The organism is Klebsiella sp. Q11, from assembly GCF_964241505.1.
In the GTDB taxonomy this organism is placed as follows: domain Bacteria; phylum Pseudomonadota; class Gammaproteobacteria; order Enterobacterales; family Enterobacteriaceae; genus Klebsiella; species Klebsiella michiganensis.
Genome location: NZ_CAXSXW010000006.1, coordinates 198,155 through 311,060, shown reverse-complemented (window position 1 = coordinate 311,060; position 112,906 = coordinate 198,155). Strand labels below are relative to the sequence as shown.

At 56.4% G+C, this 112,906-nt stretch carries 115 protein-coding genes, 1 pseudogene and 1 riboswitch; of the genes and pseudogenes, 72 read left to right on the top strand and 44 right to left on the bottom strand.

Features of this window, described 5'->3' with window-relative positions; translation table 11 throughout:
• Window positions 1–66: 66 nt before the first annotated feature.
• The 4 genes from ACESQ2_RS12280 to yebS form a co-directional block, all read right to left on the bottom strand.
• Window positions 67–306 (bottom strand): YebV family protein, encoded by a 240-nt coding sequence (locus tag ACESQ2_RS12280; protein ID WP_004852069.1) that lies wholly within the window; start codon window positions 304–306, stop codon window positions 67–69.
• A 115-nt stretch (window positions 307–421) separates the two neighbouring features.
• Window positions 422–1,855, bottom strand: a complete 1,434-nt coding sequence (gene rsmF, locus ACESQ2_RS12275) for a 16S rRNA (cytosine(1407)-C(5))-methyltransferase RsmF (protein WP_071957332.1) — start codon at window positions 1,853–1,855, stop codon at window positions 422–424.
• Between the two features lie 78 nt (window positions 1,856–1,933).
• A complete protein-coding gene (locus ACESQ2_RS12270; RefSeq protein WP_025106139.1) occupies window positions 1,934–4,567 on the bottom strand; it encodes a PqiB family protein in 2,634 nt (877 codons plus the stop codon).
• Window positions 4,536–5,819: a membrane integrity lipid transport subunit YebS gene (yebS, locus tag ACESQ2_RS12265; protein ID WP_025106140.1), complete on the bottom strand. Its 1,284-nt coding sequence runs from the start codon at window positions 5,817–5,819 to the stop codon at window positions 4,536–4,538. The genes ACESQ2_RS12270 and yebS overlap by 32 nt, the downstream gene beginning before the upstream one ends.
• Before the next feature lie 132 nt (window positions 5,820–5,951).
• Between yebS and ACESQ2_RS12260 the strand changes: the two genes are divergently transcribed.
• The 4 genes from ACESQ2_RS12260 (at window position 5,952) to htpX (ending at window position 10,417) form a co-directional block, all read left to right on the top strand.
• Window positions 5,952–6,449 (top strand): GAF domain-containing protein, encoded by a 498-nt coding sequence (locus ACESQ2_RS12260; RefSeq protein WP_014229825.1) that lies wholly within the window; start codon window positions 5,952–5,954, stop codon window positions 6,447–6,449.
• A gap of 97 nt (window positions 6,450–6,546) precedes the next feature.
• The gene (proQ, locus tag ACESQ2_RS12255; RefSeq protein ID WP_004852059.1) at window positions 6,547–7,230 is read left to right on the top strand and encodes an RNA chaperone ProQ; all 684 of its coding nucleotides are present in this window, start codon (window positions 6,547–6,549) and stop codon (window positions 7,228–7,230) included.
• A 19-nt stretch (window positions 7,231–7,249) separates the two neighbouring features.
• Window positions 7,250–9,298, top strand: coding sequence for a carboxy terminal-processing peptidase (gene prc, locus ACESQ2_RS12250; protein WP_014229824.1), 2,049 nt, complete (start codon window positions 7,250–7,252; stop codon window positions 9,296–9,298).
• Window positions 9,299–9,535: 237 nt separating this feature from the next.
• The gene (gene htpX / locus ACESQ2_RS12245; protein WP_014229823.1) at window positions 9,536–10,417 is read left to right on the top strand and encodes a protease HtpX; all 882 of its coding nucleotides are present in this window, start codon (window positions 9,536–9,538) and stop codon (window positions 10,415–10,417) included.
• Between the two features lie 71 nt (window positions 10,418–10,488).
• Here htpX and ACESQ2_RS12240 read toward each other — a convergent pair whose 3' ends face one another.
• Entirely contained in the window at window positions 10,489–11,862 is a 1,374-nt protein-coding gene (locus ACESQ2_RS12240) for an MFS transporter (protein WP_085520887.1), read from the bottom strand.
• A 177-nt stretch (window positions 11,863–12,039) separates the two neighbouring features.
• Here ACESQ2_RS12240 and kdgR point away from each other — a divergent pair, with 177 nt between their 5' ends.
• The gene (gene kdgR / locus ACESQ2_RS12235; RefSeq protein ID WP_014229821.1) at window positions 12,040–12,831 is read left to right on the top strand and encodes a DNA-binding transcriptional regulator KdgR; all 792 of its coding nucleotides are present in this window, start codon (window positions 12,040–12,042) and stop codon (window positions 12,829–12,831) included.
• A gap of 44 nt (window positions 12,832–12,875) precedes the next feature.
• On the opposite strand, the gene ACESQ2_RS12230 is transcribed toward kdgR, so the two are convergent.
• Window positions 12,876–13,115: a YobH family protein gene (locus ACESQ2_RS12230; protein ID WP_373170555.1), complete on the bottom strand. Its 240-nt coding sequence runs from the start codon at window positions 13,113–13,115 to the stop codon at window positions 12,876–12,878.
• Between the two features lie 159 nt (window positions 13,116–13,274).
• On the opposite strand from ACESQ2_RS12230, the gene mgrB reads away from it, so the two are divergent.
• The 6 genes and pseudogenes from mgrB to rlmA all read left to right on the top strand — a co-directional run bounded on the left by mgrB (window position 13,275) and on the right by rlmA (window position 17,551).
• Entirely contained in the window at window positions 13,275–13,418 is a 144-nt protein-coding gene (mgrB, locus tag ACESQ2_RS12225; RefSeq protein ID WP_002911375.1) for a PhoP/PhoQ regulator MgrB, read from the top strand.
• A gap of 74 nt (window positions 13,419–13,492) precedes the next feature.
• The gene (locus tag ACESQ2_RS12220) at window positions 13,493–13,783 is read left to right on the top strand and encodes a YebO family protein (protein ID WP_004103312.1); all 291 of its coding nucleotides are present in this window, start codon (window positions 13,493–13,495) and stop codon (window positions 13,781–13,783) included.
• 610 nt (window positions 13,784–14,393) lie between these two features.
• Window positions 14,394–14,539 (top strand): annotated as a pseudogene (locus ACESQ2_RS12215) (DUF2627 domain-containing protein).
• A 12-nt stretch (window positions 14,540–14,551) separates the two neighbouring features.
• On the top strand, window positions 14,552–14,761 hold the full coding sequence (cspE, locus tag ACESQ2_RS12210; protein ID WP_001062678.1) for a transcription antiterminator/RNA stability regulator CspE: 210 nt from the start codon (window positions 14,552–14,554) through the stop codon (window positions 14,759–14,761).
• A gap of 189 nt (window positions 14,762–14,950) precedes the next feature.
• Window positions 14,951–16,696, top strand: coding sequence for a peptidoglycan glycosyltransferase FtsI (ftsI, locus tag ACESQ2_RS12205; protein ID WP_014229820.1), 1,746 nt, complete (start codon window positions 14,951–14,953; stop codon window positions 16,694–16,696).
• A gap of 60 nt (window positions 16,697–16,756) precedes the next feature.
• Window positions 16,757–17,551 (top strand): 23S rRNA (guanine(745)-N(1))-methyltransferase, encoded by a 795-nt coding sequence (gene rlmA, locus ACESQ2_RS12200; RefSeq protein WP_014838813.1) that lies wholly within the window; start codon window positions 16,757–16,759, stop codon window positions 17,549–17,551.
• 3 nt (window positions 17,552–17,554) lie between these two features.
• On the opposite strand, the gene mntP is transcribed toward rlmA, so the two are convergent.
• From mntP to manX, 5 genes are all read right to left on the bottom strand, one after another.
• Window positions 17,555–18,121 carry a manganese efflux pump MntP gene (mntP, locus tag ACESQ2_RS12195; RefSeq protein ID WP_014229818.1) on the bottom strand — a complete coding sequence of 189 codons (567 nt, stop codon included), beginning with the start codon at window positions 18,119–18,121 and terminating at the stop codon, window positions 17,555–17,557.
• Window positions 18,122–18,192: 71 nt separating this feature from the next.
• A riboswitch (yybP-ykoY riboswitch) is annotated at window positions 18,193–18,347 on the bottom strand.
• Window positions 18,348–18,545: 198 nt separating this feature from the next.
• The gene (locus ACESQ2_RS12190; RefSeq protein WP_004852044.1) at window positions 18,546–19,004 is read right to left on the bottom strand and encodes a DUF986 family protein; all 459 of its coding nucleotides are present in this window, start codon (window positions 19,002–19,004) and stop codon (window positions 18,546–18,548) included.
• Between the two features lie 53 nt (window positions 19,005–19,057).
• Window positions 19,058–19,909 carry a PTS mannose transporter subunit IID gene (locus ACESQ2_RS12185; protein WP_004103307.1) on the bottom strand — a complete coding sequence of 284 codons (852 nt, stop codon included), beginning with the start codon at window positions 19,907–19,909 and terminating at the stop codon, window positions 19,058–19,060.
• 12 nt (window positions 19,910–19,921) lie between these two features.
• Entirely contained in the window at window positions 19,922–20,722 is an 801-nt protein-coding gene (gene manY / locus ACESQ2_RS12180; RefSeq protein ID WP_004103305.1) for a PTS mannose transporter subunit IIC, read from the bottom strand.
• 60 nt (window positions 20,723–20,782) lie between these two features.
• Window positions 20,783–21,751, bottom strand: coding sequence for a PTS mannose transporter subunit IIAB (manX, locus tag ACESQ2_RS12175; protein ID WP_004103303.1), 969 nt, complete (start codon window positions 21,749–21,751; stop codon window positions 20,783–20,785).
• A 446-nt stretch (window positions 21,752–22,197) separates the two neighbouring features.
• Here manX and yoaE point away from each other — a divergent pair, with 446 nt between their 5' ends.
• Window positions 22,198–23,757, top strand: coding sequence for a CNNM family cation transport protein YoaE (gene yoaE / locus ACESQ2_RS12170; protein WP_143440329.1), 1,560 nt, complete (start codon window positions 22,198–22,200; stop codon window positions 23,755–23,757).
• 38 nt (window positions 23,758–23,795) lie between these two features.
• On the opposite strand, the gene ACESQ2_RS12165 is transcribed toward yoaE, so the two are convergent.
• The 4 genes from ACESQ2_RS12165 to pabB all read right to left on the bottom strand — a co-directional run bounded on the left by ACESQ2_RS12165 (window position 23,796) and on the right by pabB (window position 28,957).
• Complete coding sequence (locus ACESQ2_RS12165; protein WP_046878459.1) at window positions 23,796–25,361, bottom strand: EAL domain-containing protein; 1,566 nt, start codon at window positions 25,359–25,361, stop codon at window positions 23,796–23,798.
• Between the two features lie 131 nt (window positions 25,362–25,492).
• Window positions 25,493–26,857: an L-serine ammonia-lyase gene (gene sdaA, locus ACESQ2_RS12160; RefSeq protein ID WP_014229814.1), complete on the bottom strand. Its 1,365-nt coding sequence runs from the start codon at window positions 26,855–26,857 to the stop codon at window positions 25,493–25,495.
• 162 nt (window positions 26,858–27,019) lie between these two features.
• Window positions 27,020–27,598 carry a CoA pyrophosphatase gene (locus ACESQ2_RS12155; RefSeq protein WP_004852034.1) on the bottom strand — a complete coding sequence of 193 codons (579 nt, stop codon included), beginning with the start codon at window positions 27,596–27,598 and terminating at the stop codon, window positions 27,020–27,022.
• Window positions 27,599–27,601: 3 nt separating this feature from the next.
• Entirely contained in the window at window positions 27,602–28,957 is a 1,356-nt protein-coding gene (pabB, locus tag ACESQ2_RS12150; RefSeq protein WP_046878458.1) for an aminodeoxychorismate synthase component 1, read from the bottom strand.
• A 90-nt stretch (window positions 28,958–29,047) separates the two neighbouring features.
• Between pabB and ACESQ2_RS12145 the strand changes: the two genes are divergently transcribed.
• Entirely contained in the window at window positions 29,048–29,227 is a 180-nt protein-coding gene (locus tag ACESQ2_RS12145; protein ID WP_004103292.1) for a YoaH family protein, read from the top strand.
• 14 nt (window positions 29,228–29,241) lie between these two features.
• Here the strand turns inward: ACESQ2_RS12145 and ACESQ2_RS12140 are convergent, their stop codons facing one another.
• Window positions 29,242–31,254 (bottom strand): heparinase II/III family protein, encoded by a 2,013-nt coding sequence (locus ACESQ2_RS12140; RefSeq protein WP_373170549.1) that lies wholly within the window; start codon window positions 31,252–31,254, stop codon window positions 29,242–29,244.
• Window positions 31,254–32,492, bottom strand: coding sequence for an alginate lyase family protein (locus tag ACESQ2_RS12135; RefSeq protein WP_373170548.1), 1,239 nt, complete (start codon window positions 32,490–32,492; stop codon window positions 31,254–31,256). Before ACESQ2_RS12135 ends, ACESQ2_RS12140 begins: the two co-directional genes overlap by 1 nt.
• A 525-nt stretch (window positions 32,493–33,017) precedes the next feature.
• On the opposite strand from ACESQ2_RS12135, the gene ACESQ2_RS12130 reads away from it, so the two are divergent.
• From ACESQ2_RS12130 to ACESQ2_RS12110, 5 genes are read left to right on the top strand one after another with little or no spacing between them, the layout of a single operon-like run.
• Entirely contained in the window at window positions 33,018–34,307 is a 1,290-nt protein-coding gene (locus tag ACESQ2_RS12130) for a sugar ABC transporter substrate-binding protein (protein WP_025106146.1), read from the top strand.
• Window positions 34,308–34,318: 11 nt separating this feature from the next.
• Window positions 34,319–35,260 (top strand): carbohydrate ABC transporter permease, encoded by a 942-nt coding sequence (locus tag ACESQ2_RS12125; RefSeq protein ID WP_025106147.1) that lies wholly within the window; start codon window positions 34,319–34,321, stop codon window positions 35,258–35,260.
• 9 nt (window positions 35,261–35,269) lie between these two features.
• Window positions 35,270–36,109, top strand: a complete 840-nt coding sequence (locus tag ACESQ2_RS12120) for a carbohydrate ABC transporter permease (RefSeq protein ID WP_009651976.1) — start codon at window positions 35,270–35,272, stop codon at window positions 36,107–36,109.
• Window positions 36,110–36,119: 10 nt separating this feature from the next.
• Window positions 36,120–37,214: an ABC transporter ATP-binding protein gene (locus ACESQ2_RS12115; RefSeq protein ID WP_014229809.1), complete on the top strand. Its 1,095-nt coding sequence runs from the start codon at window positions 36,120–36,122 to the stop codon at window positions 37,212–37,214.
• A 7-nt stretch (window positions 37,215–37,221) separates the two neighbouring features.
• Window positions 37,222–38,361: an alginate lyase family protein gene (locus ACESQ2_RS12110; protein ID WP_014229808.1), complete on the top strand. Its 1,140-nt coding sequence runs from the start codon at window positions 37,222–37,224 to the stop codon at window positions 38,359–38,361.
• 170 nt (window positions 38,362–38,531) lie between these two features.
• Here ACESQ2_RS12110 and ACESQ2_RS12105 read toward each other — a convergent pair whose 3' ends face one another.
• Complete coding sequence (locus tag ACESQ2_RS12105) at window positions 38,532–38,876, bottom strand: RidA family protein (RefSeq protein WP_004113724.1); 345 nt, start codon at window positions 38,874–38,876, stop codon at window positions 38,532–38,534.
• A gap of 132 nt (window positions 38,877–39,008) precedes the next feature.
• On the opposite strand from ACESQ2_RS12105, the gene ACESQ2_RS12100 reads away from it, so the two are divergent.
• From ACESQ2_RS12100 to rnd, 5 genes are all read left to right on the top strand, one after another.
• Entirely contained in the window at window positions 39,009–40,919 is a 1,911-nt protein-coding gene (locus ACESQ2_RS12100) for an ATP-dependent DNA helicase (RefSeq protein ID WP_014229807.1), read from the top strand.
• A 67-nt stretch (window positions 40,920–40,986) separates the two neighbouring features.
• Complete coding sequence (gene tsaB / locus ACESQ2_RS12095) at window positions 40,987–41,682, top strand: tRNA (adenosine(37)-N6)-threonylcarbamoyltransferase complex dimerization subunit type 1 TsaB (protein ID WP_004852009.1); 696 nt, start codon at window positions 40,987–40,989, stop codon at window positions 41,680–41,682.
• Window positions 41,683–41,725: 43 nt separating this feature from the next.
• A complete protein-coding gene (locus ACESQ2_RS12090) occupies window positions 41,726–42,310 on the top strand; it encodes a Slp family lipoprotein (RefSeq protein WP_046878453.1) in 585 nt (194 codons plus the stop codon).
• Window positions 42,311–42,518: 208 nt separating this feature from the next.
• The gene (fadD, locus tag ACESQ2_RS12085) at window positions 42,519–44,204 is read left to right on the top strand and encodes a long-chain-fatty-acid--CoA ligase FadD (protein ID WP_014229806.1); all 1,686 of its coding nucleotides are present in this window, start codon (window positions 42,519–42,521) and stop codon (window positions 44,202–44,204) included.
• Window positions 44,205–44,285: 81 nt separating this feature from the next.
• Entirely contained in the window at window positions 44,286–45,401 is a 1,116-nt protein-coding gene (rnd, locus tag ACESQ2_RS12080) for a ribonuclease D (RefSeq protein WP_004852003.1), read from the top strand.
• Between the two features lie 64 nt (window positions 45,402–45,465).
• Here the strand turns inward: rnd and minE are convergent, their stop codons facing one another.
• The 3 genes from minE to minC are packed head-to-tail and all read right to left on the bottom strand — an operon-like array spanning window position 45,466 to window position 47,273.
• Window positions 45,466–45,735 carry a cell division topological specificity factor MinE gene (gene minE / locus ACESQ2_RS12075; RefSeq protein ID WP_002910902.1) on the bottom strand — a complete coding sequence of 90 codons (270 nt, stop codon included), beginning with the start codon at window positions 45,733–45,735 and terminating at the stop codon, window positions 45,466–45,468.
• A gap of 3 nt (window positions 45,736–45,738) precedes the next feature.
• Window positions 45,739–46,551, bottom strand: coding sequence for a septum site-determining protein MinD (gene minD, locus ACESQ2_RS12070; protein ID WP_004103267.1), 813 nt, complete (start codon window positions 46,549–46,551; stop codon window positions 45,739–45,741).
• A 23-nt stretch (window positions 46,552–46,574) separates the two neighbouring features.
• On the bottom strand, window positions 46,575–47,273 hold the full coding sequence (minC, locus tag ACESQ2_RS12065) for a septum site-determining protein MinC (protein WP_004852000.1): 699 nt from the start codon (window positions 47,271–47,273) through the stop codon (window positions 46,575–46,577).
• A 126-nt stretch (window positions 47,274–47,399) separates the two neighbouring features.
• Here minC and ACESQ2_RS12060 point away from each other — a divergent pair, with 126 nt between their 5' ends.
• The 3 genes from ACESQ2_RS12060 to ACESQ2_RS12050 all read left to right on the top strand — a co-directional run bounded on the left by ACESQ2_RS12060 (window position 47,400) and on the right by ACESQ2_RS12050 (window position 48,899).
• A complete protein-coding gene (locus tag ACESQ2_RS12060) occupies window positions 47,400–47,681 on the top strand; it encodes a YcgL domain-containing protein (RefSeq protein WP_004138522.1) in 282 nt (93 codons plus the stop codon).
• 17 nt (window positions 47,682–47,698) lie between these two features.
• Window positions 47,699–48,358 (top strand): fumarylacetoacetate hydrolase family protein, encoded by a 660-nt coding sequence (locus ACESQ2_RS12055; protein ID WP_046878452.1) that lies wholly within the window; start codon window positions 47,699–47,701, stop codon window positions 48,356–48,358.
• Between the two features lie 94 nt (window positions 48,359–48,452).
• Window positions 48,453–48,899, top strand: coding sequence for a YcgN family cysteine cluster protein (locus tag ACESQ2_RS12050; protein ID WP_004851995.1), 447 nt, complete (start codon window positions 48,453–48,455; stop codon window positions 48,897–48,899).
• A gap of 8 nt (window positions 48,900–48,907) precedes the next feature.
• Here ACESQ2_RS12050 and ACESQ2_RS12045 read toward each other — a convergent pair whose 3' ends face one another.
• The 3 genes from ACESQ2_RS12045 to nhaB all read right to left on the bottom strand — a co-directional run bounded on the left by ACESQ2_RS12045 (window position 48,908) and on the right by nhaB (window position 51,581).
• Window positions 48,908–49,252 carry a DUF1971 domain-containing protein gene (locus ACESQ2_RS12045; protein WP_004103255.1) on the bottom strand — a complete coding sequence of 115 codons (345 nt, stop codon included), beginning with the start codon at window positions 49,250–49,252 and terminating at the stop codon, window positions 48,908–48,910.
• Between the two features lie 116 nt (window positions 49,253–49,368).
• Window positions 49,369–49,899, bottom strand: a complete 531-nt coding sequence (gene dsbB, locus ACESQ2_RS12040) for a disulfide bond formation protein DsbB (RefSeq protein WP_014229804.1) — start codon at window positions 49,897–49,899, stop codon at window positions 49,369–49,371.
• 128 nt (window positions 49,900–50,027) lie between these two features.
• The gene (nhaB, locus tag ACESQ2_RS12035) at window positions 50,028–51,581 is read right to left on the bottom strand and encodes a sodium/proton antiporter NhaB (protein WP_032720287.1); all 1,554 of its coding nucleotides are present in this window, start codon (window positions 51,579–51,581) and stop codon (window positions 50,028–50,030) included.
• A 245-nt stretch (window positions 51,582–51,826) separates the two neighbouring features.
• Between nhaB and fadR the strand changes: the two genes are divergently transcribed.
• Entirely contained in the window at window positions 51,827–52,546 is a 720-nt protein-coding gene (fadR, locus tag ACESQ2_RS12030) for a fatty acid metabolism transcriptional regulator FadR (RefSeq protein WP_004851987.1), read from the top strand.
• Window positions 52,547–52,605: 59 nt separating this feature from the next.
• Here the strand turns inward: fadR and ACESQ2_RS12025 are convergent, their stop codons facing one another.
• Window positions 52,606–54,138: a SpoVR family protein gene (locus tag ACESQ2_RS12025; protein WP_004138526.1), complete on the bottom strand. Its 1,533-nt coding sequence runs from the start codon at window positions 54,136–54,138 to the stop codon at window positions 52,606–52,608.
• Between the two features lie 321 nt (window positions 54,139–54,459).
• Between ACESQ2_RS12025 and ACESQ2_RS12020 the strand changes: the two genes are divergently transcribed.
• Together ACESQ2_RS12020 and dadX are read left to right on the top strand one after the other, a co-directional pair.
• Complete coding sequence (locus ACESQ2_RS12020) at window positions 54,460–55,758, top strand: D-amino acid dehydrogenase (protein ID WP_345911349.1); 1,299 nt, start codon at window positions 54,460–54,462, stop codon at window positions 55,756–55,758.
• Window positions 55,759–55,770: 12 nt separating this feature from the next.
• The gene (dadX, locus tag ACESQ2_RS12015; protein WP_046878395.1) at window positions 55,771–56,841 is read left to right on the top strand and encodes a catabolic alanine racemase DadX; all 1,071 of its coding nucleotides are present in this window, start codon (window positions 55,771–55,773) and stop codon (window positions 56,839–56,841) included.
• 141 nt (window positions 56,842–56,982) lie between these two features.
• Here the strand turns inward: dadX and ACESQ2_RS12010 are convergent, their stop codons facing one another.
• From ACESQ2_RS12010 to ACESQ2_RS11995, 4 genes are all read right to left on the bottom strand, one after another.
• Complete coding sequence (locus ACESQ2_RS12010) at window positions 56,983–57,402, bottom strand: hypothetical protein (RefSeq protein WP_142446664.1); 420 nt, start codon at window positions 57,400–57,402, stop codon at window positions 56,983–56,985.
• Entirely contained in the window at window positions 57,395–57,892 is a 498-nt protein-coding gene (locus ACESQ2_RS12005; protein WP_142446663.1) for a hypothetical protein, read from the bottom strand. The genes ACESQ2_RS12010 and ACESQ2_RS12005 overlap by 8 nt, the downstream gene beginning before the upstream one ends.
• Before the next feature lies 1 nt (window position 57,893).
• A complete protein-coding gene (locus ACESQ2_RS12000) occupies window positions 57,894–58,823 on the bottom strand; it encodes a tyrosine-type recombinase/integrase (RefSeq protein WP_208431133.1) in 930 nt (309 codons plus the stop codon).
• A 103-nt stretch (window positions 58,824–58,926) separates the two neighbouring features.
• Window positions 58,927–59,223: a helix-turn-helix transcriptional regulator gene (locus ACESQ2_RS11995; protein WP_142446661.1), complete on the bottom strand. Its 297-nt coding sequence runs from the start codon at window positions 59,221–59,223 to the stop codon at window positions 58,927–58,929.
• Between the two features lie 96 nt (window positions 59,224–59,319).
• Between ACESQ2_RS11995 and ACESQ2_RS11990 the strand changes: the two genes are divergently transcribed.
• The 11 genes from ACESQ2_RS11990 to ACESQ2_RS11940 all read left to right on the top strand — a co-directional run bounded on the left by ACESQ2_RS11990 (window position 59,320) and on the right by ACESQ2_RS11940 (window position 67,353).
• Window positions 59,320–59,586: a DNA-binding protein gene (locus tag ACESQ2_RS11990; RefSeq protein WP_142446660.1), complete on the top strand. Its 267-nt coding sequence runs from the start codon at window positions 59,320–59,322 to the stop codon at window positions 59,584–59,586.
• Window positions 59,587–59,597: 11 nt separating this feature from the next.
• On the top strand, window positions 59,598–59,828 hold the full coding sequence (locus tag ACESQ2_RS11985; RefSeq protein WP_231536262.1) for a DUF4761 domain-containing protein: 231 nt from the start codon (window positions 59,598–59,600) through the stop codon (window positions 59,826–59,828).
• Window positions 59,829–59,844: 16 nt separating this feature from the next.
• Window positions 59,845–60,240, top strand: a complete 396-nt coding sequence (locus ACESQ2_RS11980; protein ID WP_231536264.1) for a hypothetical protein — start codon at window positions 59,845–59,847, stop codon at window positions 60,238–60,240.
• Window positions 60,241–60,252: 12 nt separating this feature from the next.
• A complete protein-coding gene (locus ACESQ2_RS11975; RefSeq protein WP_231536266.1) occupies window positions 60,253–60,522 on the top strand; it encodes a hypothetical protein in 270 nt (89 codons plus the stop codon).
• Between the two features lie 75 nt (window positions 60,523–60,597).
• A complete protein-coding gene (locus ACESQ2_RS11970; protein WP_148379118.1) occupies window positions 60,598–60,819 on the top strand; it encodes a hypothetical protein in 222 nt (73 codons plus the stop codon).
• Window positions 60,819–61,376 (top strand): 3'-5' exonuclease, encoded by a 558-nt coding sequence (locus ACESQ2_RS11965; RefSeq protein WP_250951372.1) that lies wholly within the window; start codon window positions 60,819–60,821, stop codon window positions 61,374–61,376. Before ACESQ2_RS11970 ends, ACESQ2_RS11965 begins: the two co-directional genes overlap by 1 nt.
• Window positions 61,377–61,386: 10 nt before the next feature.
• On the top strand, window positions 61,387–62,340 hold the full coding sequence (locus ACESQ2_RS11960; RefSeq protein ID WP_231536270.1) for a Dam family site-specific DNA-(adenine-N6)-methyltransferase: 954 nt from the start codon (window positions 61,387–61,389) through the stop codon (window positions 62,338–62,340).
• On the top strand, window positions 62,340–62,609 hold the full coding sequence (locus ACESQ2_RS11955; protein ID WP_214163965.1) for a hypothetical protein: 270 nt from the start codon (window positions 62,340–62,342) through the stop codon (window positions 62,607–62,609). The genes ACESQ2_RS11960 and ACESQ2_RS11955 overlap by 1 nt, the downstream gene beginning before the upstream one ends.
• A gap of 133 nt (window positions 62,610–62,742) precedes the next feature.
• Complete coding sequence (locus tag ACESQ2_RS11950) at window positions 62,743–63,759, top strand: phosphoadenosine phosphosulfate reductase family protein (protein ID WP_231536272.1); 1,017 nt, start codon at window positions 62,743–62,745, stop codon at window positions 63,757–63,759.
• Entirely contained in the window at window positions 63,756–64,766 is a 1,011-nt protein-coding gene (locus ACESQ2_RS11945; protein WP_231536273.1) for a DNA cytosine methyltransferase, read from the top strand. Before ACESQ2_RS11950 ends, ACESQ2_RS11945 begins: the two co-directional genes overlap by 4 nt.
• Window positions 64,759–67,353 carry a replication endonuclease gene (locus tag ACESQ2_RS11940; RefSeq protein ID WP_231536276.1) on the top strand — a complete coding sequence of 865 codons (2,595 nt, stop codon included), beginning with the start codon at window positions 64,759–64,761 and terminating at the stop codon, window positions 67,351–67,353. The genes ACESQ2_RS11945 and ACESQ2_RS11940 overlap by 8 nt, the downstream gene beginning before the upstream one ends.
• Window positions 67,354–67,382: 29 nt before the next feature.
• Here the strand turns inward: ACESQ2_RS11940 and ACESQ2_RS11935 are convergent, their stop codons facing one another.
• Complete coding sequence (locus tag ACESQ2_RS11935; protein WP_231536277.1) at window positions 67,383–67,841, bottom strand: hypothetical protein; 459 nt, start codon at window positions 67,839–67,841, stop codon at window positions 67,383–67,385.
• A 467-nt stretch (window positions 67,842–68,308) separates the two neighbouring features.
• Here ACESQ2_RS11935 and ACESQ2_RS11930 point away from each other — a divergent pair, with 467 nt between their 5' ends.
• On the top strand, window positions 68,309–68,809 hold the full coding sequence (locus ACESQ2_RS11930; protein ID WP_080850463.1) for a hypothetical protein: 501 nt from the start codon (window positions 68,309–68,311) through the stop codon (window positions 68,807–68,809).
• Window positions 68,810–68,835: 26 nt separating this feature from the next.
• On the opposite strand, the gene ACESQ2_RS11925 is transcribed toward ACESQ2_RS11930, so the two are convergent.
• Both ACESQ2_RS11925 and ACESQ2_RS11920 read right to left on the bottom strand, forming a co-directional pair.
• Window positions 68,836–69,888 (bottom strand): phage portal protein, encoded by a 1,053-nt coding sequence (locus ACESQ2_RS11925; protein WP_231536279.1) that lies wholly within the window; start codon window positions 69,886–69,888, stop codon window positions 68,836–68,838.
• A complete protein-coding gene (locus ACESQ2_RS11920) occupies window positions 69,888–71,609 on the bottom strand; it encodes a terminase large subunit domain-containing protein (protein WP_063106269.1) in 1,722 nt (573 codons plus the stop codon). Before ACESQ2_RS11920 ends, ACESQ2_RS11925 begins: the two co-directional genes overlap by 1 nt.
• Window positions 71,610–71,769: 160 nt before the next feature.
• Here ACESQ2_RS11920 and ACESQ2_RS11915 point away from each other — a divergent pair, with 160 nt between their 5' ends.
• From ACESQ2_RS11915 to ACESQ2_RS11835, 17 genes are all read left to right on the top strand, one after another.
• Window positions 71,770–72,603, top strand: coding sequence for a GPO family capsid scaffolding protein (locus ACESQ2_RS11915; RefSeq protein ID WP_117251309.1), 834 nt, complete (start codon window positions 71,770–71,772; stop codon window positions 72,601–72,603).
• Between the two features lie 24 nt (window positions 72,604–72,627).
• Entirely contained in the window at window positions 72,628–73,677 is a 1,050-nt protein-coding gene (locus tag ACESQ2_RS11910) for a phage major capsid protein, P2 family (protein WP_231536280.1), read from the top strand.
• Between the two features lie 47 nt (window positions 73,678–73,724).
• Entirely contained in the window at window positions 73,725–74,621 is an 897-nt protein-coding gene (gene gpM, locus ACESQ2_RS11905; RefSeq protein ID WP_231536281.1) for a phage terminase small subunit, read from the top strand.
• Window positions 74,622–74,723: 102 nt separating this feature from the next.
• Window positions 74,724–75,221, top strand: coding sequence for a head completion/stabilization protein (locus ACESQ2_RS11900; RefSeq protein ID WP_231536282.1), 498 nt, complete (start codon window positions 74,724–74,726; stop codon window positions 75,219–75,221).
• Window positions 75,221–75,421: a tail protein X gene (locus ACESQ2_RS11895; protein WP_231536285.1), complete on the top strand. Its 201-nt coding sequence runs from the start codon at window positions 75,221–75,223 to the stop codon at window positions 75,419–75,421. The genes ACESQ2_RS11900 and ACESQ2_RS11895 overlap by 1 nt, the downstream gene beginning before the upstream one ends.
• Window positions 75,412–75,693 carry a hypothetical protein gene (locus ACESQ2_RS11890; protein ID WP_040205281.1) on the top strand — a complete coding sequence of 94 codons (282 nt, stop codon included), beginning with the start codon at window positions 75,412–75,414 and terminating at the stop codon, window positions 75,691–75,693. The genes ACESQ2_RS11895 and ACESQ2_RS11890 overlap by 10 nt, the downstream gene beginning before the upstream one ends.
• The gene (locus ACESQ2_RS11885) at window positions 75,690–76,241 is read left to right on the top strand and encodes a lysozyme (RefSeq protein WP_231536287.1); all 552 of its coding nucleotides are present in this window, start codon (window positions 75,690–75,692) and stop codon (window positions 76,239–76,241) included. Before ACESQ2_RS11890 ends, ACESQ2_RS11885 begins: the two co-directional genes overlap by 4 nt.
• Window positions 76,238–76,633 carry a DUF2570 domain-containing protein gene (locus ACESQ2_RS11880; protein ID WP_231536288.1) on the top strand — a complete coding sequence of 132 codons (396 nt, stop codon included), beginning with the start codon at window positions 76,238–76,240 and terminating at the stop codon, window positions 76,631–76,633. The genes ACESQ2_RS11885 and ACESQ2_RS11880 overlap by 4 nt, the downstream gene beginning before the upstream one ends.
• Before the next feature lie 25 nt (window positions 76,634–76,658).
• The gene (locus ACESQ2_RS11875; protein ID WP_254910982.1) at window positions 76,659–76,781 is read left to right on the top strand and encodes a hypothetical protein; all 123 of its coding nucleotides are present in this window, start codon (window positions 76,659–76,661) and stop codon (window positions 76,779–76,781) included.
• On the top strand, window positions 76,778–77,236 hold the full coding sequence (locus ACESQ2_RS11870) for a phage tail protein (protein ID WP_134897968.1): 459 nt from the start codon (window positions 76,778–76,780) through the stop codon (window positions 77,234–77,236). Before ACESQ2_RS11875 ends, ACESQ2_RS11870 begins: the two co-directional genes overlap by 4 nt.
• A complete protein-coding gene (locus ACESQ2_RS11865; protein WP_134897969.1) occupies window positions 77,233–77,874 on the top strand; it encodes a phage virion morphogenesis protein in 642 nt (213 codons plus the stop codon). Before ACESQ2_RS11870 ends, ACESQ2_RS11865 begins: the two co-directional genes overlap by 4 nt.
• On the top strand, window positions 77,874–78,458 hold the full coding sequence (locus ACESQ2_RS11860; protein WP_231536292.1) for a phage baseplate assembly protein V: 585 nt from the start codon (window positions 77,874–77,876) through the stop codon (window positions 78,456–78,458). The genes ACESQ2_RS11865 and ACESQ2_RS11860 overlap by 1 nt, the downstream gene beginning before the upstream one ends.
• A complete protein-coding gene (locus ACESQ2_RS11855; RefSeq protein WP_231536297.1) occupies window positions 78,455–78,820 on the top strand; it encodes a GPW/gp25 family protein in 366 nt (121 codons plus the stop codon). The genes ACESQ2_RS11860 and ACESQ2_RS11855 overlap by 4 nt, the downstream gene beginning before the upstream one ends.
• Window positions 78,807–79,706 (top strand): baseplate J/gp47 family protein, encoded by a 900-nt coding sequence (locus tag ACESQ2_RS11850; protein ID WP_231536298.1) that lies wholly within the window; start codon window positions 78,807–78,809, stop codon window positions 79,704–79,706. Before ACESQ2_RS11855 ends, ACESQ2_RS11850 begins: the two co-directional genes overlap by 14 nt.
• Window positions 79,699–80,295 (top strand): phage tail protein I, encoded by a 597-nt coding sequence (locus ACESQ2_RS11845; protein WP_231536299.1) that lies wholly within the window; start codon window positions 79,699–79,701, stop codon window positions 80,293–80,295. The genes ACESQ2_RS11850 and ACESQ2_RS11845 overlap by 8 nt, the downstream gene beginning before the upstream one ends.
• A 4-nt stretch (window positions 80,296–80,299) precedes the next feature.
• Window positions 80,300–82,573, top strand: a complete 2,274-nt coding sequence (locus tag ACESQ2_RS11840; protein WP_250951373.1) for a hypothetical protein — start codon at window positions 80,300–80,302, stop codon at window positions 82,571–82,573.
• Window positions 82,574–82,839: 266 nt separating this feature from the next.
• Window positions 82,840–83,997: a phage tail protein gene (locus ACESQ2_RS11835; protein ID WP_250951374.1), complete on the top strand. Its 1,158-nt coding sequence runs from the start codon at window positions 82,840–82,842 to the stop codon at window positions 83,995–83,997.
• 137 nt (window positions 83,998–84,134) lie between these two features.
• Here the strand turns inward: ACESQ2_RS11835 and ACESQ2_RS11830 are convergent, their stop codons facing one another.
• Genes ACESQ2_RS11830 through ACESQ2_RS11805 form a run of 6 tightly spaced genes read right to left on the bottom strand, consistent with a single transcriptional unit; the run spans window position 84,135 to window position 89,562 of the window.
• A complete protein-coding gene (locus ACESQ2_RS11830) occupies window positions 84,135–84,623 on the bottom strand; it encodes a phage tail protein (protein WP_231536254.1) in 489 nt (162 codons plus the stop codon).
• A 14-nt stretch (window positions 84,624–84,637) separates the two neighbouring features.
• Entirely contained in the window at window positions 84,638–87,349 is a 2,712-nt protein-coding gene (locus ACESQ2_RS11825) for a phage tail tape measure protein (protein WP_250951375.1), read from the bottom strand.
• Window positions 87,339–87,479 (bottom strand): GpE family phage tail protein, encoded by a 141-nt coding sequence (locus tag ACESQ2_RS11820; RefSeq protein ID WP_032415160.1) that lies wholly within the window; start codon window positions 87,477–87,479, stop codon window positions 87,339–87,341. Before ACESQ2_RS11820 ends, ACESQ2_RS11825 begins: the two co-directional genes overlap by 11 nt.
• A gap of 32 nt (window positions 87,480–87,511) precedes the next feature.
• Complete coding sequence (locus tag ACESQ2_RS11815) at window positions 87,512–87,811, bottom strand: phage tail assembly protein (protein ID WP_231536251.1); 300 nt, start codon at window positions 87,809–87,811, stop codon at window positions 87,512–87,514.
• Window positions 87,812–87,865: 54 nt separating this feature from the next.
• The gene (locus tag ACESQ2_RS11810) at window positions 87,866–88,381 is read right to left on the bottom strand and encodes a phage major tail tube protein (protein ID WP_231536249.1); all 516 of its coding nucleotides are present in this window, start codon (window positions 88,379–88,381) and stop codon (window positions 87,866–87,868) included.
• On the bottom strand, window positions 88,381–89,562 hold the full coding sequence (locus ACESQ2_RS11805; RefSeq protein WP_231536248.1) for a phage tail sheath subtilisin-like domain-containing protein: 1,182 nt from the start codon (window positions 89,560–89,562) through the stop codon (window positions 88,381–88,383). The genes ACESQ2_RS11810 and ACESQ2_RS11805 overlap by 1 nt, the downstream gene beginning before the upstream one ends.
• Before the next feature lie 152 nt (window positions 89,563–89,714).
• On the opposite strand from ACESQ2_RS11805, the gene ACESQ2_RS11800 reads away from it, so the two are divergent.
• Together ACESQ2_RS11800 and ACESQ2_RS11795 are read left to right on the top strand one after the other, a co-directional pair.
• A complete protein-coding gene (locus tag ACESQ2_RS11800) occupies window positions 89,715–90,869 on the top strand; it encodes a phage late control D family protein (protein ID WP_231536246.1) in 1,155 nt (384 codons plus the stop codon).
• A 44-nt stretch (window positions 90,870–90,913) separates the two neighbouring features.
• Window positions 90,914–91,162 (top strand): ogr/Delta-like zinc finger family protein, encoded by a 249-nt coding sequence (locus tag ACESQ2_RS11795; RefSeq protein ID WP_136454893.1) that lies wholly within the window; start codon window positions 90,914–90,916, stop codon window positions 91,160–91,162.
• 26 nt (window positions 91,163–91,188) lie between these two features.
• On the opposite strand, the gene ACESQ2_RS11790 is transcribed toward ACESQ2_RS11795, so the two are convergent.
• The 3 genes from ACESQ2_RS11790 to ldcA all read right to left on the bottom strand — a co-directional run bounded on the left by ACESQ2_RS11790 (window position 91,189) and on the right by ldcA (window position 94,482).
• The gene (locus ACESQ2_RS11790) at window positions 91,189–91,575 is read right to left on the bottom strand and encodes a hypothetical protein (protein WP_250951376.1); all 387 of its coding nucleotides are present in this window, start codon (window positions 91,573–91,575) and stop codon (window positions 91,189–91,191) included.
• A gap of 166 nt (window positions 91,576–91,741) precedes the next feature.
• Window positions 91,742–93,475 carry a potassium/proton antiporter gene (locus ACESQ2_RS11785; RefSeq protein WP_004851981.1) on the bottom strand — a complete coding sequence of 578 codons (1,734 nt, stop codon included), beginning with the start codon at window positions 93,473–93,475 and terminating at the stop codon, window positions 91,742–91,744.
• Between the two features lie 92 nt (window positions 93,476–93,567).
• On the bottom strand, window positions 93,568–94,482 hold the full coding sequence (gene ldcA, locus ACESQ2_RS11780; RefSeq protein WP_025106153.1) for a muramoyltetrapeptide carboxypeptidase: 915 nt from the start codon (window positions 94,480–94,482) through the stop codon (window positions 93,568–93,570).
• Window positions 94,483–94,577: 95 nt separating this feature from the next.
• Between ldcA and emtA the strand changes: the two genes are divergently transcribed.
• A complete protein-coding gene (emtA, locus tag ACESQ2_RS11775) occupies window positions 94,578–95,189 on the top strand; it encodes a membrane-bound lytic murein transglycosylase EmtA (RefSeq protein WP_009651970.1) in 612 nt (203 codons plus the stop codon).
• Between the two features lie 104 nt (window positions 95,190–95,293).
• Here the strand turns inward: emtA and ACESQ2_RS11770 are convergent, their stop codons facing one another.
• On the bottom strand, window positions 95,294–97,042 hold the full coding sequence (locus ACESQ2_RS11770) for an alpha,alpha-trehalase (protein WP_049069056.1): 1,749 nt from the start codon (window positions 97,040–97,042) through the stop codon (window positions 95,294–95,296).
• A gap of 514 nt (window positions 97,043–97,556) precedes the next feature.
• On the opposite strand from ACESQ2_RS11770, the gene ACESQ2_RS11765 reads away from it, so the two are divergent.
• From ACESQ2_RS11765 to ACESQ2_RS11730, 8 genes are all read left to right on the top strand, one after another.
• A complete protein-coding gene (locus tag ACESQ2_RS11765) occupies window positions 97,557–98,915 on the top strand; it encodes a glycoside-pentoside-hexuronide (GPH):cation symporter (protein ID WP_025106155.1) in 1,359 nt (452 codons plus the stop codon).
• Window positions 98,916–99,014: 99 nt separating this feature from the next.
• Window positions 99,015–100,406 (top strand): carbohydrate porin, encoded by a 1,392-nt coding sequence (locus tag ACESQ2_RS11760; RefSeq protein WP_049069055.1) that lies wholly within the window; start codon window positions 99,015–99,017, stop codon window positions 100,404–100,406.
• A gap of 83 nt (window positions 100,407–100,489) precedes the next feature.
• Complete coding sequence (locus tag ACESQ2_RS11755) at window positions 100,490–103,270, top strand: glycoside hydrolase family 3 N-terminal domain-containing protein (RefSeq protein ID WP_373170520.1); 2,781 nt, start codon at window positions 100,490–100,492, stop codon at window positions 103,268–103,270.
• Window positions 103,271–103,291: 21 nt separating this feature from the next.
• The gene (locus tag ACESQ2_RS11750) at window positions 103,292–104,182 is read left to right on the top strand and encodes an alpha/beta hydrolase (protein ID WP_373170519.1); all 891 of its coding nucleotides are present in this window, start codon (window positions 103,292–103,294) and stop codon (window positions 104,180–104,182) included.
• 207 nt (window positions 104,183–104,389) lie between these two features.
• Window positions 104,390–105,829: a circularly permuted type 2 ATP-grasp protein gene (locus ACESQ2_RS11745; protein ID WP_014229793.1), complete on the top strand. Its 1,440-nt coding sequence runs from the start codon at window positions 104,390–104,392 to the stop codon at window positions 105,827–105,829.
• Window positions 105,823–106,752: an alpha-E domain-containing protein gene (locus ACESQ2_RS11740; RefSeq protein WP_004103215.1), complete on the top strand. Its 930-nt coding sequence runs from the start codon at window positions 105,823–105,825 to the stop codon at window positions 106,750–106,752. The genes ACESQ2_RS11745 and ACESQ2_RS11740 overlap by 7 nt, the downstream gene beginning before the upstream one ends.
• A complete protein-coding gene (locus ACESQ2_RS11735) occupies window positions 106,749–107,564 on the top strand; it encodes a transglutaminase family protein (protein WP_014229792.1) in 816 nt (271 codons plus the stop codon). Before ACESQ2_RS11740 ends, ACESQ2_RS11735 begins: the two co-directional genes overlap by 4 nt.
• A gap of 18 nt (window positions 107,565–107,582) precedes the next feature.
• Window positions 107,583–108,335: a proteasome-type protease gene (locus ACESQ2_RS11730; RefSeq protein ID WP_046878390.1), complete on the top strand. Its 753-nt coding sequence runs from the start codon at window positions 107,583–107,585 to the stop codon at window positions 108,333–108,335.
• Here the strand turns inward: ACESQ2_RS11730 and ACESQ2_RS11725 are convergent.
• On the bottom strand, window positions 108,320–109,087 hold the full coding sequence (locus ACESQ2_RS11725) for a helix-turn-helix domain-containing protein (RefSeq protein ID WP_025106160.1): 768 nt from the start codon (window positions 109,085–109,087) through the stop codon (window positions 108,320–108,322). The genes ACESQ2_RS11730 and ACESQ2_RS11725 overlap by 16 nt on opposite strands.
• Window positions 109,088–109,181: 94 nt before the next feature.
• Here ACESQ2_RS11725 and ACESQ2_RS11720 point away from each other — a divergent pair, with 94 nt between their 5' ends.
• The 3 genes from ACESQ2_RS11720 to ACESQ2_RS11710 all read left to right on the top strand — a co-directional run bounded on the left by ACESQ2_RS11720 (window position 109,182) and on the right by ACESQ2_RS11710 (window position 112,202).
• Window positions 109,182–110,321, top strand: a complete 1,140-nt coding sequence (locus ACESQ2_RS11720; protein WP_025106161.1) for an MFS transporter — start codon at window positions 109,182–109,184, stop codon at window positions 110,319–110,321.
• A 104-nt stretch (window positions 110,322–110,425) separates the two neighbouring features.
• Window positions 110,426–111,409, top strand: a complete 984-nt coding sequence (locus ACESQ2_RS11715) for a fatty acid desaturase (protein ID WP_014229788.1) — start codon at window positions 110,426–110,428, stop codon at window positions 111,407–111,409.
• A complete protein-coding gene (locus ACESQ2_RS11710) occupies window positions 111,402–112,202 on the top strand; it encodes a PhnD/SsuA/transferrin family substrate-binding protein (protein ID WP_342706785.1) in 801 nt (266 codons plus the stop codon). The genes ACESQ2_RS11715 and ACESQ2_RS11710 overlap by 8 nt, the downstream gene beginning before the upstream one ends.
• A 417-nt stretch (window positions 112,203–112,619) precedes the next feature.
• On the opposite strand, the gene ACESQ2_RS11705 is transcribed toward ACESQ2_RS11710, so the two are convergent.
• Window positions 112,620–112,906: hypothetical protein (locus tag ACESQ2_RS11705; RefSeq protein ID WP_373170514.1), on the bottom strand; the 287-nt coding region annotated here is incomplete at its 5' end.

Here is a 112,906-nt window from a genome sequence, read left to right as displayed (position 1 = left end):
AAGTGTAGGAGATGACGGAGAAGCGGGGAAATAAATAACCCGTCTCAGGCGACGGGTTCAATTGAGTCAGGCGAGGCGCATGACCCAGGCATCGGACTGGCGATCGTAGTGCTTACGGTAGAGGACGGAATGTTCACCATCAAGTATGGCGGGTACGCTGGTATCCGCGTCCCATGCATCAAGCTGCATGCATAAATCCGGATCGGATTTACAGGGGATGCTTAACGTTCGCTCTCCCTGCTGTTCGCCGTGCAGTTCGGCGTCGTCTATCTCAAACGCGCCGATACGTACGTTAGTTTTGGCCATAAATTCACCCCGTTTGTCTGCTGAGTTGTGGTACGACCAGTTAAGGCCGCCATTTTTCAGCGTAGACAAACGGGCGTAAAGCGCCAGTGAAAAAATGCTGTTTTTCGACGCGCCATCACGCTTTTTTGCTAAAAAGCTTACCGTCACGCACCAGTTCGCGGGGATAGCTATTTTTTAAACGCGACCCGACTTTTTTCGCCAGCCCGATCGGCGCGCCCTGATAGGTGACAATCGCATCATCCTTCTGCGGGAGCGTTTCAGGATAGATATCGCGACCGCGATACCACTCTTCCGCTTCGGCCTCCGTCAGCGCCAGGGGAGCGGCCGGCGCGGCAAGCGCAATCACCGCTTCGTGCTGCCAGCGGTAGCCTTTGTTATGGGTTTCGGCGAGCCGGATGCCGATGCGGGAAAAGCGCACTTTGCCGAATAACGCTTCGAGCGCCTGTGGGAATAACCAGATTTCTTTATCGCGCTGCCAGAGCGTATGGTCGGCGGTCCACTGCAAACCGACGGCGGCGGCGGCGGCAATTACGGCGGCGGATTCGCGGGTTTTAAGCGGCGTGAAGGGGAATTTCCCCACTTTATAACCCGGCGCCGGGAGAGGATCGATGGCCGCGGTTTTACGTAAACGGGCGACGAAGAACCCTTCGCAGTCAAAAATTTGCGGGAAGACGTGCAGGAAGCCCTCCTCGGTGAGGGCTTCGCTGGCCTGCGGGAACAGTGAGCCGAGCGGCAAGACTTCTACCGCCTGCGGATAGCGCGCCAGCAGCCCGTTGACCACCTCTTCGTTTTCTTGCCGGTTCAGGGTACAGGTGGAGTAAACCAGCGTCCCGCCGGGGCGAAGGGCGTGAAACGCGCTGTCAATCAGCTCGTGCTGGGTCACCGCAATTTCCGCGTTGCTTTCCGGCGACCAGTTTTTCAGCGCATCGGGATCTTTACGTACTACCCCTTCGCCGGAGCAGGGGGCGTCGAGCAGGATCGCGTCAAAGCATTCCGGCAGCGCGGCGCCGAATACCCGACCATCGAAATGGGTCAGCGCCACGTTGCTGATTCCACAGCGGCTGATGTTGGCGTGCAGGACTTTAACCCGGCTGGCGGAATATTCATTGGCCAGAATGCCGCCTTCGTTACCCATGCGGGCGGCGATTTGCGTGGTTTTAGAACCCGGCGCGGCGGCGACGTCCATCACCCGCTTCGGCATCTGGCCGTCGGCAAACAGCGCGGCGACCGGCAGCATGGAGCTGGCTTCCTGAATGTAAAACAGCCCGCTAAGGTGCTCGGCCGTGCTGCCCAGCGGCAGGTCGTCTTCATCTTCACGCTCGATCCAGAAACCCTCTTCGCACCACGGAACCGGCGTGAGCTGCCAGCGGTAGGGGGCGACCAGCTGCAAAAAATCAGCCACCGTGATTTTCAGCGTATTGACGCGAATGCTTCGCCGCAGCGGGCGCTGGCAGGCGGCGATAAAGTCGTCAAAAGAGAGATGCGTCGGCATTGCCGCACGCATTTGAGCGAGGAATTCTTCAGGAAGATAGACAGCGTTTTGAGCCACGGGGAGCGCACCACAACGAAAAAAGGGGGCGTAGTTTACCATAAAGGCTCCGGCGGCGGACACCGGAGCCTGTTATGCTTAGCGCGGCAGGGCGGTGCCCCATTCGCGCCACTCTTTCGGTTCGCTCTCCAGCAGCAGGAAGTGTTTGCCATCCTGCGCTTTCGGCGCCAGCGGCGTACCCGGAGGCGTCGCAAACGCGATGCCGCCGCGAATGAACTGATTAAAGGTACCGGTTTTCACCACCCCGCCAATCAGGCCAAAGTCGAGGCTATAGCCGGAAGCCAGCCAGAATACCGAGTTGTTGCGCACCAGATACTGATAACGCTTGCTGATACGCAGCTGTACCATCACGCGATCCGACATCGAACCGAGCATCAGACCGGTCACCGTGCCGACTTCGAGCCCGCGGAATAGCACCGGCGTGCCGATACCCAGCGAACCCGCTTCCGGTACTTCGACGATAATGCTCAGGCCGTCGATATAACGTGAATCGCTGATCGTGGTTTCCTGAATTTCGAAATCACGGCGCGGCGCACCGCGTCCCGGCTCGACGTTGATATAGGCCTGGAAAAGGGTATCCAGATGTTCAACGCCCGCCGCGGATATCTGCGGCGTAATCACCGAGAAACGCGTCCCGGCGCGGGCAAAGGTATTGACGTATTCCGGGTAGAGAACCGCTTTCGCCTGCACTTCGTTTTTCGCGGTAATTAAATTCAGCGACTGGATCTGGCCAATATCAATCCCCAGGTAGCGAATTGGCATCCCTTCGGCGATTTTACCGGCGTCGAAGGCGTGCAGGGTTATCTGCCCACCCACCGCGCGGGCGGCGGTTTCTGACGCATACAGCACGCGTTTGTTATCGATCCGCGCGCTGGCGCTGGCGCCGCTGAGGTTATCAAAGCTAATCGCGCCCTTCAGCGCGCGGGAGAGCGGGGATGCCTGTACCGTCAGGCCGCTACCGTTAAGCTGCACTTTCGCGCCGCCCTCGGCCCAGAACACGCTGTTGCTGGTCAGCAGATGGCGATACTCCGGCTTGATATGGATATTGATCTCAAAGGCGTTCTTGCGCGGCTGCACGGTGATGATTTCCCCGACCGCAAATTTACGGTACAGCACCACGGAGCCTGCCTGCACATCCGGCAGCGTCTCGGCTGAGAGCGTAAGCGTGGTGGTCGGCAGATCGCTCATGCTGTTTTCCAGCGCCTTTTCCTGGTTCGCGTACAGCGGATAGCGGCTTTGCATCGCCCCTTTGTCGCCCGGGATAACGCGGATCCCGCCGCTGACCCATTCGCTGGCGCTGGCCCCGAGGAACTCCACGCCATCGATGCCGACTTTAACGTCGATGCGGCTGTTGACCACGAATTTGCTATCGCCGCGTACCAGAGAACGGTACTCCGGCATCACCGCCACCTGGAACGTGACGCCATCGGCGTTCAGCTTGCGCTCCAGAACCTGGCCAATCTGCACGCCGTGCAGAATCAGCGGCTGCCCGGCGTCGATGCCGTAGCTTTCCGGCGCGGTGAGCGTGACGGTCGCGACATCCGGTTCTTCCAGAATGGATTTATCGGCAGGCAGCACCGCAAACTGGTTGCGGGGTTCACCCTCGCCGGGGACCAGCTCGAAGGTGGTGCCGGTCAGCAGGGCGCTGACGCTGGGGTTATCCAGCGAGATTTTTGGCTTCTTCATCTGAATCAGCGTCTTCTCGCGCAGCAGGCTGACGACGCTCGGGTCGACGGTCATTTCGCCGGTCACTTTCCCGTCGCCATTGAGATTCAGCTTACTGAGCTGGCCGACCTCCAGGCCCTGGTACATCAGCGGCGTAGAGCCCGCTTTTAAGCCTGCGCCATCCGGGAGATCCAGTTTAACCACCACGCCGCGCTGGCTGTGCGCCAGGTCTTCGTATAAGTGATAGTCCGTGTTTTGCTGAGCCTGTGGAGAATCATCCGGGGAATCAAAGGCGATAGCGCCGTTCACCAGCGCCGAGAGGCTGTCCAGCTGGACTTTCGCTCCGCTCAGGCTGACGTCCGCCTTCACGCCGGATACGTTCCAGAAACGGCTCTCTTTTTTCACCAGGTTAGTGAAACGCCGCTCGATCAGCACATCAATGGTGACGCCCTGATTGTTCGGATTAATGGCGTAGTCATATACCCGGCCGACCGGAATCTTACGGAAGTAGACCAGCGAGCCGCTGGTTAACGAACCCAAATCCGCTGACTTGAGATGAATCATCAGCTCGCCGTTATTGATGTGGTACTTCGGCTGGGTATCGAGGGCGACAAAGTGATCCTCGGGCTCGCCCTGGCCGGGCATCATGCCGATATAGTTACCGCCCACCAGCGCATCCAGGCCGGACACGCCAGCAAGCGAGGCTTTCGGCGTCACCAGCCAGAACTGCGTCTCCTTGCGCAGCGCATCTTTCATATCGCCCTTGACGCTGGCGGAAACCTCAATTTTGCTCAGATCTTTACTCAGCGAGATGTTCTCCACCGTACCGACTTCTACCCCCTGATAGCGGATAGGCGTGCGGCCAGGAACGATACCGTTAGCGGACTGGAAGTCGATAACGATCGTCGTACCGCGATCCTGGTAGCTGGTCCATATCAGCCAGCCGGCAATCAGCAGCGCGATGACCGGCAGCAGCCAAAATGGCGAGATACGGCGTTTAGTTTTAATTTTGGCTTCAGTCGGCGAAGCGGGCGTTTCCTGACTCATGTGCGTCCCAAAGTAAGCGGCTGTCCAGCCATTCAACAGCAAGGATAGTTAATATTACCGCGGCGCCAAAATAGACCGCGGCGGGCCCCATCGTAAACGCGAGGAGCTGATCGCGGTTGATCAGCGACATGGTTAATGCGATGACAAAAAGATCCAACATAGACCAGCGGCCGATCCAGGTAATCAGCCGCAGTAGCAGGATGCGGGTACGTAATCCCTGTTCACACTTGAATTGTATGCTGACCAGCAGCGTAAACAATACAATTACTTTGGTGAATGGGACCAGAATACTGGCGATGAACACGACGCCGGCGATAGCGACGTTGCTGCTGGCCAGCGACATAATGCCGGAAAGGATGGTGTCATCCTGACGCGCGCCGTTGACGTAGATAATCGAGATCGGCAGCAGGTTGGCAGGCAGCAGGAAAACCATTGACGCAATCAGCGCAGCCCAGCTCTTTTGCAGGCTCTGGCGGCGTCTGTGGCGCAGGGGAGTGTGGCAGCGACGGCAGCGGCCGCGCGAATCGCGATGGCCGGTATAATGGCAGCCGAGGCAAACCTGCAGGTTTTCATCCGGCCGCAGCGCCGGGCGCTGGGGGTAAAAACGCTCCCAGAGCTCCTCAACGTTCATATGGATAAGCGTCAGGATACTGAGCAGGGTGAGGGAGATATAGGCGATAAGCCCGATGCCCGGCTGCAGGAAGGCGTAATCCTGCACCTTAATGGAGGCGACGCCGATGCCGACCAGGTAAATATCCAGCATCACCCACTCTTTGAGCCGCTCCAGCATCAGCAGTATCGGGCGCAGATTCATGCCCAGCACGTTGCCCAGCCACAGATAGGCGATTGAGACCACCAGCAGCACCGGCGCCACGACCGCGCAAAACAGCACCATCGCCGCCGTGAGCGGATCGCCCTGGCCGGTCATTTGCCAGATGCCCTGAAGGACGTTAGCGTCGATACGCACGCCCAGCAGATGCAAACGCAGCAGCGGTTCGCTCCAGGCAAAAGGCATCAGCAGCAGCATCGCGATTGCCATGCTGCCCAGCCGGGTAAGCGACCAGTCGCGGCCATCGCGCACTTTGGCGTTGCAGCGGGGACACCAGGCGCTTTGATTCTTTTTTAGGACCGGTAAACGAAACAGCAGGTCGCACTGCGGACAGCGCTGATAGTGAGCGTGCTCAACGGGGGCGCTGACCGAGTAGACGACCATTTTTTTTGCTGGCGTAATCCTGGGTGTTTTTAGTGGCATTTATAGCTTACAGAAATGAGTGTATCTCTCTATCTTAACTCAGGAATGAATTCATCTTGAGCATGAATGCATTTAAAGCTTATTTTATTAGGCTGTAAGTGTAAGGTAGTAAGACAACTAAGCGACCAAATAATGAACAAATCAGAATTCTACGCGGATTTGAACCGCGATTTTCAGGCGTTAATGGCAGGCGAAACCAGTTTTCTGGCGATGATTTCAAATACCAGCGCGCTGCTGTTCGAGCGGCTGACCGACGTGAACTGGGCCGGTTTCTATCTTCTGGAAGGTGACACGCTGGTGCTTGGCCCGTTCCAGGGCAAGCTGGCCTGCGTGCGGATTCCGGTCGGACGCGGCGTATGCGGGACTGCCGTCGCGCAGAATCGCGTGCAGCGGGTAGAGGATGTTCACGCGTTTGATGGGCACATCGCCTGTGACGCCGCCAGTAATTCGGAAATTGTCTTCCCGTTACGGGTGAACAATCAAACTATCGGCGTCCTGGATATCGATAGCACGGCGCATTCCCGCTTCACCGCTGAAGATGAGCAGGGACTGGCAGAACTGGTCGCGCATCTGGAAAAACTCATTTCTGCGACTGATTATCAAAAAATATTCACCCGCGTCGCAGGATAATCAACGGATAACGTAGCATTTACCGATGACGTCATTATAATGACGCCTGTTCATGCCTGCGGCTTGTTGGCTACGTCCGTTGTAATCAGGAAATTTCATGGAAAATCAACCTAAGTTGAATAGCAGTAAAGAAGTCATTGCGTTTCTGGCCGAACGTTTCCCTCAGTGTTTTAGCGCTGAAGGCGAAGCTCGCCCCCTGAAAGTCGGTATTTTTCAGGATCTCGTTGAGCGCGTTGGCGGAGAGATGAATCTCAGCAAAACCCAACTTCGCGCTGCTTTGCGTCTTTATACTTCGAGCTGGCGCTACCTGTACGGCGTTAAGCCTGGCGCAGTCCGCGTTGACCTTGATGGCAACCCGTGCGGCGAACTGGAAGAGCAGCACGTCGCTCATGCCCGTCAGCAGCTTGAAGAAGCAAAAGCCCGCGTCCAGGCGCAGCGCGAAGCGCAGCAGGCCAAAAAACGCGAAGCCGCTGCCGCAGCAGGCCAGCCGGAAGAGGGGGCACGTCGCGAGCGTAAACCGCGTCCTCAGCCTCAGGCGCGTCGTAAAGACGGCGCTGAGCAGCGTAAACCTCGCCCGGCAGCAGCAGCCAAAGCGCCGCGCGAAGAGCGTCATACCCCTGTATCAGATGTGTCTGTATTGACCGTTGGCCAGGCACTGAAGGTGAAAGCAGGCAATAATGCAATGGACGCCACCGTCCTGGAAATCACCAAAGATGGCGTTCGTGTACAGCTGACTTCTGGTATGTCAATGATTGTACGCGCAGAACACCTGGTGTTCTGAAACGGAGGCCGGGCCAGGCATGAACAAATTCTTTAAGCTCACCGCGTTGGCGGGCCTGCTGGTAATCGCAGGCCAGTCGTTCGCCGTGGACGATATCACCCGGATCGATCAAATCCCCGTGCTGAAAGAAGAGCCGCAGCACGCGACGGTGAGCGAGCGCGTCACATCGCGCTTTACCCGCTCTCACTACCGGCAGTTCGATCTTGATAATGCCTTTTCGGCAAAAATTTTCGATCGCTACCTGAACCTGCTCGACTACAGCCATAACGTGCTGTTAGCCAGCGACGTGGCCCAGTTTGCCGCGAAAAAGAATCAAATCGGCGATGAGCTGCGCAGCGGGAAGCTGGACGTTTTTTACGACCTGTATAACCTGGCGCAGAAGCGTCGATTTGAGCGTTATCAATATGCATTGAAAGTGCTGGAACGTCCGATGGACTTTACCGGCAATGACAACTTCAACCTTGACCGCAGCAAGTCTCCCTGGCCGAAAGATGAGGCCGAGCTGAATGCGCTGTGGGATGCCAAGGTGAAGTTTGATCAGCTCAGCCTCAAGCTGGCTGGCAAAGATGATAAAGAGATTCGCGAGACCCTAACCCGTCGCTACAAGTTTGCCATTCGCCGTCTGGCGCAAACCAATAGTGAAGACGTTTTCTCGCTGGCGATGACCGCCTTTGCGCGTGAAATCGACCCGCATACGAACTATCTCTCTCCGCGCAATACCGAACAGTTCAACACCGAAATGAGCCTGTCTCTCGAAGGTATCGGCGCGGTACTGCAGATGGATGACGACTACACGGTGATCAACTCACTGGTGGCCGGTGGTCCTGCGGCGAAGAGTAAATCCATCAGCGTGGGCGACCGTATCGTTGGCGTTGGGCAGCCGGGTAAAGGCATGGTTGATGTCATCGGCTGGCGTCTTGATGATGTCGTGGCGCTGATTAAAGGTCCCAAGGGCAGCAAGGTTCGTCTGGAAATTCTCCCGGCGGGTAAAGGCGCGAAAACGCGGATTGTGACCCTCACGCGCGAACGCATTCGTCTTGAAGACCGCGCGGTTAAGATGTCAGTCAAAACCGTCGGCAAAGAGAAGGTTGGCGTGCTGGATATTCCGGGTTTCTATGTTGGCCTGACGGACGACGTCAAGGTTCAGCTGCAGAAACTGGAGAAACAGAACGTTAGCAGCATCGTTATCGATCTGCGCAGCAACGGCGGCGGGGCGCTGACCGAAGCGGTTTCGCTTTCTGGCCTGTTTATTCCATCCGGCCCGGTTGTCCAGGTTCGCGATAATAACGGTAAGGTGCGTGAAGACAGCGATACCGACGGCGTGGTGTACTACAAAGGCCCGCTGGTGGTGCTGGTCGACCGTTTCAGCGCCTCGGCTTCTGAAATTTTCGCCGCCGCGATGCAGGACTATGGCCGAGCGCTGATCGTCGGTGAGCCGACCTTTGGCAAGGGGACCGTCCAGCAGTATCGTTCGCTGAACCGCATTTACGATCAGATGCTGCGCCCTGACTGGCCGGCGCTGGGGTCCGTACAGTACACCATCCAGAAATTCTACCGTATTAACGGCGGGAGTACTCAGCGCAAGGGTGTGACGCCAGACATCATGATGCCGACCGGAACCGAAGAGCGTGAAACCGGCGAGCAGTATGAAGATAACGCGCTGCCGTGGGATAGCGTCAATGCGGCAACCTTCGTGAAGTATGGTGACCTGACGCCGTTCGGACCCGAGCTGCTGAAGCGCCACGATGCCCGTATCGCCAAGGATCCTGAGTTCCAGTACATCATGAAGGACATTGCTCGCTATAACGCGATGAAAGACAAACGCAACATCGTCTCCCTGAATTACGCGCAGCGTGAAAAGGAGAATGAAGAAGATGATGCAATTCGTCTGGCCCGCGTTAACGATCGCCTGAAACGCGAAGGCAAGCCGCTACTGAAAAAACTGGAAGATCTGCCGAAGGATTACCAGGAGCCTGACCCGTATCTTGATGAAACGGTTCATATTGCGCTCGACCTGGCCCATGAGGAAAAGGATCGGCCAGCGGTCGAGCCTCCGGCCAGTAAATAATCCCCCAACGGGCACACTAAGTTGTGCCCGTTTTTCTTTCTCGCCTTTCCCAACGTTCATTGCCTGATTTCAACAAAATGTCAACGCTTTTGCCCAGCGTCAGCAATATGCTACAAAATGTAAAGTTGTGTCTTTCTCGTGACTTAGCGGGGCCTGATGGTTGAAAATTGGCGTTCTACCCATACCATGTGGGTAATCGCATAGTGCGTTTTGTTAAATCGAGGTTAAAAGAAAATTATGATGCGAATCGCGCTTTTCCTGCTGACCAACCTGGCAGTGATGGTGGTGTTCGGGCTGGTGCTGAGCCTGACGGGAATTCAGTCAAGCAGCATGACCGGGCTGCTGATCATGGCCCTGTTGTTTGGTTTCGGCGGCTCAATCGTTTCGCTGCTGATGTCGAAATGGATGGCGCTGAAATCGGTGGGTGGGGAAGTCATTGAGCAGCCGCGTAACGAAACCGAGCGCTGGCTGATGAATACCGTCGCGCAGCAGGCGCGCCAGGCGGGTATCGCTATGCCGCAGGTCGCTATCTACCATGCGCCGGATATTAACGCCTTCGCGACCGGCGCGCGCCGCGATGCGTCGCTGGTGGCGGTCAGTACCGGGCTGCTGCAGAACATGAGCCGTGATGAAGCGGAAGCGGTTATCGCCCATGAGATTAGCCACATCGCCAACGGTGATATGGTCACCATGACGCTGATCCAGGGGGTAGTGAACACCTTCGTTATCTTTATCTCGCGCGTTATCGCGCAGATTGCGGCGGGCTTCCTCGGCGGCAACCGCGATGAAGGTGAAAGCAGCAACGGCAACCCGCTGATCTACTTTGCGGTAGCCACGGTGCTGGAGCTGGTATTTGGTATTCTGGCCAGCATCATCACCATGTGGTTCTCCCGCTACCGCGAGTTCCATGCGGACGCCGGTTCAGCGAAGCTGGTAGGGCGTGAGAAAATGATCGCCGCGCTGCAGCGTCTGAAAACCAGCTATGAGCCGCAGGAGGCCAGCAGCATGATGGCGTTCTGCATTAACGGCAAAGCGAAATCCATGAGCGAGTTGTTTATGACTCACCCGCCGCTGGATAAACGTATTGAAGCCCTGCGCAGCGGCGAATACCTGAAATAACCGTCGCGTCTGGCCCTGAAAACAAAAATCCGCAACCTTCGGGCTGCGGATTTTTTTATGCCGGTTTTGCGTTACAGCCTGACGCGCGGCTGCGTGACGCGTAGCCCGCTGACGGCGGCCGCGACGATGGCAAACGTTCCGGCCAGCAGAAGCGCGGTGTGGGTTCCGCTATCGCCCAGCAGGTTAAACAGCAGCGCCACCAGCGCGGCGCCAGTGCTCTGTCCAAGCAGGCGCGCGGTCCCCAGCATGCCGCTTGCGCCGCCGCTGCGATGAGCCGGCGCTGACGAGACGATGGTGTGATTGTTGGGGGACTGGAACAGACCAAAGCCCGCGCCGCAGAGCGCCATTCGCCAGATAATATCCAGGTCCGACGGCGCGGAGGGCAGTAAAGCCAGGCCGAACAGGCCGCAGGCCATGATGATTAGACCCATCGCGCCCAGCAGCCCGGCGTGAACTTTCTCAATCAAATATCCCGCCAGCGGCGCCATCACCATAGTGGCCAGCGGCCACGGCGTCAGGAGCAGACCGGTTTCCACCTCGCTACGTCCCATCATTGACTGCAGGAAGAACGGCAGCGAAACCATCGCCAGCATCTGGGCGCAAAAAGAGCATATCGACGTACAAATTGACAGAGAGAATAGCGGAATGCGCAGCAGGTCAACCGGCAGCAGGGGGACCGGCATTTTGAGCTGGCGGCGGACAAAAAAGAACCCGACAACCAGCATGGCCATAACCTCCGCCGCAACCAGCGCGCCTGACTGGCCCTGAGCGAACCCGCCGAGGGCGGTAATCAGTAAGCCAAAAGTGAGGGCATTCATGATGGCGCTCGGCAGGTCGAAGCGGGTGGCCTTGCTGCGGCCGGTGTTAGCTGGCAGATAGCGCATCGCGAGAAGCAGTGAAATAATCCCCAGCGGAACGTTAATCAGAAACAGCCATTGCCATGAGGCCATTGAGAGAATCGCGGCGGCGATGGTCGGCCCCGCCGCGGAGGAGACGGCCACCACGAAAGAGTTGATCCCCATCCCGCGGCCGAGAAAGCGCTGAGGATAAATCAGGCGAATCAGCGCGGTGTTCACGCTCATCAGCGCCGCGCCGCCGAGCCCCTGCGCCACGCGCGCCAGGGTCAGCATTTCGAGGCTTCTGGAGAGCGCGCAGGCCAGTGAGGTAAAGGTAAAAAGCACCAGGCCGATTTTATAAATACGCCGGTAGCCGACCATATCGCCGAGGAAAGAGAGCGGCAGCAGCGCGATAACGATAGCGATTTGGTAGGCATTGACTATCCAGATTGAAGAGGCCGGGGATGCGTTTAAATCGCTGGCGATGGTCGGCAGGGCGACGTTGGCGATAGCGCCGTCCAGCACCGCCATCGCCAGGCCTAATACAATGGTCAGAATGGCGCCGTAACGCTGCGGTAAAGGCAGCCCATCGGAGATGTTTTTATCCATGTGAAGTCTGTATCTTATCGGGAACTATTAACTGGTTAATAATTTTAGCATTGATTATTCAGCGGCATGTCGCAGATTTGTAACGAATCGGCAGAAGAACGATTGCGGGTAACGGGATGCGAATTTATAATAAAAACCGGTTCTAATTTTTATAAAACAGTTGCGATGAGGTGATAAATGGCAGTTGCAGATTTGGATAAACAGCCAGATTCTGTCTCTTCGGTATTGAAGGTTTTTGGCATTCTGCAGGCGCTTGGCGAAGAGCGTGAAATTGGCATTACCGAACTGTCCCAGCGCGTCATGATGTCAAAAAGCACCGTTTATCGCTTTTTGCAGACCATGAAATCGCTGGGATACGTAGCTCAGGAAGGTGAGTCCGAGAAATATTCTCTGACCCTGAAACTCTTCGAACTTGGCGCGCGAGCTTTGCAGAACGTTGATTTGGTGCGCAGCGCTGATATTCAGATGCGCGAGCTTTCACGCCTGACGAAAGAGACCGTCCACCTGGGCGCCCTGGATGAAGACAGTATTGTTTACATCCACAAAATCGACTCAATGTACAATTTGCGCATGTATTCGCGCATCGGGCGTCGTAACCCGCTGTACAGCACCGCGATCGGTAAAGTGCTGCTGGCCTGGCGCGATCGTGCCGAGGTTGAGCAGATTCTGGAAGGGGTGGAGTACAAACGCAGCACCGACAGAACTATCACCAGCACCGAAGCGCTGCTGGCGGTTCTCGATAAGGTCCGCGAGCAGGGGTATGGCGAAGATAACGAAGAGCAGGAAGAGGGGCTGCGCTGCATCGGGGTTCCGGTTTTCGACCGCTTCGGCGTGGTTATCGCGGGCCTGAGTATCTCTTTCCCGACGCTGCGTTTCTCGGAGGAGCGCCTGAACGAGTACGTGGCGATGCTGCACACGGCGGCGCGTAAAATTTCAGAACAGATGGGCTACAACGATTATCCGTTCTGACCTTGTGCGTAAATCGGGCTACAGTGTATGTAGCCCGTTCGTGACTAGCCGTTATCGACTACCGTGGCGCTTTTTCGCAGGATAGGGCAATCGGTAATGCCGATAATACCGCTGCTGGAATGAACATATTGTGCGGTACTGATGCCGCGAGCCGTGAGATATTTACACTGCAATCCCAGCCCCCCGGCATTCTCACTGCTGCCCATTAATGCGCCGTAGCCGCTTAATAATACGCCAATCCACAAGATAGCCAGCACCACAATGGTACGAATGATCAATCGCATTGTTGCCTCATTATTTGTATTATCCTTGCGTCCATTCTGGCATGAACATCGTTTGAAACAAGTCTATGATTCCTAAACTTGCCTTTCGTATTACAGTTAGCCGCGGTTTAAGAAGGTCATGTTATCCTGGCGACATCTGGTACTGATGCGGAGTGTGGAGTGAAAAAATTACGCTGGGTTTTGCTGATAGTCATCATCGCAGGTTGTTTACTGCTATGGACTCAGATGCTTAACGTAATGTGCGATCAGGATGTACAGTTCTTCAGCGGCATCTGCACTATCAATAAATTTATTCCCTGGTAAGACATTTTTAATATGACTGATTTTCTTCTGCCGCGCGGGTGGTAGAATAAACGCCTTCTCTTTGAGGTGGTGAAATGAGTGAGTTACTAAATCCTGGGATTGTAAGCCTGGCATCCGTGGCGCTTTCAGTTGTGCTGTTGCTTGTCGGCCTGTTGTTATGGTTTTTTGTTAATCGCGCCAGCTCGCGCGCTAATGAGCAGATAGCGCTGCTGCAGGCGCTGCTGGATCAGCAAAAGCGGCAAAACGCGCTGCTGCGCCGTCTCTGCGAGGCCAATGAGCCAGAGAAGGAGAGTGCCGCAGAACCTTCCATCGCCGAGAAGGGGAAAGGCGACGACGACTTCATTCGTCTGGTCGCAGAGCGCTAATCTGATTGTCAGGTGTACATCGTGACGGTGTGCGCCTGTATCTCCCCCGGTGTATAACGTATCCTTATCGATAAATTCTCTTCCGACCGTAAACCTGCCCACCGGCAAGCGGAGGCGGCGCGTTTATGCTCTCTTTAATTAGTTTGTTTAATTCATCAAATAAAAGAACAGGAAAGACCTGACTGTCATCAGGCGTTCATTATTGCCGTGAAGTATAGACAATATTTTAAGTACTTCAATTAACGCGCTTCGATATTATGCCATGGGCCGGTAAAGCAATTTTTCAACTATCGATATGAGCTTTTAAATGCATCTTTATGCAATGATTTCTGACTCCCCCTAAAATTGGCAGTTTGGCTCTACGCGGGGCCCGGCAAGCTGAAGTCATTGAGCAATGGCGGATAAACTCCCAGGCAGGGGGCCGTCTCAGCGGCGCCAGCGCGGAGGGAGAAGGATAAGCCAGAGGAAGCAAAGTCGCATAAATGTGCAGGTGATCAAATGATTCCCTTATAATTTGTGCGAGCGATCGAGAGCCGTCTAAAAATGGCTTGCCATTATTTACGTAGTATGTGATAACACGTTTCGGGTTAAACGAGGTACAGTTCTGTTTATGTGTGGCATTTTCAGTAAAGAAGTCCTGAGTAAACACGTTGTCGTTGAATACCGCTTCTCTGCCGAACCTTATATTAGTGCCTCATGCAGTCATGTGTCAGTTTTATCTATGTAAGTGCCCCACGGGCGAAGAAAACAGTCTAAGGAATTTTGCAAATGGCAAAGATTAAAGGTCAAGTTAAGTGGTTCAACGAGTCTAAAGGTTTTGGCTTCATTACTCCGGCTGATGGCAGCAAAGATGTGTTCGTACACTTCTCCGCTATCCAGGGTAACGGCTTCAAAACTCTGGCTGAAGGCCAGAACGTTGAGTTCGAAATTCAGGACGGCCAGAAAGGTCCAGCTGCAGTTAACGTAACTGCTATCTGATTTAGACCACTGAATCTTGTAAGAAAGCCTCGCAGCCGCGGGGCTTTTTAGTCTTTATTGCAAATCATGTCATTTTTCCTCCCTCTGTTGCGCTTTGTTGCAAAACAACATCCTTATTAGCACTGTTTAGCAACCTGTTTTGTATATATCTGTTAAATCAGGTGGTTGCAAAATAATGATGGAGCTAAGGTGCAAAAGAACAAACTTAAGTCAGCCGCCAACTTTACCCCTCTGCGGTTTGGGTTGTTATGCGTGGCCATTCTTTGCTGTATGGGTCTGCTGCTGGCCCGGGTAGGCTGGCTGCAAATTGTCTCTCCCGACAATTTGGTTAAACAAGAAGATATGCGCTCCTTGCGCGAAGAGCCTATCGACGTGCAGCGCGGCATGATTAGCGATCGCGAGGGCCGCCCGCTGGCGGTTAGCGTGCCGGTGAGCGCCATCTGGATCGATCCGCAAACAACTCTCGCAAAAGGCGGCGTCGGATATGGCCCGCGCTGGCAGGCGATGGCGCAAGCTTTACACCTCAACCTTAGCGAGCTTGCCCATCGCGTGCAGGCGCATCCTCATGCGCGTTTTCTCTATCTGGCGCGCCAGATAAACCCGGAGCAGGCGGAGTGGATCGACAAGCTGCACCTGCCGGGGATTAATCTGCGCGATGAGTCGCGTCGTTTTTATCCCGCGGGGCACGTTGCGGCTAATCTGCTGGGCTTTACCAATATCGATAATCAAGGAATCGAGGGGGTAGAGAAAAGCTTTAATGCCCAGCTAACCGGTCAGCCCGGGCGTCGCCTGGTGCGCAAAGACCGGCACGGCAACGTCATCGAAAATATCACCGAAGTCCCGGCGGTCCCGGCCCACAATTTGCAGCTCAGTATCGATGAGCGTCTGCAAACGGTGACCGAGGACGCGCTGGATAACGCCGTGCGCTGGAACAAAGCGGAATCAGGGGCGGCGGTATTAATTAAAATTGATACCGGGGAAATCCTGTCGATGGCCAGCTACCCCGATTTCAACCCTAACAATCGCGATGACGCGAAGCTGGATGATTTCCGCAATCGCGCGATTAGCGATACTTTCGAGCCGGGGTCGACGGTTAAGCCGCTGGTGCTGATGACCGCGCTCCAGCAGGGCATTGTTCAGCCGGATAGCGTGGTGGATACCCATCCGTTTACCCTCGACGGTCATCGTATTCGCGACGTCGGTTACTACCCTGAGCTGTCCCTCACCGGCATTCTGCAAAAATCCAGCGATACCGGCGTTTCACATTTGTCGCTGGCCATGCCGATTCAACATCTTATCGATACCTATAAAGCGTTCGGTTTCGGCGACTCTACCGGTCTGGGATTAACCGGTGAAAGCGCCGGGCTGATGCCGCAGCGTCGCTACTGGGGACAGCTGGACCGGGCGACATTCGCCTTCGGCTACGGCCTGATGGTTACGCCGCTCCAGCTGGCGCACGTTTACGCAACTATTGGCAGCTACGGTATTGAGCGTCCGCTATCGATCACGCGTATCGATCCGCCGGTCATGGGCACCCGAGTGATGCCGGAGCAGATTGTGCATGAAGTCGAACATATGATGGAGAGCGTTGCCTTGCCGGGCGGCGGGGGCACAAAAGCGGCGGTGCGCGACTATCGAGTGGCGGTAAAAACCGGTACCGCCAAGAAAATTGGCCCTGACGGGAAATATATCGACAAATACGTGGCCTACACCGCAGGGGTGGCGCCCGCCAGTAACCCAAAATTTGCGCTGGTAGTGGTGATGAACGACCCCAGCAACGGTTCGTATTACGGTGGGGCAGTGTCGGCGCCGGTATTCAGCCAGATCATGGGCGATGTCCTGCGCCTGGAAAACGTGATGCCAGATGGGATGCCGCAGGGTTCTGAAAACCTGATCGTCATGCATCATGACGGCGTGCTGCCGCCTGCGTTGTAACGGTGGCCTGGAGGGGCGAATAGCGCTACACTTTCGCCCTTTCAGCACACCGGAGTTGCCATGTCTTACAGTTGCCCACTTTGCCACGCGCCGCTTGAGCGCCGCGATAATAGCTTTATCTGCCCGCAGCGGCATCAGTTCGATCTGGCGAAGGAAGGGTACGTCAATTTACTGCCGGTGCAGTTTAAGCGCTCCCGCGATCCGGGCGACAGCGCTGAAATGATGCAGGCCCGGCGGGCGTTTCTCGATGCGGGTCATTATCAGCCGCTTCGCGACGCGATCTGCGCTTATCTGCACACTTTCGCTCCGACCGATTTACTGGACATCGGCTGCGGGGAAGGCTACTACACCCACGCTTTTGCCGCCATCGCCAGCCGCAGCTGGGGTCTGGACGTGTCGAAATCCGCTATCCGCGCGGCGGCAAAACGGTACCCGCAGGTCAACTTTTGCGTCGCCTCCAGCCAGCGTTTACCGTTTGAGGATGCAAGCCTGGATGCGATAGTACGTATTTACGCCCCCTGCAATGCCGTTGAGCTGGCGCGCGTTGTCCGCCCCGGCGGCTGGGTCATCACCGCGACGCCGGGGCCTCGTCACCTGATGGAGCTGAAAGGGTTGATATACGACGAAGTGCGTTTGCACGAGCAGAACGCGGAAGAGATGGCAGGGTTTACGCTACGTCACCAGCAGCAGCTGGCCTATCCGATGCAGCTTAACGGCAGCGAGGCGGAAGCTTTACTGCAAATGACGCCGTTTGCGTGGCGGGCTAAGCCGCCGGTTCGGGAAGCGCTGCGTCAACAGGTGGGATTTGACTGCCAGACCGATTTTGCCATTCACTGCTGGCAGCGCGACGCCTGAGGATCAGCCGGCGAAATGGCTCCAGAGGATCTGGGCGCCGATGCCAATCAGCACGATACCGCCTAGGATTTCTGCCCGTTTGCCGAGCAGCGGGCCGATAAAACGTCCCACCATCATACCGAGCGTCGACATTATCAGCGTGGCGCAGCCGATAGCCAGCGCGGTGGCGATAATGTTGACCTGCAGAAACGCCAGGCCAACGCCGACGGCCATGGCGTCAAGGCTGGTAGCGAATGCGGTGGTCACCAGCAGCCAGAAACCGTGGCGTCGCGGAGTTTCGCAGTCGTCGTCGTTGCCGCCGCGAAACCCTTCGATAACCATTCGACCGCCGAGAAACACCAGCAGCACAAAGGCAATCCAGTGGTTCCACTCGAGAACGAACTGGCTGGCAAGCATCCCCATTCCCCAACCGACCAGCGGCGTGAGCGTTTCGATAGCGCCAAAGATAAGACCCGTGCGCAGGGCTTCAGAAAATTTAGGTTTATGGAGAGTGGCGCCTTTGCCAATAGAGGCCGCGAAGGCGTCCATGGACATGCCGAAGGCAAGAAGAATTGTAGCGGATACATTCATGAGAGCGTCCTGACCGGGGATAATCCATATGACACATCGCCGCCCCCAGTAAAAATACGCAGCCCATCCTGAAGATGAGGCGCCGCGTACAGCAGCGATGCGTCTATGGTCTCGCCTGATTGAAGACGTTCTTCTTCAACCCGTACGTGCCACGTTTTGCAACGAGTATGTTGACACGTACATTTTCTGGCAGGCAGAAAATTGGCTACTCCCCAACGACGGGCGCAACCTTAACATAATTTTAGAATATAAAACAATAACGGAGTCAGGTTATTTTGCTAACCAAATGATAACGATTTTCATTTAAATTTAGAAGTGAATAATTCGTTAATAAATATCGGCGAATTAAACGAATGGAATATAGCCGCGGCTATATTCCATTCGCCGGGGAATGACAAAATATAGCGCAGGCTATATTTGTAACTCATTGAGTTGAAATGAGAAGTTTGTATATTTTTTCCAGGTCGTCGATATTTTGTACGCGAATTAGCAGGCGACGCTGCTCTAATTGCATAACCAGCACGCCATCTTCCGATAAATTCATCTCTTTAATACGCTTATATTCGATCCAGATATTGGCGAAAAAAAAGCCTTCTTTTTTGAAGATGATTTTGGGTGAACGGATCCAGAAAAGATATAACCCCATCAAGGCCAGGGCAGATAATAGCCAGGTGGTGATAAGTTCGCCCTGGCTGGCAATATTGTTATAAATCAGGATAGCAATGAGGCCGACGAAGATAATGCCATCGACGCGATTGCGGCGGAGCAGGGGGATAGCCAGCAAAACGGGGCCATTGCGGCGCGGCATGATGAACTGATCGTAAATCGCAAACGCGAGCAGAACGAGAATAAACAGGATTAACACCAGGTCCGTGATTGTCATCCATCCTCCAAATAAAAAAGCCGGGGGCAAGCCCCCGGCGCACAGCGTGTAGATTACTGGCCCAGCAGGCCGACAGCGTAGCCCGCGATACCGATGACGAAGAAGCCAACGATGATCCACAGGGCGTTAACTTTCTTGCGCAGCAGCCACATACAGGCGAAGGTCAGCAGCAGCGGCACCAGGCCCGGCATCAGCTGGTCAAGGATAGTCTGCACGGTGGTTACGCGCGTCTGGCCATCCTGACCGGTGATGGTGGAAACCACCAACGGGATGTTCACGTGCGTCCACTTGTTAACCAATGCCCCCATGACAAACAGGCCGAGAATTGACGCCCCCTCGGTCAGTTTCTGCAGGAAGCCGCCGCCCATATCTTTAACGATATCGATACCTTTACGGTAACCGTACGCTACGCCGTAATAACGGGTCAGCAGACGCACCGCGTTAAACAGGATAAAGAACAGCAGAGGCCCGAGCAGACTGCCGCTCATGGCGATACCTGCGCCCAGCGCGGCGAACACCGGACGAACGGTACCCCAGAAGATAGGGTCGCCCACGCCGGCCAGCGGGCCCATCAGACCAACTTTGATACCGTTGATAGCACCATCGTCGATCTCTGCGCCGTTAGCACGCTGCTCTTCCATCGCCAGCGTTACGCCGAGAACCGGCGCCGCAACGTAGGGATGGGTGTTAAAGAACTCAAGGTGACGTTTAATCGCCTGTTTACGCGCATCGTTGTTCTCCGGATACAGGCGACGAATAGCCGGCACCATGGAGAAGCAGAAGCCCAGCGCCTGCATACGTTCGAAGTTCCATGAACCCTGGAACAGGTTAGAACGAATGAACACGCCACGAATATCACTCTGAGTCAGTTTTTTCTCGGTGGTATTTTTAGTCATATCAACCATTTCGCTCACCTGTTAGTCCAGTTCGTTGTCGAGATCGTTATTACCAGCAGCCTGCACAGGCGCACCCGCTACGCGGTTGTATTTCGGGCTCAGCTGGATGTAGAGCACCGCCATCACGGTACCAATTACACCCAGAGCAACCAGGTTGAAATCGGTGAACGCGGCGGTCACAAAGCCCAGGTAGAAGAACGGCATCAGGTAGCCTGCGCGCATCATGTTGATGACCATCGCGTAACCGACGACCACGATCATGCCGCCCGCGATGTTCAGACCGCCGGTAACCACTTCTGGAATGGCGTTCAGCATACCCTGTACTTCGCTGGTGCCGACGGAAATCGCCACGATAACGGCAGGGATAGCGATACGCATGGCCTGCAGGAACAGCGATGAAACGTGCAGCCAGGATATGGCCGTCAGGTTTCCATTCTCCGCGGCCTTATCCGCCGCGTGCTGGAAGGCAACGGTGATGGTACGAACGATAATGGTCAGAACCTGGCCTGCCGCGGCCAGCGGGATTGCCAGCGCGATACCGGCACCGATGCTTTGATGGCCGGCGATAACCAGAACGGTAGAGATGATGGAAGCAAGGGCGGCATCCGGCGCAACGGCCGCACCGATGTTCATCCAGCCCAGGGCGATCATTTCCAGGGTACCACCGATAATAATACCGGTTTTCATATCCCCGAGAACGGCGCCAATCAGCGTACAGGCCACCAGAGGACGGTGGAACTGAAATTCATCAAGTACCGACTCCATACCCGCAATACACGCGACGATGAACACCAGCACAATCTGAAGAAAGGTAATCTCCATTGTACTTCTCCTGTTGATTAAGTCTTAAGTTGAAAATTGCGTTGCGATCCGCGGGGTGACTTATTTCACCTTGGCGATCAGATCCATCATTTTCAGTTTCTGGTCGGTGGAAACTTTGCGGGCCTCCAGTTCGATACCGCGGGCATTCAGCTTTTTGAACGCTTCGATATCTTTCTCATCGACCGAAATGGCGTTGTTCACCTGCGTTTTACCCTGGCGGAAAGCCATGCCGCCGATGTTGACGCTGGTGATTTTCACACCGCCTTCAACCACGCGTTCAACGTCCGTTGGGTTAGTGAACAGCAGCATAATGCGCTCGCCTGCGTATTTGGGGTTGTTATAGACGCGGATCATTTTCGCGACGTCTACAACGTGGGCGGTAACGCCCGGAGGAGCAACCTGAGTCAGCAGCGTTTTACGTACGGTATCCGCCGCAACTTCGTCGCTGACGACGATAATGCGGGAAACGTTGGTTTCTTTAGTCCAGCGAGTGGCGACCTGGCCGTGGATTAAACGGTCATCGATACGCGCAAGCCCGATAACCATGTAGTCGTTTGGACCCATTGGCTTCAATGGCGCAGCCGCTTTCGGGGCAGCCGCCTGAACCGGAGCAGGGGCGGCCTTTTCCACCGGCTTCGCTTTCAGCGCCTTAACGCCCTCGCGACCGGTTTCTACCGCCAGGGCAACCAGCTCATCGAACGACGGGTTGTCGTCACGCGCCATCAGCGTTTCGACCAGCATCGGAATATTAACGCCCGCGATGACTTCATAATGTTCTTTATCGACGACAATGCGGCTGGCCGCGTTAAACGGGCTGCCTCCCCATGTATCGACGAGAAATAACACGCCTTTTGCTGTATCCAGCTTTGCCAGCTGAGCGTTGTACTTTTCGATTAACGTTTCCGCGTTTTCGCCAGGGACGAAATCAATCCAGCCAACGTTTTCCTGTTCGCCCAGCAGCATTTCTGCCGTTTTTAACAGCTGTTCTGCAGCCCAACCATGTGTGCCTATTACAATAGCAATCGTCACTTGCTACCTCCTTTATAATCGTGAATGCATCATCTGTTCTGATACATCCTGAATCACTCTTGCGAACAAAATCGATTCAGTAAGGGTGTAAGATATAAAGTAATTACTACAGCGAATTATTTTAGACAGTGAAAAAATAATTAATGTGATGAAGCTCCGCTAATTATGCATCTGTTGGTAATTATTTTGCAGCGCAAAAAATAGTCTTAGCTATTGCAAAGACAGGTAAATTTTTTCCAATTATGCTCTATATTTTGCTATGTTTACGTTCCGTTTAATTACTCAGGAGTATAGGGCATAGCCCGCTATATGGACCGTCACCGACGTCTTTTCACCTTCCGGCACGCGTTTGCCGCCGCCACCTGCTACGTCTTTTCACCAGCAACAAGTGTCTCGTCTGTGCATGACACAGCGATGACTACGCCTGTCGTTAACTGGAGCTGCTCATGGAATTCTTAATGGATCCCTCTATTTGGGCCGGTTTGCTGACGCTTGTCGTCCTTGAAATCGTACTGGGTATCGACAACCTGGTGTTTATCGCCATCCTTGCCGACAAGCTGCCGCCAAAGCAGCGGGACAAGGCGCGCCTGATCGGCCTCTCGCTGGCGCTGTTTATGCGCCTGGGTCTGCTGTCGGTTATTTCGTGGATGGTGACCCTGACGAAACCGCTTTTCAGCGTTGCCGATTTCTCGTTTTCCGGACGCGACCTGATCATGCTGCTCGGGGGGATATTCCTGCTGTTTAAGGCGACCACCGAACTGCATGAACGGCTGGAGAACCGCCAGCATGACTCCGGTCATGGTAAAGGCTATGCCAGCTTCTGGGTGGTGGTACTACAAATCGTGGTGCTGGACGCCGTGTTCTCGCTGGACGCCGTGATTACCGCGGTCGGGATGGTTAACCACCTGCCGGTGATGATGGCGGCGGTGGTGATCGCGATGGCGGTGATGCTGCTGGCTTCGAAGCCGTTGACTAATTTTGTCAACCAGCATCCGACGGTGGTAGTGCTCTGTCTGAGCTTCCTGCTGATGATCGGCCTGAGCCTGGTGGCTGAAGGTTTTGGTTTCCATATACCGAAAGGTTACCTGTACGCCGCGATTGGCTTCTCGATAACCATCGAGTTCTTTAACCAGATTGCGCGCCGTAACTTTATTCGTCATCAATCGACCCTGCCTCTGCGCGCGCGCACTGCCGATGCGATCCTCCGTCTGATGGGCGGGCGTAAGCAAAGCGCCGCGGCGCATGATAGCGATAGCGCGTCGGTCGTGCCGATCCCCGAAGGCGCGTTTGCGGAAGAAGAGCGCTATATGATTAACGGCGTGCTGACCCTGGCCCAGCGTTCGTTGCGCAGCATTATGACCCCGCGCGGGGAAATTAGCTGGGTAAACGCCGAGCAAAGCGAAGAGGAAATTCGCCGTCAGCTGCTCTCTTCACCGCACAGCCTGTTCCCGGTCTGCCGCGGCGAGCTGGATGAAATCATCGGTATCGTGCGGGCGAAAGAGATGCTGGTGGCGCTGGAAGCGGGTGACAATGTTGCCGCTCTGGCTTCCGCCTCGCCGGCGATTGTGGTCCCGGAAACGCTGGACCCGATCAATCTGCTGGGCGTGCTGCGCCGCGCCCGCGGTAGCTTTGTCATCGTGACTAACGAGTTTGGCGTCGTACAGGGGCTGGTTACGCCGCTGGACGTACTGGAGGCGATTGCCGGCGAGTTCCCGGACGCTGACGAAACGCCGGAAATTGTCATCGACGGCGACGGCTGGCTGGTGAAAGGTTCAACCGACGTGCATGCGTTGCAGCAGGCGTTGGGGGTAGACGATCTGGTCGATGAGGACGAAGATATTGCCACGGTTGCCGGCCTGGTGATTGCCGTCAACGGCCATATTCCGCGTCCGGGCGACGTGCTTGAACTGTTACCTCTGCAGTTCACGATTGTTGAAGCCAACGACTATCGCGTCGATCTGGTACGCGTCGTCAAGCTGCGACAGTATAACGACGAAGAAGAGTAACGGCTGATGCCCGTCGGCCCTCGGGCCGCCGGGCATTTTTAAGCGTTAAGCTCCCGACGCTTTTCCGCCGCCAGCCACTGTGGAAAGTCCTCTACCGGCATCGGCCGGGCGTAGTAAAATCCCTGCAATAAATCGACGCCGTTGCCGCGCAGATACTCTTCCTGATCCCGGGTCTCTACCCCTTCCGCGACCGTCACAATCTTCAGCCGATGGGCGAGAGCAATGATCATGTCGGTCACCGTTGCGTTGACGCTATCAATCCCAATTGCGCTGGTGAAGGATTTATCGATCTTCAATACATCAGGACGCAGCTTTTCCAGCCAGGAAAGGGAGCTGTTGCCGGTGCCGAAATCATCGATAGCCAGCTGCACCCCTTTGAAATGCAGATGCTCGGCCATATGGTGGTCGCCATCCTGAAGCACGTCGCGTTCGGTGAGCTCCACCACCAGCTGCTGTACCGGATGGGCGCTGAACCAGTAGTGATGCAGATCGCGCAGCAGTTCGCCGTTGGCGAAATGGCGGGCGGCGACGTTGATGCTGATGTGAAAATGTTTGTCCTGCGGAAAAAGGGCTAATTTGTGGGCCGTCTGGGAGATGACGTAGCGGGTGAGGGGAACGATCAGATTATAACCTTCGGCTATGGGGATAAATACCTCCGGCGAAATAGCGCCTCTGCGTGGATTATTCCACCGCAGCAGTATCTCCACGCCGCAGCACTGACGGGTGCGCAAGTCCTGCAGGGGCTGGCACCAAAGCGTGAACTCGTGGGCGGCAATACCGAGATTAATTTCCCGGGAAAAGCTCATTCTTCCCGCGGTCGCCAGCCAGGCGATGCCGGTCATTAACAGGCTGATTATCAGCGCCAGCGGCAGTTCGGCCGGTAGCTCATTGAGGGCGACCGCTGAGGCGCCCGGCCCGCTGACGTTAATGGTGAAGGGAAACTGCGTCGACGACTGGCGGTAGATGATTTGCTCGCCCGGCAAGGATTCCTGTTTAATCAACCCGGAACCGCTAATAAAGCTTTTATCGCCAATGCTGAGGCCAATTCCGGTAATTAATGGCGATTTTGCGTTAAAAATTAACTCGCCCAGCAGCTCGATATTGATCACCAGCAGCACGCCGTCGGCGCCGCTAAGCGAAGCGGGATACCACTGGATAAGCACCGGCGTCCCTTTAAGCAGCGATGCGTCGTAGCTGAAGGTGAGCAGGGCGTGATTGGCGGGGAGCGCCGGCTGTAACTGGTGAACCGGAATATTTCGTTGGCCAAAAATACTCGAGCAATAGAGCAGGTCAGACTGGACCAGCGCGATGGAACGTACCGTTTGCAGCGATGCCGCCAGCTTACGTAACGTGAGGTGGACGTCCTGACAGGGATGGTTCACAAGTTGCAGCAGCGTGGCGTGCTGGGCCGCCAGGGGCCGCAGAATATTATCCATCGCGGCCACCATTTTATTGGTGCTGAGCTGGACGCGCTGCTGATTTAAGCTACGCTGCGAAATAAATCGTATCACTAATGTTGTCGTCAGGGTCAGTAGCGCGACCAGCAAGCAAACCAGGATACGTTTCCTGCGGTAGGTTGTGATAACTTTTTGTGCAGTCTGCATGCGCGACGCCCTGTCGGCTAAAAGTGTTAATGAGAGTAACAGCCGTTATAGAGCAAGTGTAGTGGGCGCAGATAATAATATAGCGTGGAAAAAGAAGAATGCGCCCGGGGGCGCATTCTGTAGGACACGGATTAGTCGCACTGAACTTTAATTGCCAGGCCGCCGCGCGACGTTTCCCGGTATTTGGCGTTCATGTCTTTACCGGTCTCGTACATGGTCTCAATGACTTTATCGAGCGAGACGCGCGGCTCGCTGGTGCGGCGCATGGCCATCCGGCTGGCGTTGATCGCTTTGACGGAGGCAATGGCGTTACGTTCGATGCACGGCACCTGTACCTGGCCGGCCACCGGGTCGCAGGTGAGGCCAAGGTTGTGCTCCATGCCGATTTCCGCCGCCACGCAGACCTGCTCGGGGCTGGCGCCAAGGATTTCCGCCAGGCCCGCAGCGGCCATCGAGCAGGCCACGCCCACTTCGCCCTGACAGCCCACCTCCGCGCCGGAAATGGACGCGTTCATTTTATACAGCGTGCCGATAGCCCCTGACGCCAGGAAGTAACGAATATAGATATCCGGGCTGACGGACTCGATAAAGTGGTCGTAGTAAGCCAGCACCGCCGGTACGATGCCGCAGGCGCCGTTCGTCGGTGCCGTCACCACGCGGCCACCGGCGGCGTTTTCTTCGTTGACCGCCAGCGCGAACATGTTGACCCAGTCCACCACGTTCATCGGATCGTGGGAGAGTTTATCGCTGGCAACCAGCATCCGCCGCAGCGCCGAGGCGCGACGAGGCACGCGCAGCGGGCCGGGCAGAACGCCTTCGGTATTCATTCCGCGATCGATACAGGCGCGCATGGTCTGCCAGATATTGGCAAAATAGTCTTCAATCTCTTTTTTGCTGTGCAGCGCCAGCTCATTCTGCATCACCATGCCGGAGAGCGACATGCCGGTCTCTTTGCAGTAGCCCAGCATTTCCTGAGCGGATTTAAACGGATAGGGTACGGCGAGTTCGCTGGCGCTCTCTTTGCCGAAATGCTCTTCATCGACGATAAAACCGCCGCCGATGGAGTAATAGGTTTTGCTGTAGATTTCTTTCTCGCCAGCCCAGGCATGAATGGTCATGCCGTTTTCATGCAGCGGCAGGTTGTCGCTGCGAAAACGCATGCCGTCATTCTGCGGGAAATCGACTTCATGCTGCCCCTGGGCCAGCAGCAGGCGACCGCGCGTTTCAACGTCGCGGATAAATGCCGGTATCGCGTCAATATCGACCGTATCGGGCTGATTGCCCGCCAGTCCCATAATAATGGCGATATCCGTATGGTGGCCTTTGCCGGTTAATGACAGTGAGCCGTAGACGTCAACCGCCACGCGCGTCACTTCATTAAGCAATCCCTTTTCGACCAGGTCATCGACGAACTGTTTACCGGCCTTCATCGGCCCTACAGTATGGGAAGATGAGGGGCCGATCCCCACCTTGAACATGTCGAATATACTAATCACGCTAACACTCCTGACAGGGTTGTCGCGGGTGCGACAACGATGTAATCACTGCGCATAGTGTAAGAGGGAACCGGGTCATCAGCTTATCTATTCACATGAATTAAACTAATGCATAACCCCGGATTTACTAATGCTGAGAACGCCGTCTCAGTTTGAGTATAGCTAAGGACGGGCGCCTATCTGTAGCGCCAGCTCGCGAATAATGCCGGCGGTCATTCCCCAGACAAAATAATGCTGGTACCAGGAGAGCCAGACGCGATGCGAATTGCCGCGGCGATGGATATCCAGCGGATGGTAGCGCCCCAGGCGCAGCGCTTCGGCCAGCGGCATTTCGAAGACCGCGGCTACTTCATCCTGGCTGGCGTGATAGTGCAAATTGGGTGGGATAATCCCTACCACCGGAGTAACCTGAAAGCCGGTTACGCTATCGACCGGCGGCAGAACGCCAATCACCTCAACCGACTCCGGCGGGATCGCCACTTCTTCCTGCGCTTCACGCAGCGCGGCGGCGATTAGCGTTGCATCGCTGTTATCTACCGCGCCGCCTGGGAAGGCCACCTGACCCGCATGCTTGCGCATCAGCGGCGAACGCTGGGTCAGCAGCAGCCCCGGCTGCGGGCGGCGAACTATCGGTACCAGCACAGCGGCCTGGCGCTGGTTGAGCGCGTGGCGCGTGGGCTGCGGACGCAGAAGCTGAAAACGTGAGAGGAAATCGTCAAGTTCGAGGGCGCTGTCCGCCATGTTCTAGCTCTCCAGTTGATGCAGGATACGATTAACTTTATCAAAAGTTTCCTGATATTCCGCTGCCTCTTCGCTATCGGCCACAATTCCGCCGCCGGCGGAGCAGTAGAGGTGTCCCTGCCAGGCCGTCAGCGTACGGATAGTGATACTGGTATCCATGTTGCCGCAGAAGCTGAGATAGCCGATGCTGCCGCACCACGCGTTGCGCCGCTGCGGTTCCAGTTCATCGATGATCTCCATCGCTCTGACCTTCGGCGCGCCGGTGATTGAGCCGCCGGGAAAGGCCGCGCGCAGCAGGTCGGCGGCGTGCAGATGAGCGGGCAGCCTGGCGGTGACGGTGCTCACCAGATGATGCACGGCGGGGAAGGGCTCCACCACAAACAGCTCAGGAACGCGAACGCTACCGGGTACCGCAACCCGGCCAATATCGTTACGCATTAAATCGACGATCATCAGATTTTCGGCGCGGTCTTTTGGCGAGTTCGCCAGCTTTTGCGCCTGCAGCGCGTCCTGCTCAGGGTCGGCCAGCCTGGGTAATGTCCCCTTGATGGGGCGGGTCTGAATTTCGCCTTGCCGGAGCTGAATAAAACGCTCGGGCGACAGGCTTAATACGGCCCCTTCATCCAGGCGAATAAAGGCGCTGAACGGCGCGCGATTGGCGCGGTTAAGCTGACGAAAGGCCTGCCACTCATCCCCGCGATAGCTCGCCGTAAACCGCTGCGCCAGGTTGACCTGATAGCAGTCGCCGCTGTGCAGATAAGCCTGAATCTGGCGGAACTTCTCGCCATACTCCTCGCGGCTCATATTAGCGCGCCACGCTGAGGTCAGGGTAAAGGTTGCAGCGACAGGCGCTGTCTGTGCTTCCAGCCACGCCAGGCGCGCCTGCGGATCGTCATAGCTGAATAACGACACCTCCCGGCGATGATGATCGACGATTAACGCCCAGTCATAAATACCTACCGCCATATCCGGCAGTTCGATATCCGCGTCGGCCCGCGCCGGCAGATGTTCAAAACGACGACCCAAATCGTAGCCGAACAGTCCCAGCGCGCCGCCGAGAAACGGCAGATGCGGATGAGGCTGCGGCTGCAGGTTACAGTGCGCCAGCTGCTGATGCACCAGCGTAAGCGGATCGGCGGCGGAGGTTGAGACGGTTTCCCCTTCGCGTAGGGTGGTTAGTTGACCGTGAGTCACCAGCGTGGCGCGCGGCTGGGCGACAATGATGTCAAAACGGTTATGCGCATGTTCGGCAAAACCGGAATGCAGCAGCATCGCCCAGGGCTGGGAACTCAACGGGCTAAAATAGTATTCAGCGGCATCCGGACGCCAGGGCAGGGAAATCATTGCGGGGGACAACATCGTCTTCTTCAATCCTGATCGTTACCGTCCGCTGGTATACGCGCGGACGGCGTGAAATAATTACGCCCCACAATGTAGCAGGAGTCAGTCATGTTTGCAGGTTTACCTTCGCTGAGCCACGAGCAGCAGCAAAAAGCAGTGGAACGAATTCAGGAGCTGATGTCGCAGGGCATGAGCAGCGGCCAGGCGATTGCTTTAGTGGCGGATGAACTGCGCGCCTCGCATACCGGGGATCGGATTGTGGCGCGCTTTGAGGATGAAGACGAGTAAATCCCCCGTTGCGATCAGATGCCGCTTTCCGGGAGCGGAAGGATCGCATCAGGTCGTTTCCCGGGATCGTCGTACAGCGTCACGTGCGTTACGCGATCGCCGCGCCAGAAGGTAATGTGCGTACCGGCTGGCGTATGATGCACATTCACCTCCGTCAGCGGCGCGCGGTTAGCGAAATCCCACAGGCAGACGAAACGCGCCTGCGGCAGGTGATTGCGCATCACCAGATAGCTGAGATCGCGAATCGCCGGGTTATCGGGCGCCAGCCCTTGCCAGAGTTCACCATCGCCGGAAAGCCAGAGCGCAACGGTGTCTTTGTCGCGCGCAAAGTGGCGCGGCTGGCAGCCGTTCAGCGGGGTCATGGTGGCATTGGCCATATGCCGCAGCGGTCCGCTGAGCGAAAAAGGCTGCGGCGTACCGCTCTGGTCCAGCGCCCGCGCCGCCAGGTGCAGTGTCCAGTCAAGCTGCTGGCGATGCGGATTTTCCACGGTAGAGAGATCGATCAGTACCTCTTCAAGCCACAGCAGGCGACGGCGAAAGCGCACGCCTCGCCAGGCCGCCGCGTCCCACTCGACGCGGCTATGGCTGTTGAGCTCCGGCGGCGGCTTTCCCCAGTCAACCTCGCTATCCAGCCACAGAGAGTCGCTATCCATATGCCAGCCTAGCACCTGCGGATTGGCCGGAGGCTGGTTGGTCTGATTGACCGAAAGCGTATTGTGGGTGGCGCTGTTTTTATAATAGTCATAGTGCATTTTCGCACCATAGCCGGTGGTGCCCATATCCGTGAGCAGCCAGCCGTCGCGATGCCAGAGCATCAGCCCCAGCCTGTCGTAATGGTCGTGCTCGCCGCCCCAGGGGCTGTGCTTAATCAGCAGCGCCTGCTGCGGTCGCCGCCATAACGTCAGGCCGGCGCCGGGCGCAAACAGCGACTGCTGCGGGATCAGCGGCAGGGGCGTTTCCGGCAGGGGGTGTTCGCGCCACAGTAAGGTTTCACGCTCGTCGGGCGTCGTTTCGGTAAACTGCAGCACCGCGGCGTACTGCGGGTCACGCCAGATAAACCAGGCGAACTCGTAAAGATCCTGATGATTGAGCTTCTCCTGCCCGGCGAGGCAGTCATTAAGCCGCGGGAAGGTGCCGTCCGGCAGCAGCAGCGACAGCGGGAACGTCAGCATCGCCTGATACCACGGGCCGTCCAGCAGGCTCCAGCGGGTGCCGCGCGCCAGCTTCTCAAAGGCCAGAAACCCCTGCAGCGCGTAGTAGTGATAGTGAATGGAGCCTTCAAACCATAGCCCCTCCGCCAGCAGGCCATTTTCCAGCTGCCAGCGCAGGCCGTACGGCTGGTTCACGGCAAACTCCAGCAGCGTCTCATCTTCGAGGATGAAACCCAGTACGCCAAGCGCCGCGCTGATTTTAACCTCATGGTTATGGATCTGCGGGCTACGATGGTCGCGCAAAAACGCTGCAGCGCAGCGCAGCAGGTTTTCACTGATGTGCCGCTGCTCGCCGGGCGCCAGGCTGTCGCGAATGAAGTCATAACCCAGCGCCATTTCCAGAATGCAGTTGGCTTCGCACAGCGTCTGGGCGTTCATCTTGCCCGGTCCGTTGTTGGGAATATCGCCGTGGATTTCATAGCCGGGATAGACATCCGCGTAGCCCATCAGCAGCGTGCGAACTTTATCGCGATACGCCGTTTCGCCGGTCAGCCGCCATAACAGGCCAAGCTGCTGACAGGCGCTGGCGTTACGGCCATTCATCTCGCGCCACCATGCGCCATCCCACGGTTCACCGCTAAATATTTCCCCATCGACCGGGCAGGCATGCTGGTGGGGCGTATCCGCCCGCCACGCCAGGCGCACGCCGTGGCGCGGACAAAAGTAGTAGAGATTCCAACTGGCGATCCCTGACTGCGGAATGCGAACCGCTGCATCTAATACCGGCTGAGCATCCTTCACCAGCCGTTCAAGCAGTCCGCTATTCGCGGCTGCACGTCCGACAATGTCGGGCCAGAGCCCGGAGAATTGTTTCATTAGCGGTTATCCCTGACCTCTGACGATGCGGAAAGCGGGGCGATGAGCGTAGTGATATCGTCGGGGTATTTCGCCCGCAGCCACTGCGCTTTGTCACGGAACAGCGGATCTTCCGGCCAGGCGTGCGCGGCGGTGGCGATATTGCGCAGCGCTTTCTTGTCATCCATTTTATCCAGGTCCTTCCAGGGCCACGGCGTATCGCTGTTAATAAACCCGGCGATGTACTGATAGCCTTTGCGCAGGCTATGGTCGTCGAGGGTGAAGTTCCAGATATCGACGCCCGCCTTCTCGCCGAGCCTTCCCAGGCGGTTGTAGGCTTCAAGGTTAAAATTGCTGTAGTGCCACGGGCGCGTGCGCTCCAGTTCGGCCACCTGGCGGCCTTCAATATCAAATTGTCCCGCAATACGCCGCAGCTGGGTGATGTACAGGCGCTTTTTCGCCTCGTCGATTTTCCCGCTGAACAGGGCGAAGGCGGCGGCCTGCATATCGAAATAGCTGCCGTGATTGTTATGCCAGTTCTCTTCTTCAAAGCCGTTCTGGCTGGTGGTCATCCAGTGATAATAGTCACCAAACCACTGCTTCAATGCGCTAACGTCGTTTTCGCTCAGCGCATCGGAGGATTGCAGCAGGGCGATGGCGTCAACGACGTCAACCAGCGCGCGGCTATCAATAATGCCGATACCGCGTCCGGTATTGATGCCGGGAATGGCCTGGGCATGCTGCAGGTTGGGGGTCATGCGCGTTTTGGGATCGAGGAACCAGGTCTTTAACTGCGCCGCCGCCTTTTGCGCGTAGCGATCGTCGTGAGAGAAGTACCACGCCAGCGCCAGCGTTGACACGTCGTTACTCATCTTCACCAGCCGGTTCTTATCGGTGGCGTCGCTATTGGCGTCAGGGTTGGTTTGCCCATCTTTGCGAATATAAGGAAGCCCGTCTTTGGTATCGGGATTCGGCCACCAGTAAGGCGGAAAGCTGTAGTAGTCGTGCTTATTGCCGCTGGCGGCGACCAGCGTTTTGTCCATCACCGAGAACAGCGGATGATTGAGCGCCAGATCGGCTTTTTTTAGCAGCGCCGCTTGCGCCTGAACAAATAGCGGATCTTTCGCGGCGATCTGCTGCCGGCTAAAGGCTAAATCCTTTCCGTCTAGCGTGTACGGCTCGGCGGCATACGAGGCGGCGCTCAGGCCGGAACAAAACAGCGCAATGCCTAACAAACCTCGGCGAGGTATTGAGTTCATCGTGATAACCCTTCTGCAAATATGAGAAAAGATAACAACAGAATTATACCTGACGCGTATTTAAAGAACGCGTGAAACAGGCGGTGTAATTAAAAACAATATATTTAAATATTCGATGGCGAGCAGTGTAAAAGACAAAGTGATTTTTTTTGTGATGTCCTTCAAGTTTAACGTTTTGGATAAATAATGACGCTTTTAATGCAGTGTACATCACGTTTTTTGCCGTTTTTCTCTATTTTTTGAATCTTTTAACAAAATTAGTAAAATTATAATCAATTGATTTATATGATTATTTATTTTTTGTCACTTTTTTTGTCACTTCTCTGTGTGATCTGTCTCAACTTTCTTGTTTTTGAAACGCAATTTCTTTTTTATACGGTTGTATTGGGAAATACATTTCTATCTAATGAATGGAAATAATTCTTGCGCCAGCTGTATTAACGCCTGAGCGATATTCAAATTCTTTTTCGTGTATTAATTGAGAATTTAATTACCTTTGTGCCCTACAATAAAGGATATGCCATCATGTCTGCCTGTAAATTACGTTCACTGTTACTTCTCACCGCACTCGGGCTAGGCGTTAGTCAAAGTTACGCCGCCACCACTCTCAACGTCTGGATCCGCGCCAGCAATGACTCGAAGAATATCTACAAACAGGAGGCGGAAAAATTTGAAGAAAAAACCGGTATCAAAATCGCGTATTTCAACGCCACCACCGACTTTGAACAGCGGCTGGCGCGCGCCACGGCGGGCAACGCCTTACCCGATTTGATTTTTAACGATGCGGCGTCGCTAGGGCAGTTCATCCAGCTGGGTATTGCCGAAGAAATTGATCCGCAGGCGATCGCGGGCGGCGACCAGCTATTCCAGACGGCATGGAAGAGTACCCGCTATATCGACGGTAAGTACTACGGCGTGCCGACCTCGGCGCAAACTTTCGCGCTCTTCGTGCGTAAAGACTGGCGTGAAAAACTGGGGCTGCCGCAGCCTAAGAGCTGGGATGATATCCAGACGCTGGCGAAAGCCTTCACCACTCAGGATCCCGATGGTAACGGCAAAAATGATACCTACGGCTTTATCGTTCCCGCTTCCACGACGCGCGGCTACGCCAGCTGGTTTATGAGCAGCTTTATCTGGCAGGCGGGTGGTGATTTCGTTAAAGAAGAGAACGGAAAATTCAGCGCTTCGCTCAATACGCCGGAAGTGGCTCAGGCGATGACCTTTATGCGCACCATGATGTGCGACAAAGTCACCCAGCCGGGCGCGATTAACGCCACCACCGCCGACGTTATTCCCTCCTTCCGCTCCGGGCAAAGCGGCATGTTCTTCAGCGGGCCGTACCATATCGCGCTGTTCGATAAAGACCCCGGTAAAGATAACTTCGAAGTGATCCCGGTGGCGGGGCCGAAAGGCGAAGCCACCCTCGCCGAGGGCACCACGGTCTTTATGATGAAGAGCAGCATACAGAAAGAGGCGGCGCGAAAATTTATCGAATTTATGATCTCTGCGGAAGGCCAGGAGATCGGCATGGGTAAAGGCAGCCAGCATATTCCGGTAGTGCGTCTGCCGGTGAATAAGAACGTCGACGTCAAAGCCGTGTATCAGGACGCGCGCTGGGAAACTTTCGCCAGACTTTACAATGAACAGGGACGCTACGTGCCGCAAATTCCCAACTGGACGCCGGTGCGCCAGGTGGTTGCCGACGGTTTTAACCGGATTTTTGCCGACTGCGGCAGCGATATTCCCGGCGAGCTGAAGACGCTCGACGGCAAGGTGAACGCTGAGCTAAAAAAACAAAATGTGCTGGCTAACTGAGGACATAGGTTATGACGCTGCATGAGACGAAGTCCTCGCCGATAAAGCAGGCCGCTTCGCCTGACTCGACCGGATGGCTGAGCGCAAAGCGTAAGCGGGCGCTGATCCCGTGGCTGTTTTTAGCGCCTGCGCTGATTATTTTTAGCTGGTTTAAGTTTATCCCGATGATTCAGGGTCTGGTGATGAGCTTTTACAAAGTTAACTTTAATCAGCCCAACGAGTGGGTGGGGCTCGATAACTTCACCCGCGCTTTTGCCGACGCAGAGCTGCACGCGGCGGTGGTGAATACCCTGCTTTACGTGGTGGTAACGATGTTCGCCGCGGCTATCCTGGCGTTTTTCCTCGCCATGCTGCTGGAAGGCCCGGCGCGCCATCTGCGCTTTATTCGAACCGCCATCTTTTTACCGGCGGTTACCAGCGCGGCGATCGTCGCCGAAATGTGGCGAATTTTGTTTAACCCGACGCCCAACGGCGTGGTTAATCACATCCTCAGCTGGTTTGGCGTCGCCGATCAGGGCTTTCTTGCCAGCTCCGATCAGGCGCTGGGCGTCATCATGCTGCTGCATATCTGGAAAGCGGTGCCCTACAACATGGTGATCTTTATTGCCGGCCTGGCGGGAATCAGCCGCGATTTATACGATGCGGCGAACGTCGACGGCGCCAGCTGGTGGAACCGCCTGCGCTACGTCACGCTGCCCGGCATGATCCCGGCGCTCTCGGTGGTACTGATGCTCTCCTTCATTCGCGGTTTCCGCGTGTTTGCCGAGGTGTACGCCACCACCGGAGGGGGGCCTTCTAACGCCACGGAAATGGTCATGACCCACATCTACAAGCTGGGCTTTGAGCAGTTTGACTATGGCTACGCTTCGGCGGTGTCGTTCCTGCTGTTCACCTTCACGGTTATCTTAACTCTCTGTCATCTGACGCTGAAAAAACGTATCGCCCGTTACTAAGGAGCCGCGATGTTAAGCAAACGTTGGGATACAGCAGGGCGCTGGTGCATCTACGCGCTGCTGCTGATTGTCTTTGTCGGGCCGTTCTGGGGCATCGTCGCCACGGCATTCAGCGGCGCGCCGGTGAAGCCGGGCGAGCTGCTGGCCTGGCCGCATCAGTTCTCGTTGGAAAACTTCATCTTCGCGTGGATGGATATCGGCGTCTGGCAGTATCTGCTGAACTCCATTCTGGTGGTGTTCTTCGGCACTGTTCTGCAGGTGTCGGTCAGCGCGCTGGCGGCGTACGCCCTGGCGCGGAAGAAGTTTCGCGGCGTAGCGCTGGTGAGCCTGGTGATTTTGTCCACCATGATGCTGCCGGAAGAGGTCATCGCCATTCCGCTGTACATGATTATCAACTGGCGGCTGCCGCTGATCGACGCCTCGCTCTACAACAGCTATCTCGGAATGATTTTACCGGTCGTCGGCTGGGCGTTCTCCATCTTTGTCCTGACCGAATTTATGTCAGCGATACCGAAAGAGCTGGAGGAGGCGGCGCGGATTGACGGCGCCAACGAATGGCAGATTTTCTTCCACGTCATTCTGCCGCTGGTAAAACCGGCGCTCGGCACGGTGGTGACCTTCGGCTTTATTATGATTTGGGACCAGTACCTGCTGCCGCTGATTGTGGTCAACCAGGACAGCCTGAATACCATTCCGGTGATCCTCGGCACGCTGCGTACCGATGAGAGCATCACGCCGAACATTTTTATCGCCATTACGCTGCTGGCGATGCTGCCCAGCATCATCGTCTATCTGGGTCTGCAAAAACATTTCAATCGCGGGATTATGTCCGGCGCGGTCAAAGGATAAGGGGTTAACGATGGGATCGGTTGTATTAAATAGCGTGCGCAAATCATACGGGGATGCCCACGTCATTAAAGATGTGTCGCTGACGATTCCGGACGGCGAGTTCTGCGTTCTCGTCGGGCCCAGCGGCTGCGGCAAATCCACGCTGCTGCGCATGATTGCCGGGCTGGAGGAGATCTCCGGCGGCGAAGTGCATATCAACGAGCGTAACGTCACCGAGGTGGAGCCGAAGCTGCGCGACATTGCGATGGTGTTCCAGAGCTATGCGCTCTACCCCCAGATGACGGTGCGTGAAAATATGGGCTTTGCCCTGAAGATGGCTAAGCTGCCGAAAGCGGAAATCAGCCAGAAGGTGAATGAAGCGGCGGCGCTACTGGGGCTGGAGCCGCTGCTGGAGCGCCTGCCCAAAGATCTCTCCGGCGGCCAGCGCCAGCGCGTGGCGATGGGGCGGGCGATCGTGCGTAAGCCGCAGGTGTTCTTGTTCGATGAACCGCTCTCCAACCTTGACGCCAAGCTGCGAACCCAGGTACGCGGTGAGATCCGCGAACTGCATCGTCGGCTGAAAACCACCTCGGTGTACGTCACCCACGATCAGATTGAAGCCATGACCATGGGGCAGATGATTGTGGTGCTGCGCGACGGGCGAATAGAGCAGGCGGGGACCCCGCTGGAACTGTACGACCGGCCGGCGAATCTGTTTGTCGCCGGGTTTATCGGCTCGCCGGAGATTAACCAGCTGCCGGGCGTCGTGGTCTTGAACGGTAGCGCCACCAGCCTGCGTCTGAAAGATGGCTCCCTGCTGGCTTTGCCCGCCGGTTTACGGGTCACCGATGGCCAGCAGGTGGTGTACGCCATTCGCCCCGAACAGGTCAACGTGGTTCATGAAGCGCGGGACGATGCGCTGGCGGCGAAGGTGACGGCGGTGGAGAACACCGGCTCGGATATGCAGCTCTTCTGCGATACCGGCGGCGGGGCGTTTACATCGGTGTTCAAACAGCGTCTGGCCGTAAAAGAGGGCGATAAGATCTGGCTGCAGCCTAAGCTCGCCGGCGTGCACCTGTTCGATGCGCAAAGCGGCCAGCGCATAGCCTGCCGGGAGGGAAATTAAGGTGGCGATGAAGCTGTACACCCTTGACGAAACCTGCCTGGAAAACGCCCGGGCGGGCCTGAAGCAGCCCTTCTCGCCGCTGCAGCTGGCGCTAAGCAAGCTGGTATCGGAGGCGGATATCCTGCGTCGGGAAGCGCCGGAAAGCGTGGTACATAAAAAGCTGCGCCCGGCGAGCGGCGACGCGCACGATTACTACAGCCTGGGGACCTACTGGTGGCCAAACCCGCGGCGGCCCAACGGGCTGCCCTATATTCGCCGCGACGGGCATATTAATCCGCAGTGTGAGAACAACGACACGGATACCTCGCGCATTATCCGCATGTGCGAACGGTGCCTGACCCTCGGGCTGGCGTGGTACTTCACCGGTCAGCGCCAGTACGCGCAGGCGGCGGCTGCGCAGATCCGCTGCTGGTTCCTTGATGCGGAAACGCGGATGAACCCGCATCTGAACTATGGCCAGGCGATCCCGGGGATTGTTTCCGGTCGCGGTACCGGGCTTATCGATACCCGCTTAATGTGGATGGTGGTGGACACCATCGGTTTGATTAACGCGGCGAGCGTGCTTGATACCGACGATATCATCGGCCTGCACCAGTGGTTCCGCGACTTTAACCACTGGATGTACTACAGCGACATCGGCCACTCTGAGTACGTCTGGCACAACAACCACGGCACCTGGTATGACGCTCAGCGGACGGTTAACGCGCTATTTTATGGCGATAAAGGGCTGGCGGCGCGGATCATCGAGCAGGGGATCACCCAGCGGATGGCGGCGCAGATTGACCAGGACGGCAGGCAGACGATGGAGCTGGAACGTACCATTCCGTTCCACTACTCGCTGTTTAACCTGGAGGCGCATCTGCTGCTCAACCGCTACGCCGAACACGTTGAGTTCGATCGCTGGAACGCCATCCGCGATGGGCGAGGCGTGAAGCAAGGGATTGATTACCTGGTGCCGTTTATCCGGGAACCGGATCTCTGGCCCTACAGCGACCTGCAGGGAATCGTGTGGGATAGCGCGCTGCGCGTGCTGCTGCAGTCAGTGCGGGGCTATGCAAAACAATCTGCCAGCTATCGTGAAGCGCTGAAATGTGTGCCGCAGGAGACTCTGCAGTTGAAGGAACAGCTGATGTGGTGTCCGGGCTGATAGAACAATGCTTCTTGCCTCGCGACGGCGCTGTGCCCGATCGGCCTGGCTGCTATGTAGCCCGGATAAGGCGTTTACGCCGCTATCCGGGGAATGCGCCGGATAACGGCTTTGGCGCGGCTTCTTCCCGGGCGGCGCTACGCTTGCCTGGGCTACGGGGCCACGCTGTCTTACACGGCGGCGATGATTTTAATCTCGACTTTGTACTTCGGATTCATCAGCTTCGCCTGCACCGTACAGCGCACCGGGGCATGACCGGCGACGACCCACGCATCCCAGGCCTGGTTCATCGCCGCAAAGTCTGCGCCGTCGGCAAGAAAAATCGTCGCATCAAGAATACGCGACTTGCTGCTGCCCTGTTTCTCCAGCACGGCGTCAATCTGCGCCAGGGTATCGGCGGTTTGCGCGCAGGCATCGGCGTCAAGGTTGGACGGCACGCCGGTGTAGTACAGCGTCTGGTTGTGAATCACCACATCAGACCAGCGGGCTTCGGCATCAATACGCGTAATGGTCATGTTTATTTCCTCTTTGTTCCGGTTCATTAAGCTGCGGCAAGACTGCCATAATGTTTCACCTGCGTCACTACCCGCACTGGCGAAAACGACTCCACCCTGACATAATCACTGTCCAAATAACCAGGGGGTAATGTGATCGACGATTTTGCAGCAGACGGCCAGCTGGCCAGCGCGATTGCGGGATTTAAACCACGCGAGCCGCAGCGTCAGATGGCTTTCGCCGTCGCCAGCGCGATTGAAGAAACCCGTCCGCTGGTGGTTGAGGCGGGGACCGGGACCGGGAAAACCTACGCCTACCTGGCGCCTGCGCTCCGCGCCAATAAGAAAGTCATTATCTCCACCGGCTCGAAAGCGCTACAGGATCAGCTCTACAGTCGGGATTTACCCACTGTCGCCAAAGCGCTGAAGTACACCGGTAAGCTGGCCCTGCTGAAAGGGCGTTCGAACTACCTGTGCCTTGAGCGGCTGGAACAGCAGGCGCTCGCCGGCGGCGACCTGCCGGTGCAAACCCTCAGCGATGTCATTCTGCTGCGTTCGTGGTCTAACCAGACCGTTGATGGCGATATCAGCACCTGCGTTAGCGTGGCCGAAGATTCCCAGGCCTGGCCGCTGGTCACCAGTACCAACGATAACTGCCTCGGCAGCGACTGCCCGTTATATAAAGACTGTTTTGTGGTGAAGGCGCGGAAAAAGGCGATGGATGCTGACGTGGTCGTCGTCAACCACCATCTGTTCCTCGCCGATATGGTGGTCAAAGAGAGCGGATTTGCCGAGCTGATTCCCGAAGCGGAAGTGATGATCTTCGACGAAGCGCATCAGCTACCGGACATCGCCAGCCAGTACTTCGGCCAGTCGCTCTCCAGCCGCCAGCTGCTGGACCTGGCGAAAGATATCACCATTGCTTATCGCACCGAACTCAAAGACACCCAGCAGCTGCAGAAATGCGCCGACCGCCTGGCCCAGAGCGCGCAGGATTTTCGCCTGCAGCTGGGGGAACCCGGCTATCGCGGCAACCTGCGCGAGCTGCTGGCGGATAACAACATTCAGCGCGCGCTGCTGCTGCTTGATGATGCGCTCGAACTCTGTTACGACGTGGCAAAGCTGTCGCTGGGCCGCTCGGCGCTGCTCGACGCCGCCTTTGAGCGGGCCACCGTCTACCGCGGCCGCCTGAAGCGGCTTAAAGAGACCAACCAGCCCGGCTTTAGCTACTGGTATGAGTGCACTTCGCGTAATTTTACTCTGGCGCTGACCCCGCTGACGGTGGCGGATAAGTTTAAAGAGGTGATGGCGCAAAAATCGGGGAGCTGGATTTTTACCTCGGCGACGCTCTCGGTCAATGACGATTTGCACCACTTTACCGATCGCCTGGGGATTGGCGAAGCGCAAACCCTGCTGCTGCCCAGCCCCTTTGATTATGCCCATCAGGCGCTGCTGTGCGTACCGCGCAATTTACCTTTGCCGAACCAGCCCGGCGCGGCGCGCCATCTGGCGGCGATGCTCAAACCGCTGATTGAGGCCAACGACGGGCGCTGCTTTATGCTCTGCACCTCGCACGCCATGATGCGCGATCTGGCGGAACAGTTCCGCGCCACCATGACGCTGCCGGTGCTCCTGCAGGGAGAAACCAGCAAAGGTCAGCTTTTGCAGCAGTTCGTCAGCGCCGGAAATGCGCTGCTGGTGGCGACCAGCAGCTTCTGGGAAGGGGTGGACGTGCGCGGTGATGCGCTTTCGCTGGTGATTATCGACAAACTGCCGTTCACCTCGCCGGACGATCCGCTACTCAAAGCGCGGATGGAAGATTGTCGCCTGCGCGGCGGCGATCCTTTTGACGAGGTGCAGCTACCGGACGCGGTGATTACCCTCAAACAGGGGGTGGGGCGCCTGATTCGCGACATCGACGATCGCGGGGTACTGGTTATCTGCGACAACCGTCTGGTGATGCGTCCCTACGGCGCGGTCTTCCTCGCGAGCCTTCCGCCTGCGCCGCGCACGCGCGATATCCGCCGGGCGGTGCGTTTTCTTGCGGTGCCGCCGGCGAGGTAATCCGGCGCAAAATGTGGTAAGCTGCGCGCCATTTTGTCAATCTGCTAGAGCGAGAGCGCGACAACCCATGCGAATTTTAGCTATCGATACCGCCACGGAGGCCTGCTCCGCGGCGCTGTGGAATGATGGCACCCTCAGTGCTCATTTTGAAATCTGCCCCCGTGAACATACCCAACGTATCCTGCCCCTGGTGCAGGATGTCCTCAATGAAAGCGGAACGCTATTGACCGAGCTTGATGCGCTGGCCTTTGGCCGCGGGCCGGGGAGCTTCACCGGCGTGCGTATCGGCATCGGTATCGCGCAGGGGCTGGCGCTGGGGGCCGGGCTGCCGATGATCGGCGTATCTACGCTGGCGACCATGGCGCAGGGCGCGTGGCGCAAAAACGGCGCCACCCGCGTGCTGGCGGCCATCGACGCCAGAATGGGCGAAGTCTACTGGGCGGAATATCAGCGCGATGAGCAGGGCGTCTGGCACGGCGAAGAGAGCGAGGCGGTGCTGAAGCCGGAAGCGGTTCGCGAGCGGCTTCAGCGGCTGGAAGGCGAGTGGGCCACCGTGGGCACCGGCTGGCAGGCGTGGCCGGATATGGCTCGCGACTGCGGTTTAACGCTCGTCGATGGCGACATTCAGCTACCTGAAGCGCAGGATATGCTGCCGCTGGCCTGCCACCTGTTTACGGCGGGAAAAACCGTGGCCGTCGAACACGCTGAGCCAGTTTATTTACGTAATGAAGTGGCGTGGAAGAAACTTCCTGGCCGCGAGTGAATCTCAGTAACTATATGTCTGAGAAGAAGGAAGGAGTCGCGTCATGGCGGGTCAAAAAAGGGTAGTGCGTTGGTTAGTCGCGGCAGCAGTCGTTGCTGCGCTGAGCGGGTGCGCTTCGGTGCCGGATGCCATTAAGGGCTCCACCCCGACGCCGCAGCAGGATTTAGTCCGCGTGATGAACGCGCCGCAGCTGTATGTCGGCCAGGAGGCGCGTTTTGGCGGTAAGGTCGTCAGCGTGCAGAATCAGCAGGGTAAAACTCGTCTGGAAATTGCCACCGTTCAGCTTGACGACGCCGCGCGTCCGGAGCTGGGAGAAGCGTCGCGCGGGCGTATTTTTGCCGACGTGAACGGCTTTATCGACCCGGTGGATTTTCGCGGGCAGCTGGTTACCGTGGTTGGCCCGATCGTCGGCGTCGTCGACGGCAAAGTGGGCAATACGCCGTATAAATTCATGCTGATGAACGCCACCGGCTACAAGCGCTGGAACGTAGTCCAGCAGGTGGTCATGCCGCCGCAGCCGATGATGGACCCGTGGATGTTCGGCCCGCGCCCGTGGGGCTACGGGTACGGCGGCTGGGGCTGGTATAACCCCGGTCCTGCCGAAGTCAGAAACGTTGTAACCGAATGATTTTGTAGTCTTTGTAAGCAAAAAGAAACAGCGGCTGGTCCGCTGTTTCTTCGTTTTCAGTCAAATAAGAAAAATAAATAGTGACGCGCTTCGCAACCTGTACAACGGCTAATTAATAAACTGGTACGCTGAGTTAATATAATGTTAACAAAATGTTTGTTGATCAGGGGCTGTGATGACGACGAATAACTATTTCAGAGGTGATGCAGTGAAAAAGGTTTGGCTAAACCGTTATCCCGCGGACGTTCCTGCGGAGATAAACCCTGACCGCTATCAATCCCTGGTTGAACTGTTTGAACACGCCGTCCGCCGCTATGCCGATCAGCCGGCCTTTATCAATATGGGCGAGGTGATGACCTACCGTAAGCTGGAGGAGCGCAGTCGGGCGTTCGCCGCTTATCTACAGGAAGGATTAGGCCTGCAAAAAGGCGATCGCGTCGCCCTGATGATGCCTAACCTGCTGCAGTATCCGGTAGCGCTGTTTGGTATTCTGCGCGCCGGCATGATCGTGGTGAACGTTAATCCGCTCTACACCCCGCGCGAACTGGAGCACCAGCTCAACGACAGCGGCGCCGCCGCCATTGTGATCGTTTCCAACTTCGCGCATACCCTGGAAAAGGTGGTTGATAAAACCCAGGTCAAGCACGTGATCTTAACCCGCATGGGCGATCAGCTTTCCACGGCGAAAGGGACGCTGGTTAACTTTGTGGTGAAGTACATCAAACGGCTGGTGCCAAAATATCATCTGCCGGACGCCATCTCGTTTCGCAGCGCGCTGCAGCATGGCTACCGTATGCAGTACATTAAGCCGGAAATCGTCTCCCAGGATCTCGCTTTTCTCCAGTACACCGGCGGGACCACCGGCGTGGCGAAGGGGGCGATGCTGACCCATCGTAATATGCTGGCGAACCTTGAGCAGGTCAACGGCACCTACGGGCCGCTGCTGCACCGCGGTAAAGAGCTGGTTGTTACCGCGCTACCGCTGTACCACATTTTTGCCCTGACCATGAACTGTCTGCTGTTTATAGAGCTGGGCGGGCAGAACCTGCTGATCACCAATCCGCGCGATATTCCAGGCCTGGTCAAAGAGCTGGCGAAATATCCCTTCACCGCGATGACCGGGGTCAACACCCTGTTTAACGCGCTGCTCAATAACAAAGAGTTTCAGCAGCTAGACTTCTCTTCACTGCATCTCTCCGCCGGCGGCGGAATGCCGGTACAGCAGGTGGTGGCGGAGCGCTGGGTTAAGCTGACCGGGCAGTATCTGCTGGAAGGCTATGGCCTGACGGAGTGCGCGCCGCTGGTGAGCGTCAATCCGCACGATATCGATTATCACAGCGGCAGTATCGGCCTGCCGGTGCCCTCCACCGAAGCGAAGCTGGTGGATGATGACGATAATGAAGTCGCGCCGGGAGAACCGGGAGAGCTGTGCGTGAAAGGGCCGCAGGTGATGCTGGGCTACTGGCAGCGTCCGGACGCGACCGCTGAAATTATCAAGGACGGCTGGCTGCATACCGGCGATATCGCGGTGATGGATGAAGAGGGCTTCCTGCGTATCGTCGATCGCAAAAAAGATATGATTCTTGTCTCGGGCTTCAACGTCTATCCGAATGAAATCGAAGATGTGGTGATGCAGCACGCCGGGGTTCAGGAAGTGGCCGCGGTCGGCGTGCCGTCCGGCAGCAGCGGTGAAGCGGTGAAGATTTTCGTGGTCAAGAAAGATCCGGCGCTGACGGAAGAGATGCTGATCGCTTTCTGCCGTCGCCAGCTAACCGGCTACAAGGTGCCGAAGCTGGTGGAGTTTCGCGATGAGCTGCCGAAATCCAACGTCGGGAAAATTTTACGTCGAGAACTGCGTGACGAAGCCCGTGCTAAAGTAGACAATAAAGCCTGAGCTAAGAGTGAATCGCCAGACGCCGGCTAAGCCGGCGTTTTTTATGGGCGCAAGTTAAGAGAGTATGATTTGAACTATCAGATGATCACCACCAACGATGGCCTTCGCGCCGTCTGCGACGCGGCAAGCGCGGTTTCCGCCATCGCGCTGGATACGGAATTTGTCCGTACTCGTACCTACTACCCGCAGCTCGGTCTGCTCCAGCTGTTCGACGGCAGCCAGGTTTCGCTGATTGACCCGCTGGTCATCACCGACTGGGAACCGATGCGTGAACTGCTGCTGAATAAAGATGTGACCAAATTTCTGCACGCCGGCAGTGAAGATCTGGAAGTATTCCTCAATGCTTTTCATTTGATGCCGCAGCCGCTGATCGACACGCAAATTCTCGCCGCTTTTTGCGGCCGCCCGATGTCGTGGGGCTTTGCGTCGATGGTGGAAGAGTTTACCGGCGTGGCGCTGGACAAGAGCGAGTCCCGCACCGACTGGCTGGCGCGCCCGCTGACCGAACGCCAGTGCATTTATGCTGCCGCCGACGTCTGGTACCTGCTGCCGATTGCCGGAAAGCTGATGGCTGAAACCGACAGCGCAGGCTGGCTCTCCGCCGCCCTGGATGAATGTCAGCTGATGCAGCAGCGGCGTCAGGAGATTCAGGATCCCGCAGAGGCGTGGCGCGATATCGGTAATGCCTGGCAGCTGCGTACTCGTCAGCTGGGCTGCCTGCAGCTGCTGGCGGAGTGGCGTCTGCGCAAAGCGCGCGAGCGCGATCTGGCCGTCAACTTTGTGATCCGGGAAGAGCATTTGTGGAACGTGGCGCGCTATATGCCCACCAGCCTCGGGGAGCTTGACAGCCTCGGACTCTCGGGCAGCGAAATTCGTTTCCACGGCAAGACGCTGATCGGCCTCGTCGAGAAAGCGCAGGCGCTGCCGGAAGAGGCGCTGCCAGAGCCGCTGCAGAACCTGATCGACATGCCGGGCTACCGCAAGCTGTTTAAGGATATCAAAGCGCTTGTGCAGACCGTGAGCGCCGAGAAGGGCGTCAGCGCGGAGCTGCTGGCCTCAAGAAGACAGATTAACCAGCTGCTGAACTGGCACTGGGGGCTTAAAAACGGCAACGGGCAGCCTGAACTGGTTTCCGGCTGGCGCGGAGAATTGATGGCCGATCGCCTGAATGCGCTATTGAGCGACTACCCGCGCTAGCGCCGAACGGCATAGTGAAAAACCGGCTTCGCGCAGCGTTGCCGGTTTTTTTATACCTTCAGGCTCAGGACTTCGACTCTTCAGTTTCCGGCAGGGTCACGTTCAGCTCCAGAATCGAAATATCACCGTCCCTCTGCTCCAGCTGTACGCTGACCATTTCCGGGTCGATTTGCACATACTTGCAAATCACTTCGAGAATGTCTTTGCGCAGCTGCGGAAGATAGTGCGGTTCAGCGTCGCCGCGGCGGCGCTCCGCGACGATAATTTGCAGGCGCTCTTTCGCAATGTTGGCCGTGTTCTTTTTCCGCGAGAGAAAAAAGTCGAGTAATGCCATAATTTATCCTCCGAACAGGCGTTTGAGGAAACCTTTCTTCTCTTCTTCTACGAAGCGGAAAGGGCGTTCTTCTCCGAGCAGACGTTCAACGGTATCGGCATAGGCTTTACCCGCATCCGAGGCGTCATCCAGAATAACCGGTTCGCCCTGGTTAGACGCGCGCAGCACGGACTGATCTTCCGGAATCACGCCCACCAGATTGATGCGCAGAATTTCCAGCACGTCTTCCATGCTCAGCATGTCACCTTTGTTCACGCGGCCTGGGTTATAGCGCGTCAGCAGCAGATGCTCTTTAATCGGATCTTCGCCCCTTTCCGCGCGGCGGGATTTGGAGGCCAGGATGCCGAGGATACGGTCGGAGTCGCGAACGGAGGAGACTTCCGGGTTGGTGGTGATGATGGCTTCATCAGCGAAGTACAGCGCCATCAGCGCACCGGTTTCGATGCCTGCAGGGGAGTCACAGACGATAAAATCAAAATCCATTTTTTTCAGTTCTTCGAGAACTTTGTCTACGCCTTCGCGGGTCAGGGCGTCTTTGTCACGCGTCTGGGAGGCCGGAAGGATGTAGAGGTTCTCCGTGCGCTTATCTTTAATCAGCGCCTGGTTCAACGTGGCATCGCCCTGGATGACGTTGACGAAGTCATAAACGACCCGGCGTTCACAGCCCATGATCAGATCGAGGTTACGCAGGCCGATGTCGAAGTCGATAACGACCGTTTTCTTTCCCTTCTGGGCCAAACCAGTAGCGATGGCCGCGCTGGAGGTGGTCTTGCCAACGCCTCCTTTACCCGAAGTCACAACAATAATGCGTGCCATAGAAATTCCTTGTTAAAAAGGGATTAATTCAACGATTGAATCGTCAAAGCGCTGTCGTCTAAACGTAGACGGGCCGCTTTGCCATAAAATTCGGCCGGAATGTTATCACTCAGCCAGTATTCCCCGGCGATGGAAACCAGTTCCGCCGAGAGGTTGCTGCAAAATATTTGGGCGTCTCTGTCGCCGCCGGCGCCGGCAAGCGCACGTCCCCGCATCATGCCATATACATGGATATTACCATCGGCAATAAGTTCAGCCCCGGCACTCACATGGTTTGTAACAATTAGATCACAGTGTGGCGCATAAATACGCTGACCGGAACGTACCGGCTGATCGATCAAGCGCGTTTTTGTGATCTGATTAACAGCTGGCGGCGGGGCAACGGGTTCTGGCGCGGCCTGACGGGTAATTTTTTCTTTCCCTTCGGTTAATAAAGGGATCCCGGCGCGGTCAATTTCGGTTTTCAGCCGAGGAAGTTTACATCCGCTTACGCCCATAATACGCAGGCCGGTAGCCGCGATAGCCTCATGAAGAGGGCGCCAGTCGACGTCATCTTCAATGCTGCTGATATTCACCACCACGGGGGCATGACGTAAAAAGGCGGGAGCCTGGGCGATTTTGTCTTCTAACGCCTGACGAATAACCTCGGGATTTGCATCGTGCAAATGAATCACAGATAAGGTGAAGCTACTGCCCTTAAGTTCGATTGGCGTATTTGACATCCTGGCCTTACTCAATTTGCTGTTTATCACTCGCTGAAGTGCGGTGATATTCCGAAGACTAAAAGGCATGTTATAGTCACTCATATATAGAGGCAAGTGACCACAGGTCTAATTCCGAGTAAAACTATGTTTTGTGTGATCTATCGAAGTACTAAACGTGAGCAAACCTATTTATATGTCGAAAAAAAGGACGATTTCTCCCGCGTTCCTGACGAATTAATGTATAGCTTCGGTACGCCCAAACTGGCAATGATTTTACCGCTCGATGGGCGAAAAAAACTCATCCACGCCGATTTGGATAAAGTGAAACAGGCGCTGGCCGATCAGGGCTATTACCTTCAGCTCCCTCCTCCGTCTGAAAATTTACTCAAGAAACACCTGGCGGAACAGGGGAATAAATCTGATTAACCCACAGAGGGAAAACAATGTACCAACATCATAACTGGCAGGGTGCGCTACTGGATTATCCGGTAAGCAAAGTGGTGTGCGTGGGCAGCAACTACGCAAAACACATCAAGGAGATGGGCAGTGCGACGCCGGAAGAGCCGGTGCTGTTTATTAAACCTGAGACGGCGCTATGCGATATCCGCCAGCCGTTGGTGCTTCCTGAGGGGCTGGGGTCGGTGCACCACGAGGTTGAGCTGGCGGTGCTGATTGGCGGCACGCTGCGTCAGGCGACGGACGATCATGTGCTCAAAGCCATCGCCGGCTATGGCGTGGCGCTGGACCTCACTCTGCGCGATCTGCAGGGCAAAATGAAAAAAGCCGGGCAGCCGTGGGAAAAGGCGAAAGGCTTTGATAACTCCTGCCCGATTTCGGGGTTTATTCCCGCCGGCGAATTTCACGGCGACGCGCAGAATACGCCGCTGAGCCTGAAGATAAACGGCGAGGTGCGCCAGCAGGGCACGACGGCCGACATGATTCATAAAATTGTGCCGCTGATCGCCTATATGTCGCGCTTCTTCACCCTGAAAGCCGGTGATGTGGTGCTGACCGGCACCCCGGAAGGCGTGGGGCCGCTCGCCAGCGGCGACGAGCTGGAAGTCGGTTTTAACGGGTTTTCGCTGACCACCCGCGTGCTGTAACGACCGCTTGCCGCCTTCTCCGGGCGGCAAAACTTGCATCGGCGTGCCAGACTGGTTATAAGGTGCACCCTGAACTGCAATGACGGACATCCCAATGAGCGAACAACCTTTCTGGCAACACAAAACACTGGATGAAATGAGCGATGCGGAGTGGGAATCACTTTGCGACGGCTGCGGACAGTGCTGCCTGCATAAGCTGATGGATGAGGATACCGACGAAATCTACTTCACCAACGTCGCCTGCCGTCAGCTTAATATCAAAACCTGCCAGTGCCGTAACTATGAGCGCCGTTTCGAATATGAACCGGACTGCATTAAGCTCACCCGCGACAACCTGCCTACGTTTGAATGGCTGCCGCCGACCTGCGCCTATCGTCTGCTGGCGGAAGGTCAACCGCTGCCGCACTGGCACCCGCTGTTAACCGGTTCGAAGGCGGCGATGCATGGCGAACGCATCTCGGTTCGCCATATTGCTGTGAAAGAATCCACGGTGGTTGACTGGCAGGATCATATCCTGAATAAACCAGACTGGGCGCAGTAGGCGCTCAGTTAGCCTTTCTTCGCGTGAAATAGCCCGCTTTCACCGTCGGCGTCATCTGCAACCCAAAAGTTAATATTGAACTGCGCGTCGTCGCTAAGTTCAATGCGGTGCCAGTACTGCGGCGGGCTGGTCGCGAACTGTCCGGCGTTGATAACGACCTTTGCTTCAGGCTCTGTCGCCTGTTCGTCGGCGAAACCATAATAGGTTACCGTACCTTCCATCACGCAAAGCTGGCCGAAAACACCCGCAGCGGTGTTGTGGTGCGTCAGCAGAGCGGCAGGGACGTTCTGTTTGGTAAAGAATGGGGTGGAGCGTTTTACCTTCCAGCTAGCGGGAATACGCAAATGAGACATCATGTGCTCCTTAGTTAACATCTATAAGTTGCATTTAATATGCAATTTTATGTGACCGACGTCAACGTGCAGGCAAAAAAAACGCTCCCGGAGGAGCGCTTTATCAGCAATCGTTCTTAGCGACCAAACAGATCGCGCTTTTTAGGTTTAAACGGCTGTGCGATAAGCACCAGCGCGCCGACAACCAGATAGGCGGCGAAGATCCCGACCAGCCACTGCGGCATTTCCAGCGTCAGGAATTCCCACTGGCGTACGGAGCAGTCACCGGTGGCGACAAATACCTGAGGCAGCCATTTATCCAGCGGCAGCCACGTGGGGAAACGAGCGGCGAAATCGCAGGTCTGGAAGGGGGAAGGGTGAAGCTGAATCATGGTGTGTTCCCATGCCAGCTGCAGCCCGCGCAGGGCGCTGTAGAGCCAGATAATAATCGCCACATAGCGCAGAGGCGATTTTGGCGCGATGGCGCCGACAATACCGGCACCCATAATGCCAAAAAGCGCGCAGCGTTCGTAAATACAGAGTACGCAGGGTTGCAGCAGCATGACGTGCTGGAACCACAAAGCAACCAATTCAAGAACAAACGCGGTAAGCGCCATCAGGAGCCAGGCACCGCGTCCCCTTGAGCACTGGTTTAAATATCGCAACATAATCATTTCCCTGGAACATGCTAAATCATGGCAGTGTAAACGAAAACCGAAGCGACGCCAGCAGCTAGTCTGAAAATATTACGTAAGCGAATATGGAATACCCGGATTTTTGATCCGGGTATTGCTTTTTACTTCAGCAGCTGAGGCGTTACCAGCCAACCCTGCTCCAGCATCCACTGGGTCGCCGGCATCAAGGTAAATTCGACGCACGCCAGGCCCACCAGGGTCAGGACGAGAGTATACGGCAGCGCCATCCACACCATACGGCCATAGGAGAGGCGAATCAGCGGGGCCAGCGCGGAGGTGAGCAGGAACAGAAACGCGGCCTGACCGTTCGGCGTGGCGACGGATGGCAGGTTAGTACCGGTATTAATGGCCACCGCCAGCAGCTCAAACTGCGGCAGGCCGATCGTCCCATGCTCCAGGGCCGTCTTCACTTCGTTGATGTACACGGTGCCGACGAAGACGTTATCCGAAATCGACGATAGCAGGCCGTTAAACAGATAGAACAGCGATAGCTGGGCGTGCGGCGAGGCCTGGAGAACAAATTCGATCACCGGGGCAAACAGGTGCTGATCGATGATCACCGCCACGACGGCAAAAAAGACCGTTAGCAGCGCGGTAAACGGCAGCGCTTCGGTAAACGCTTTGCCGATGGCGTGTTCGTCGGTGACGCCGGAAAAAGTCGTTGCCAGAATGATGACCGACAGGCCAATCAGGCCGACTTCCGCCAGATGCAGCGCCAGCGCAACGATCAGCCAGACGCCAATAACCCCCTGAGCGATAAGACGCAGGCGATCCTGACGGCTGCGGCTCTGACGGCTACGATCGTCGAAATCCTGTAGCACTTTGCGCACCGTAGGCGGCAGCGGTTCGCCGTAGCCAAACAGGCGGAATTTCTCCAGCAGCAGGCAGGTGAGCAGGCCGCATACCAGCACCGGTAAGCTTACCGGCAGCATGCGCATGAAGAATTCACCGAAGTGCCAGCCCGCGGCTTTGGCAATAATCAGGTTCTGCGGTTCGCCGACCATCGTCATTACGCCGCCGAGCGCGGTGCCGACCCCGGCGTGCATCATCAGGCTGCGCAAGAAGCCGCGAAACTGCTCCAGAACATCGCGATAGTGCTGCTCGATATGGCTGTCGTCGAGCATGTTGTCATCGTCCGGCCGCGCCGAAGCGGCTTTGTGATAAATACCGTAGAAGCCAACGGCTACGCTGATCACTACGGCGACAACGGTCAACGCGTCGAGGAAGGCGGAGAGGAAAGCGGACGCGACGCAAAACGCCAGCGACAGCAGCATCTTGCTGCGAATGCCGAGCAGCAAACGGGTGAAGATGAACAGCAGCAGCTGCTTCATGAAGTAGATACCCGCCACCATAAACATCAGCAGCAGCAGGACTTCAAGATTACTGGCCACTTCTTCGCGAATATGCCCGGGCGTGGTCATACCGATAAATACCGCTTCAATAGCCAGCAGGCCGCCCGGCAGCAGCGGATAACATTTAAGCGCCATCGCAAGGGTGAAGATAAATTCGATAACCAGCAGCCATCCGGCAATAAACGGATGAAGATAAAAGACCAGCGGATTAACGATCAGGAAAATGATGAGAGTGAGTTTGTACCAGTCCGGGGACTGACCAAGAAAGTTGCGCCACAGGGCGCGGCCATACGACATTTCCACGACAGACATCCTTTCTCCGTCAAATTCTGAAACATGATTTTATGCGTAACTATACGCAAGATTACCAGTTGCGCAAAACGAGACGCAACTTTCTTCGCATCACGTTCTTTAGCCACAGAAAGTGTGAAATGAAAAGTTGAAAATGAAACGGCGATCCCTTTTTAATTACTTTCTGGCGCTATCTGCCTTATGGCCGCTCTGGTATGATGAGTCGAATAGCAACGCTGTGTAATGGAAATCTTATTATGGTCATTAAGGCGCAAAGCCCTGCGGGTTTCGCTGAAGAGTACATCATTGAAAGTATCTGGAATAACCGCTTCCCTCCTGGTTCAATTCTTCCCGCTGAACGTGAACTTTCTGAACTGATTGGTGTTACCCGTACAACCTTACGTGAAGTGTTGCAGCGTCTGGCCCGCGATGGCTGGTTAACCATTCAGCACGGTAAGCCTACCAAAGTGAACAACTTCTGGGAAACGTCAGGTCTGAATATTCTCGAAACCCTCGCGCGTCTCGATCACGACAGCGTTCCGCAGCTGATTGATAATCTGCTGTCCGTGCGTACCAATATTTCGACTATTTTTATCCGCACCGCTTTCCGTCAGCACCCGGATAAGGCGCTGGAGGTTCTGGCGAGCGCGCGTGAAATTGAAGACCACGCCGATGCGTTTGCCGAGCTGGATTATAATATCTTCCGCGGTCTGGCCTTTGCTTCAGGTAACCCCATCTACGGCCTGATCCTCAACGGGATGAAAGGTCTGTACACCCGCATAGGTCGTCACTATTTTGCCAACCCGGAAGCGCGTAGCCTGGCGCTCGGCTTCTATCATCAGCTGGCGAAAGTATGTGAAGAAGGGCTTCATGAACAGGTTTATGAAATCGTTCGCCGCTACGGGCATGACAGCGGGGAGATTTGGCATCGTATGCAGAAGAATTTGCCGGGTGACCTGGCGATTAATATGCGCTAGACCCCGCCCACGAATAAACAACGCCCGGTGCTGTCACCGGGCGTTTTGCTGTTTACGCGCTACAGCGGATTGGGCCGCGGCGGCGTACGTTCCAGCAGCTCAACGCTACCATCGGCGTTTTGCTGCTCGAGAAGAACGTCAAATCCCCACAGGCGGTGGACGTGCTTCAGCACCTCGCGGCGGCCTTTATCCAGCGGCACGCGGTTGTGCGGCACGTAGCGCAGGGTGAGCGAACGGTCGCCGCGCAGATCCACATTCCATACCTGAATGTTCGGCTCGAGGTTGCTCAGGTTGTACTGCGCTGAAAGCTTCGAACGAATCTCACGATATCCCTCTTCATTATGAATGGCGGATATTTCCAGATAGTTGTTGTGATCGTCATCGAGCACGGTAAAGAAGCGGAAATCGCGCATGATTTTCGGCGACAGGAACTGGCTGATAAAGCTTTCATCCTTGAAATCGCGCATGGCGAAGTGCAGGGTTTCGAGCCAGTCGGAGCCGGCAATATCCGGGAACCAGTACCTGTCCTCTTCCGTCGGCGACTGACAAATACGTTTGATATCCTGGAACATGGCGAAACCCAGCGCATAGGGGTTAATGCCGCTGTACCACTGGCTGTTATAGGGCGGCTGGAACACCACGTTGGTGTGGCTGTGCAGAAACTCCAGCATAAAGCGCTCGGTGACTTTTCCTTCATCATAAAGATGATTCAGGATGGTGTAGTGCCAGAAGGTCGCCCAGCCTTCGTTCATCACCTGAGTCTGCTTCTGTGGATAAAAATACTGGCTGACCTTACGCACGATACGCAGGATCTCACGCTGCCATGGCTCCAGCAGGGGCGCGTTTTTCTCCATAAAGTAGAGCAGGTTTTCCTGCGGCTCAGAGGGATAGCGGCGTGCCGCTTCAATGGTCTTTTCCTCTTCGCGCTTCGGCAGGGTGCGCCACAGCATATTCACCTGGCTTTGCAGATACTCTTCCCGGCTTTTTTGCCGCGCTTTTTCCTCCTGCAGCGAGATTTTCTGCGGGCGTTTATAGCGGTCAACGCCGTAGTTCATCAAGGCGTGGCAGGAGTCGAGCAGCTTCTCGACTTCATCAACGCCGTAGCGCTCTTCACATTCGGTGATGTATTTACGCGCGAAGATGAGATAGTCGATGATGGAGCTGGCGTCGGTCCAGCTGCGAAAGAGGTAGTTATTTTTGAAAAACGAGTTGTGCCCGTAGCAGGCGTGCGCCATCACCAGCGCCTGCATGGTGATGGTGTTCTCTTCCATCAAATAGGCGATACAGGGGTTGGAGTTAATGACGATTTCATAGGCCAGCCCCTGTTGCCCGTGCTTATAGGCCTGTTCGGTCTCAATGAATTTTTTACCAAACGACCAGTGCGGATAGTTAATCGGCATCCCGACGCTGGAGTAGGCATCCATCATCTGTTCGGAAGTAATGACTTCGATTTGGTGCGGATAGGTGTCAAGACGATACAGCTTCGCCACCCGATCGACTTCTGCCAGATAGGTCTCCAGCAGTTCAAAAGTCCAGTCGGGTCCATCGCTTAAACGGGTTGTGTCCTTGTTCATGGAATCAATCGTAGCCATTAGCGCGCCCTCGTTGTTGATGGTTCTCTCTGTACGGAAAACCTCTTAACAAGCATAGAACACGGCGTCGCAAACTGCGTGCATCCACATTTTCTTTTCTTCGCGATTTCACAATCTTAAAGGCGTTGTTTTACGGTTTAAACAGGATTTTATTCTGTAGAAAAATGAGGCGCAGCAGGAGATGGTAAACCGACGGGGGCAGCGCTGGCGCAGAACCCTGTGAGATAAGTCACCATAAATAAAGCGTATGTTGAATAATATTTTCATCTGAGTTATCAATTTGTAATCAGATGATTGTTCTTTAACGATTACGGAGCCGCTATGCGCGTCGTCATACTGGGAAGTGGGGTAGTTGGAGTCGCTAGCGCCTGGTACTTAAGCCAGGCAGGACATGAAGTGACGGTTATCGATCGTCAGCCGGGGCCGGCCGAAGAGACCAGCGCCGCTAACGCCGGGCAGATCTCTCCCGGCTACGCTGCGCCGTGGGCGGCGCCGGGCGTACCGTTGAAGGCGATTAAGTGGATGTTCCAGCGCCACGCGCCGCTGGCTATCGGGCTGGATGGCACGCCGTTCCAGCTGAAATGGATGTGGCAGATGCTGCGCAACTGCGACACTCGCCACTATATGGAAAACAAAGGACGTATGGTGCGCCTGGCGGAGTACAGCCGCGACTGCCTGAAGGCGCTGCGCGAGAGCACCGGTATCCAGTATGAAGGCCGGCAGGGCGGTACGCTGCAGCTTTTCCGCACCGACAAGCAGTTCGAAAACGCGACCCGCGATATCGCGGTACTGCAGGAGGCGGGCGTGCCTTACCAGCTGCTGGAGGCAAACCGCCTGCTGGACGTTGAACCGGCGCTGGCGGAAGTGAGCCATAAACTGACGGGCGGTTTACGTTTACCTAATGATGAAACAGGCGACTGCCAGCTTTTCACCACGCGTCTGGCCCTGATGGCTGAACAGGCGGGCGTGACTTTCCGTTTTAATACACCGGTGGATGAACTGCTCTATGAAGGGGATCTCATCTCCGGCGTGAAGTGCGGCGCTGAAATCATCAAAGCCGACGCTTACGTGATGGCATTCGGTTCATATTCGACGGCCATGCTGAAAGGGTTGGTGGATATTCCGGTCTACCCGCTGAAAGGCTATTCGCTGACGATTCCGATCGCGGAAGAAGACGGCGCGCCGGTTTCGACTATCCTTGATGAAACCTACAAAATCGCCATCACCCGTTTCGACAGGCGTATTCGCGTTGGCGGAATGGCGGAAATTGTTGGATTTAATAAAGAACTGCTGCAGCCGCGGCGTGAAACTCTGGAAATGGTGGTGCGCGATCTGTTCCCGCGCGGCGGCCACGTTGAACAGGCAACCTTCTGGACCGGACTGCGTCCGATGACCCCGGACGGTACGCCGGTGGTGGGCCGCACGGCGTATAAAAATTTGTGGCTCAACACCGGCCACGGCACGCTGGGATGGACCATGGCCTGCGGTTCAGGCCAGCTGATCAGCGATCTGATCTCCGGGCGTACGCCGGCGATCCTGTATGACGATCTTGCCGTCGCCCGCTATGGCCGCGGCTTTACGCCGGCCCGCGCTCAGCATCTGCATGGCGTTCACAATTAACAAGGAGCTTTCATGTCTCGTCCTGTAAAGGCCAGCATTGATATGTCAGCCTTACGCCAGAATCAACACATTGTTCGCCGCGCGGCGCCCGGCTCGCGCCTGTGGGCGGTGGTCAAAGCCAATGCTTATGGCCACGGCCTGGCAAGGGTCTGGAACGCGCTTAGCGCCGCGGACGGTTTCGCGATGCTCAATCTTGAAGAGGCGATCCTGCTGCGCGAGCTCGGCTGGAAAGGGCCGATACTGATGCTGGAAGGTTTCTTCCATGCCGATGAGCTGGCGCTGTTTGATAAATACCGATTGACTACCAGCGTGCACAGTAACTGGCAAATCAAGGCGCTGCAGCAGGCGAAGCTGCACGCGCCCCTCGATATTTACGTCAAGGTGAATAGCGGGATGAATCGGCTGGGTTTTATGCCGGACCGTTTGCACATCGTCTGGCAGCAGTTGCGAGCGCTCGGTAACGTCAGCGAAATGACGTTAATGTCGCATTTCGCCGAAGCGGAAAACCCGGACGGCATTGTCGAGCCGATGCGGCGCATTGAGCAGGCGGCGGAAGGGCTGGATTGCCCGCGCTCGCTGGCGAACTCGGCGGCAACCTTGTGGCATCCGGAGTCGCATTTTAACTGGGTGAGGCCGGGGATCGTGCTGTACGGCGCCTCGCCTTCCGGCCTGTGGCAGGACGTGGCCAACACCGGGCTGAAACCGGTGATGACGCTAAGCAGCGAAATTATTGCCGTACAGAACCTGAAAGCCGGTGAAGCGGTCGGCTACGGCGCAACCTGGCGCACGGCGGAGGAGCGGCGTATCGGCATCGTTGCCTGCGGCTATGCTGATGGTTACCCGCGGCTGGCGCCGAGCGGTACGCCGGTGCTGGTTGACGGCGTACGCACCGTGACGGTCGGGCGCATCTCAATGGATATGCTGGCCGTGGATTTGACCCCATGCCCGCAGGCAGGGATCGGCGCGCCGGTTGAGCTGTGGGGCAAAGAGATCAAAATTGACGATGTCGCGGCCTCCTGCGGCACCGTCGGATATGAATTAATGTGCGCGCTCGCGCCGCGCGTACCGGTTGTGACGGTGTAACTTAGCCTGAGGCGGATCACTCCGCCGATCACATATGCCAGAATTTCAATAAGTTACTGAAATTCTGGCTTTTAGATAACCTCAAACCACCCACCAAAACCCGCTATTACTCGGCGGGTGTGGACATTTTGTGGATCTCTATCAGGAGCCAAATTCTGCCACTAAAAAGGTGATGAGTGCTGAAAGAATGCCGACAGCAACGGGAACCACGACACTACCCCATTTCCAACGAGCTTTTTCCTCAAGCTTATCAAAACGCTTATCCATCGCTTCGATGAGCTCGCTTTTGACATTAACAATGCCTAATTTAAGCTCATTCTTCGTATTGGATATTTCAGATTTCAATTCACCTTTAAGCTCCAGCAAACCAGCCTTCGTGGCAAACTGCTCCGAACGCTCCGTCAGTCGTACAAGGTCTAGCTTGACAGAGGAAATGCCGTCTTCAAGTTTTTCCACTCGTTTTTCAAGATTGCCATACATGCCATCGCCTCCATCCCCATCTTTCTTCCATAGTACATCATTTGTGCCATTGGAGCGGGGGAACTCCCTAACACTACTCATCGTTTTGTGCTCCCTTGGGGTTATGATCTTCAAACCACTTAAGGACAGCACTGGAACGATATAGGCTCAAATGCCCACAATTGAGGCAATTGACTATGTAATAGCTTTTTCTTAGTCCTGCGATCGTATTTAGATTACCAAATGCAACATATTGGACATATTGTACTGATTGAGCATCTTCAATCATGTCTCGCTCAGCATCTCCAAGAGAGTCAAAGTTATCGGGAAAGCCATCGGTTTTTATGTAACCAGTCTGTGGAACAGATAATTTATCTGAACCGCAAGCTAGGCAATGTCCTGAAATTCCTTTTTCTGAAAGGTACTTAAATAACATCTCTGCATCTATAGTTCTAAGACGACTACGATACTTATCTGTTACTTCTTGTTCATTGCCGTTCAGAAGATCGATTTTGGAGTTGAGTTTTTCTTCATAAAATTTTTTTAGAAGAAAATCTCTCAATTCTTGCTCTGTTGGTTCTTTCATATCCATTTTAGTTCTCCAGAGGGTTAAATCGCACAGCATCCTGTAGGTAATCTGGCGCAAGATGCGCGTATACCATCGTTTGCTGTATGTTCGAATGACCCAGTATTTTTTGCAGAGTCAGAATATTGCCGCCGTTCATCATGAAATGGCTGGCGAAGGTATGTCGCAGAACATGAACCCCCTGGCCGTCCGGTAGATCCGGAGCCACCTGCTTGATCGTCCGGCGAAGCAGTTCGTAATCCACGTCCGCAAAAATATCGCCCGTTCCCCGCTCGCACAATTCATCAAATAGTGTGTTACTAACAGGCACGGTTCTGTTTTTGCTGTTCTTAGTGTTAATGAACATCGCTTTTGAATGAGCAAGATGTGTTCGTCTTAGTTTAACGACCTCACCCCAGCGGGCGCCGGTCGCCAGACTTAATCGCGCCGCGAGGTTTTCCGGCTCGGGCAGGGTAGTCAATAGCTGGTTAATCTGCGCCTTCAGCAGATAGCCCATTTCATGCGCGTGTACTTTTAGCGGTGAGATGCCTTTAAAGGGGTTTTCATGGTGATAATTCCCGGTTTCAATGAGCGTACCGAACAGAGAAGAGAGCGTTTCCTGTTCGCGGTTGAGTGTCTTGGCCTTAATGCCCGCTGCATATCGGGTTCCGCGATATTCGGCCCAGGCATTCTTATTCATCCGGTCTGTGGTGGGGAAGCCCATCGCTTCATCAACGCGCTCAAGTTTCCGGCGGGTACTTTCGCCTGATTTCATGGTCTGGCCTTTGATGCGCCACCAAAGCTCAATGAGTTCGGAGAACGGACGCTTATCGGGGGCTCTATCCAACCATTCTTTCCCGTGTTGAGAGGACAGGATCCAGCGCTCATATTGTTGCGCTTCGGATTTGGTTGGGAATTTTTTGCGTATACGCCGGCCTTCACGACCCTGCGGACGCATATCAACCATATAGCCATCTTTAAGAGATTTAATACTCACCAGAAAATCCCCCTCTCATGACAGATCCCACCTTTACCCCATCTTTCCATTATATTTAAAGCAGTTAGCCAACCTTTTTCGCGCTTCGGCGGCTCGATGTTCCGTCTTGCCCATCAGGGGAGAGAGTAGGGGCAATTTGTCCGGCTCCTTCATCGGTTTTGTCCGTCATCAACCAATTCATGTACTTATGAAAGTTAGTGTGATTAACAATTTTGATTAGAACGTCACCGCCTATGTTTTCAATCCGCCCGGTTTCGTAACGACGAAGAGTGCCTATGGGGATTTCCAGCAGGGAACCGAATTCATCCCTTGTTAAGCCTTCAGCTTCGCGAATAGCTCTTATTTTTTCGCCAAGATTCATTGACAGTGTTCCTTTAAGTACACTAAGATTCGAATTATGGTGTACTTATAAGTACACCAAATGACCCTAAATTACCCAAATAAGGCAGGATAGCACATGGCAAGAAACGCAAGAAGAGCCACCACGCCAACTGAAATCAGGGATTTGCCGGGAGATTACCCATTCGGCGATCGTGTTTCTGAGTCCTTAGCCGACTATGCAAAACGCACCGGCTTAACGCTGAAGGCAGTTCAGCACCGCGCAGATGATGGCCGCTTACCGATCATCCAGGCCCGCCCGCGAGCAAAGCGGGAAGTGAACCTGCTCGCTATCTACATGAACGCCCGCTACAAAGCCGAACGCTTTGTTGAGTCAATGAACTAAAGGGGATGGTCATGCCGAAAGGGAGCGGAATTACGCGCGATAACTTACCCAAGGTCATCTGGATAAATAAGCACGCCGGAATTTGTTGCGGCTTCACCATCCGTGTATTACCGCGCAGGGTAGGTAAGAAGCGTTATCAAATTATGAAAGATGGTGATTCTTTCGGAATTGACTTTGCGTTATCTGAAGCACGCAAAACGATAGATCGCATTATTAATAACAACCGCTTCACCATTCATTAATTAACCGAGGCCGAAAATGAAAAGAGAATACGCAGACAAAATCAATTCGCTGCTGCAATGCTTCCATTTCAATAAAGAGTTTCTGGAATGGAACCATGATTATTCACATCAACTTTTACGCCACGGCGTTTCCCACCTTTATCACTTCGCTATGCTTCAGGGCGAGAACGATGAAGCCACGCTGGAAGAGCTGCGCAACATCATTATTGCGATCACCAACGGTGATATCCCGAAGCCATACGACCTGCTGTCAATCGACGCAGAGCCGCACGATGTCAAAACCAAAACACTGATGTTTGCTAAGCCTCTTGCGGTGTCTATTGAGGTGACACCGGAGATGATGCAGCAGCTGAAACAGGCAATGGCAAATATCCCGGCAAAACTAAAGAGCTCACCCCTCTACAGCCGATAAGCGGGGCGTACCATGTTCACCGAAGAGAAAACGTCATGGGAACAGGAGATGCTGATCCGCGAGGCGATAGAGAGCGCGGAACAAGGTTTCACCGTTCATCTAAAAAACGGCGCTCGCATCACTGTTGCTTCCAATAGCCCGTCGATTGATTTAATTATCTACGGTCTGGAAAAAACAATTCGCGGTAATCACGGACGTGCGCGAATGACGTTTATTGATTTCCTGTATTTCTGGCATGAAAGGATATTTAAGCAGGTTAAAAGAAAGAAAACAGCGCCCTAACCATTAATTGACCAGCGTTAAAAATAACGGCATTCATTTTGCCGGGGATTCGTTTTGCCTTTTTTAGGAGGTCGCATGTCGATCACGTCAATAAAACTGGATGGCGGAATAAGCGATCCGGAGTTTGTGGAAATAAGCGCCAACGCTCGGAAGCACGAACGTGCCCACCTTCTGGGCCTGCTGCGTATTTATGTCGGCCAGCTGAAAAAGGAAAGTGCTACCCCGGAAGAGATTTATTCATCAGTCGAGCGGTGGATTGATAGCCGCGAATTACCAATCAGCGAGGGCAATAAATAATGAATCATTTAATGGTCGATTTGTTAATCATCAACGAGAAAGAGTCTTCACCTTTGCTCGCTATCGAAGCCGTGTTCTTTGAGCCGTCAACGGGTCAGATCGGGAAAAGCTTTTACTCTCCAATCAATATCCGGATGGCGACAGGCCTGATCAACGTTGATACAGCCTTTGAGTGGATGAAAAAGGATTCCCACTGGCGCGCTGAATTAACGAGTGCCACCGAGGCCGAAGAAGGTGTGATGTGCGACCTGGCGGGCTTTATTGCCGACAACACCGAGCATCGGTTCGATAGTTTATTTGTGTGGTTCAAGGATACCCCAGAAAAGCTGGTCTCATTGCGGTATGCCGTCGAGCGCACAAAAGTGCTTGGCATCTTCCCTGACGGTACAAAATTCCGCTGCATTCGCTCTCTTCTCGATCTTGCCGCCGCCACTGGCTACGCCCCCCACGCACGGAAAGCCTTTGCGCGGTACACACTGACAGATGCCGTCTATCAGGCCGAGCAGGTTTGCGAGATCTGGCAGCGTCTTACCACTCCACACCTCGAATCACTCTGAGGGCAAGGTAATGATTAAATCACCCATCAAATGGGCGGGGGGCAAAACCCGCGTCATGCCGGAGCTGCTGAAGCACTTACCAAAAGCTGATTGTTTAATAGAGCCGTTCGTTGGCAGCGGCACCGTATTTATGAATACGGAATACCGCCGCTATGTTCTCTGCGATAGCAATCGCGCGCTGATTAACTTCCTTCGCGTATTGACCTCTGACACCGAGAGACTGATCGACACCGAACGCGGAATGTTTCTGGGTGGCAATAACGAAGAGAAATATTACAAGCGCCGTGCACTATTTAACTCCATGCAGTGGAGCGATACGGGCAAAGCTGATACCGCCTTGCTTTACGCCGCTTTGTTTCTGTATCTGAACCGCCATTGCTTTAACGGGGTATATCGCATCAATCAGAAGGGTGATCATAACGTCCCGTTCGGGGAATATGCTGCACCTTACTTTCCGGCTGATGAAATGCGCCGCTTTGCCGAAAAGGCCAACGACACAAAAGCGATTTTCATCCATAGCGATTTTCGCCACTCCATCCCTGACGTTATGCAACTGGCATATGACGCTGTTATTTACTGCGACCCCCCCTACATCCCGACCAGCAAAACCGCCAATTTCACTGCCTACGGCAAGCCGTTTACCCTGGACGATCATCGCGCTTTAGTTTTAACCCTTCTCGATGCTCATCGCCAGCACGGCACCCGCTCGGTTATCTCAAACAGCGACACGCCGGAAGCCCGCGAGATCTATTCCCCTTTCAGGCTCCATGCGTTAAGCGTTCGCCGCTCTGTCAGCGCCAAAAGCCGAGATATGGCCGGCGAGGTGATTGGCGTGCTTCGCGTTTGCGAAGGCTGTGGCCGTTCTGGCGGCGGTTGCTGCCCTGACTGCGGCACGGTTATGGGAAAAGCCACTTACGGCGCAATGGCTGCGGCGGGCGCATTCGACGGCGCGGAGGGATTCTGATGAATGAGCCTGTCTGGTTAGCAGTAGATCCCGCCGATGAGTCAGGGGATTACACCATAGTGACGGCGCTGGTTTACCGCATAACCGGTAGCCAGCAGTACCACACTTTCACCCTGATTGATTTCAGGGCATTCATCCTTGATGCAGATGTGCCGCTCTTTAAGTCATGTGTGTCCGGCATAGGCAGCGACGACCAGGGCATTAAGAGGGGTGGACTTGTACGCCTGCAACTCGTTTCCGACAGTCCTGATGAGGAGTTGCCATTCTGATGAACCAAGAAACCAATTGCCGCCGGTTCTGGCGAAACCTTGTTATCTGCTGCGTGCTCTGCTTGCTGTTTTTCTGGACTCCGTCAGCCATCGCCACCTTCTACATCCTGAGAATGATTTTTGGGGGTGAGGTATGCCTGTAATCACCGTTGACGCCCGCTGCTTAGCAGGAAACACCTTTAATTTGATTTCCATGTCCGGCGGGAAAGACTCGTTGGCGCAATGCCTGTATGCCTTAGAGAACGGCGTGCAGCATGAGCGGGTGTTTGCTGACACCGGCCACGAACACCCTCAAACGATGGAGTACCTCGATTACCTGGAGCAAAAGCTAGGCCCGATTCGCCGCGTAAAAGCCGACTTTACTCGCCAGATCGAGGGTAAGCGTAAATTCATTGCAGAAAAATGGCCGGTATCTCTCGTTGAAGAGTGCGGCATGACCCCCAATGAGGCGGCGGAGCGTATTGCCCGCGCGCTCGAAATCCTCCATCCGACCGGGAATCCATTCCTCGACCTGTGCATGTGGAAGGGCCGTTTCCCGAGCACTAAAGCGCGGTTCTGCACATTCGACCTGAAACACGAGCCCGTGCGCACTCAGGTCGTGCTACCGGCACTTGATGAATATGACGAGGTTATCAGTTGGCAGGGGGTGAGGGCCCAGGAGTCACCAGCGCGGGCTGGACTGCCGATGTGGGAAGAGGATGCAGACAATACCCCAGGGTTGCACGTCTATCGTCCGATCCTCAACTGGCTGCATGAGGACGTATTCGCCATTGCTAAACGCTACGGCATTAAACCTAACCCGCTCTATCAGCAGGGCTGCAGCCGCGTTGGGTACATGCCGTGCATTCATGCCCGCAAATCTGAGCTGGCAGAGATTTTCCAACGCTGGCCGGAAGAGATAGCCAGGGTAGCCGAGTGGGAGCGCTTCGTTGCGGCTTGCTCTCGCCGCGGAAACTCTACTTTTTTCCCATCTACGCATGACCCACGCAGGGCAGAACGCTGCATAGACGTCATCACCGTAGACGGTTACGGGATTGAAACCTATCGCGACTGGGCGATGACCACCCGAGGTGGCGCGCAGTTTGACCTACTGGCTGAAGCTAACGACAAATCCGTGTGCAGCAGTGTTTGCGCGGGGATCTGCGAATGAAAGCCCTCGCTTATTACAACGAAATAGACCCCCACGCAGCACAGCACCTGCGCAACCTTATCGACGCCGGCCATATTGCTCCGGGCGTCGTTGATACCCGCTCAATTGAGGATGTCACCCCCAATGACCTTAAAGGATTCACACAGTGCCATTTCTTCGCCGGAATCGGTGGATGGTCGCTCGCACTGCGTCGGGCAGGTTGGCCAGATAGTCACCCGGCATGGTCAGCATCATGCCCCTGCCAGCCTTTCAGCGCGGCAGGCAAAGGACTTGGGTTTGCTGACGAGCGGCACCTATGGCCCTCCGCACATTGGCTTGTCGGCCAGCGCCGCCCTGTCGTGGTCTTTGGCGAGCAATCTGGCAGCGCTGACGCGAACGACTGGATCGACCTTGTACAAGCTGACGTGGAAGCCCTGGGCTATGCCTTCGGGGCGACTGCGTTTCCGTCTGCGAGCGTCGGCGCGCCGCACCAGCGAGACCGTGCTTATTGGGTGGCCGACGCCGATCGCCTCCAATGGGAGGGGCGCGGGGAATTTCAACCGACAGGGGGGGGTAAACCTTCAGACAGCAGCGTTATTAACTGGCTGGCCCACGCCAACAACCATCGACAACAATCAGGTTGCGGGGCAGGGTGCGGCGGCCAATGCACCGAAGCGGGGAACAACCTTGGGCGGTGCTGTCAGGCTGGCAGCATGGCCGACGCCGACGGCTACGGACGGCAAGGGCGGCTATCAGGGCGGCAGGATGCGCAACGGGAAGTTATCAACGGACAGGCTGGATGTGGCGGTGCAGATAGCGGAGCCAGTCCGGTTAACGGCTTCTGGCGAGATGCTGACTGGCTGTACTGCCGGGATGGAAAGTGGCGGCCAGTTAGACCCGGATCATTCCCGCTGGTTGATGGGATTCCCGCCAGAGTGGGAAGACTGCGCGCCTACGGAAACGCTATCAATATTGAAGCGGCGGCAGCGTTCATAAAATCCTACATGGCAGCGGTGGATCATGTCTGATTCCGCTGCTTTGGCATGGAGATGGAATGCTCCACGGCAGGCCATTAGCCCCGACGATAGCGAAGATAGCCCTATTGAGTATCTCACCCCAAAAGGCGAGCGTAAGGCGCTCGCCTATGGTGATCTTGTTGACGTCGTTTATCGGGAGCCGCTGCGCCCGCGCGAAGGCGAGGCGCGAGAGGCGTTTGATCGCACAAGGCGAGCTCGCCATCTCCGCCGCCGCGTGCAGGCTCTCCCTGCTTTTATCCGCAAGCGATTCTCTCAGCGACTGGAGTCGCTGGAGCGGCAGGATCCAAAAGCCGCTGTACTCTGGCTGTTTAGCACATTTGAACGTCATGTATTGCGTCGCGTTGATGCCGTAAACGCCCAATACCTGCCACAAGACAACCTTCCCGCAATCCTTTTCCCGCTGCGTGATGATTTTCACTTGCTGCCGTGGGCAGATAAAAAACGCCTGAAACGACTGGCTTATAAGCTCGCTAACCTGATGAAAAGCGAGTTTATGCGCGAGTTTGATTTTCAGTACGAGAAAACCGCCGATGTAGAGTTTTCCACGATCTATGCGTATGGCGCGATCGCCAGTAAGGCGATGACACTCAATATCGCGATCCCTGGCTGGGGTCGGTACTGCGAAGAGGAGCTGGAAGCCGAAGAGGCGCTGCGTGCCGTTGCGCGCCTTCAGTCGGAAAAGTGGTGGTTAAGTAAAATCCGCAAAATACATGACCGCTGGCGTGAGCACCTCATGATCGCCACCGGCTACGTGAGCAAAATAGCATCACCGTATTGCTCCGATCCCTGCTTCAGAGAGTGGATAGCCCAGAAAAAGGCAAACTTTGAATTTCTTCAGGCGATGGAACTGGAAGATCAGGCCACCGGCGAGCGCAGCTCTTTACTGGACAAGGTCATGGGTAGCACGTCCAACCCCAAAAACGCCCGCGCCGAGCTGATGGTGCGCATGCGCGGGTTTGAGGACATGGCAACCGAAATGGGTTTGGTCGGCATGTTCTATACGCTAACCGCGCCGTCTCGTTATCACTCCACGCACGTAAAATCGGGCAAGCGCAACGACAAATATCGCGACGCAGGCCCGCGCCAGACGCAGAAATACCTTTGCAAAGTCTGGGCGCGAGTCCGCGCTAAATGGGGCCGCGAGGGTATTCGTACTTTCGGCTTTCGTGTCGCCGAGCCGCACCACGACGCAACCCCACACTGGCACCTGTTGTTATTCCTGCGCCCGGAAGAGGTGGAATATGCAACGGCTATTTTCCGCAAACATGCACTGAAAGAGGACGGCAACGAGCCGGGGGCGCAGGAGCACCGCTTTACCGTTACGCCGATTGATGAAAAATTTGGATCGGCAACGGGATATATCGCGAAATATATTTCGAAAAATATCGACGGCTACGGCATGGACGGCGAGTTAGACGATGAATCAGGCCAGTCCGTCAAAGAGATGGCAAAGCGCGTACGGGCGTGGGCGTCGCGCTGGAATATCCGCCAGTTTCAACAGATCGGCGGTGCGCCCGTTACTACCTGGCGAGAGCTGCGCCGGTTAGGCAACCGCGAGCTGGTTCTACATCCTGAGATCGAAGAGGCTCGCGCGGCTGCTGACGCGGCGGACTGGCCGGGGTACACCAACGCCCAGGGCGGCCCGTTGGTGTCTCGTGACTGCCTGCGCGTTCGTCTCAGCTACGAATACACCGAAGAAGGCAATGATTATGGTGACACGGTCGCCAAGATAACTGGCGTCTATTGCCCTCTTACCATCCGTGAATCGGTCATTTATACCCGCACCACAGATTACAAAATTGTACCGAAGCGTAAGCCATCGCCGATCGAGGTCTTGACCTTAGAAGGCCGCGCAGCGGCCCCTCGGAGTTCTGTCAATAACTGTACGGAGCGCTCCGTTTCGGATGAAAAACCGCCGTCAGAAACGGCGGAGCTAGCTGATAAAACGGCGCCCGACGACAGTTCAGTGACAGAACTTCCGCTGAATATCGATGTTTTGAGGCGATATTCACGCCAGCAAAGGCAGGAGATCACAAGCTGCCTCAGAAAATCCGCCCGGGAAAGCTCAGATCAAGCCTTCACGCGTACCGCGCGTGGCCTGCGCACGTCGATTGATGACGAAAGCGCGCTGACATGGGGGCCAAAAGTTACCGCCGCGAAAGACATGAGCCTGACGCCGGAAGAGGCCGAGCAGCGCTGGCGCGAGCAACTGCGAATCGAGGCGGAACGGCGAGCAGATAACTACGCGGCGGCGGTTGCGGAGTATCAGAAGAAAAAAGCTGAGGCCGCATTGCGCCAGGCGCAGCAAAAAGAAGCAACGAAAAAACACGGCATCTCCGAAGAGATGATCGCCAGCATCGGCGCGCAGCTGCGCGAGTGCCGGATTTTCGTCAGCGATGACGTCGTACGGTCAATCGCCAGCGGCGCACGCGTTCGCCACGGCGGCGGCCTGCTCGCGGCGGACAATGGCCGGTTGCGTGAGGTGAAGGTATGGCGCGCAGGCGAGAAAGATAAACCAACCTCCGAATATATGGCAGTGCGTGACCTGGTCAGACGCTGGAAAAAGGCCACCCACTGAAGGGCGTAGCCATCACTAATGTGAAAGGGTTATTTTTGCCAGTAGTGTGGCCTTTCCCCACGAACCATCTGACAGACGCGATCATGAAAATTCTCTCCCTCATCGCCGATATAATGACTTAAATCAACATAATGAAAAGGTTTATCACCTCCAGTCATAGCTTTGACGTAGTTAGTAAAGTCATATGCGACATAGGTTGCAAAACAATTAGAATATCCGTTGCCGCGGTGAGTCTGAGAGATAAAAACGGAGTCAATAGTCATCGAAATCACTATATCATCCGGGTTGGCATTATCTCCCCCAAACATGTAGGAGCAGTATCCAATAGCAGCTCCATTGTGGACTAATGTTACAACGTTGTAATAATCAGATGCTTTAACAGTGTCATAGGCGGCGTAAGCACCGAAATCCTCATCAGAGAAGGAAAATGAGTCCGGTGTAACATCTTGAATTCTATTTCCATTTATGTTTATGCATGTCTTTCTCATGGCGCTATCCTAGTTTTCTGAATGTGATAATGAAAGAGCATCTTCTGATTTTTCAATCACGACCTCAATACATTGCTAAAAAGGATATTGATAAGGTGATATGTGCAAAAAAGCGCACAAAATTGCACAATTTTTGAAACGTCGTTTTTGCTACGCAGCGCCAGCACTGGCGAGGCTTTGGCGGTTTGCACAAAGTGCACAAAAAGAGGCACGTTTAGCGCGCAGGCGAGGCGGGGGAGCAAGCGCGCGCTTTGGGGGTAGGGAAGGGGTCGGCATACCTCGCCAAAAGCCGCCTGCCGGGCGCGCACTTTCGCGGTGCATCCGGCGAGCGCGCAGGCAAAAGCCCGCCAGAATGGCGCTGGTGAAGCGTGGTAATGATGCTTGCGGCTTTAAAGGTGGATGGCCTTGCCAGCAGTTGTCGGGACGGGCAAAATGGGCGTGAGTTAAATACGTCTACGAGGTGAGCAATGAGCCACTTTGACGATCTGTGTCAGTTAAGTTTTGCGGTTGAAGAAAAGAAGAAAGATGTAGAGCGCCTCATTAAACGTGAGGCGACACGCCTGGTATCATTTTACAAGGGCTGGCTGGGCCTACCAGCTGAGCACTGGATCGATGAACGCGGCGAGCGTCGTCCGTATGTTGATGTTGGTTTTATTGGGAGTGGCGGCACCTTTCAGCCCGCTCGCATTAATGAGATGCCAATGCAAACCGATGGTACCCTGCAAATGGTGCTGCGTACTGCGACAGGTAGCGACAGGGATTTGCCTGCGGTTACCGTTCCAGTCAAGCTGCAGGTGATGTCTGCGGGAGGCGATGGGATTGATGTCGCGATCAGTGTGGATGGCGATAAGCCTATTCCGGTTTTTGTTATGGGTACTGATGAATACTCTTATTCAGAGGTGGCATTGAAGATTAAAAGCCACATCCAGAAAGCCATTCAAAAGCAGTACCCCGCCTCACTTAAGTAAGCACAACCCCGCCACTGGCGGGGTTTTTAGTCTTGCGGTGTCAGCAACGCGTAAGGGTTGAAGCGGATCACCTCTTCACTGAGCCAGTCGTTAACATGCTTCATCGCCTCCATGACCGGTGTCAGCTCGTTGACTGCGAATACTCGCGCCGCCTTCTCGACGTCGCCGAACGATCCGTTGCCTTCCGGGATCGCACCCATCAGCTGCGGTGGCACGCGGTGAGCTGCGAGCATGTCATCTCGGGTGGAGGACTTCACACCCACAAACTCATCCTTCGCCGATATCTGGCTGAACGGCAGGATCTGCACGGCGTCTTTGCCGACACCGGGCGCACTCAGCAGGATGTTTTTAAATGCCCCGCCGCGTCGTGTATCGGTCAATGTCTTCTTCAGGTTCTCCAGGCTTTCCCCGTCAGCCACTGCACTGCTGACGTAGACAATACAGCCGGCATGCGACCCGTTGTCATAGTAGAGCTTGCGGAACTTGTCGGCGGAGTGGGCCAGGTTGGCCGACAGCAGGCCGGCGAAATACTCCGGCATGCCGTAGATCTCCTGGTGAATGTCGGGGTTGATCACATGGCACACCGAGCCGGTCTCGAACTGGTGATCGTCAAGCCCGGACTGAATAAACCAGTAGGTGTCGAGGTCAGAGCCTCGCCGGGTGTACTTCGCCAGTGAGTTACGAAAGCCCATTGGCCCATTCAGGCGGTTACGGCGCATCTCAAGGTACGCATTGCCGAACACAAACCAGTCGAGCGCAAAGGCGGAGAACGCCTGGCGCGACAGCAGTTTGTGCGGGATAAAGCACCCGGCCAGCACGTTCCGCTTGAAGAACAGCGCCGACTGATGCCAGCTCGCATAGCCGAACTGGCGGGCCAGTCCGTACCAGCTGATCGGCGTCTCGTAGTACCGGCCATTGTTGGCGCAGTACATGTTATCCAGCAGGTCATGAGCACCGGTCACCGGCCACGGCCCGTCGAACGTGAACGCGCTCAGGCCGGGGGCTGACTTCAGCGCGTCGGCGAGGTCGGCTTGCTCTCTGGCATACTGCCTGCCGCGCGGGGATTTTCGTCTGCTCATCAGTACTCCATAACAGTCATAGTGTTGCCGCCTTCCTGACCCAGCGGCTCGTTAACGGTGGCAAGCATGGTCGCCCAGGCGAGATCGCCGTGACTCACACCACGGGCGCGGTCGGTATCGTAGGTGATGACGCCGCCGGGAGTGACCACCTTGCGCACGGCACAGAAAGCGGTGATCAGGTCATATTCGCCGCGGTCATACTCCCAGCGGCCGGCGCGAATCAGTTGCAGCATCTTCAGTACCAGCATGCGCTTGCTCGCTGGCGAAAACTGGTAGCACACCGCCGCCGGAAAACGCTTCTTCACGAGCTGGTAAACCGCCTCGCCAATGCCGCTGCCGTCGATGCCGATGTGCTGCACGTTGTAGCGCGTGAGCATGTTAATGATCATGGCGGCCTGCGCCTCAAACTCCATGCCGCGCACGCGAATAGTTTCAATAGTGCGGAACTTGCCGCCGGGGATCAGTGGCGCCGCGTTAACAGAGATGGCCCCGCTGTCGCCTTTGCCGCTGGAGCCGTTGGGGTCGTAGCCAATCCACACCGGGCGATCGGCCATTGGCCGCATGGCGTAAGGCTTCCAGTCCGGCCACTCGTCATAGCCGTCCGCGCCGCAGCTCAGCAGCATGTTGTAGTCAAAGGCGGTTTCGCCGTTCTTGATGAAGGTGCAGGCATAGAGGTTGTCGTACTCTTCCGGGCTGTTTTCCTCGCGGATTTCGTCAATGTCAGTCAGATCCCAACCGTTATCGACCGCATCCTGCAACGTGACGATCTGGCGCCAGATTTTGTCCGGGCACATCAACCCACTGTTCAGCGTTTTCCAGGACGTGTCGAACTCCACGCGCTTACCGTGGCTGCGACCTTTGTTGAACGCCTCACCAGACCAGAAGGGGTACGCCTCGTGACTCTCTGCCGACGGCGTCGAGAAGTAGGTACGCGTCAACCCCTTCAGGGTCGCCATTGCGCCGGCCACTTTCTTCAGGTTGGCAAACTGCCCGACCCAGAAAAATTCGTCAAAGTACAGGTTGCCGGTGTACGACTGCGCGGTTGCAGCTGACGTGCCGAGAAAGTGCAGCTCCGCGCCGTTGAACAGCTGGATCATGTCACCGCCCTTTAGCTCAACATCAACTTCAGCAGCTGCGGCGCGAATGAAGCTGCGGAACTGGTACGCCTGGCGGCGGCTGGCCGACAGAAATATCTGGTTGAGCTGATGCTTGTACTTCACGTCATCAGACAGCGCACGCAGCAGCGCTTCCCGGGCAAAGTACCAGGTTGCGCCAACCTGTCGGCTTTTCAGGATCGCCCGGTTACGGTGGTGATGGTTCTCATACCAGGTTTTCTGATGCCAGTGCAGCGAGTCGATGATATTGGCCCGCAGCGCGGAGATCTGCGCCTCGGAAAAGAAGTTCTGTTTCTTGCGGATCTTCTTCTTCGGCTGCGTCACTGGTGTGCCGTTATCCAGCTTTTTGAGCTGTCGCGTCAGCAGGTCAATTTCCTTGAAGTCGCCACCGGTCTTTGTGTCCTTACTGGTGAGCTGGATCAGTCGTGCATCAATGGACGTCGTGACGCGCTGGATCGGTGGCGTGGTGTCCCATTCGTCACGTTTTTTCCATGAGTAAATCGTGTTCTGATTGATACCCATCAGGCGTGCGATTTCCGCCGGCGGGTATCCCTGCCAGTAGAGCTGCCGCGCCCGCTGCATGATGAATGCTTCTTCAATCGCCATTTGTCCTCCTCGCTTCCTGCCGGGGAGATTAACCCGCGCGCGTGTGCCCTTTCGCCCGCTTTTGGTTGTGACAGTTCCCTCACAACAACAACGCGTTGAGCGCGTGCGTCACCGCCTGCCATCATCACCGGGAACTCAGAAACCGAGCGAGTAAACGAACATGGCAGGCACAACCAAACCCCGTAAGAAATTCCGCGTTGCCGTCTCCGGTAATACCGTTGATGGCCGCGAAATTCAGCCGCAACACCTTCGCGATGCGGCGGCGAACTACAGCCAGGAAGTGTACGGCGCGCGCGTCAACATCGAGCACTATCTCTCCCCGTATCCAGGCAGCGACTTTGGCGCGATGGGCGATGTGGCAGCACTCAGCACCGAGGATATTACCGAAGGGCCTCTGGCCGGTCGTACGGCGCTGTATGCGGAAATTGAACCGTCTGATCGCATGGTGCAGATGACCAATAAGGGGGAGAAGGTCTACTCCAGCATTGAGCTGCACCCGCAATTCGCCCTTAACGGCAAGGCCTATATCGTGGGGCTGGCGATGACCGATACGCCGGCAAGCCTCGGCACCGAACGCCTGAAGTTTGCCACCCAGCAGCGCGCATCGGTGATGGCCTTCAACAACCAGCAGGCAGAGCCGCCGATGTTCTCCGAAGCCATTGAAGCCGAGGTCATTGAGCTGACCGCTCAGCGCAGCGACGAAGGGGCGAAGTGGTATAGCCGTGTGATGGGCATTATCAGCAAAGGCCAGAAAACTGACGATCAGCGCTTCAGCCAGATGCATCAGGTCGTTGAAGCCGTGGCGCAATCACAATCTGAACAAATTGACCAGTTCAACGCCGCTGAACTGGAGCGCCAGCAGGACAAAGCCGCCATCCAGAAGCTGACCACCGACCTTGCCGCGCTGCGTCAGCAGCTGGAAGGCACTGACGGCAATTTCAGCCAGCGCCAGCCAGCGAACGGCGGCGCGAACGCGCAGCTCGCTGACTACTGATATCTATAACGAGAGAACCCGCACATGAGAAACTCCACCCGCAGGCACTTTGACGGTTACGTTGCCCGTCAGGCGCAGCTGAACGGCGTCACCGCCGCCGCCGTCGCGGCGCAATTCAGCGTTGATCCGACCGTGCAGCAGCGCCTTGAGGCCGCAGCGCAGCAGGATGATGCTTTCCTGAGGCTGATTAACGTCTTTGGTGTTGAAGAGCAGATCGGCCAGAAAATCCTGATCGGCAGCAAAGGCCCGCTGGCGGGCGTCAACAACAGCACCACCAACCGTCGCAATCCCGGCGCTAACGACCAGATGGACGCGTACAACTATCTGTGTCGTAAAACCAACTATGACTACGCCGTCAGTTACGCGCAGATGGATGCGTGGGCGCATCAGCCGAACTTCCAGCCGCTGATTAGCTCGGCGATGGCCCGTCAGATGTCGCTCGACCGCATCATGATCGGCTTTAACGGTACCAGCTACGCCGACCCGTCAGACCGCGCAGCGAATCCGCTGTTGCAGGATTGTGGTATTGGCTGGCTGCAAAAAATCCGCAACGAAGCGGCGCACCGTCGCATTACCGGTGTGACGATCACTTCGCGCAACCAGAACAACGCCATTGTCGCCGAGGGCACCTACGGCAACGTAGCGGCTGCGGTCTATGACGCCAAAAACAGCCTCATGGACGAGTGGCATAAGCGCAACCCTGACAACGTGGTGATTTTGTCCGGCGATCTGCTGACAACCAGCAACTTCCCAACCATCAACGCCATGAGCCAGACCAACCCGAACACCGAAATGCTGGCCGGTCAGCTGATTGTGGCGCAGGAACGCGTAGGCAATATGCCGACCTTCATCGCGCCCTACATGCCGGGTAACGCGATCCTCATCACGCCGTTTAAAAACCTCTCGATCTACTACCAGCGCGGCGGCCTGCGCCGGACGATCAAAGAGGAGCCGGAATACAACCGTGTGGCAACGTATCAGTCCTCTAACGATGACTTCATTGTTGAGGATTACGGCGCGGTGGCCTTTATCGACGGCATCACCTTCGCTGAAAAAGCAGAAGGCGGCGAGTAACCGTGCACAGGGCGGGCTTCGGCCCGCCGTTATTCGGGGAAGAGATAATGCTGACACCGGCACAAAAACATTTTCAGAAGGTCATGGCCGAACGCCATGGCAAAACAGACGAGCAGTCCGATACCGCGCGGACGGCGCACGAGCAGATCATGCACCGGCTGCGCATGGATCAGAGTGCATTGAGGCGAGTGCAGTCTGACCAGGCGAAAGCGGCCATGAAACGGCAGTTGCTGCCGCATTACGAGGGCTGGATCGAGGGCACGCTCGACGGCGACAGTGGCCGACAGGATGAGGTGATTGTCACCCTGATGGTCTGGGCGATTGATGCCGGTGATTACGCGCTGGCCGCCCGCATTGGTCGCTACGTCGTCACGCACGGCCTGCTGATGCCTGACCGCTTCAACCGTACCGCCGCTACCGTTCTGGTCGATGAGATTTGCGATCCGATTCTGGTGCAGGTCAAGGCAGACGATACCACCGACGTCACGCCATATCTGACGGTACTCGATGAAGTGGCGGAGTTCACCGCCGGCAGTGATATGCCCGACGTGGTTCGCGCCAAGCTCTGCAAGGTGCGCGCCTTTGCGCTGCGTAACGGCACAATGGAAGAACAGGCGACCGCGCTGGAGTTGTTGCGCCAGGCGCTGACGCTTGATGCGGGCGCCGGGGTGAAAAAAGAGATCGACCGGCTGGCTCGCGTGGTGAAAAAAGCCGCCGCGCAGACAGGCGCCGACGGGGCTGAGAGCACCGATGGTTCCGATGGCACTGGCGATGCTGACGGAGGCACCGCAGCGGACAGCGCGGGTGCGGGAGACGCTGCAGTATCGTCAAATCCGGCGGTGGCGGCCAGCGCCACAACGACGAAAACCACCCGCAAAAGCCCAACCCGTAAGACGGCAGCGCGCAAAACAACAGCGAAAAAAACGCCTGCCGCCAAAAAATAACCGACTTGCGCCCCGTGCGCTGGCGGCGCGGGCGGAGATCTGCAACGCATGGCGTTTGCTTTTCTCCGTCCGCTCACCGCCACCCATTCAGGAGATGACGCGATGAGCCTTGTAGCCGGTCGCACTGTTATCCCCTCTTCGGAGGATGTACCAGACACTGACGATGGTGGCGAGAAAGTCACTGCCGGAACGTTCTGGCCGGAAATTGCCCTGAGCGATGTGCGCATGGAGATGCGCATCAATGGCGCGGTGACGACTTCGCGCCTCAAACAAGCGGTTATCGAAGGCGTGTCTCACACCCTCGATCAGCTCGCTGACTGGCAGGCCGCCCAGCTCGCAGCGGGTTACACCCGACTTGCTGATGTTCCGGCGGTAGCAGTTAACGGTGAGAGTGTGAAGGTTCACCGATACCGCCGCGCGGTATTCAGCATCGCCCGTGCGCACATCCTCGGCACGAACCGGGACGTGGACACCACCGGTGATGCGGGCGAGAAACGCGCCGTCGCGCTGACTTCACAGGTCGATGACATGTGGCGCGATGCGCGTTGGGCGATCTCCGACATTCGCGGCACCGTGCGCAATACAGCGGAGGCGTTCTGATGAAAGTCAAAGCGTTGCAGGGCGACACGGTAGACCTGTTATGTCAGCGGCACTACGGCTCCACGCAGGGCGTGACGGAGATCGTCCTCGCTGCTAACAAAGCGCTGGCCGGTCAGATCTTTCTCGACGCCGGCCAGGTGGTAGAGCTGCCGGAAATCAGTGCCACGGCGACGAAGGAGACCGTACAGCTATGGAGCTGATTAATCGTATCTGGAATGGCGTGACGTACTCCTGGTCAACATTGCTGACAGGCGTCGGTGTCATGACGCAAAAGGACTGGCTGACCGCTATCGGCATCCTGATTGGTATCGCTGCCGCTGCGCTGGGTGAACTGCATCGGCGCCGTATGGCGCGCATTCACGAAACCAATAATGCGTTACTGAACGAACTGATCGACGCGATTCGCGACGACACCGAGAACCGCCAGGACGTTAAAGAGCTGATCCGCACCATCCGGGAGGCGCCGCGATGAAAAAACGCATTATTGCCTGCTCAACCGCCGCGATCATTTCGCTGGCCGCCACGCTGTGGCCGCAGGCGCTGCGAACCAGCCCGGAAGCACAGCTAAAGATGGCGAAGTATGAGGATTGTCGCAAAACCCCGTACTACTGCCCGGCGGGCGTGCTGACAGTGGGCATCGGCTCCACCTCAAAGGTGGAGAACCGTGAATACGCCGAGGGCGAGATTGCCGAACGCTGGTTTAACGATCTTTTGCGCGCCGAGAAATGCGTTAACCGTGAATTTAAAGGGACTTCCGCGCCACAAAAAGTCTTTGAGAGCATGACCGATGGCACGCTTAACGTCGGTTGCACCGGACTGGGCTGGTACACCAACGGCAAAGGCCAGAAGGTGCGAACCACTCTCTGGCGCCACGCGCAGGCCGGTAACTGGAAGGGCGTATGCGAACGGTTGACGGACTTTGTGAACTCCGCCGGGAAACGCTCGCAGGGACTGGTTAACCGTCGGGAAGACTTCAAAGCCTGGTGTCTGTCTGATCCCGCCATCAAGGGGGCGAAATGAAAGGATTGATAGTCGCATTCGCGGTGCTTCTGGTCTTGTTTATTACGGTCTGTATCGGATTTAACGGTGAGACAAATAAACGCCAGGCAGCCGAAAAAACTCTGGCTAATACCACGCTAAAACTGAATCAAACCGGCGAGGTGCTGGCCGAGGTCAGGGCGCTGCGCCAGGACGTCAGCCAGGTGGAAGCCGGACTGAAGAAACTGAATCAGCAACGAAACGCAACAGGAGAACACCGACGTGAAAACATCAAAACCGCACTGGCCGGTAACGACTGCGCCGTTGCTCCCGTGCCTGTTGCTGGCGCTGACAGCCTGTACCAGCGAGCCGAAGATGTCAGCGCCGCAGATTATTCAGGAACCTTTACCGGAAAGCCTGACGGCAAAAACTGACGTTCCGCCACCACCGGTCAGGCCGATGACGTGGGGCGGGCTTGCCGTCTGGACAGATTCATTACTTGACGCGCTGGATACCTGCAACGCCGACAAGGCGGGCATTCGTGAACTGGAACTGCGGCGTATCGCCAGGGGGATAAAGTGAAAAAAGCTGAACTGCTGCGCACTGCGCTGATCGCCGGTAACACCTGGTGCAAAGCCAACCCTGAACTGATCACCGTCTGGGTGGAGAAAGGGCATATTCAGATTGAAGCGACCGGCGAAGCCTCGTTCATGTACCACTACACCATTCAGGTACTGGCGATGGATTTTCCCGGCCAGATTGACGATCTGATGCTGCCGTTGCTGGCGTGGGTATGGCAGCAACAGCCCGACCTGCTGCTGAACCCGGACAATAACCGCAAGGTAGAATTTGACGCCGATATCGTCAATGACGACGTCGCCGACATTCTGTTTAAGGTGCCGGTCTGGGAGCGCGTCATGGTGACAAACAGCAATGGCGCGCCGAAGGCGGAGCATCTGGCTGAGCAGCGCCCCCGCTTTAACGGCGGTGAGTGGGAAATGGTCTTTGATCCGGAATCCGGGGGATCGCTGGCATGAGTCATGATGATGCGCTGTTCAGTCAGCTTGATACGGTATTTGCGGCCATTTTGTCGGGCATGTCTCCGGCAGGGCGCCAGCGAACCGCACGCAGCGTCGGTACCATGTTGCGTCGGAGTCAAAGCTGGCGCATCGGCAGGCAGGAAGCACCGGACGGCTCAAAGTTCCCGTCCCGACGTCATCGCGTGTTGCGTTCACAGGCAGGGATAGGCTTTGTCTGGCAGGGTGAAAACCGTCGTCTGCGTAACTGGCGGGCCGTTCGTGGCCGTCGCGGCCGCATGCTGACCGGCTTCGATGAAGAGCGTGGCGCAGTTCGCTCGTTCTACCGCGAAGACATTGAGCGGTATCTCGATATCAACTTTAACGAGACGCGCCGCAATACCACGAAAGCCGATCCAATGTTCCGGCGTTTACGTACCGCGCGTTTTCTGAAAACCCGCGCCACCGCTGACGGTGCGGAGGTGGGTTATTCCGGCGTGGCAGCACGTATCGCCCGCGTCCATCAGCTTGGCCTGCGCGATAAAATCAATGACAGCGGTGCAATGGCAACCTATCCCCGCCGTGAGTTGCTGGGCCTGAGTAAGACCGACCGAATGGCGATAGCTCGCCAGGTAATTGACTCGCTGGGGGTACGCTGATGGGAATTGCCGAACTGCTTCGCCTGCTGGAGAACATTGCGCGCACCGGCACGGTGACGGAGATTGACGAGAAAAGTGCGCGCGTTCGGGTGCAGAGCGGTGGGCTGGAAACCACCTGGCTGCGCTGGAACGCACAGCGGGCCGGGGCGTTTAAGGTCTGGGTGCCGCCATCTGTCGGCGAGCAGGTCTGGTTCCTGTGTCTGGGTGGCAATACCGACGTCGCATTTATCGGCGGAAGCCTGTACAGCGATGACAATCTTGCACCAGGCGTATCGCGCAACGAGATGGTAGTGACAGCGCCGGACGGCGCGACGTTTCGCTACGACGCGGAGGCGGGCGCATTGCAGGTGAAGGGTATTCAATCCGCTGTGGTTGAGGCGTCAGTCAAAATCACGCTGGACACGCCGGAGGTGGAGTGCACCAACCTGCTGACCACCAAAAATCTGAATGTCACCAAAGGCGGCGAGATGCATGGCGATATCACCCACACCGGCGGGGCATTTACCTCTAACGGCGTGCAGGTGGATGACCACGACCACGGCGCTGTCGAGCGCGGCGGAAGCTGGACGGAGGGTACGCGATGACAGAGCGCTATCGCGGCATGAATGCCGCAGGCACCGGCACCCTGACCGACGAGGATCATGTGTGGCAGTCAGTTAACGACATTCTGCTGACGCCGGTTGGTAGTCGCCTGATGCGCCGTAACTACGGCTCACTGTGCCCTGATCTGATCGACAGCCCGCAAAACGACGTCACACGCCTGCAGCTGATGAGCGCGGCGGTGATAGCGCTGGCCGCATGGGAGCCGCGGATCGTGCTGGACACCATCAATGTGATGTATTCAGCCAGTGGCGCGGTGACTGCTGAGATGTCCGGCATGCTGACCGAGACCATGGAAAAGAGCACCCGCGCGGTGACGCTAAGGAGCGCCAATGCCAACAATTGACCTATCGCAGTTGCCATCACCGACCATTATCGAGGCGCTGGACTTCGAGACCATCCTCATTGAGGTCAAAGCGGTCATGGTGGCGGCCTTTCCGGAGGATATGCGAAGCGCAGTCGCGGCAGCGATGGAGCTGGAGTCGGAGCCGCTGAACATCGTCGCTCAGGCGATGGCTTACCGGGAGATGTTGTTGCGTCAACGCATCAATGAAGGCGCCGCAGCCTGCATGCTGAGCCATGCGACCGGCGACGATCTGGATAATATTGCCGACAATCTGGACACAGAACGCCTGATTATCACTGAAGCAACGGATACCGCAGACGCCGTGATGGAAAACGATGAAGCGCTACGCCTGCGCGCACAGGCCGCATTTGAGGGTATGAGTGTTGCCGGGCCATCGGCGGCCTATGAGTATTTTGCCCGAAGCGCCAGTGGCAAGGTCGCCGCCGTACGCGCAACCAGCCCAGCACCGGCGGAAGTGGTGATCGCTATCCTGTCCAGTGACGGCGATGGCACCGCATCAGACGAACTGATCGCGACGGTTCAGGCAGCGGTAAATGACGAGGATGCCCGACCGCTGAGCGACCGCGTGACAGTGCGCAGCGCGGAAATCATTGAATACACCATTGATGCCACGCTCTACCTGTATCCGGGGCCGGAATCCGAACCCATCATTAATGCCGCGCTGGCGTCGCTGCGGACATTTCTGGCGGACGCCGATAAAAAAATTGGGCGCGATGTGGTGCGTTCTGCCATATCGGCTTCATTGCACGTTCAGGGTGTACAGCGCGTGGTGATTAACGCCCCGGAAAGCGACCTGCAGATCGATAACACACAGGTTGCACGCAATACCGGATACACCGTGGAAAACGGCGGCACGGATGAGTAATTCTCTGCTGCCGCCGTCTTCCGGAAACTGGCTCCGCTATACCGAAGCGGGCACCGCCAGACTGTCGGCGATCACCGTCGCGCTTCGTACGCTATGGACGCCGACAGTCTGCCCGGTGGATTTACTGCCCTATCTGGCCTGGGCGTTGTCAGTGGATCGGTGGGACAAGAGCTGGCCGGCAGAACGAAAAATTGCCGCCATCCAAAAATCGTACTGGCTACACCGGCGCAAGGGTACGCGCGCGGCGGTGCGTCGGGTGATTGAGGATATGGGATTTTCAGCGACGTTTGCCGAGTGGTTTGATGTCGGTGACAAGCCGGGAACCTTCAGGCTCGAAGTGGACATAAACGAAGTCGGGCTGACACAAAAGACCCTGGCTGAATTGAATCGCTTGATTGACGACGCAAAACCAGTCAGCAGACACCCGACGCAGCTCAACATCGCGGCAAAAGTAAAGGGGGATATCTGGACGGGATCAACGCTGTGCAGCGGAGACATTATCAGTATTTATCCTGCCGATTTTGATGCTGAAGACAACATTATTTACAACGGCGTGATTTTCCACGACGGCAATTTTAATTACGGGTAAGACTATGACCAGACTGCCAGAATCCTCATCGTGGGAAGAAGAGATTGAGCTTATTTCCAGGCGCGAGCGCGTTTCCGGAGGGCTGGACGGTGTGGCAAACAGACCGCTCAAAAGCCTGGCTAATCGCACCCGCTACCTTAAGGGAAAGTCCGATGAATCAGAACGTCTTGTCGCTGAAAAAGTCAGTGCGGTAAAGACATTTGAGGAAGGCGCGACCCTGGCATCGCCGCGGGAAGAAATCCTCTATGGCAAATATCGCCTTGTGTGGACGGGCGATTTTCCAAAGACCGTACCAGCAGGCAGCACGCCAAAAGAAACCGGCGGGACGGGGGCGGGTGCCTGGGCTTACACTTCAGATGCTGTTATTCGCCAGAGTCTGGGAGCGGATGATGGCATGAAGTTGCTCGGAAGATGCCGCAGCCTCTCTTCACTCCGGGTGACTGAACCCACCGACACTAATCAGGCCATTATTCTGCGACGAGCTGTGCAGGATGGTCATGATATTAATGTGACGCTCTGGTATGACGCAGAAGACACTGAAACCCCTGATGACGGGTATTCCGTTTTCGTCACCGGGAAAGGTGCCCGCTGGAAAGCAGACATATCCAGAGGGATTGATATTCGTCTGGCGGGTCTTTTGGCTGACAACTCCAATCTTGGATCGGTGCTGAATACCATCTTTAGTGGTGAAATAGAGAGGGTTAAAGCGGCTGGCACCATCAAAGGGGCCATTACCTCCGTTTTCATTCCGGCATCACGTCGTCCGTACACGATTGACGAGTCTGTATTTATTCCGTCATTTATGTGCCTGAGTACAGACGGGTATGTCTATATGAATTATCCATCCGCGACAGGCAGCGCGTTCAGTATTAATAACGCCGCTCTGGATATCGCCTCAGGCGGCATGCCGTCTAACCCCGCAGATGTTCAGGGCTGTAAAATATTTAATGCCAATGGGGGAAGGTTCATTCTTACCGGCCCGGGAGGAAATGTATCTACAGGTACCGGTCTTTACGTCGGCGACCCCAATACCAGCGTTTTCGCCGTTCGTGATTTGATGATTTGTGACCTGACAATCATCGGCTTCAAATACGGAATTCAGATAACGGCGCGTAATAATTTCATAAACACGTTTTATGGGATTATCTCAATGCTGAACCAGTACGGTGTTTATGTCTCAGGTGGTCAGGCCCTGAACGCCGGCGAGAAAATGATTTTCGAAAAATGCACAATCGGGAATAACTCTGTTGCGCATTTCTGGTTTCAGGCTCCGATGTGGCACTACATCAACAACTGCTCACTGGATTACACCAGTGCTGATGTATTCCTGGTAGGGAATCTGTCTCAGGTATCAAGGATTCTCATTCAGGGCGGCCATGTTGAAGGGGTTCCGGGTTATCTGGTGAACTGTCCTGCCGCGCCGGGGATACCAGTTAAGGTGCAGTTCCGTGACACCCAGCTCTATATGAACGGCGCCAACAACTCCATGCGTCAACTTATCCATGCGCCGGGTGGTGGTTGTGCGGTTTCTTTTGAAGAGTGCGACTGGACGTTTACTGAATATTTTGAAAGCTCTCAGTACATTTCGCTGAGCGGTTATAGCGACGGCACAGAGGCGAATAACCGCTGTGTTATTACCAATAAAAGCCCTCGCGTCACCGGGCTGCGTAGCTCACAGATTCTGCCGCGATATAACAATGGCCTGATGGGCTGGCGATTCAATTTTGTCGGAACAGAGGGGGCTTCAGTTCTTAACCTTACCGATGCCAACACAAAAATCACGGTCTCCAGTTCAAATACTGACGTCAGCGCAAAATACGGCGCAGCAACCAGCGACGGCGCGAGGGCGATTGAGATTACCACAGCCGCAGCAACTGATGTCGTCGAACTGCTGTTGACCCCGTATTATCCGGCAAAAACTCGCCCGGCATGGTGTGGCGGCGCATCGGTTAATATTGCAGGCGTCACAGCAGGGGAATGCGACATGTACCTCGTTGCACGCACCTACGAAGAGCCAACGCTATCTTTCAACAGTACAACCTCTGTCATTACTACTAACCGCGCTGTTGTGACGAACTATGTTTCCGACGTTATCAATGTGAGCGAAATTTTCAGCAAGGACGGAACGCCGCTGACAGCGGCCGATTACGTGGGGGTCTGGCAGAGCGTGAGCCAGGCGCAGTACGCTGACTCCTGCCGGTTAGCGCTGAGATTTACAGGGTTTGTCGGTACCGTAAAAGTGAAACTCCCGGTTTTTTGGCAAGCTTCGGTTCTGTGAGGTGTTATGTATTATTTACGGAAAAGACAATCAGTCGATAATCTGAATCAGTATGAAATATCAAAAAGCGAAACGGGAGATATTATTGTTGCCTTCGATACGGAAGACGTGGAAAGGGCAATTGATGACTCAATAAATCATATTATTAATTCACTTGGGATAAAGACGCAATTCGGTGTTTCTGTTTCCTGATAACGGAAGAAAAATATCAGGGGGCCGCGTGGCGCGTAAATGGCAATCATCAGGCTGACACGGAATCAATCAAAATGAGTAAAATTTTTAAATCTGTCATAACCCTCGCAGGGCGTGAAAAAATCGCATCTGCAATAGTTAACGGCAATAAAGTTATATTTTCCGAAATGTCAGTGGGTGATGGTGGCGGTGCTGCAACTACGCCCGGTGATGAGCAGACTTCGCTGGTTCGTGAAGTTTTCCGAACTCAACTGAACAGCCTGAAACTGTCCGATACCGAAAATATAATTATCGCAGAGATGATAATCCCGCCAGAAGCGGGCGGATTTACCATCAGAGAGGCCGCGCTGTTTGATGATGCCGGTGTGTGCATGGCAGTTGCCAACGTCCCGGAAACGTATAAACCAGTACTGGCGGAAGGTTCGGGGCGTTTTACCATTCTCCGCATCTGGCTGGCGGTCAGCAGTACCGAAGCTGTCGAGCTGGTCGTTGATCCGGGTATCGTGCTGGCAACCGTAGAAGATGTGATTAACACCGGTAATGAGATTAAAGATTATACCGATGAGCAGTTAAGCGAGCACGCAGGCTCAAGGGATCACCCTGACGCCACACTGGAAGAAAAAGGCTTTACCCAACTGAGCAATGCTATTGACAGCAGCGATCAGGATAAAGCCGCAACCCCCCTTGCGGTAAAGCGAGCCATCGAATCAGCCATACGCGCGGCATGGGAGCTGGATAACCCTGTCGGCACCGTAAAATTTTACGCGCAGAACGTTGACCCTAATGAGCGCTACCCGTGGACGGAATGGATCTATACCGGGGAAGATAAAACCATTCGTATCGGTAAAGCCAGCGGCGCAAACGTCGGTAAGACTGGCGGCAGCGATACCGCCACACTCCAGCAGGCCAACCTGCCCGCTGTGCAGATTGACGTGAGTGGCGAAACCAGCGAGCAGCCAGAGCAGAAGCTGACGACCACGCGCGGCGGTGTTCACAATCATGGTGGCGTGGCCGGTAAGGATGACCCCTGGGAGATTGGCGGCGATGTGCGGCAGCTCTTTAACCCGAAAGAGCTGGGTGTGACCGATGACGCCGGAGAGCACGACCACGAAGTCACGGTACCGGCGCACAAACACACGACCAGCGGCAAAACCGCCAACCTCGGCGAAGGTACATCGTTCAGCGTGGTGGAAGCCCACACCCTGCTGATGTGCTGGGCGAGGGTGGCGTAGTATCGAGTACCGTCAAAATTAACAGTGCTGCAGTTCAGTACAGCACCACCGGGAATAACAGTGCGGTACCATCACGGTCAGAAATGGCGATGTCTGCCGGTAGTGAAAGCCCCTTACTGAAGGGGCTTTTTTGTGGATTAAAACAGGCTCTTGATAGAGGTTGAAACAGAGTTAACCGCTTTTGTCGCGCTGGACTTCAGATCATCCAGCACATCACTGACTGACGACGTCTGTAGCTTCTCGCGAAAATCTGCATCCGCGCGACTCAGGCTGATCGTGAACTCAATCTTTTTTGGGTTGCCGTAGCGATCAAACTCCGTCTTTCCCCGCTCCAGCCGCGTCATTACGTACATCCCGTAAATCTGCCCGTCACCTTCAATCAGCGGCCAGGGGCGACCGGCAAAGCCGATTGTCTCCAGCGCCGACAGTGACCACCGCCCGCCGGTGATTTCCGGGTATAGCACACCGTCAAGGGTGATCGTATCGTCACCCGGCCCGATATACTGCCAGGCCGCCGACTGATTAACCCGGTCATTTTTAACGTGTCGCCACTCCTGCGAGTGCCGAAGCTGCTGATACGGGACAGTGCGCAGCGTAAAAACAAACATCCCGAATACCATCATCATAGTGATAATCCCCTTTATTCCCGATCGCGGTATGAACCACGGTTAGCTTTGCGGGTGCTGGCCATCGCATCACGCACAGCGTTGCGAACCATTTTTTCAAGCTCCTGATCCGAGCGTTTGCCGACGTCGTTAAAGACCAGCTGGAAGAACGGCGCAGCACCCGACGAGGCAGCGACCGGCGCAGATGTTGCCCCCTGTGTCGCCGTCGGTACCGACAGAACGCCGCCGGCCGCAGCCGCAGACACGCGAGGCACAGGCGGCGGAATAACCCGCGCCTCCTGATAGGCACCACGCAGCGCCAGCGCACGCGGCAGGTTTTTAAAGACAATATCGCCGGGGCCGATTTTCTTCGTATTGTTGGCCGTTGCTTTGGTATTCGTATCGATGTTTTTCAGGTGGCCCTGAACGCCAGTGATAACCGGCGGCTTGCTGCCACCGACCGATTTTGACACCGTTGCCTGACCCAGCGGGAGCTGATGCCCGGCCAGCACCGCCGCAGAAGCCTCCAGTTCCCGCTGAGCCTTGTCGGCCTGCTGTCTGGCTTTGTCGATCCCCTCAGGGATGAGATCCAGTTTCTTAAGTAGCCAGTCCACACCGTTCATGAGTTGTTGAAGCGGCCACAGCAGAACACTAAGCGCCGTCCCCATCACCCGCCCGAAGGTCTCCCCGGCAGAAGCGCACTTATCCAGTGTATCTTTGCTGGTTTGCATCGGACTAAGCAGATTTTTGAACCACTCCCATACGGCTTTAACACCGCTACCCAGCGCAGAAAATACCGGAGCCATTGCTGAAAATGCAGCCCTGAGAGGGGCCAACCCCTGCCAGATCCCACTAAGAAATCCACCAAAGAATGCCTTAATGGGCTCCCAGAATTTCCAAATAATCAGCCCCGCTGCGATAAACGCCAGCGCAATCAGTCCGGGGAGGCCGAGCAGCGTAGCAAGAATGATGCGCGTCCCGGAAAGGACGAGATTAAGGGCGGCAATGCTGGAGGTTGCTGTGATTGAAGAAAGGCCGATCATGCTGATAGCAAGCTTGAGCTTAGCGAACGGGCCAAGTATGAAGCTGGCAACCAGGCTTGCCACACCAATCACACCAACCAGCGATACCAGCGCGGCAGTGACAAGTACAAGCGTCTTTGTGAGTCCGGGGTTTTCTTTGACCCATGCCCGCAGGCTGTTAACGCTGGCCGTAATCGCCTGCACAAGAGAACGAAGGCTTTTATCCATTCCCGTCAGCACTTCCGTGCGCAGCCCGTCAAATACCCCGCTCAGCTTGCTGATATCACCAGGCAGATTATCGCGCAAGGTCTTGCCCAGCCTGTCTGCGCTTCCCCTGGTGTCACCGAGACGATTAGAAACGTTCGCCAGCGCCGAAAGAAACGCCGGGATCTGGTCTATAGACAGGTCTTCAATCGGGGTACCAAAAAGCGAAATCGCGGCATTAGCCCGCGTCGCCGGATCCTGAATGGACAGCAGCCCTTTTGCGGCCTTCTCCATCGCCTTGCGCGCACTCTCACCGCCCGTGGCTATCGCTGACGACATGGCCGCTGCGTCAAGACCGATCGCCTTGTAGGCGCTGACGCTGTTTTTTGACATATCAGAGCCGCGAATGCTGAATTCCTTGATGGCATCCCCGGTTTTATCCAGCGCGAACTTACCCTGCTGCGCCATATTGACCAGCAGCGACATGGCTTCCGCACCGGTAAAGCCCATATTGCGGAAGTGGGTGGAATACTCGTGAAGGATTTCCGGCATCTCGCCGCGCATCTGCGTGGAAACGCGCTGCATGCCCGACGTGATAAGGTCGAATGCCTCATCACTACTGCGGGCGAGCCCGTTTTTCATCATGATCGCCGCCATCTGGATATGTTCCGTCATATCCCCGCCGAGGGCGGCTTGCAGATCCAGCGCCTTGCGGGAGATGCGCGTCAACTCTTCGTCACCCACCGCGCCGAGCGCACCCAGCGTACTGCGAACGCCCGCCACCGCCTCGGATATACGGGCCAGATCGCGACTGACGCCAGCGGCGTTAATATCCTGAATGATGCGGGAGTAGCGACCGCCGGATGCGGCACCCTCACCATTCTGGGCAGCAATAACGGAGGCGTGCTCCTGAGTCTGGATTTGCGGTGCCATCAGCCGTGCGCCCAGATAGCCAGCCCCGGCACTCGCCGCCGTCATCACCAGACCAGCACCACGCATCTTGCCGGCAATCTCTTTCGCGCGGTCATACTGCATGCGCGCTTGCGTGGCCGCCGCGAGCTGGCGACGTTCGCGCTCAAGGGTCTGGTTATATTGCTCTGTTCGGCGAATGGCGCTGGCAATAGTCTGACTGCCGCCCGCAAGGGAAACGCCGTGGCGACGGAGCGCCTCGGAGGCTCCCCGGAGACTCTCGGTCTCTTTATCGCGTCGGACTTTGAGACGATCCAGCTTCGCCGCGAGATCGGTCATCTGCTGGCGTTGCTTATCCGTCAGCGTGGCACCTGACCGCTGGGCCTGCTTCAGTCCTTCCAGCGTGCGGGTGGTGTCGTCGATAGTGCGGGAGGTTTTTTTAACGCTGTCGCGTAGACGGTTGAAGGCGGCAGATTGCCGCTCAACCTCTTTGATTGAACCCTGCGTTTGCTTGAGGGAGTCCGAAAGGCCGCCAATCGCTTTACTGGCGGCACTGACCGGACGGGTGAGCTTGTCAATGGCACTGAACGCAACGCGAATACTAAGATCCATCGTCGTCATCCTCCTGTTCATGGTTGCCGCTTCTGATGGCCGCCTTCTCGCGCCAGGCCATCAGCTCGCGCAGCTCCATGCCGTACATCTCGGAGGGCGGCCAGTGAAAAATAACTGCAATGTCGGCGATCAGATCGTCGACGTCAGAAAATACCGCCTCTCTTATTCGCTCTCCGTCTCCGCCGCGTTCGGTACGGACGGCGCCGGTTTCGTCAAAAAAGGCGTAATCTCTTCGCAGATGGCGGTAAAGTCACCGGTTGCCATAGTGCCAACATCAGAGGTGGTCAGTGATGGTATGGTGACGCGAGTCAGCAGCGTAGAGACCGCATCGAAATCGAAGTTCAGCACATCAACCAGACGCAGGCCGCGCAGGGAACCGGCCTGTTTGATATTGTCGTTGATGGTGATAGTAGTAATTTCCTGATCGCCGCGCTTAATCGGCTTACTGAGAATAATGGACATAACAGTTTCTCCGGGCGGCACACTGGCCGCCTTAAAGGTGAGTAAAAAGGGTTATCAGCTGCCGAGGCCCAGCGCCGACATAATGCGATCCGGATAGAGATTCTGACCGTTCCGCTTGTAGATGAAGTTCAGCAGGTCGATTTCCAGCAGCGGCTTATCGTCCACTGACAGCTTGTAGTAGGTGTTTTTGATGGCGTAGGTGTGGCTTGTATCATCCCCCTGTTTCGCATCACCCGGATCGATTTCCGTGATACGTCCGCGCATCTCAACTTCCAGTAACGAGCTGGTACCGCCGCTGTAAAACTCACCGACAAAGCGCAGGCGCATTTCGTCAATATCGCCGCCATATTTCAGGATCAGTTCTTCGACCACGCCGCCGACAATCATTGATGCGTCCAGTGCGCCGGAATCCAGCCCCAGATCAACCGCCACCGAACCGAGCATGCCACCGCCCTGGTAATCTTCGGTCTTGCGGGTTACTTTTGGCAGCGTCACGCTGGGGACTTTGCCGATATGGTTCACGCCGTCCACAAAGACGGTAAACAATCGAAGTTTTTTAGGAATAGCCACTATTCACCTCCCAGCGATGCAAAAGCGGATTCGTAATACTGATCGGTGAATGTCTGGATCATCGTCAGATCTTCCAGCGGTGGCACAGGGCTGTAGTTGTAACGCACGACAGCTTTACCCTGACGTATGCCCGTTACCGGATTATCAACGACGTCATACCAGCAGGCCGCACCAATCAGCTTGCCAGCCGTGACCAGCGCCTGAAGTTTGGCGTTAATCCCGCTCACCACGTCTTTCACGTTCGCAGGGGTCAGCGGGGTATCCACGGTAGTGAACTGCGCTTCTGCGATGCTGTCTGCCAGAATCTGCGCGGTTCGCGTGTACACCTCGAAAATGAATTCTTCGGTGTCGGTGGTGCGGTTGCCCCAGAAGCGGAAGCCATCGCGCTTAATCAGCGTGGTGATCTCGTTGGCGTTCAGCTCGTTGGCGTCAGAGTCTTCCGCCTGCAACGCCCAGAACACATCCTTCGAAATCCCCAGCACGTTTTTGACCGGCACGTTAGACAGTGATTTATGCCAGCCCTGCTCGTTGTCGATTAGCGCCCGCAGACCCAGCGCATAAGCCACGGCCGGGAATTCTTCATTCACACCGGTTAGCGGGTTATAGGCGATGAAGTTCGGCCAGATCAGCATGCCTTCGCGTTCCGCAAACGTCTCGCGGTAGGTTTTCGCCTCCGCAATGGTGTCGCAGCCGTCGCAGTAGCTGTATGAGAACGCCCGCAGCTGCTTCGCGATAACCCGCAACTGCGCGGTCACTTCGGCGGTATCGTACTCCGGAATGCCGAGAATGCGCGGACGATAGCCGGTTTTCTGCTCCGCCGTCAGAAAGGCAAACATACCCGTGTAACTGCCGTCCGCCTGCGTGCCGCCGATAATCAACTGCGACTGCGTTGGCTTACCTTCACCGGTCTCAGCTTCGGCAACGCGCACAACGATCACGCGGGTGCTGACCTGGTCGGAAATAGCTTTCAGCGATTTGTAGAGCGAACCGGTTTTACCTGCTTTTCCGAGTACGCTGATAACCCGCGTCACAAGCACCGGAGTGTTAAGTGGGAAGGTGGCGGGGTCGGCGTCTTCGGCTACCGCGACCAGACCAATGACCGTTGAATCAATGTCATTGATCGCGGTCTGGAGGTCGGTATTTTCCTTGACGCGCGCCCCGTGGAAAAAGTTGTCGGTCATACTCTACCGCCATCATGTTGAGTGAGTTCGCGGTCATCTTCGCCGGGATAGGGGCCGCTGTCGTGCATTCAGGGTTGTGACCATTCCGCCACAACAAAAAGCCATCGCCAGTATCGCGCGCGCATGAAACCATCAGCGGCGGAGGTAGATACATGACACTGACGACAGACACTATCGACAAAGCAAAAGCGTTACTGGACGAAGGGGCGCAGCGATTCCAGGACTATCAGTCCGAACTGTCACGCGTACCGGCCTTCAGCATCCTGATGGGCGGCAAAGCACTGACGCAGCTGGATCCGCGCATTATTTCGCTGGAGCTGACCGACAATCGCGGATTTGAGGCCGACGAGCTGACCATTGCTATCGACGACAGCGACGGATTGATCGAGCTGCCGCCGCGTGGTGCTGAGCTGTCTGTATCGCTGGGGTGGCAGGGCGAGCCGCTGGTTTACAAAGGGGTTTACACTGTCGACGAGGTTGCGCATTCAGGGCCGCCGGACAGACTGGAGATAACCGCCCGCAGCGCGGATTTCCGGGATGAGTTTAACGTTAAGCGCGAGGTGTCCTGGCACGACGTGACGGTCGAGCGCATCGTGTCGGCCATCGCCAGGCGTTACAAACTGACGCCGGTGATTTCCGAGCAACTGATGAGCGCCGAGATTGACCACGCCGACCAGACCCAGGAAAGCGATATGTCATTTCTGACGAGGATGGCCGACCTGCTGGGGGCCATTGCCACCATCAAAAACGGTAGCCTTCTGTTTATCCTGCCGGGTGGTGGCGTCAGCGCGAACGGCAAAGCCCTGCCGCAGTTTGCGATCACCCGCTCCAGTGGTGACCGGCATTCCTTCCGCATCGCCGACCGTGACGCTTACACTGGCGTGCAGGCGTACTGGCTGGATCTGGAGTTTGGCAAAAAGAAAAAAGTCACAGTTAAGGCACGAAAGAAAAAAACTGAGAAGAAGCCGCGAAGCAGCGCAAGGGAAGGGGATTATATCGCCGGTGAAGACGGCAACGTATTTGTGTTGCGTACCACGTTCAACAACGAGACGGCCGCCCAGCGGGCAGCCGCGGCAAAGTGGCAACAGCTCAAACGCGGCGCCGCAGAATTTAATATGACGCTGGCCTACGGCCGCGCAGATCTTTACCCGGAGATGCACGGCACGGTATCGGGATTTAAGACGGATATGAATAATCAGGACTGGATAATTGCGAAGGCCACGCACACGATCGACGAAGGCGGATTTAAAACGCAACTTGAGCTTGAAGCGAAAATACCTGAATGGATTGCAGAAACGGAGTCATAGCAGCCATAATAACAGTGAGTTCAACTCCCGCCCGGGAGGCCATCATGTTCAAGTGTCCTATCTGTGGTGCCGTTGCTAAGACGCGCACCAGTCGTCCATTGAGCAACACCACCGTTCGGCATTATCACCAGTGCCAGAACTTCGAGTGCAGCGTCACCTTTACCACGCTAAACAGCGTTGAAAAACTGGTGACAAAGCGTGGTCATCGTGAGAAGTTGCCACCTGGATTTATCCCCACGGATGCGTTTCCCGCCTCGCATTACGGCAACGATCAGCTTACTTTTGCTATATGAAAAAGCCCCGCTTTGCGGGGCTGGTTCTAAAGATTATGAGTGTAGGTTGATATAACCAATCCCGCATCATCCCCCTTGGATTTGGCGACTTCTTTACATGATTCCCTTGGGGATTCGAATGCAAATCCATTGTGCCCAAAGCGATTCAGCACACGCACTTCGCTGGTATTCTTTAAATACCAGACATGGGCATTTTGTGATAGAAAAGGCACGCAAACCCCCATAAGAATTATGGATTCGTAAACCTGAGGTGTAACACGGTCTTCGTTCGTGACCATAGTGATGATGCCACCATTGTCGTTTATCGAGAGGGGCCGCCAAGGTTTAAGAGATTTTTGCAAGACGGATTCGTTAGATGTCTGAGCCGTAACGCTAGCCGAGGCTAGCAGCAGTAAGAGAAAGAATTTTTTCATTGTTTAATTAATCCAGAGTTTGATAACAAAACACTCAAGTATTTGCTGCTGCTTAGTTGAAGGAGCGATCTTTTAAATAAACCAATAACCAGTATGGGTCTTTTTGTGGTCTTTGTTTTTTTAAATTTTAATTAAAACAATTGGTTATGTGGTAATTTGAGGCGGATCACTCCGCCTCATCTTCCGCCATCCGTACGCCAACCCGCAGTACGTGATCCTCTTCTTTTTCCGCCACCGTCCACACCATCCCGGCAAATTCCACCTGGTCGCCGACCACCGGGGCGGCGCCTAACAGGTGCTGTATGACGTCACCCAGCGACTGCTGGCGATCGCGAAACTCTTCTCCCCCGTCAATGCCGTAAATCTGCGCGACGTCGGCAAATCTGGCACTGGCATCGAGAATAAAATCACCGAAGAAGCGCTGATCCAGCGCCACCGGCGGCGACTGGCTGAACAGTTTACCCAGCGCGGGCAGGTCACGTTCGCGGCCAATCACGCAGAGAATATCGCCTTCCAGCAGCCGGGTACTGCCGGTAGGGTGCAGGAGTACGTTGTCGCGAAACAGCGCGGCAATCCGCGTCTCCGGCGGCATATGCAGGTCGCGCAGCGCCGCGCCGACGCACCATTTTTCGGCGCTAAGCTGGTACACGAACTGCTCCCACGGGTTTTCCGGATGGATATCCAGCCCGACGCGGGAGATGGGCGAGCCGACCGGCGGCACCACCACTTTGGCTTTCTTCGCCGCCCAGGAGAGCGAGGTCCCCTGTAACAGCAGCGAGACCAGCACCACGAAGAAGGCCACGTTAAAGAACAACCGCGCATTCTCCAGGCCCGCCATCATCGGGAAGACGGCGAGAATAATCGGCACCGCGCCGCGCAGGCCCACCCAGCTGATAAATATCCGCTCGCGCAGGTTGAAGCCGCGAAACGGCAGCAGACCGGCAAACACCGACAGCGGACGGGCGATAAAGATCATCCACATCGACAGAATGAGCGCCGGGATGGCGATAGGCCACAGGTCGGACGGGGTGACCAGCAGGCCGAGCACCAGGAACATGGCGATCTGCGCCAGCCACGCCAGGCCGTCGAAGTTTTGCAGGATACCGTGGCGGTTGCGAATCGGCCGGTTGCCGAGCAGGAATCCGCACAGGTAGACCGCGAGGATGCCGCTGCCGTCCAGCGAGGTGGTGGCGGCGAAAATCATGATCCCGCCGCTCAGCGCCAGCAGAGGATAAAGCCCGGCCGGCAGCACAATGCGATTAATCATCTGCAGCAGCAGATAGCCGCCGCCGAGGCCAATAGCGATACCCAACCCGAACTGCTGCACGATATGCACCGCGAACATCCAGCTCAGGCCGGTCTCGTGCTGCTGAATCATCTCGATAAGGGTAATGGTCAGGAACACCGCCATCGGGTCGTTGCTGCCGGATTCAATTTCCAGCGTCGAGCCGACGCGTTCGTTCAGCCCTTTACCGCCGAGGAGTGAGAATACCGCCGCGGCATCGGTTGAGCCGACGATAGCGCCGATCAGCAGCCCTTCAATCAGGTTGAGATGAAACAGCCAGGCCGCCATCAGTCCGGTCAGGGCCGAGGTGATTAGCACCCCGACCGTGGCGAGCGAGAGGGCGGGCCACAGCGCCACGCGAAAAGAGCTGGCCTGAGTGCGCATCCCGCCGTCAAGCAGGATAACCGCCAGCGCCAGGTTGCTCACCATGTAGGCGAAAGGGTAGTTGTCAAACGGAATGCCGCCGATACCGTCAATGCCCGCCAGCATCCCAATCGCCAGGAAGATAACCAGAATCGGGATGCCGAGGCGTGAGGAAAAGGAACTTAATAAAATACTACAGGTTACTAAAACAGAACCCAGGATAAACAGACTGATGACCGCAGCGGCGTCCAATGTTGACGTACTCCTTACCGGCATGAAGATAAATTAAAAACTACACCATTTTAACAATCTGACGCCGATCGGGATATGCGTTAGAGGAATTTTTATTCCGCCAGAACCGGGTGGCCGCTGATGCTTAACGTGGTGATGGATGCGTTGTTGACCAGCAATGCTCTGGCGCCAAGCGGCAGGGTGACCGTACGCTGCTCGTGACCGAAATCCAGGCCGCTGATGACCGGAATGTTAAGCTGCTGGCGAAGGTAGTCGTATACCATCGGCAGATCGTATCCGGCATCGTAGTCGTTGGCGTTTGCGCCGGTAAAACTGCCGAGGATAATCGCCCGCTGGCGCGCGAGAATACCGCTGTTGAGCAGCTGTAATAGCATGCGTTCGACGCGGAACGGGTGTTCGTTAATATCTTCCACCACCAGAATTCCGTCGCTAATCTGCGGCATCCACGGGGTGCCGATAAGCGAAGTCAGCATCGCCAGGTTGCCGCCCCACAGCGTGCCGTCGGCGCGACAGTCCGGGCCTTCACCGTGCCATTCGAGCGTAAACGCCGGGTTGCGCAGCGCCTGCCAGAAATGGTGCTCGGTAAATTCGTTCAGCGTTTCAGCGCCGAAGTTTCCCGCCAGCATCGGCCCGCTAAAAGTGATTATGCTACCCTTTGCCAGCAGCCCCAGCTGGATGGCGGTGAAATCGCTGTGGCCGCAAATAAGCAGCGGATCCTGCTGCTGGCGCGCGATCAGCGCCTGCCAGTCAATCTGCGGCAGCAGGCGAGTTGCGCCGTAGCCGCCGCGTACCGCCAGCACGATGCGGTTTATACCGGCGAGGGCGGCGAGCTGGTTGATATCGGCAAGGCGTTCATTCTCAGTTCCGGCAAAGCGCAGCGCCCGGCGGGGAATGACTTCCTGGTGCGCGACCTGGTGCCCGGCCTCCTGCAGACGCTGCACGCCGCGATACGCCGCCTCCTGGTTGATGCAGTAACCGGAAGGGGCGACGAGATAAAACTGAGACATGACAATTCCTTGCTAAGAATGAAAGGGTTATCATGCCGCCTGGAGCGTTTATTGTCATCTCCGTGCGGCAAACTTCAGCCAATAAGGATAGATGTGTGAAATTGAGATGGTGTGTTTTTTTATGTGTATTGTTGGCCGGTTGTAGTTCAAAACACGATTATCGTAACCCGCCATGGAACCCGGAAGTCCCGGTTAAGCGGGCGATGCAGTGGATGCCAATCAGCGAAAAAGCCGGTGCGGCGTGGGGCGTCGATCCCCAGTTGATTACCGCCATCATCGCCATTGAGTCCGGCGGTAACCCGACGGTGGTCAGCAAATCCGGCGCGGTTGGCCTGATGCAGCTGAAGCCCTCGACCTCCGGTCGCGATGTTTACCGGCGGATGGGCTGGAGCGGGGATCCTTCGGTGAGCGAGCTGAAGAATCCCGAGCGCAATATTTCGATGGGGGCGGCCTACCTCAGCATCCTCGAAAACGGTCCGCTGGCGGGGATTAAAGACCCGCAGGTGATGCGCTATGCGGTGGTGGTGTCCTATGCCAACGGCGCGGGCGCGCTGCTGCGGACGTTCTCGTCCAATCGCCAGGATGCGATTGAAGAGATTAACGATATGGACGCCGATGATTTCTTTGAGCACGTGGTGAAAAAGCACCCGGCACCGCAGGCGCCGCGCTATATCTGGAAGCTGCAGAAGGCGCTGGACGCCATGTAAAGGGCGCTCCCCGCAGGCTCAGCTTGCCGGGGAGCCGTCGGCCCGGCCGATTCTGGAACTGCACATTGATAAAGACGCGCGGCGGGCCCCCGCCGCGCGGAGGTTTACGGCGCGACTTTTTTCTCCTCTACCGCAGCCGGCTGCTGAGCGGCAGGCTGCGCCGAGACGTCCGCCGCTTTGCCGTTGTCGTCATTCGCCGCCGGGCGCGCGGTGGGGACGGAGTCACACGGCTTCTCTTTCGGACACACCAGGTCCAGCATCTTCAGGGTGACGCCGTTGGTCCAGCCAAAGCCGTCCTGTAGCGGATACTCTCCGCCACCGCCGCCTGTTCCGGTCGAGCTGACATCATATTTTTCCACCAGCTTCTGTTCGCTATTGTAGGTGTGCTGAACGTTGCTGAGGAACCGCCAGCTCACCTCCATTGCGATTTTCTGCTGGCCATACTTTTGCAGGCCTTCAGCGGCGACCCACTGCAGCGGCGCCCAGCCGTTCGGCGCATCCCACTGCTGGCCGCTATTGACGGTCGTGGTGGTCAGGCCGCCGGGCTTGAGCAGTCGCGCTTCGGTGGCGGCGGCGACCTTCGCGGCGCGTTCGCTGGAGGCGGCGTTGACGTACAGCGGGAACAGCGCCGCGGCGGTCAGCTGATTGCGCACCTTATGACTTTTCAGATCGTAATCGGCGTACCAGCCCTCTTTATCGTTCCACAGATATTTCTCCAGCGCTTTCTGACGGGCGTTGGCTAATGCGTCATACTGCGCGGATTTAGCGCTATCCCCTGCCGCTTTACTGGCGCGGGCGATGGTTTTTTCCATGTGGAACATCAGCGAGTTCAGATCGACCGGAACAATCGAGGTGGTGCGGATGGTGCCGAGCTGCTGCGGGTTATCCATCCAGCGGGAGCTGAAGTCCCAGCCGGATGCCGCGGCGGAGCGCAGATCGCGGTAGATTTCAGTGGCCGGGCGGTTGGGATTGTTTTTGGCGGTTGTGACGTCGTCCAGCCAGGATTCCGGACGCGGCGTGTCGTTATCGTCCCAGTAGCGGTTGAGCAGGGCGCCGTCGGCCATCCGCACCACGCGCTTATTGGCGCTACCGGGCTCAAGCGCCTCAGCGCCATCCATCCAGTACTGGTACTCTTTCTCCATCTGCGGCAGCCATTTTTTGAGCGCCTCATCGCCCTCGTGCGTGGCCAGCAGTTCAACCATAAACGGGAAGAACGGCGGCTGCGAGCGGCTCAGATAGTAGGTGCGGTTGCCGTTGGGAATATGGCCCCAGGCGTCGATCTCCGCGGCGAAGTTGGTCACCATATCTTCAATTTTATCCCAGTGGCCGCTCTCAGCCAGGCCGAGCATGGTGAAGTAGCTGTCCCAGTAATAGACTTCGCGAAAGCGTCCTCCGGGCACCACGTAGGGCTTTGGCAGCGGCAGCAGCGAATCCCATTTTTCGACGTCGACGGTACTGCGGGTCAGTACGGGCCATAATCCGTTGATATGCTGGCGCAGCGTTTGTCCTTTTGGCGGAACGTACTGGTCGTTTTCGCGAGGCAGGGTAAAGTTGAGTTCTACGAAGTGCCGCAAATCAAAGCTGGTCTGGCTTTTCTGCATACGATAATCGGCAAGGATCATCAGCGGGTCGCCGTTCGGAATGGCGTCAGCAAACGTTTTCTGGTCAGAAAAAAGTTTCGCGCTTTGCACATCGTTAAATAGCGGACCGAGCAGGATATCGGGTGATTGCGGGGTGGGACGGGTTTCTTCAGCCTGAGCCGTCAACGTCGCCAGGGCGACAAACGCGCCCCCTAGCGCCAGACGAAGAGCAAAAGGCAGGGTAGCGGGGCGACGGGAAACGGGACTCGTCATAGATTGTTCTCCTTATCATTGCAGACTATGTGCCACTGCATTCGGCCATCAGAAAACCTTAGACGAATATCCGCCGCTGCGCGTGTCCGAGGTAACATTTTAAGTGAAAACAGAGTATTTACCGGGCACTGCTCTGTTCCGCACCGACAAAATATTGGCGGTTAAAACAGCGCTGTCTTGTAGGGTACTTCGGGGGATATTTTCGCTGAATATCTGGCAATTGATAAAAAACATAATCCGCGAATAAGAAAAATAAATAGACAAGCGGCATGGTATTCCTATATGGCATTTTTATCTGCTCATCCCTGTCGCCTGAAAAAAGTTAGCGAAGTATTAAAACATGTGATCTGCCAAACAAAAAAACGGGTTCTAATACCATTGAAGGCTGACAGGATCACATAAATAAAAAAACATAAATAATTAATAAAAAAACATAATGGCATCTGTAGGAGAGAAAAGTAAAAAATGCAGACATTACAGAAACCGGTTTCATTTTTTCGTAAAGGAGTGATGTATGTCTGCTGGCGACAAAATTTCTGTCAGAGAAAAAGTAGGTTACAGCCTGGGGGACGCAGCGAGCCATATTGTATTTGACTCCTCCGTTGCCATCTTAGCCTACTTCTATACCGATATTTATGGTCTACCGCCCGCCGTGATGGGGACGATGTTTTTGCTGGTTCGTCTGCTGGATGCGATTACCGATCCGATTATGGGGGCGATTGCGGATGCCACCTCAACCCGCTGGGGGCGCTTCCGTCCGTGGCTGCTGGCTATCTGCGTACCTTTTGCCGTGAGCTGCGTGCTGGTTTACTCCATACCGTCTTTCTCCGACTCGGGGAAAGTGGTTTATGCGGTTGCGGCATATATATTTATGACGTTGATGTACACCGCCATTAATATTCCTTACTGCTCGCTGGGTGCGGCGCTGACTTCCGATCCGCGTGAAAGCCTCTCTCTGCAATCCTGGCGTTTTGCCATCACGCCGATTGGCGGCGCGCTGGGTACCGCGTTTATTTTACCGCTGGCTGATCTTCTTTATCCTGGCGATCGGGCGACGGGTATTCAGGTCTCCATGGCGATATTTGGCGTTATCGGCTGCCTGATGTTTGTCGTCTGTTTCGCGACCACTAAAGAGCGCGTCCAGCCGATAAAAGAAGAAAATCTGAATATTGCCCGCGATGTGAAAATTCTTTTCCGCAACGATCAGTGGCGTATTCTCTCCGTTTACAACTTTATGATGCTGGTTGCCGTGGTGATTCGCGGCGGGGCGGTGGTATATTACGTCAATAGCGTGCTGAATAAAGGTGCGGACGTTATTACAATATTCATGCTCGGCGGGATGTTTGCCTCCATGCTGGGTTCGGTGCTGGCAAAACCGTTTGGTACGCGTTTCTGTAAGGTCAGACTCTCTTTCTGGATTAATCTCGTCACCGCTGCGCTGGGCGTCGTATGCTTTATGGTGCCGGTACAATATTGGGTGCTGGTGCTCGGCGTGCATATTCTGATCTCCATTATTCAGGGCGGCAACGGCGCGCTACAGTGGTCAATGATAACCGACGTTAATAACTATGGTGAATGGAAAACCCAGCGTCGTATCACTGGAATGAACGTCGCGGCGAATATTTTTGTGATTAAGCTCGGTGTAGCCGTTGGTGGTGCGATTCTTGGATGGGTGCTGGCTTACTACCATTACGCGGCTAACACCACGGTGCAACCAGCCTCTGCGGTACATGGCGTAGTGCTATTGTTCACCCTGGTACCGTCAATTTTCTATGTTCTTACCGCAGTCTCTATTAAATTCTATGGCTTAACGGAAAATAGAATGAATGGCATTGTTGATGATTTGAAAAAAGGAACTTTTGCCGAGTCCTGAAAATAACAGAATAGCATTTGTGGCGTTGTGGATTAATCTTCACATAGCCACAGGTGTATCCTGAATGAAATAAAAAATAATTAATTTAGGTATATTCAAATGAAAATAAAATATATGGCATTGGCTATTGGCGCCATTATGTCCTCTAATGTGATAGCAGCAAAAAATAATACCTCTGCCGATATTGACCAGCGCCTTGCGCAACTGGAGCAAAGATTAATTAACGCTGAACAGCGCGCCGCCGACGCGGAAGCGCAGATACAAACGCTTAAACAACAGCAAACAACGGCAGCAAAAACCGCGCCGGCGGTGAAAGTCGATGCCGCTGACCCGGTCGCTCCCGGCGCGACGCCCACGAAGCTTACGCTCTCTGGCTATGGCGACCTGAAGTTTTATGGCGATGTGGAATTCAATATGGATGGCGCCAGCGGTAGCGGTAGCCTGACGTCGGTAAAAACCTCTTCGAGTAAAAACTGGGCGCCGGGTACTAAAGAACGTTGGGATATTAACGGCCGTATTCTGCTGGGCTTCGATGGTATGCGCAAAATGGATAACGGCAATTTTGCCGGTTTCTCCGCCCAGCCGCTGGCTGATATGACCGGTAAGATGAACCTTGATGATGCGGTATTCTTCTTTGGCAGGGAAGATGACTGGAAGGTGAAAGTTGGTCGTTTCGAGGCCTACGATATGTTCCCGCTGAATCAGGATACGTTTGTCGAATATTCCGGCAACACGGCTAACGACCTCTATAGCGATGGCTACGGCTATATTTACATGATGAAAGAGGGCCGCGGCCGTAGCAGCAGCGGCGGCAACTTCCTGCTCAGTAAAACGCTAGATAACTGGTATTTCGAACTTAATAACCTGGTGGAAAACGGCAGTACGCTGTTCCAGGACTCCAGCTATCACGGCAATACCCTGGAAAATGAGAAAAACGTTGCCTATTTACGTCCGGTGATTGCGTGGAATAGCGGTCGCTTCTCTACCGCAGTAGCGATGGAAAAGAACGTCGTGAAGAATGCTTACGGTTATTACGACAATCGCGGCAGTTGGGTCGACCAGTCGGACCGTACCGGCTATGGCTTGACGATGTCATGGAATGGACAAAAAACCGATCCGGAAGATGGGGTCACCACTAACCTGAACGTGGCCTATATGGATGCCTCCGATGAGAAGGATTTCACCGCAGCTATCAACTCCCTCTGGCATCGTTTTGAACTGGGTTATATCTACGCCCACAACAAAATCGACAAGTTTAACTCGGCTAATTATGTCTCTACCTGCGACGATGGCTGCTGGATCTCCAACGTGGGTGACTACGATATCCACACCATTCACGCATCGTACCTGTTCCCCAATGTCATGGATATGAAGAACTTCAACATCTACCTTGGCGCTTACGCCTCGTGGATTGAAGCGAAACCAACGGATGGCGACAAACATGAAGACTCCCGCTACGGCGGCCGTCTACGTTTCAAATATTTCTTCTGATCAAAGCAGAGCCCGCATTGTGCGGGCTCTGTTCATTATGCCATTACGCCTCCTGCGGAGGCTCGAGTTAACAGGACTACACCATGTTTGACAGTAAAGCGGGCACTCCGCTGGAAGGGTTTGCCGAATTTGCCACTGCCGCTGCCGCCGAAGGCGCGGTATTGCTGAGAAACGATCGCGGAATGCTCCCACTCAATCCTCTGCAGCCGGTTTCACTATTTGGCCGTACGCAGATTGACTACTATCGCAGCGGTACCGGTTCCGGTGGGGCTGTTAACGTGGTGAGTCGTACAACTTTGTTGCAGGCAATGCGGGAGCGAAGCGGGGGCAGGCTCAATGAGCAACTGGCCGCGCTTTACGAAAGCTGGATTGAACAACACCCCTTCGACAATGGCGGAGGGGGCTGGGCAGCGGAACCCTGGTACCAGCAGGAGATGCCGCTGAGCGATGAGCAGATTCGTCAGGCCCGCGCCGTCTCGACCCAGGCTGTTATTGTCCTCGGTCGTACCGCGGGCGAAGATCAGGATAATGCCGATGTTGAAGGCGGGTACCGGCTCACGGCCGATGAGAAGCACATGCTACACCAGGTATGCCGAGAGTTTGATGAAGTGGCAGTCGTGTTGAATACCGCCGGGCTTATCGATCTCTCATGGGCTGACGATCCGCTGCTGCGTCAACGCATTCGCGCGCTTCTGTATGTCTGGCACGGTGGCGCGCACGGCGCACAGGCCGCAGCCTCGTTGCTATACGGCGATGTGACCCCTTCAGGTAAGCTGGTTGGCAGCATTGTGATATCGCTGGACGATCATCCGGCATCCCCCTGCTGGGGTGCGGAAGAAGAAAATCTCTACCAGGAAGATATCTACGTTGGCTATCGCTATTTCGAAACCTTCTCTGCGCAGAGCCTGCAGTTCCCCTTTGGCTTTGGTCTCTCATACACCTCTTTCACCCTGCAATCGGCGCGGGCGGAGACCTTTGGCGACCTGATCAAGGCGACCGTCACCGTGACCAATCGCGGGGAGCGCTTTGCGGGCAAAGAAGTGGTGCAAATCTACCTCCAGGCGCCGCAGGGCGCGCTCGGCAAACCGGCCAAAGTGCTGGTGGCTTTTGCCAAAACTCGCCTGCTGCAACCGGGGGAAAGCGAGACCTTAACGTTATCAATTCCGCTGGAACGCTTTGCTTCTCTGGACGATAGCGGGGCGACCGGGCATCCACACTGTTATGTAATGGAGCCAGGGCTTTATCGCTTGCTGCTTGGTAACAGCGTGCGCGATCTACAGCCGCTGCCGGTTGACGGCGAGGCGGGGTATTCGCAAAAGGTGCTGCGAGTCCTCTCCTGCCATCAGCAGGTGCTGGCGCCGACGGTGCCTTTCGTACGTATAAAACCGGTCGCGGACGGCGATGATGGGCGCTATCAGATCGAGTGGGAGGACGTGCCGCGGCGGGAGATTAATCTGCGCGCGCGCATTGAGGAGCGTTTGCCAGAGGCTATCACCCTTACCGGCAACCAGGGACTGACCCTCAACGACGTGGCTGAAGGGCGTACCACGATGAATGCCTTTGTTGCTCAGCTGTCTGTTGAGGAGCTGGCCTGCCTGGTGCGCGGAGAAGGCATGTGTAGCCACAAAGTGACGCCCGGCGTCGCGTCGGCTTTTGGCGGCGTAGCCGACAGCCTGCTGGAAAAAGGTATTCCTCTGGCATCGACCGCCGACGGCCCATCCGGGATTCGCATGGATAACGGCGCGAAGGCCACTTTGCTTCCCAGCGGTACATTATTGGCCTCCAGCTGGGACCCGATCCTCGTGGAACGCTTATACGTGATGGAAGGCAAAGAGCTGCTGCGCAACGGTATCGACCTGCTGTTAGGGCCGGGGATGAACATCCAGCGCCATCCGCTGAACGGGCGTAATTTTGAGTACTTTTCCGAAGATCCGCTGCTCACCGGGATGATGGCGGCGGCGGTGGTTCGCGGCATTCGCAGCGGCGGCGGGATTGCCACCCTCAAGCACTTTGCCTGCAACAATCAGGAGTTCGCCAGAGCCAAAGCGGATTCGGTGGTGTCAGAGCGCGCGCTGCGTGAAATCTATCTCAAAGGTTTTGAGTATGCGGTGAAATCCGGCGGCGCAAATGCGGTAATGACCGCTTATAACCCGGTCAACGGCCACCATGCCGCATCCAACTACGATCTCACCACCACCGTACTGCGCGAGGAGTGGGGCTTTCGCGGGATCGTGATGACCGACTGGTGGGCAACGATGAACGATCCCATCGATGGCGGCGCGGCGAGCACCCACAACACTGCGGCGATGATCCGCGCGCAGAACGACCTTTATATGGTGGTCAATAATAACGGCGCGGAAGTTAATGCGGGGGGAGATAATACCCTGGCGGCGCTGGCGACAGGCGAGCTAACGCTCGGTGAACTTCAGCGCTGCGCGATAAACATCCTCGACTTTATGATGCAGACGCAGGTCTTTAAGCGCGGGGAGATGCCGCGGGCGGGGATTATTCGCCTGGCGGCGGATCCTGCGAGCGATGGGGCCTGTCCTGGCGCAATTAAAATCGCCGAGCAGTCGCGGCTGCGCTACGACGAGGAGCTGGTGCTGAGCGTTGAGCGAACAGCGGTATATGACGTGCTGGTGAGCGTTCACGCTAACGGTGCGCCGCTCGCACAAACCGCCTGCAACCTGCTGCTTAATGAACAATTTGTGGCGACGATCCAGACCAACGGTACGCTCGGTCGTGAGATTGTGCAGAAGCTGTGTCGGATTGAGCTACAGTCGGGGAAATATCGCGTAGACTTTGATTTTATCAAGCCGGGTCTGGTGGTGGACTGGCTGGAGCTCAGGCTCGTTAATGACTAATTTCCGTCTCAGGAGCCGCCGATGAACCGACGCCATTTTTTGTTTTTAAGCGCCGCCGCGCTGCTGGCGGGCGGTCGTCTTCGCGCCGCTGAAAGCCAGCAAACGATCCGCCTGTGGCCTGGCGTGCCTCCCGGCGGCGGCGGACCGGACGGCCCCGTTCGCTTATCGGCACGCGGCGCGCTAAGCCATATCGCCCAGCCTGAACTGACGGTATGGCGTCCCGCAGCGCCACGCGGCCACGGCGTATTAATTGCTGCCGGCGGCGGCTATCGACGCATTGAAATGGCGAAGGAGGCCTGGCCCGCCGCGCGCTGGCTAACGATGCGCGGCTATACCGCGTACGTGCTGACCTATCGTCTCCCCGGGGAGGGGTGGCAAGCGGGCGGCCTTGCTCCGCTGCAGGACGCTCAGCGGGCGCTGCGCCTGATTCGTCAGCGGGAAGCCAAAGTCAGCCTTCTGGGATTTTCCGCCGGCGGACATTTGTCGGGAATGGCTGCCTGTCGCGCCGATTTTGCCTCTTACTCGCCGATCGACGGCGTGGACGACACCCCGCCCCGGGCCGACGGCGCCGCGCTGATTTATCCGGTGATTTCCCTCGAACCTCCGTACACCCATACCGCCACCCATCGGCTCCTCGCCGGGCCTCACGCCGCGGAGGAGGTGGATCGCGCCTGGTCGGTACAAACCTGGGTCAGCGGGCGGACGCCGCCCTGTTTTCTGGTTCAGGCGGAGGACGATAATGTCTCCGATCCGCACAATACGTTGATAATGGCCGCCGCCTGCCGTCAGCATCAGGTCCCGGTCACCCTGTATCGTTACGCCAGCGGCGGTCACGGTTTTGCGCTGGGCCGGGCCGGTACGCCCAGCGTCGAGTGGCCCGAGCGCTACGCTGCGTGGCTCGCGGCGCGTTAGTATCGCGTGAATCGACTTGCCCCAAATTGGTGCGTTTAAAGCGAAAAACAGGCCATAAATAAGCAAAGCGTCTGATTGTTTTTTATTCAATTCAGCGTCATGGCATAACAGCGTAACGCCGCGCCGCCGCGCTGCGTTACCTGGCATAATTAATGCTTATCTCTTACCGGGATTACCTCAAAGTGAGTACAACCGGAGGAGACGGCCATGATAAAAATAACGCTTCCTGACGGGCATTATTATGATGAGATGCTTACCGCACAGGGAGAGCAGCGTCAGCACTATAACGCCTGGTGGCAATGGTTTCGCAGTACCGATCAATTCTCTATCCGGCAGAAGAAAGAGCAGGCGGAGCTGCTCTTTCACCGCATCGGCATCACCTTTAACGTCTACGGCGAGGATGAGGGCACCGAACGACTGATCCCTTTCGACAGCGTGCCGCGTATTATTCCTGCCGGCGAGTGGCAGCGGATTGACCGCGGCATCCGCCAGCGGGTGAAAGCGCTCAACGCTTTTCTTTACGATATCTACCACGATCAAAATATCCTTCGCGCGGGGCTGATCCCGGCCGAACAGGTGCTGGCGAACGAACAGTATCAACCCTGTATGCAGGGGATAAATTTACCCAATAACACCTACGCCCATATCACCGGAGTCGATATGGTGCGCAACAGCGACGGCCAGTATTACGTGCTGGAGGATAATCTGCGCACCCCCTCCGGCGTCTCCTACATGCTGGAAAACCGCAAAATGATGATGCGGCTGTATCCCGAAATGTTCGAACAGCACCATATTGCGCCGGTAGAACGCTACCCCAGCTATCTGCTGCAAACGCTGCGCGAAAGCTCGCCGGTGGACGATCCGTGCGTGGTGGTGATGACCCCGGGGCGGTTTAACAGCGCCTATTTTGAACACAGCTTTTTGGCCCAGCAGATGGGCGTTGAGCTGGTGGAAAGCGCGGATCTGTTTATTAAAACCGGGGCGGTGTACATGCGCACCACCGAAGGACCGCGGCGCGTGGACGTTATTTACCGGCGTATCGACGACGCATACCTTGACCCGCTGGCCTTCCGCGCCGACTCCATGTTAGGCGTACCGGGGCTGCTGTCGGTGTATCGCGCCGGGGGCGTGGTGCTGGCCAACGCTATCGGTACCGGCGTCGCCGACGATAAATCGATCTACCCCTTCGTACCGGAGATGATCCGCTTCTATCTGGGCGAGCAGCCGATCCTGAGCAATATTCCCACCTGGCAGTGCCGTAAGGCGGAAGATCTCAGCTACGTGCTGAGCAATCTTGAACTGATGGTCGTGAAAGAGGTTCACGGCGCGGGCGGCTACGGCATGCTGGTTGGCCCGCGCTCGACCAAAGAGGAGCGCGACGCGTTTCGCCAGCGCCTGCTGGCGAATCCGGCCAACTATATCGCCCAGGACACCCTGGCGCTGTCGACCTGCCCAACCTTTGTCGATGAGGGGCTGGCGCCGCGCCATATCGATTTACGTCCCTTCGTCCTTTCCGGCCAGGAGATCCGCCTGGTTCCCGGCGGGCTGACGCGGGTGGCGCTAACCGAAGGCTCGCTGGTGGTGAACTCGTCGCAGGGCGGCGGCACCAAGGATACCTGGGTGATGGAGGATGATGAATCATGTTAAGCCGCACAGCGAGTGAACTCTTCTGGATGGCGCGCTACCTTGAGCGCGCAGAAAGCTATGCCCGGGTGCTGGACGTGACCTGGAAGCTGTCGATGATCCCTCGTCACAGCCAGCAGTCGCGGGATTTAGCCCTGCCGCTGAATCTGTCGCTGACCCATGAGCTGTTTCAGGCGCGGCACGCGCGTTTCACTATGAGCAACCTGCTTAATTTTTTCGCGCTCGACGGCAACAACCCGTACAGCATTTTCAGCTGCGTCGAGATGGCGTGGAACAACGCCCATGCGGTGCGCGGCAGCCTGTCGGCGGAGGTGTGGGAAAGCATCAACGCCACGCGCATTGAGCTGCGAAAGCTGCGCCAGCAGGGGATCGGCGAGCTGGGCAACGACGCTTTCTTTGAGTGGGTAAAAGAGCGGGTACATCTGTTTCGCGGGGCGATCCTCGGCACGCTGCTGCGTAACGACGCCCTGAGCTTTATCGGGATCGGGACGCTGATCGAGCGGGCATCCGCCACCGCGCAGCTGCTGTTGATTAAGGATCAGCAGTTGAACAGCGATCCCGATCCGGTACGCGAGTACTACCGGCTGGATACGCTACTTAATGCGGTCAGCGCCCGCGAGGCCTACAACAGCATTTACCGCCAGCCGGTCAGCCGCGAAACGGTGATGGAGCTGCTGATCCTGCGCAACGATGTGCCGAGATCGCTGAGAGCGAGTATTTCCGACCTCGTCGGGCAGCTGGAACAGATTGCCAACGACCGCTCGCACTTGCCGCTGCGGCTGGCGCACCAGCTCAACGTCGACCTGCGTTTCAGCACCCGCGACGATCTGGCGCAGGCCGATTTACAGGTCACCCTTAATGCACTGCTGGCGCGGATTAACGCGCTTTCCGACAGCATCAGACAAACCTATCTGGAGGCGTTATGAAACTGGTTATCGATCACCTGACCCGCTACGGCTACGATGAAGAAGTGAAGTTTTCGACCCAGTATCTGCGCCTGACGCCGCGCAGCAGCGGTCGGCAGAAGATCACCGCCTGGACATTAACCCTGCCGGACGGTTCCGCCGTCGCCACCACCGACGCCTGGGGCAACGTGCTGCACGTGCTGACGCTGGATAATCCGCATAAAGAGATTACTATCCGCGCCAGCGGGATCGTCGATATCGCGGAAGAGGGGGACGACATCGGTGCGGAGCCGCAGGAGCTGCTGTCGCCGCTGGTTTTCTTGCGCTGTACGCCGCTCACCCGCGCCGACGGCCCGATCCGCGAATTCGCTCAGCGCTGGTATCAGCCGGAGGCGCAGGAGGAGAGCCTGAACCGGTTAATGGCCGAGCTGCTGCTGAGAATGCCCTATTCGCCGGGCGCCACCCAGGTGCAGGACTCCGCCGCCGATGCCTTTGCGCGCGCGAAAGGGGTTTGCCAGGATCACACCCACGTGTTTCTCGCCTGCTGCCGGGCGCTGGAGATCCCGGCGCGCTACGTCAGCGGCTACGTTTACAGCGATAACGCCGAGCACGTCGCCATGCACGCCTGGGCCGAAGTGTGGCTCAACGAGCGCTGGCAGTCGTTTGATATCACCAATAACACGCGCAGCCTGAATCAACATTTGCGGCTGGCGACCGGGCTGGACTATCTTGATGCGTGCCCGGTACGCGGCACCCGCCTCGGCGGCGGGGGGGAAATCATGTTAACTAACGCTGAAGTGCGCGAGCATTCGCAGCAGGCGCAGCAGCAATAACGGCAGGAACAAAAAACGATGACCTACTGTGTGGCCATGTGTTTGTCAGATGGACTGGTATTTGCCTCAGACTCCCGCACCAACGCGGGAGTGGACCATATTGCAACGTTTAAAAAACTGCACGTTTTCCATCAGGATGGCGAACGGGTCATGGTCCTGCAGTCGGCGGGCAACCTGGCCACCACTCAGAGCGTGATTAGCCTGCTCAGCGCCCGCATTCGCACCCAGCAGGAGCCTAACCTGATGCAGGTGACCTCGCTATACGACGCGGCGATGCTGATCGGTAAAACCTTACAGGAGGTGATTCAGCGCGACAGCAGCAATCAGCAGAACTGCGGCAATACCAACTTCAACTGCAACCTGCTGCTCGGCGGGCAGATCGCCGGCGAAACGCACCGGCTGTTTCATATCTATCCGGAAGGCAACTTTATTGAAGCCACGCGCGACACGCCCTATTTCCAGATTGGCGAGAGCAAATACGGCAAGCCGATTATCGACCGGGTTCTGACCATCGATACTCCCCTGGAGCAGGCGATGTGCTGCGCGCTGATTTCGATCGACTCCACCCTGCGCAGCAATCTTTCGGTGGGGCTGCCGCTGGACACCCTGCTGTACCGCAGCGGTAGCCTGAGCAGCGCCGAACGGCATCGGATCACCGAAAACGATCCCTATTTCAATACCATTCGCAAAGCGTGGTCCGAAGGGCTGCAGAGCACCTTTCTGAAGCTGCCGCCGTTCACGCCGGGCGGCCACAATCAGGCGGAAAAATAACGCCCCGGCGTCATGCCGGTCATGGTGCGGAAGAAGTAGATAAAGGCGCTATCGCTGGCGAAGTCGAGCGCCTGCGCCGTATCGGTAATCCGCTCCCCGGTTGCCAACATCTCGACCGCTTTCATTAATCGCCACTGTTGACGCCACTGCTGGTAGGACATCCCGGTATCGCGGCGAAACAGTCGGCTGATGGTTTTTTCGCTGGCGCCGCAGCGGGCAGCGAGCGTCCCAAGCGGCGGCGGCAGCGCGTCGCCGCAAACCATCGCCAGCCGTTTATCCTGCGGCAGCGCGAGCATCATCGGCTCCCGCGCGGCGGCGCGAATTTCCGCCTGGCACAGGGCGGCGAGATGTCGCGCCGGCTCGGCCTCCCAGTCGGTATCCCAGGGGCTGGCGCTGATGCGCTCTAATAGTTCGCGCAGCAGCGGCACCACGTTGAGTATCGCCGACTGCGTTGGCAACTGAGGGTAACGCTGCGGCTGAAACCAGACGGAACGATAGTCGACAATGTTTTTCATCTCCGCGCGATGGCTGACTTCAGCGGGGATCCACGCCGCGCGCCCCGGCGGCAGCAGGCACAGCAGGGCGCCATCGTCGAGCGTTAAACGCACGCATCCCTGACGGGTAAACAGGATCTGCGCCATCTTATGCCGGTGGCTGCCGGAGTCGTGGTTACCGAGCGCCGACTGCACGCCAATCAGGCTACTTTTCAACGCATCCGGATCGAATGCCGCGTCAGCGTCAAGCCAGGCCATAATGTCTGATTTCCGGTATTTAAAGTCATTATGTTTATAATGTTCGATAAACGGCTTCCCTACAATAGCGCCTCTTGTTAATCAGGAGGTGGATATGTTGGGACGTGCCGCGCTGGTGCTGGTGACCGCGCTACTGATGTTTCCGCAAATAGCGGAAACGATTTATAGCCCGGCGCTGACCGATATCAGCGCCCGTTTTTCCGTGAGCGCGCCGCAGGCGGCGCTAACCCTTTCCGTGTACTTTATCGGTTTTGCCGTCGGCGTTTTGCTGTGGGGCGGATTCAGCGATCGCTACGGCCGGCGTCCGGCCCTGCTGGCGGGGTTAGGGGTTTACGCATTGGGGTGCCTGATGGCGCTGTGGGCGACGGATTTTTCGCTGCTGCTGGCGGCACGGATCGTCACGGCCGCTGGCGCGGCAACCGGTTCAGTGGTGACGCAGACGGTCCTGCGGGACTGCTATCGTGGGCGGCAGCTGGCGGGAATTTTTTCGTTTATCGGCCTGGCGCTGGCGGTGAGCCCGGCCGTCGGGGTCTATATCGGCGGCGGGTTGACCGCCCTCTGGGGGATGCGCGGCGTATTCAGCGCGCTGGCGCTTTTGGCCGCCGCGCTTCTGCTGGGCTGCCTGGCATTGATGCCGGAAACGCGTCCGCAAAACCTCAGGAGAGGGCCGTTTCTTCACGTGCTGCGGCGGATGGTGGGCGATACGCGTATCGCCCTGGCGGCAATCCTGGTGGCGGCATTTAACGTCAGCCTGTTCAGCTACTACAGCCTGGCTCCGTTTCTGTTCGCCCGATTCGATCTTGATGCCCTGACGTTTGGCTACAGCGGCATGGCGCTTGCCGCGGGTTCGCTGCTCGGCGCGCTGCTTAACCACCGGCTGCTGCGTCGGAATGTCTCGCTGGGGCGGATACTCGCCATCGCCTGCATTCTGCACTTAGCCGGCGGCGTCGCGGTGTACGTGCTGCGGGAATCAATCTGGTTTGTGGCACCGGTTGCGCTGGTCACCCTTGCCTGGGCCATGGCGATCCCGCTGGTGCTGGGGTCGGCGCTGAGCGCCTACGGCGACTGTCGGGGCACCGCCGGCGCCTTTTTCGGCCTGTTTTATTATGTCCTGATTGGCGCCGGTCTGCTGGCGGCCGGGTGGGGGCAATCGCTGGGTGCGTCGCTGCTGGCGTGCGCGGGCGTGAGCATGCTCGCCGGGTGGCGTTATATCATCGTGCTCAACGAGGGCTAAGGTGATTTTCTGGCAAAGCTAAGCGATTTAAATTCTTTGTTATTTAACGCGTTATCTCACATCTTCGGAGGATCAAACGATAACGCGAAAAGGCAGTGGCAGGAATGGCAAAAAGCAGGTCGGTCTATCTGCATCCGCAGCAGCGCGAGCGGATTCATCAGTTTTCCCGTAGCTGGCTGTGGCGCAGCGAGCTGCCCACCTGGCTACTGATCGTTGCCGTCTACGGCGGCTGGTTTGCCTCGCTGGCCTGGTGGCGCGAGCTGGGCATTTTCCCCGCCACGCTGCTGCTCATCTGGTTCACCGCCTGGTATATGTCATTGCAGCATGAGCTTATTCACGGTCACCCCACGTCGCGACCATGGTTTAACCAGCTGCTGGGGACCCTGCCGCTGGCGGTCTGGTATCCCTACGGGCTGTACCGCGACTCGCACCTGGCGCACCATCATCATCATTTGCTGACGCAGCCGGTTGACGATCCGGAATCCTACTATTTTACGCCGCAGAGCTGGCAGCGTTTTGCCCCCTGGCAGCGTAGCCTTATTCATCTGCGCAATACGTTTATCGGCAGGCTGCTGGTGGCGCCGCTGCTGGATATTGCCCAGACGCTCGGCAGCGCGCTGGCGGCATTTCGACACCGGCGGGTGAACACAATAGCGATGTGGCTGGTTCACGGCCTGCTGCTGGCGGCGCTGTTCGCGTGGATGAATCACCTCGGCTTTTCGCCGCTTTACTTCGTGCTGGCTATCAGCTACCCGGCGCTGGCGTTGACCAAAGTGCGCTCTTTCCTTGAACACCGCGCCGCGGACGATCCGCTGGCCCGTTCGGTGATTAACGAGGCGGGGCTGGTCTGGCGGGTGCTGTTCCTCAATCTCAACTACCATTCAGTGCATCACGATTTGCCGGGGGTACCGTGGTACGGGCTGCGAAAAATCTATCTGCATAATCAGGCGGAGTATCAGCGGCGCAACGCCGGGTTTGTGGTGCGCGGCTACGGTGAATGGCTGCGGCATTTTTTTGCCAGGCCGGTGGCGGTGAATGCCCATCCCGGGTTCAACCAGCAGGGTAAGGCGGATGAAGAGCATGAGTGAAAGGCTGGCGTTCCCGATGTACGCGGTGAATGACGAGGATACTCAGGCGCTCTGGCGGGCGGTGCGGCAGCTGCTGGCGGCCCGCGGCGTGGTGGAGGAGGATACGCTGTCGTATCAGGTACCTGAGGATCTGCTGACGCACTGGCGCCATCCGGCGCTGCTGTTGAGCCAGACCTGCGGTTATCCGCTGATGACGCGGCTGCCGGCAGTGCAAACGGTCGGCTGTTTTCACTATTCCGCGCCCGGATGCGAAGGGCGGAACTACCGCAGCCTGCTGGCGGTACGTGAGGCGGACGGTGGTCAGACGCTGGCGGATTTTCGCGGGCGCCGGGTAGCGTGCAATTCGCCGGATTCCCAGTCCGGCTATAACGTGCTGTTAAAAATGGTCGCGCCGCTGTCGCGCGATGGGCGTTTCTTCTCGGCGGTCGCGTTTAGCGGCAGCCATCGCCAGTCGCTGCGTGAACTTCAGCAGGGGACGGCGGATATTGCCGCCATTGATTGCGTGACCTGGGCGCTGCTGCAGCGTCATCAGCCGGAGGCGCTGGCGGGGCTGGCGGTGATTGCGCGCAGCCCGCTCGCCCCGGGTCTGCCGCTGATTACGTCGGCGACGACGTCCGCGGCGACGCTGGGGCTGCTGAGAGAGGCATTGCAGCAGCTGGTGAGCGATGAACGCTACCGGCCGCTTTGCGAAGCGCTGTTTATCTGCGGCTACAGCGATATGCGGCGCGCGGACTATCAGCCGCTGCTGGCGTGGCGTGATGAGGCGGCGGCCAGGGGCGTTGTGCGGCTGTAGGCGGCAATTTCCCCGGGCCGCGGCGCAAGCGCCTTGCCCGGGCTACCCGATCGCAGATGGTTGTGAACCCGTAGCCCGGCTAAGCGCAGCGCAAGCCGGGGAGAAACCGCACCGAGATTTCAGACACAGCACCTTCCCCGGAGGCGGCGCGTTGCGCCTGTCCGGGCTACCCGATCCGCAGACGGTTGTGAACCCGTAGCCCGGCTAAGCGCAGCGCAAGCCGGGAAGAAAACCGCAGCAAGGCATCAGGCAGCGCACCTTCCCCGGAGGCGGCGCGTTGCGCCTGTCCGGGCTACCGATTCGCAGACGGCGGTGAACCCGTAGCCCGGCTAAGCGCAGCGCAAGCCGGGAAGAAAACCGCAGCAAAGCATCAGGCAGCGCACCTTTCCCGGAGGCGGCGCGTTGCGCCTGTCCGGGCTACCGATCCGCAGGCGGTTGTGAACCCGTAGCCCGGCTAAGCGCAGCGCAAGCCGGGGAGAAACCGCACCGAGGTTTCAGACACAGCCCCTTCCCCGGAGGCGGCGCGTTGCGCCTGTCCGGGTTACCGATCCGCAGACGGTTGTGAACCCGTAGCCCGGTCAGCGCAGCGCCACCGGGAGTAAAACCGCAGCAAAGCATCCGGCAGCGCACCTTTCCCGGAGGCGGCGCGTTGCGCCTGTCCGGGCTACCGAACCGCAGGCGGTTGTGAACCCGTAGCCCGGCTA

Coding starts and splice junctions, on each gene's coding strand:
- ACESQ2_RS12240 (WP_085520887.1), bottom strand. CDS start 11,862: ATGGATAAAAACATCTCCGATGGGCTGCCTTTACCGCAGCGTTACGGC.
- ACESQ2_RS12270 (WP_025106139.1), bottom strand. CDS start 4,567: ATGAGTCAGGAAACGCCCGCTTCGCCGACTGAAGCCAAAATTAAAACT.
- ACESQ2_RS12260 (WP_014229825.1), top strand. CDS start 5,952: ATGAACAAATCAGAATTCTACGCGGATTTGAACCGCGATTTTCAGGCG.
- ACESQ2_RS12230 (WP_373170555.1), bottom strand. CDS start 13,115: ATGCGATTGATCATTCGTACCATTGTGGTGCTGGCTATCTTGTGGATT.
- ACESQ2_RS11945 (WP_231536273.1), top strand. CDS start 63,756: ATGAAAGCCCTCGCTTATTACAACGAAATAGACCCCCACGCAGCACAG.
- ACESQ2_RS12105 (WP_004113724.1), bottom strand. CDS start 38,876: ATGACCATTACGCGTATTGATGCCGAAGCCCGCTGGTCTGATGTGGTG.
- ACESQ2_RS11890 (WP_040205281.1), top strand. CDS start 75,412: ATGGAGCTGATTAATCGTATCTGGAATGGCGTGACGTACTCCTGGTCA.
- ACESQ2_RS11915 (WP_117251309.1), top strand. CDS start 71,770: ATGGCAGGCACAACCAAACCCCGTAAGAAATTCCGCGTTGCCGTCTCC.
- ACESQ2_RS11950 (WP_231536272.1), top strand. CDS start 62,743: ATGCCTGTAATCACCGTTGACGCCCGCTGCTTAGCAGGAAACACCTTT.
- tsaB (WP_004852009.1), top strand. CDS start 40,987: ATGCGAATTTTAGCTATCGATACCGCCACGGAGGCCTGCTCCGCGGCG.
- ACESQ2_RS11980 (WP_231536264.1), top strand. CDS start 59,845: ATGAAAAGAGAATACGCAGACAAAATCAATTCGCTGCTGCAATGCTTC.
- ACESQ2_RS11835 (WP_250951374.1), top strand. CDS start 82,840: ATGAGTAAAATTTTTAAATCTGTCATAACCCTCGCAGGGCGTGAAAAA.
- ACESQ2_RS11755 (WP_373170520.1), top strand. CDS start 100,490: ATGTTTGACAGTAAAGCGGGCACTCCGCTGGAAGGGTTTGCCGAATTT.
- ACESQ2_RS11990 (WP_142446660.1), top strand. CDS start 59,320: ATGGCAAGAAACGCAAGAAGAGCCACCACGCCAACTGAAATCAGGGAT.
- ACESQ2_RS11715 (WP_014229788.1), top strand. CDS start 110,426: ATGGCAAAAAGCAGGTCGGTCTATCTGCATCCGCAGCAGCGCGAGCGG.
- ACESQ2_RS12155 (WP_004852034.1), bottom strand. CDS start 27,598: ATGGCGGACAGCGCCCTCGAACTTGACGATTTCCTCTCACGTTTTCAG.
- ACESQ2_RS12025 (WP_004138526.1), bottom strand. CDS start 54,138: ATGGCTACGATTGATTCCATGAACAAGGACACAACCCGTTTAAGCGAT.
- ACESQ2_RS11865 (WP_134897969.1), top strand. CDS start 77,233: ATGAGTCATGATGATGCGCTGTTCAGTCAGCTTGATACGGTATTTGCG.
- ACESQ2_RS11740 (WP_004103215.1), top strand. CDS start 105,823: ATGTTAAGCCGCACAGCGAGTGAACTCTTCTGGATGGCGCGCTACCTT.
- htpX (WP_014229823.1), top strand. CDS start 9,536: ATGATGCGAATCGCGCTTTTCCTGCTGACCAACCTGGCAGTGATGGTG.
- ACESQ2_RS11710 (WP_342706785.1), top strand. CDS start 111,402: ATGAGTGAAAGGCTGGCGTTCCCGATGTACGCGGTGAATGACGAGGAT.
- ACESQ2_RS11970 (WP_148379118.1), top strand. CDS start 60,598: ATGTCGATCACGTCAATAAAACTGGATGGCGGAATAAGCGATCCGGAG.
- ACESQ2_RS11895 (WP_231536285.1), top strand. CDS start 75,221: ATGAAAGTCAAAGCGTTGCAGGGCGACACGGTAGACCTGTTATGTCAG.
- ACESQ2_RS11845 (WP_231536299.1), top strand. CDS start 79,699: ATGAGTAATTCTCTGCTGCCGCCGTCTTCCGGAAACTGGCTCCGCTAT.
- ACESQ2_RS12020 (WP_345911349.1), top strand. CDS start 54,460: ATGCGCGTCGTCATACTGGGAAGTGGGGTAGTTGGAGTCGCTAGCGCC.
- ACESQ2_RS12130 (WP_025106146.1), top strand. CDS start 33,018: ATGTCTGCCTGTAAATTACGTTCACTGTTACTTCTCACCGCACTCGGG.
- ACESQ2_RS11735 (WP_014229792.1), top strand. CDS start 106,749: ATGAAACTGGTTATCGATCACCTGACCCGCTACGGCTACGATGAAGAA.
- ACESQ2_RS12055 (WP_046878452.1), top strand. CDS start 47,699: ATGTACCAACATCATAACTGGCAGGGTGCGCTACTGGATTATCCGGTA.
- ACESQ2_RS11925 (WP_231536279.1), bottom strand. CDS start 69,888: ATGAGCAGACGAAAATCCCCGCGCGGCAGGCAGTATGCCAGAGAGCAA.
- manY (WP_004103305.1), bottom strand. CDS start 20,722: ATGGAGATTACCTTTCTTCAGATTGTGCTGGTGTTCATCGTCGCGTGT.
- ACESQ2_RS12045 (WP_004103255.1), bottom strand. CDS start 49,252: ATGTCTCATTTGCGTATTCCCGCTAGCTGGAAGGTAAAACGCTCCACC.
- ACESQ2_RS12220 (WP_004103312.1), top strand. CDS start 13,493: ATGAGTGAGTTACTAAATCCTGGGATTGTAAGCCTGGCATCCGTGGCG.
- ACESQ2_RS11795 (WP_136454893.1), top strand. CDS start 90,914: ATGTTCAAGTGTCCTATCTGTGGTGCCGTTGCTAAGACGCGCACCAGT.
- minD (WP_004103267.1), bottom strand. CDS start 46,551: ATGGCACGCATTATTGTTGTGACTTCGGGTAAAGGAGGCGTTGGCAAG.
- ldcA (WP_025106153.1), bottom strand. CDS start 94,482: ATGTCTCAGTTTTATCTCGTCGCCCCTTCCGGTTACTGCATCAACCAG.
- ACESQ2_RS12280 (WP_004852069.1), bottom strand. CDS start 306: ATGGCCAAAACTAACGTACGTATCGGCGCGTTTGAGATAGACGACGCC.
- ACESQ2_RS12140 (WP_373170549.1), bottom strand. CDS start 31,254: ATGAAACAATTCTCCGGGCTCTGGCCCGACATTGTCGGACGTGCAGCC.
- cspE (WP_001062678.1), top strand. CDS start 14,552: ATGGCAAAGATTAAAGGTCAAGTTAAGTGGTTCAACGAGTCTAAAGGT.
- dadX (WP_046878395.1), top strand. CDS start 55,771: ATGTCTCGTCCTGTAAAGGCCAGCATTGATATGTCAGCCTTACGCCAG.
- dsbB (WP_014229804.1), bottom strand. CDS start 49,899: ATGTTGCGATATTTAAACCAGTGCTCAAGGGGACGCGGTGCCTGGCTC.
- ACESQ2_RS12110 (WP_014229808.1), top strand. CDS start 37,222: ATGAAGCTGTACACCCTTGACGAAACCTGCCTGGAAAACGCCCGGGCG.
- ACESQ2_RS12050 (WP_004851995.1), top strand. CDS start 48,453: ATGAGCGAACAACCTTTCTGGCAACACAAAACACTGGATGAAATGAGC.
- yoaE (WP_143440329.1), top strand. CDS start 22,198: ATGGAATTCTTAATGGATCCCTCTATTTGGGCCGGTTTGCTGACGCTT.
- ACESQ2_RS12060 (WP_004138522.1), top strand. CDS start 47,400: ATGTTTTGTGTGATCTATCGAAGTACTAAACGTGAGCAAACCTATTTA.
- ACESQ2_RS12165 (WP_046878459.1), bottom strand. CDS start 25,361: ATGCAGACTGCACAAAAAGTTATCACAACCTACCGCAGGAAACGTATC.
- kdgR (WP_014229821.1), top strand. CDS start 12,040: ATGGCAGTTGCAGATTTGGATAAACAGCCAGATTCTGTCTCTTCGGTA.
- ACESQ2_RS11805 (WP_231536248.1), bottom strand. CDS start 89,562: ATGACCGACAACTTTTTCCACGGGGCGCGCGTCAAGGAAAATACCGAC.
- ACESQ2_RS11960 (WP_231536270.1), top strand. CDS start 61,387: ATGATTAAATCACCCATCAAATGGGCGGGGGGCAAAACCCGCGTCATG.
- ACESQ2_RS11765 (WP_025106155.1), top strand. CDS start 97,557: ATGTCTGCTGGCGACAAAATTTCTGTCAGAGAAAAAGTAGGTTACAGC.
- ACESQ2_RS11760 (WP_049069055.1), top strand. CDS start 99,015: ATGAAAATAAAATATATGGCATTGGCTATTGGCGCCATTATGTCCTCT.
- ACESQ2_RS11850 (WP_231536298.1), top strand. CDS start 78,807: ATGCCAACAATTGACCTATCGCAGTTGCCATCACCGACCATTATCGAG.
- ACESQ2_RS12120 (WP_009651976.1), top strand. CDS start 35,270: ATGTTAAGCAAACGTTGGGATACAGCAGGGCGCTGGTGCATCTACGCG.
- ACESQ2_RS11840 (WP_250951373.1), top strand. CDS start 80,300: ATGACCAGACTGCCAGAATCCTCATCGTGGGAAGAAGAGATTGAGCTT.
- ACESQ2_RS11730 (WP_046878390.1), top strand. CDS start 107,583: ATGACCTACTGTGTGGCCATGTGTTTGTCAGATGGACTGGTATTTGCC.
- minC (WP_004852000.1), bottom strand. CDS start 47,273: ATGTCAAATACGCCAATCGAACTTAAGGGCAGTAGCTTCACCTTATCT.
- ACESQ2_RS12005 (WP_142446663.1), bottom strand. CDS start 57,892: ATGGATATGAAAGAACCAACAGAGCAAGAATTGAGAGATTTTCTTCTA.
- ACESQ2_RS12190 (WP_004852044.1), bottom strand. CDS start 19,004: ATGACAATCACGGACCTGGTGTTAATCCTGTTTATTCTCGTTCTGCTC.
- ACESQ2_RS11725 (WP_025106160.1), bottom strand. CDS start 109,087: ATGGCCTGGCTTGACGCTGACGCGGCATTCGATCCGGATGCGTTGAAA.
- ACESQ2_RS11830 (WP_231536254.1), bottom strand. CDS start 84,623: ATGATGATGGTATTCGGGATGTTTGTTTTTACGCTGCGCACTGTCCCG.
- ACESQ2_RS11955 (WP_214163965.1), top strand. CDS start 62,340: ATGAATGAGCCTGTCTGGTTAGCAGTAGATCCCGCCGATGAGTCAGGG.
- ACESQ2_RS11880 (WP_231536288.1), top strand. CDS start 76,238: ATGAAAGGATTGATAGTCGCATTCGCGGTGCTTCTGGTCTTGTTTATT.
- ACESQ2_RS11930 (WP_080850463.1), top strand. CDS start 68,309: ATGAGCCACTTTGACGATCTGTGTCAGTTAAGTTTTGCGGTTGAAGAA.
- ACESQ2_RS11900 (WP_231536282.1), top strand. CDS start 74,724: ATGAGCCTTGTAGCCGGTCGCACTGTTATCCCCTCTTCGGAGGATGTA.
- ACESQ2_RS11825 (WP_250951375.1), bottom strand. CDS start 87,349: ATGGATCTTAGTATTCGCGTTGCGTTCAGTGCCATTGACAAGCTCACC.
- ACESQ2_RS12010 (WP_142446664.1), bottom strand. CDS start 57,402: ATGAGTAGTGTTAGGGAGTTCCCCCGCTCCAATGGCACAAATGATGTA.
- rlmA (WP_014838813.1), top strand. CDS start 16,757: ATGTCTTACAGTTGCCCACTTTGCCACGCGCCGCTTGAGCGCCGCGAT.
- proQ (WP_004852059.1), top strand. CDS start 6,547: ATGGAAAATCAACCTAAGTTGAATAGCAGTAAAGAAGTCATTGCGTTT.
- minE (WP_002910902.1), bottom strand. CDS start 45,735: ATGGCATTACTCGACTTTTTTCTCTCGCGGAAAAAGAACACGGCCAAC.
- ACESQ2_RS12115 (WP_014229809.1), top strand. CDS start 36,120: ATGGGATCGGTTGTATTAAATAGCGTGCGCAAATCATACGGGGATGCC.
- ACESQ2_RS11885 (WP_231536287.1), top strand. CDS start 75,690: ATGAAAAAACGCATTATTGCCTGCTCAACCGCCGCGATCATTTCGCTG.
- ACESQ2_RS11770 (WP_049069056.1), bottom strand. CDS start 97,042: ATGACGAGTCCCGTTTCCCGTCGCCCCGCTACCCTGCCTTTTGCTCTT.
- ACESQ2_RS11720 (WP_025106161.1), top strand. CDS start 109,182: ATGTTGGGACGTGCCGCGCTGGTGCTGGTGACCGCGCTACTGATGTTT.
- ACESQ2_RS11940 (WP_231536276.1), top strand. CDS start 64,759: ATGTCTGATTCCGCTGCTTTGGCATGGAGATGGAATGCTCCACGGCAG.
- ACESQ2_RS12125 (WP_025106147.1), top strand. CDS start 34,319: ATGACGCTGCATGAGACGAAGTCCTCGCCGATAAAGCAGGCCGCTTCG.
- ACESQ2_RS11745 (WP_014229793.1), top strand. CDS start 104,390: ATGATAAAAATAACGCTTCCTGACGGGCATTATTATGATGAGATGCTT.
- ACESQ2_RS11910 (WP_231536280.1), top strand. CDS start 72,628: ATGAGAAACTCCACCCGCAGGCACTTTGACGGTTACGTTGCCCGTCAG.
- ACESQ2_RS11995 (WP_142446661.1), bottom strand. CDS start 59,223: ATGAATCTTGGCGAAAAAATAAGAGCTATTCGCGAAGCTGAAGGCTTA.
- ACESQ2_RS11750 (WP_373170519.1), top strand. CDS start 103,292: ATGAACCGACGCCATTTTTTGTTTTTAAGCGCCGCCGCGCTGCTGGCG.
- ACESQ2_RS11920 (WP_063106269.1), bottom strand. CDS start 71,609: ATGGCGATTGAAGAAGCATTCATCATGCAGCGGGCGCGGCAGCTCTAC.
- ACESQ2_RS11815 (WP_231536251.1), bottom strand. CDS start 87,811: ATGTCCATTATTCTCAGTAAGCCGATTAAGCGCGGCGATCAGGAAATT.
- ACESQ2_RS11790 (WP_250951376.1), bottom strand. CDS start 91,575: ATGAAAAAATTCTTTCTCTTACTGCTGCTAGCCTCGGCTAGCGTTACG.
- ACESQ2_RS12090 (WP_046878453.1), top strand. CDS start 41,726: ATGGCGGGTCAAAAAAGGGTAGTGCGTTGGTTAGTCGCGGCAGCAGTC.
- ACESQ2_RS12145 (WP_004103292.1), top strand. CDS start 29,048: ATGTTTGCAGGTTTACCTTCGCTGAGCCACGAGCAGCAGCAAAAAGCA.
- ACESQ2_RS11935 (WP_231536277.1), bottom strand. CDS start 67,841: ATGAGAAAGACATGCATAAACATAAATGGAAATAGAATTCAAGATGTT.
- mntP (WP_014229818.1), bottom strand. CDS start 18,121: ATGAATGTATCCGCTACAATTCTTCTTGCCTTCGGCATGTCCATGGAC.
- ACESQ2_RS12000 (WP_208431133.1), bottom strand. CDS start 58,823: ATGCGTCCGCAGGGTCGTGAAGGCCGGCGTATACGCAAAAAATTCCCA.
- ACESQ2_RS11975 (WP_231536266.1), top strand. CDS start 60,253: ATGTTCACCGAAGAGAAAACGTCATGGGAACAGGAGATGCTGATCCGC.
- ACESQ2_RS11875 (WP_254910982.1), top strand. CDS start 76,659: ATGACGTGGGGCGGGCTTGCCGTCTGGACAGATTCATTACTTGACGCG.
- gpM (WP_231536281.1), top strand. CDS start 73,725: ATGCTGACACCGGCACAAAAACATTTTCAGAAGGTCATGGCCGAACGC.
- ACESQ2_RS11985 (WP_231536262.1), top strand. CDS start 59,598: ATGCCGAAAGGGAGCGGAATTACGCGCGATAACTTACCCAAGGTCATC.
- rnd (WP_004852003.1), top strand. CDS start 44,286: ATGATCACCACCAACGATGGCCTTCGCGCCGTCTGCGACGCGGCAAGC.
- ACESQ2_RS11855 (WP_231536297.1), top strand. CDS start 78,455: ATGACAGAGCGCTATCGCGGCATGAATGCCGCAGGCACCGGCACCCTG.
- ACESQ2_RS11860 (WP_231536292.1), top strand. CDS start 77,874: ATGGGAATTGCCGAACTGCTTCGCCTGCTGGAGAACATTGCGCGCACC.
- fadR (WP_004851987.1), top strand. CDS start 51,827: ATGGTCATTAAGGCGCAAAGCCCTGCGGGTTTCGCTGAAGAGTACATC.
- yebS (WP_025106140.1), bottom strand. CDS start 5,819: ATGCCACTAAAAACACCCAGGATTACGCCAGCAAAAAAAATGGTCGTC.
- prc (WP_014229824.1), top strand. CDS start 7,250: ATGAACAAATTCTTTAAGCTCACCGCGTTGGCGGGCCTGCTGGTAATC.
- ACESQ2_RS12135 (WP_373170548.1), bottom strand. CDS start 32,492: ATGAACTCAATACCTCGCCGAGGTTTGTTAGGCATTGCGCTGTTTTGT.
- ACESQ2_RS12185 (WP_004103307.1), bottom strand. CDS start 19,909: ATGGTTGATATGACTAAAAATACCACCGAGAAAAAACTGACTCAGAGT.
- ACESQ2_RS11965 (WP_250951372.1), top strand. CDS start 60,819: ATGAATCATTTAATGGTCGATTTGTTAATCATCAACGAGAAAGAGTCT.
- pabB (WP_046878458.1), bottom strand. CDS start 28,957: ATGTTGTCCCCCGCAATGATTTCCCTGCCCTGGCGTCCGGATGCCGCT.
- ACESQ2_RS11800 (WP_231536246.1), top strand. CDS start 89,715: ATGACACTGACGACAGACACTATCGACAAAGCAAAAGCGTTACTGGAC.